This window comes from Pseudomonas morbosilactucae, from assembly GCF_023241715.1.
Classification (GTDB): Bacteria; Pseudomonadota; Gammaproteobacteria; order Pseudomonadales; family Pseudomonadaceae; genus Aquipseudomonas; species Aquipseudomonas morbosilactucae.
This window is the reverse complement of sequence record NZ_JALQCW010000002.1, coordinates 1-115,343: the sequence shown is the minus strand read 5'-3', so window position 1 is coordinate 115,343 and position 115,343 is coordinate 1. Positions and strand designations below refer to the sequence as shown.

The 115,343-nt window shown below is 64.2% G+C and carries 94 protein-coding genes, 1 tRNA gene and 6 pseudogenes; 49 read left to right on the top strand and 52 right to left on the bottom strand.

Features of this window, described 5'->3' with window-relative positions; translation table 11 throughout:
• The first annotated feature begins 258 nt into the window (after positions 1–258).
• The 8 genes from M1B34_RS00635 (at position 259) to M1B34_RS00600 (ending at position 9,007) form a co-directional block, all read left to right on the top strand.
• The gene (locus M1B34_RS00635; protein ID WP_268264152.1) at positions 259–1,533 is read left to right on the top strand and encodes a cystathionine gamma-synthase family protein; all 1,275 of its coding nucleotides are present in this window, start codon (positions 259–261) and stop codon (positions 1,531–1,533) included.
• Between the two features lie 148 nt (positions 1,534–1,681).
• Positions 1,682–3,118, top strand: coding sequence for an amino acid permease (locus M1B34_RS00630; protein ID WP_268264151.1), 1,437 nt, complete (start codon positions 1,682–1,684; stop codon positions 3,116–3,118).
• Between the two features lie 53 nt (positions 3,119–3,171).
• On the top strand, positions 3,172–4,062 hold the full coding sequence (locus tag M1B34_RS00625; RefSeq protein ID WP_123335802.1) for a LysR substrate-binding domain-containing protein: 891 nt from the start codon (positions 3,172–3,174) through the stop codon (positions 4,060–4,062).
• Between the two features lie 16 nt (positions 4,063–4,078).
• A complete protein-coding gene (gene thrC, locus M1B34_RS00620) occupies positions 4,079–5,455 on the top strand; it encodes a threonine synthase (RefSeq protein WP_268264150.1) in 1,377 nt (458 codons plus the stop codon).
• A gap of 22 nt (positions 5,456–5,477) precedes the next feature.
• Positions 5,478–5,915, top strand: coding sequence for an Lrp/AsnC family transcriptional regulator (locus M1B34_RS00615; protein ID WP_123335806.1), 438 nt, complete (start codon positions 5,478–5,480; stop codon positions 5,913–5,915).
• Positions 5,916–6,001: 86 nt separating this feature from the next.
• Complete coding sequence (locus tag M1B34_RS00610; protein ID WP_268264149.1) at positions 6,002–6,412, top strand: SMI1/KNR4 family protein; 411 nt, start codon at positions 6,002–6,004, stop codon at positions 6,410–6,412.
• Between the two features lie 127 nt (positions 6,413–6,539).
• Positions 6,540–7,583 carry a homoserine dehydrogenase gene (locus tag M1B34_RS00605; protein WP_268264148.1) on the top strand — a complete coding sequence of 348 codons (1,044 nt, stop codon included), beginning with the start codon at positions 6,540–6,542 and terminating at the stop codon, positions 7,581–7,583.
• Between the two features lie 11 nt (positions 7,584–7,594).
• Positions 7,595–9,007: an aldehyde dehydrogenase family protein gene (locus tag M1B34_RS00600; RefSeq protein WP_268264147.1), complete on the top strand. Its 1,413-nt coding sequence runs from the start codon at positions 7,595–7,597 to the stop codon at positions 9,005–9,007.
• A gap of 122 nt (positions 9,008–9,129) precedes the next feature.
• Here M1B34_RS00600 and M1B34_RS00595 read toward each other — a convergent pair whose 3' ends face one another.
• Entirely contained in the window at positions 9,130–9,852 is a 723-nt protein-coding gene (locus M1B34_RS00595) for a pirin family protein (protein WP_123335814.1), read from the bottom strand.
• A gap of 249 nt (positions 9,853–10,101) precedes the next feature.
• Between M1B34_RS00595 and M1B34_RS00590 the strand changes: the two genes are divergently transcribed.
• Entirely contained in the window at positions 10,102–11,052 is a 951-nt protein-coding gene (locus M1B34_RS00590) for a GlxA family transcriptional regulator (RefSeq protein ID WP_123335816.1), read from the top strand.
• A gap of 204 nt (positions 11,053–11,256) precedes the next feature.
• On the top strand, positions 11,257–12,732 hold the full coding sequence (locus M1B34_RS00585; protein WP_268264146.1) for an ATP-binding protein: 1,476 nt from the start codon (positions 11,257–11,259) through the stop codon (positions 12,730–12,732).
• Here the strand turns inward: M1B34_RS00585 and M1B34_RS00580 are convergent.
• The gene (locus tag M1B34_RS00580) at positions 12,679–15,534 is read right to left on the bottom strand and encodes an ATP-binding protein (RefSeq protein WP_268264145.1); all 2,856 of its coding nucleotides are present in this window, start codon (positions 15,532–15,534) and stop codon (positions 12,679–12,681) included. The two genes, M1B34_RS00585 and M1B34_RS00580, sit on opposite strands and share 54 nt — an antisense overlap.
• A 345-nt stretch (positions 15,535–15,879) precedes the next feature.
• Here M1B34_RS00580 and M1B34_RS00575 point away from each other — a divergent pair, with 345 nt between their 5' ends.
• Complete coding sequence (locus M1B34_RS00575) at positions 15,880–16,443, top strand: flavodoxin family protein (protein ID WP_268264144.1); 564 nt, start codon at positions 15,880–15,882, stop codon at positions 16,441–16,443.
• Positions 16,444–16,494: 51 nt separating this feature from the next.
• Positions 16,495–17,319: an alpha/beta fold hydrolase gene (locus M1B34_RS00570; RefSeq protein WP_268264143.1), complete on the top strand. Its 825-nt coding sequence runs from the start codon at positions 16,495–16,497 to the stop codon at positions 17,317–17,319.
• Between the two features lie 42 nt (positions 17,320–17,361).
• On the opposite strand, the gene M1B34_RS00565 is transcribed toward M1B34_RS00570, so the two are convergent.
• Entirely contained in the window at positions 17,362–17,868 is a 507-nt protein-coding gene (locus tag M1B34_RS00565) for a helix-turn-helix domain-containing protein (RefSeq protein WP_268264142.1), read from the bottom strand.
• Between the two features lie 260 nt (positions 17,869–18,128).
• Between M1B34_RS00565 and M1B34_RS00560 the strand changes: the two genes are divergently transcribed.
• The 6 genes and pseudogenes from M1B34_RS00560 (at position 18,129) to ycaC (ending at position 23,251) form a co-directional block, all read left to right on the top strand.
• Positions 18,129–18,467, top strand: coding sequence for a hypothetical protein (locus M1B34_RS00560; RefSeq protein ID WP_123335828.1), 339 nt, complete (start codon positions 18,129–18,131; stop codon positions 18,465–18,467).
• Between the two features lie 94 nt (positions 18,468–18,561).
• Positions 18,562–19,476, top strand: coding sequence for a LysR family transcriptional regulator (locus M1B34_RS00555; RefSeq protein WP_268260869.1), 915 nt, complete (start codon positions 18,562–18,564; stop codon positions 19,474–19,476).
• A 111-nt stretch (positions 19,477–19,587) separates the two neighbouring features.
• Positions 19,588–20,001, top strand: coding sequence for a DoxX family protein (locus M1B34_RS00550; protein ID WP_268264141.1), 414 nt, complete (start codon positions 19,588–19,590; stop codon positions 19,999–20,001).
• Positions 19,994–20,598 (top strand): annotated as a pseudogene (locus tag M1B34_RS00545) (antibiotic biosynthesis monooxygenase). The gene M1B34_RS00550 and the pseudogene M1B34_RS00545 overlap by 8 nt, the downstream one beginning before the upstream one ends.
• Positions 20,599–20,716: 118 nt before the next feature.
• Positions 20,717–22,555: an amidohydrolase gene (locus M1B34_RS00540; protein ID WP_123336123.1), complete on the top strand. Its 1,839-nt coding sequence runs from the start codon at positions 20,717–20,719 to the stop codon at positions 22,553–22,555.
• 72 nt (positions 22,556–22,627) lie between these two features.
• Positions 22,628–23,251, top strand: coding sequence for an isochorismate family cysteine hydrolase YcaC (gene ycaC / locus M1B34_RS00535; RefSeq protein ID WP_123335836.1), 624 nt, complete (start codon positions 22,628–22,630; stop codon positions 23,249–23,251).
• Between the two features lie 125 nt (positions 23,252–23,376).
• Here ycaC and M1B34_RS00530 read toward each other — a convergent pair whose 3' ends face one another.
• Positions 23,377–24,804 (bottom strand): mechanosensitive ion channel family protein, encoded by a 1,428-nt coding sequence (locus tag M1B34_RS00530; protein WP_268260868.1) that lies wholly within the window; start codon positions 24,802–24,804, stop codon positions 23,377–23,379.
• Positions 24,805–24,882: 78 nt separating this feature from the next.
• Positions 24,883–25,902: an alpha/beta hydrolase gene (locus M1B34_RS00525; RefSeq protein ID WP_268264140.1), complete on the bottom strand. Its 1,020-nt coding sequence runs from the start codon at positions 25,900–25,902 to the stop codon at positions 24,883–24,885.
• A gap of 158 nt (positions 25,903–26,060) precedes the next feature.
• Between M1B34_RS00525 and M1B34_RS00520 the strand changes: the two genes are divergently transcribed.
• Complete coding sequence (locus M1B34_RS00520) at positions 26,061–26,936, top strand: LysR family transcriptional regulator (protein ID WP_123335841.1); 876 nt, start codon at positions 26,061–26,063, stop codon at positions 26,934–26,936.
• 74 nt (positions 26,937–27,010) lie between these two features.
• Here the strand turns inward: M1B34_RS00520 and M1B34_RS00515 are convergent, their stop codons facing one another.
• Complete coding sequence (locus tag M1B34_RS00515; RefSeq protein WP_268264139.1) at positions 27,011–28,636, bottom strand: methyl-accepting chemotaxis protein; 1,626 nt, start codon at positions 28,634–28,636, stop codon at positions 27,011–27,013.
• Positions 28,637–28,850: 214 nt separating this feature from the next.
• Here M1B34_RS00515 and M1B34_RS00510 point away from each other — a divergent pair, with 214 nt between their 5' ends.
• Both M1B34_RS00510 and M1B34_RS00505 read left to right on the top strand, forming a co-directional pair.
• Positions 28,851–30,089 carry a TPM domain-containing protein gene (locus M1B34_RS00510; protein ID WP_425273479.1) on the top strand — a complete coding sequence of 413 codons (1,239 nt, stop codon included), beginning with the start codon at positions 28,851–28,853 and terminating at the stop codon, positions 30,087–30,089.
• Between the two features lie 62 nt (positions 30,090–30,151).
• Positions 30,152–30,754 (top strand): alpha/beta fold hydrolase, encoded by a 603-nt coding sequence (locus tag M1B34_RS00505; RefSeq protein ID WP_259740448.1) that lies wholly within the window; start codon positions 30,152–30,154, stop codon positions 30,752–30,754.
• Between the two features lie 156 nt (positions 30,755–30,910).
• Here M1B34_RS00505 and M1B34_RS00500 read toward each other — a convergent pair whose 3' ends face one another.
• The 5 genes from M1B34_RS00500 to M1B34_RS00480 all read right to left on the bottom strand — a co-directional run bounded on the left by M1B34_RS00500 (position 30,911) and on the right by M1B34_RS00480 (position 37,055).
• On the bottom strand, positions 30,911–31,570 hold the full coding sequence (locus tag M1B34_RS00500) for a hypothetical protein (RefSeq protein WP_148053489.1): 660 nt from the start codon (positions 31,568–31,570) through the stop codon (positions 30,911–30,913).
• Between the two features lie 131 nt (positions 31,571–31,701).
• Positions 31,702–33,867, bottom strand: a complete 2,166-nt coding sequence (locus M1B34_RS00495) for a TonB-dependent siderophore receptor (protein WP_123335852.1) — start codon at positions 33,865–33,867, stop codon at positions 31,702–31,704.
• Positions 33,868–34,006: 139 nt separating this feature from the next.
• A complete protein-coding gene (locus tag M1B34_RS00490; RefSeq protein WP_268264137.1) occupies positions 34,007–34,903 on the bottom strand; it encodes a transporter in 897 nt (298 codons plus the stop codon).
• 78 nt (positions 34,904–34,981) lie between these two features.
• The gene (locus M1B34_RS00485) at positions 34,982–36,022 is read right to left on the bottom strand and encodes a phenylacetaldoxime dehydratase family protein (protein WP_268264136.1); all 1,041 of its coding nucleotides are present in this window, start codon (positions 36,020–36,022) and stop codon (positions 34,982–34,984) included.
• A gap of 1 nt (position 36,023) precedes the next feature.
• Positions 36,024–37,055 (bottom strand): nitrilase, encoded by a 1,032-nt coding sequence (locus tag M1B34_RS00480; RefSeq protein WP_268260863.1) that lies wholly within the window; start codon positions 37,053–37,055, stop codon positions 36,024–36,026.
• A 167-nt stretch (positions 37,056–37,222) separates the two neighbouring features.
• Here M1B34_RS00480 and M1B34_RS00475 point away from each other — a divergent pair, with 167 nt between their 5' ends.
• Positions 37,223–38,176 carry an AraC-like ligand-binding domain-containing protein gene (locus M1B34_RS00475; RefSeq protein WP_268264135.1) on the top strand — a complete coding sequence of 318 codons (954 nt, stop codon included), beginning with the start codon at positions 37,223–37,225 and terminating at the stop codon, positions 38,174–38,176.
• 57 nt (positions 38,177–38,233) lie between these two features.
• On the opposite strand, the gene M1B34_RS00470 is transcribed toward M1B34_RS00475, so the two are convergent.
• From M1B34_RS00470 to M1B34_RS00460, 3 genes are all read right to left on the bottom strand, one after another.
• Positions 38,234–39,874, bottom strand: a complete 1,641-nt coding sequence (locus M1B34_RS00470; RefSeq protein WP_268264134.1) for a methyl-accepting chemotaxis protein — start codon at positions 39,872–39,874, stop codon at positions 38,234–38,236.
• A 196-nt stretch (positions 39,875–40,070) separates the two neighbouring features.
• Complete coding sequence (locus M1B34_RS00465; RefSeq protein ID WP_268260860.1) at positions 40,071–41,390, bottom strand: aspartate aminotransferase family protein; 1,320 nt, start codon at positions 41,388–41,390, stop codon at positions 40,071–40,073.
• Positions 41,387–42,463 carry a phosphotransferase gene (locus tag M1B34_RS00460; RefSeq protein WP_341870137.1) on the bottom strand — a complete coding sequence of 359 codons (1,077 nt, stop codon included), beginning with the start codon at positions 42,461–42,463 and terminating at the stop codon, positions 41,387–41,389. Before M1B34_RS00460 ends, M1B34_RS00465 begins: the two co-directional genes overlap by 4 nt.
• A 207-nt stretch (positions 42,464–42,670) precedes the next feature.
• Between M1B34_RS00460 and pdxR the strand changes: the two genes are divergently transcribed.
• Both pdxR and M1B34_RS00450 read left to right on the top strand, forming a co-directional pair.
• Positions 42,671–44,167 carry a MocR-like pyridoxine biosynthesis transcription factor PdxR gene (gene pdxR, locus M1B34_RS00455; RefSeq protein ID WP_268264133.1) on the top strand — a complete coding sequence of 499 codons (1,497 nt, stop codon included), beginning with the start codon at positions 42,671–42,673 and terminating at the stop codon, positions 44,165–44,167.
• Between the two features lie 73 nt (positions 44,168–44,240).
• A complete protein-coding gene (locus M1B34_RS00450) occupies positions 44,241–44,786 on the top strand; it encodes a DUF4303 domain-containing protein (RefSeq protein ID WP_123335869.1) in 546 nt (181 codons plus the stop codon).
• A gap of 21 nt (positions 44,787–44,807) precedes the next feature.
• Here M1B34_RS00450 and M1B34_RS00445 read toward each other — a convergent pair whose 3' ends face one another.
• From M1B34_RS00445 to M1B34_RS00425, 5 genes are all read right to left on the bottom strand, one after another.
• Positions 44,808–45,995: a GAF domain-containing sensor histidine kinase gene (locus tag M1B34_RS00445; RefSeq protein ID WP_268264132.1), complete on the bottom strand. Its 1,188-nt coding sequence runs from the start codon at positions 45,993–45,995 to the stop codon at positions 44,808–44,810.
• 277 nt (positions 45,996–46,272) lie between these two features.
• Positions 46,273–47,502 carry an OprD family porin gene (locus M1B34_RS00440; RefSeq protein ID WP_268264131.1) on the bottom strand — a complete coding sequence of 410 codons (1,230 nt, stop codon included), beginning with the start codon at positions 47,500–47,502 and terminating at the stop codon, positions 46,273–46,275.
• An 85-nt stretch (positions 47,503–47,587) separates the two neighbouring features.
• Positions 47,588–48,901 carry a dicarboxylate/amino acid:cation symporter gene (locus M1B34_RS00435; RefSeq protein ID WP_268260855.1) on the bottom strand — a complete coding sequence of 438 codons (1,314 nt, stop codon included), beginning with the start codon at positions 48,899–48,901 and terminating at the stop codon, positions 47,588–47,590.
• A 53-nt stretch (positions 48,902–48,954) separates the two neighbouring features.
• On the bottom strand, positions 48,955–49,818 hold the full coding sequence (locus tag M1B34_RS00430) for an amidohydrolase family protein (protein WP_268264130.1): 864 nt from the start codon (positions 49,816–49,818) through the stop codon (positions 48,955–48,957).
• Positions 49,819–49,932: 114 nt separating this feature from the next.
• Positions 49,933–50,817 carry a LysR family transcriptional regulator gene (locus M1B34_RS00425; protein ID WP_123335876.1) on the bottom strand — a complete coding sequence of 295 codons (885 nt, stop codon included), beginning with the start codon at positions 50,815–50,817 and terminating at the stop codon, positions 49,933–49,935.
• A 187-nt stretch (positions 50,818–51,004) separates the two neighbouring features.
• On the opposite strand from M1B34_RS00425, the gene M1B34_RS00420 reads away from it, so the two are divergent.
• From M1B34_RS00420 to M1B34_RS00410, 3 genes are all read left to right on the top strand, one after another.
• Positions 51,005–51,736, top strand: a complete 732-nt coding sequence (locus M1B34_RS00420) for a GntR family transcriptional regulator (protein WP_268260854.1) — start codon at positions 51,005–51,007, stop codon at positions 51,734–51,736.
• Between the two features lie 134 nt (positions 51,737–51,870).
• Positions 51,871–53,160 (top strand): MFS transporter, encoded by a 1,290-nt coding sequence (locus M1B34_RS00415; RefSeq protein WP_268264129.1) that lies wholly within the window; start codon positions 51,871–51,873, stop codon positions 53,158–53,160.
• 28 nt (positions 53,161–53,188) lie between these two features.
• Positions 53,189–54,034: an amidohydrolase family protein gene (locus tag M1B34_RS00410; RefSeq protein ID WP_268264128.1), complete on the top strand. Its 846-nt coding sequence runs from the start codon at positions 53,189–53,191 to the stop codon at positions 54,032–54,034.
• A 34-nt stretch (positions 54,035–54,068) separates the two neighbouring features.
• On the opposite strand, the gene M1B34_RS00405 is transcribed toward M1B34_RS00410, so the two are convergent.
• Positions 54,069–54,200 (bottom strand): YHYH domain-containing protein, encoded by a 132-nt coding sequence (locus M1B34_RS00405; RefSeq protein WP_236218225.1) that lies wholly within the window; start codon positions 54,198–54,200, stop codon positions 54,069–54,071.
• A gap of 252 nt (positions 54,201–54,452) precedes the next feature.
• Here M1B34_RS00405 and M1B34_RS00400 point away from each other — a divergent pair, with 252 nt between their 5' ends.
• Both M1B34_RS00400 and M1B34_RS00395 read left to right on the top strand, forming a co-directional pair.
• Positions 54,453–54,746 (top strand): hypothetical protein, encoded by a 294-nt coding sequence (locus M1B34_RS00400; protein WP_268264127.1) that lies wholly within the window; start codon positions 54,453–54,455, stop codon positions 54,744–54,746.
• Between the two features lie 1,532 nt (positions 54,747–56,278).
• Positions 56,279–56,746: an NUDIX hydrolase gene (locus tag M1B34_RS00395; RefSeq protein ID WP_268264126.1), complete on the top strand. Its 468-nt coding sequence runs from the start codon at positions 56,279–56,281 to the stop codon at positions 56,744–56,746.
• Positions 56,747–57,199: 453 nt separating this feature from the next.
• On the opposite strand, the gene M1B34_RS00390 is transcribed toward M1B34_RS00395, so the two are convergent.
• Positions 57,200–57,287 (bottom strand) — tRNA-Ser (locus M1B34_RS00390).
• Between the two features lie 122 nt (positions 57,288–57,409).
• Here M1B34_RS00390 and M1B34_RS00385 point away from each other — a divergent pair.
• A complete protein-coding gene (locus tag M1B34_RS00385; RefSeq protein WP_123335899.1) occupies positions 57,410–58,081 on the top strand; it encodes a Bax inhibitor-1/YccA family protein in 672 nt (223 codons plus the stop codon).
• Positions 58,082–58,150: 69 nt separating this feature from the next.
• On the opposite strand, the gene gspM is transcribed toward M1B34_RS00385, so the two are convergent.
• From gspM to M1B34_RS00290, 19 genes and pseudogenes are all read right to left on the bottom strand, one after another.
• A complete protein-coding gene (gene gspM, locus M1B34_RS00380; protein ID WP_268264125.1) occupies positions 58,151–58,654 on the bottom strand; it encodes a type II secretion system protein GspM in 504 nt (167 codons plus the stop codon).
• A gap of 2 nt (positions 58,655–58,656) precedes the next feature.
• Positions 58,657–59,796 (bottom strand): type II secretion system protein GspL, encoded by a 1,140-nt coding sequence (gspL, locus tag M1B34_RS00375; RefSeq protein ID WP_268264124.1) that lies wholly within the window; start codon positions 59,794–59,796, stop codon positions 58,657–58,659.
• 6 nt (positions 59,797–59,802) lie between these two features.
• On the bottom strand, positions 59,803–60,690 hold the full coding sequence (gene gspK, locus M1B34_RS00370; RefSeq protein WP_268264123.1) for a type II secretion system minor pseudopilin GspK: 888 nt from the start codon (positions 60,688–60,690) through the stop codon (positions 59,803–59,805).
• Positions 60,683–61,318, bottom strand: a complete 636-nt coding sequence (gene gspJ / locus M1B34_RS00365; RefSeq protein ID WP_268260845.1) for a type II secretion system minor pseudopilin GspJ — start codon at positions 61,316–61,318, stop codon at positions 60,683–60,685. The genes gspK and gspJ overlap by 8 nt, the downstream gene beginning before the upstream one ends.
• On the bottom strand, positions 61,315–61,710 hold the full coding sequence (gene gspI / locus M1B34_RS00360; RefSeq protein ID WP_425273477.1) for a type II secretion system minor pseudopilin GspI: 396 nt from the start codon (positions 61,708–61,710) through the stop codon (positions 61,315–61,317). Before gspI ends, gspJ begins: the two co-directional genes overlap by 4 nt.
• The gene (gene gspH / locus M1B34_RS00355; RefSeq protein WP_268264121.1) at positions 61,685–62,179 is read right to left on the bottom strand and encodes a type II secretion system minor pseudopilin GspH; all 495 of its coding nucleotides are present in this window, start codon (positions 62,177–62,179) and stop codon (positions 61,685–61,687) included. Before gspH ends, gspI begins: the two co-directional genes overlap by 26 nt.
• Before the next feature lie 3 nt (positions 62,180–62,182).
• Positions 62,183–62,559: pseudogene (gene gspG / locus M1B34_RS00350) on the bottom strand (type II secretion system major pseudopilin GspG).
• A 75-nt stretch (positions 62,560–62,634) separates the two neighbouring features.
• Entirely contained in the window at positions 62,635–63,852 is a 1,218-nt protein-coding gene (gene gspF / locus M1B34_RS00345; RefSeq protein ID WP_268264120.1) for a type II secretion system inner membrane protein GspF, read from the bottom strand.
• A 2-nt stretch (positions 63,853–63,854) separates the two neighbouring features.
• Positions 63,855–65,348 carry a type II secretion system ATPase GspE gene (gspE, locus tag M1B34_RS00340; RefSeq protein WP_268264119.1) on the bottom strand — a complete coding sequence of 498 codons (1,494 nt, stop codon included), beginning with the start codon at positions 65,346–65,348 and terminating at the stop codon, positions 63,855–63,857.
• Positions 65,345–65,557 carry a hypothetical protein gene (locus M1B34_RS34290; protein WP_268264118.1) on the bottom strand — a complete coding sequence of 71 codons (213 nt, stop codon included), beginning with the start codon at positions 65,555–65,557 and terminating at the stop codon, positions 65,345–65,347. Before M1B34_RS34290 ends, gspE begins: the two co-directional genes overlap by 4 nt.
• Positions 65,557–67,154: pseudogene (gspD, locus tag M1B34_RS00330) on the bottom strand (type II secretion system secretin GspD). The gene M1B34_RS34290 and the pseudogene gspD overlap by 1 nt, the downstream one beginning before the upstream one ends.
• 119 nt (positions 67,155–67,273) lie before the next feature.
• Complete coding sequence (locus M1B34_RS00325; RefSeq protein WP_123335921.1) at positions 67,274–67,807, bottom strand: type II secretion system protein N; 534 nt, start codon at positions 67,805–67,807, stop codon at positions 67,274–67,276.
• Positions 67,804–68,310, bottom strand: a complete 507-nt coding sequence (locus tag M1B34_RS00320; protein ID WP_268264117.1) for a cytochrome b — start codon at positions 68,308–68,310, stop codon at positions 67,804–67,806. Before M1B34_RS00320 ends, M1B34_RS00325 begins: the two co-directional genes overlap by 4 nt.
• A 67-nt stretch (positions 68,311–68,377) precedes the next feature.
• Positions 68,378–69,916: an N-acetylglucosamine-binding protein GbpA gene (gene gbpA, locus M1B34_RS00315; protein ID WP_268264116.1), complete on the bottom strand. Its 1,539-nt coding sequence runs from the start codon at positions 69,914–69,916 to the stop codon at positions 68,378–68,380.
• A 243-nt stretch (positions 69,917–70,159) separates the two neighbouring features.
• Entirely contained in the window at positions 70,160–71,746 is a 1,587-nt protein-coding gene (locus M1B34_RS00310) for a lytic polysaccharide monooxygenase (protein WP_268263721.1), read from the bottom strand.
• A 136-nt stretch (positions 71,747–71,882) separates the two neighbouring features.
• Positions 71,883–75,035 (bottom strand): ATP-binding protein, encoded by a 3,153-nt coding sequence (locus tag M1B34_RS00305; RefSeq protein WP_268264115.1) that lies wholly within the window; start codon positions 75,033–75,035, stop codon positions 71,883–71,885.
• On the bottom strand, positions 74,969–75,541 hold the full coding sequence (locus tag M1B34_RS00300; protein WP_268264114.1) for a type 2 periplasmic-binding domain-containing protein: 573 nt from the start codon (positions 75,539–75,541) through the stop codon (positions 74,969–74,971). The genes M1B34_RS00305 and M1B34_RS00300 overlap by 67 nt, the downstream gene beginning before the upstream one ends.
• Positions 75,542–75,576: 35 nt before the next feature.
• Complete coding sequence (locus M1B34_RS00295; protein WP_123335930.1) at positions 75,577–76,218, bottom strand: response regulator; 642 nt, start codon at positions 76,216–76,218, stop codon at positions 75,577–75,579.
• A 304-nt stretch (positions 76,219–76,522) separates the two neighbouring features.
• Positions 76,523–76,960 carry an Lrp/AsnC family transcriptional regulator gene (locus M1B34_RS00290; protein WP_123335932.1) on the bottom strand — a complete coding sequence of 146 codons (438 nt, stop codon included), beginning with the start codon at positions 76,958–76,960 and terminating at the stop codon, positions 76,523–76,525.
• Positions 76,961–77,092: 132 nt separating this feature from the next.
• Between M1B34_RS00290 and M1B34_RS00285 the strand changes: the two genes are divergently transcribed.
• Entirely contained in the window at positions 77,093–77,986 is an 894-nt protein-coding gene (locus M1B34_RS00285; protein ID WP_268264113.1) for a DMT family transporter, read from the top strand.
• Between the two features lie 6 nt (positions 77,987–77,992).
• Here M1B34_RS00285 and M1B34_RS00280 read toward each other — a convergent pair whose 3' ends face one another.
• From M1B34_RS00280 to M1B34_RS00265, 4 genes are all read right to left on the bottom strand, one after another.
• Positions 77,993–79,033, bottom strand: a complete 1,041-nt coding sequence (locus M1B34_RS00280; protein ID WP_123336131.1) for an FUSC family protein — start codon at positions 79,031–79,033, stop codon at positions 77,993–77,995.
• 66 nt (positions 79,034–79,099) lie between these two features.
• Complete coding sequence (locus M1B34_RS00275; protein ID WP_123335936.1) at positions 79,100–80,725, bottom strand: NADP-dependent glyceraldehyde-3-phosphate dehydrogenase; 1,626 nt, start codon at positions 80,723–80,725, stop codon at positions 79,100–79,102.
• Positions 80,726–80,911: 186 nt separating this feature from the next.
• Entirely contained in the window at positions 80,912–81,949 is a 1,038-nt protein-coding gene (locus M1B34_RS00270; protein WP_123335938.1) for an AraC family transcriptional regulator, read from the bottom strand.
• An 8-nt stretch (positions 81,950–81,957) separates the two neighbouring features.
• Entirely contained in the window at positions 81,958–82,872 is a 915-nt protein-coding gene (locus M1B34_RS00265) for a GGDEF domain-containing protein (RefSeq protein WP_123335940.1), read from the bottom strand.
• Positions 82,873–83,312: 440 nt separating this feature from the next.
• On the opposite strand from M1B34_RS00265, the gene M1B34_RS00260 reads away from it, so the two are divergent.
• From M1B34_RS00260 to M1B34_RS00185, 16 genes and pseudogenes are all read left to right on the top strand, one after another.
• Positions 83,313–85,838 carry a TonB-dependent receptor gene (locus tag M1B34_RS00260; protein WP_268263717.1) on the top strand — a complete coding sequence of 842 codons (2,526 nt, stop codon included), beginning with the start codon at positions 83,313–83,315 and terminating at the stop codon, positions 85,836–85,838.
• Between the two features lie 55 nt (positions 85,839–85,893).
• On the top strand, positions 85,894–87,816 hold the full coding sequence (locus M1B34_RS00255) for a phytase (protein ID WP_268264112.1): 1,923 nt from the start codon (positions 85,894–85,896) through the stop codon (positions 87,814–87,816).
• A 96-nt stretch (positions 87,817–87,912) separates the two neighbouring features.
• On the top strand, positions 87,913–88,623 hold the full coding sequence (tolQ, locus tag M1B34_RS00250) for a protein TolQ (protein WP_268263715.1): 711 nt from the start codon (positions 87,913–87,915) through the stop codon (positions 88,621–88,623).
• A gap of 13 nt (positions 88,624–88,636) precedes the next feature.
• Complete coding sequence (tolR, locus tag M1B34_RS00245) at positions 88,637–89,083, top strand: protein TolR (RefSeq protein ID WP_123335948.1); 447 nt, start codon at positions 88,637–88,639, stop codon at positions 89,081–89,083.
• On the top strand, positions 89,080–89,889 hold the full coding sequence (locus tag M1B34_RS00240; protein ID WP_123335950.1) for a TonB family protein: 810 nt from the start codon (positions 89,080–89,082) through the stop codon (positions 89,887–89,889). The genes tolR and M1B34_RS00240 overlap by 4 nt, the downstream gene beginning before the upstream one ends.
• A 114-nt stretch (positions 89,890–90,003) precedes the next feature.
• Positions 90,004–90,888 (top strand): Dyp-type peroxidase, encoded by an 885-nt coding sequence (locus M1B34_RS00235; protein WP_123335952.1) that lies wholly within the window; start codon positions 90,004–90,006, stop codon positions 90,886–90,888.
• 256 nt (positions 90,889–91,144) lie between these two features.
• Positions 91,145–91,762 (top strand): transcriptional repressor LexA, encoded by a 618-nt coding sequence (gene lexA / locus M1B34_RS00230; RefSeq protein WP_268264111.1) that lies wholly within the window; start codon positions 91,145–91,147, stop codon positions 91,760–91,762.
• Positions 91,762–92,379: a translesion DNA synthesis-associated protein ImuA gene (gene imuA, locus M1B34_RS00225; RefSeq protein WP_268264110.1), complete on the top strand. Its 618-nt coding sequence runs from the start codon at positions 91,762–91,764 to the stop codon at positions 92,377–92,379. The genes lexA and imuA overlap by 1 nt, the downstream gene beginning before the upstream one ends.
• A gap of 7 nt (positions 92,380–92,386) precedes the next feature.
• Positions 92,387–93,798, top strand: a pseudogene (locus M1B34_RS00220) (Y-family DNA polymerase).
• A complete protein-coding gene (locus M1B34_RS00215; protein ID WP_268264109.1) occupies positions 93,795–96,878 on the top strand; it encodes an error-prone DNA polymerase in 3,084 nt (1,027 codons plus the stop codon). Before M1B34_RS00220 ends, M1B34_RS00215 begins: the two are co-directional and overlap by 4 nt.
• 240 nt (positions 96,879–97,118) lie before the next feature.
• Positions 97,119–97,799, top strand: coding sequence for a CsgG/HfaB family protein (locus M1B34_RS00210; protein WP_268264108.1), 681 nt, complete (start codon positions 97,119–97,121; stop codon positions 97,797–97,799).
• Between the two features lie 29 nt (positions 97,800–97,828).
• Positions 97,829–98,200: a DUF4810 domain-containing protein gene (locus tag M1B34_RS00205; RefSeq protein WP_425273476.1), complete on the top strand. Its 372-nt coding sequence runs from the start codon at positions 97,829–97,831 to the stop codon at positions 98,198–98,200.
• Entirely contained in the window at positions 98,197–98,856 is a 660-nt protein-coding gene (locus tag M1B34_RS00200) for a DUF799 domain-containing protein (RefSeq protein WP_268264107.1), read from the top strand. The genes M1B34_RS00205 and M1B34_RS00200 overlap by 4 nt, the downstream gene beginning before the upstream one ends.
• A gap of 177 nt (positions 98,857–99,033) precedes the next feature.
• Positions 99,034–101,169 carry an ATP-binding protein gene (locus M1B34_RS00195; RefSeq protein WP_268264106.1) on the top strand — a complete coding sequence of 712 codons (2,136 nt, stop codon included), beginning with the start codon at positions 99,034–99,036 and terminating at the stop codon, positions 101,167–101,169.
• A gap of 55 nt (positions 101,170–101,224) precedes the next feature.
• Positions 101,225–103,881: pseudogene (locus M1B34_RS00190) on the top strand (excinuclease ABC subunit UvrA).
• Positions 103,882–104,018: 137 nt separating this feature from the next.
• Positions 104,019–104,252 (top strand): DUF465 domain-containing protein, encoded by a 234-nt coding sequence (locus M1B34_RS00185; RefSeq protein WP_123335966.1) that lies wholly within the window; start codon positions 104,019–104,021, stop codon positions 104,250–104,252.
• Between the two features lie 100 nt (positions 104,253–104,352).
• Here the strand turns inward: M1B34_RS00185 and M1B34_RS00180 are convergent, their stop codons facing one another.
• Both M1B34_RS00180 and M1B34_RS00175 read right to left on the bottom strand, forming a co-directional pair.
• Positions 104,353–105,465: an SMP-30/gluconolactonase/LRE family protein gene (locus tag M1B34_RS00180; protein WP_268264105.1), complete on the bottom strand. Its 1,113-nt coding sequence runs from the start codon at positions 105,463–105,465 to the stop codon at positions 104,353–104,355.
• A 50-nt stretch (positions 105,466–105,515) separates the two neighbouring features.
• Positions 105,516–105,989, bottom strand: coding sequence for a hypothetical protein (locus M1B34_RS00175; RefSeq protein WP_268264104.1), 474 nt, complete (start codon positions 105,987–105,989; stop codon positions 105,516–105,518).
• Positions 105,990–106,190: 201 nt separating this feature from the next.
• Between M1B34_RS00175 and M1B34_RS00170 the strand changes: the two genes are divergently transcribed.
• Positions 106,191–108,818, top strand: a complete 2,628-nt coding sequence (locus M1B34_RS00170; RefSeq protein ID WP_268264103.1) for an MGH1-like glycoside hydrolase domain-containing protein — start codon at positions 106,191–106,193, stop codon at positions 108,816–108,818.
• Positions 108,819–108,850: 32 nt separating this feature from the next.
• Here the strand turns inward: M1B34_RS00170 and M1B34_RS00165 are convergent, their stop codons facing one another.
• From M1B34_RS00165 to M1B34_RS00145, 5 genes are all read right to left on the bottom strand, one after another.
• Entirely contained in the window at positions 108,851–109,612 is a 762-nt protein-coding gene (locus M1B34_RS00165; RefSeq protein WP_268264102.1) for a hypothetical protein, read from the bottom strand.
• Between the two features lie 137 nt (positions 109,613–109,749).
• The gene (locus tag M1B34_RS00160; RefSeq protein WP_268264101.1) at positions 109,750–110,640 is read right to left on the bottom strand and encodes an aminoglycoside phosphotransferase family protein; all 891 of its coding nucleotides are present in this window, start codon (positions 110,638–110,640) and stop codon (positions 109,750–109,752) included.
• Positions 110,641–110,744: 104 nt separating this feature from the next.
• On the bottom strand, positions 110,745–112,463 hold the full coding sequence (locus M1B34_RS00155) for a hydrogenase maturation protein (protein ID WP_268264100.1): 1,719 nt from the start codon (positions 112,461–112,463) through the stop codon (positions 110,745–110,747).
• A 259-nt stretch (positions 112,464–112,722) separates the two neighbouring features.
• A complete protein-coding gene (locus M1B34_RS00150; RefSeq protein WP_123335978.1) occupies positions 112,723–113,037 on the bottom strand; it encodes an SCP2 sterol-binding domain-containing protein in 315 nt (104 codons plus the stop codon).
• Between the two features lie 51 nt (positions 113,038–113,088).
• Positions 113,089–113,799: a histidine phosphatase family protein gene (locus tag M1B34_RS00145; protein WP_268264099.1), complete on the bottom strand. Its 711-nt coding sequence runs from the start codon at positions 113,797–113,799 to the stop codon at positions 113,089–113,091.
• 205 nt (positions 113,800–114,004) lie between these two features.
• Between M1B34_RS00145 and sohB the strand changes: the two are divergent.
• Positions 114,005–115,026 (top strand): annotated as a pseudogene (gene sohB, locus M1B34_RS00140) (protease SohB).
• Here the strand turns inward: sohB and M1B34_RS00135 are convergent.
• Positions 114,915–115,343: hypothetical protein (locus M1B34_RS00135; RefSeq protein WP_268264171.1), on the bottom strand; the 429-nt coding region annotated here is incomplete at its 5' end. The pseudogene sohB and the gene M1B34_RS00135 overlap by 112 nt on opposite strands.

Sequence of the window (115,343 nt, the reverse complement as noted above, 5' to 3'; positions counted from 1 at the left end):
TGTTTTTAGAACGGTTGTTTGTGAGTGAACCTCGTTGCTGATGCCACGGACTCAACACCGGTAGTCACCCAAACCCTTCTCCCCTCGACGCCCTCACGGCTCACGCCCATTTCCCCCCGTTCGCCCCCGCTAAGCCATTAAAAAAACCGCCCCTTTGGCCCCGATAACATCGTTTCTCGGCGTTTCGGCTTTTCACTATATTGGCCCCCAGTTCCAGCGTGGTGACTCACCACGCACCCTTTATCGTGAGCCGTCGCAATGAATAAAAAACCTGCAAGCACAGGGCTGGAAGAAGCCGGAACCGGGACCCGGGTGGTGTGGGGTGGGGAGCAGATCACTCATCCTTACAACGCCACGCAAACGCCGATCGTGGCCAGTGCCGCCTACGGCTATGACGATATCGATCAGTGGTACGACGTGGCACTGGGCAAGGCTCCGGGCTTTATCTACAGCCGCATGAGCAACCCCACGGTGGAAACCTTCGAAGCCAAGCTGTGCGCCCTGGAAAACGCCGAGTCGGCGGTGGCGTTCAGCAGTGGCATGGCCGCCATCAGCAGCGTGCTGTACACCTTTCTGCAGTGTGGCCAGCGGGTGGTGTCGACCAAGGACAGCTACGGCGGCACCAACAAGATTTTCGAGGAGTTCCTGCCGCGCATGGGGGTAGCAGTGACCCTGTGTGAAACCTTCGATCACGGGGAAATCGAGCGCGAGATCGCCAAGGGTTGCCAGGTGTTGTACCTGGAGACCCCGACCAACCCGACCCTGAAAATCGTCGATATCCAGCGCCTGGTGGCGGCGGCGAAGCAGGTCGGTGCCCTGGTGGTGGCCGATAACACTTTTGCCACGCCGTTGAACCAGAACCCCCTCGCCCTGGGGGTGGATGTGGTGATTCACAGCGCCACCAAGTTCCTCAGTGGTCATGGTGATGTGCTCGGCGGTGTGGTCTGCGGCAGCGAGGCCTTGATGGCCCAGGTGCGGCACTACCGGGAGATCAACGGTGCATCCCTCGATCCGTTCTCGGCCTACCTGATTATTCGCGGCATGAAGACCCTGGCCCTGCGGGTGCGCCAGCAGCAGCAGAGTGCCCGGGCCCTGGCGGATTTCCTGTGCAGCGAACCGCTGGTGGAACAGGTCAATTACCCCGGTTTGCCCAGCCACCCCAACCACGCCGTGGCCTGTGCGCAGATGCGCGGTTTTGGCGCCATCGTCAGCTTTGTGCTGGTGGGCGGCATGGACACGGTCAAGGTGCTGCTGCCGCGCCTGCAATACGCCCACTGCGCCGGCAACCTGGGTGCGGTGGAAACCATCTACGGCCCGGCGCGCACCACCAGCCACGTGGAGAACACCCCGGAAGAACGTCAAGCCCTGGGCATTTCCGAAGGCCTGGTGCGGGTCTCGGTGGGCATTGAAGACACCGACGACTTGTTGGCCGACCTGAAGCAGGCCTTTGCCTGGGTCAGGACCTCACTGCAGCAGCCGGACGCTGCAGCCCGTACCGCCCTGGCACACCCCTGCGTTGAGGTCGCTGACTGAGGTCGTGCCGTCCCCCTCACGGCAAGGCTGCCTGTGAGTTCTCCATGAAACGCAATAACAATAAAAACCTCGCGGCATCCCTTTGATTTCTGCCCAAGCCTCTGTCGCAGACATTGATCCTTGCCCTGACACTTTCATGAGAAAAATCATGTCCATCACACAACAACAAACCAATGCTCGAACCGGCTTCAAGCAGGAAATGCAGACCCGGCACATCGTCATGCTGGCCCTTGGCGGGGTTATCGGCACCGGGCTGTTCCTGACGTCCGGCTATACCGTCAACCAGGCTGGCCCGCTGGGTGCGGTGATCGCCTACATCATCGGTGCGCTGATGGTGTACATGGTGATGATGTGCCTCGGCGAACTGGCGGTGCAGATGCCGGAAACCGGTTCCTTCAGCACCTACGCCACACGCTTCCTCGGCCCGGGCACCGGCTACACCGTGGCCTGGCTCTACTGGCTGACCTGGACCGTGGCCATCGGCTCGGAATTCACCGCCGCCGGTATTCTCATGAGCCGCTGGTTTCCGGACACCCCGGTGTGGATCTGGAGCGCGCTGTTCGCTGGCGTGGTGTTCCTGACTAACGTGGTCTCTGTACGTCTGTTTGCCGAGACCGAGTTCTGGCTGTCCCTGATCAAGGTGATCACCGTGGTGGTGTTCCTGTTGATCGGTGGCGGGGCGATTCTCGGCCTGTTGCAGATCGACCAGGTGCACAGCATCGGCCTGGGCAACTTCACCCGCGAAGGCCTGTTTCCCACCGGCTTCATGTCGATTGCCATGACCTTGCTCGCGGTGTCGTTTGCTTTCTCCGGCACTGAGCTGATCGGTATTGCTGCCGGCGAAACCAAAGACCCGCAACGCAATGTGCCGCGTGCCATCCGCACCACGGTGCTGCGCCTGGCGATCTTCTTTGTCGGCACCATCTTTGTACTCGCCACCTTGCTGCCGCGGGAACAGGCTGGCCTGATCGAAAGCCCGTTCGTCACGGTGTTCACCTACATCGGCATTCCGTACTCCGCCGACATCATGAACTTCGTGATCATCAGCGCCTTGCTCTCGGCCGCCAACTCCGGTCTGTACGCGGCCTCGCGGATGCTCTGGACCCTCAGCGACCAAGGCCACTTGCCCAAACAGTTCTCGGCCCTGACGCGCATGGGCACGCCGCTCAACGCGATCATCGTGAGCATGGCCGGCGGCGCCGCGTCGCTGCTCAGCAGCGTGTTCGCTCCCGGCACCATCTACCTGGCGCTGGTGTCGATCTCCGGCCTGGCCGTGGTGGTGGTGTGGATGAGCATCGCCGCCAGTCAGATTGCCTTCCGCCGCCACTACGTGGCCAATGGCGGGGACATCCGTGACCTGAAGTTCCGGGTCAAGGGCTACCCGTGGGTGCCCCTGGGTGCGCTGATCTGCTGCAGCCTGGCGTGCGTCGGCATTGCCTTCGACCCAGAGCAACGGGTGGCCCTGTACTTCGGTGTGCCGTTCATCGCCTGGTGCTACTTCGTGTATTACATTACCCGCAAAAGCCGCGCGCGCCGTCTGTCCCTGGCGCTCCAGGCCCAACCGTCCGATGCCTTGCCAGGCTGACGCACGGGACGGGCGGCCGGTTCGGGGCACCTCGGGTCCATGAGAAAACCACCATGAAGCAAAAGACCTTACCGCCGCTGAACTGGCTGCGGGCCTTTGAAGTGTCCGCCCGTTGTTTGAACTTCACCCATGCGGCTGACGAATTGTTCCTGACCCAGGGCGCCGTCAGCCAACAGATCCGCCAACTGGAAAGCCACCTCGGGGTGGCGCTGTTCAAGCGCTTGCCCCGGGGCCTGGACCTGACCGAAGAAGGCCGTTCGTACCTGCCGGTGGTGCAGGACGCGATCACGCGGCTGGCGGTGGGCACCAATGAGATTTTCGGCCAGCACAAGCGTCGGCCGATCAAGGTGCGTGGCAGCCTGGCGTTCTTCGTGCACTGGCTGGCGCCCAAATTGGTGGAGTTTCGCCAGGCCCATCCGCTGGTGGATATCCGCTACATCAGCAACATCTGGGTCAAGGAACTGGACGGCGAAGACGACATGGAAATTCGCTGGGGCCACGGTCATTGGCCTGGGCTGGTGTCCCAGCGCCTGACCTGGGACACCCTGTTCCCGGTGTGCTCGCCGGCCCTGTTGGCCGGTGCACCGCTGCAGGTGCCCAGCGACGTGGGCCGACACGCCTTGCTGCATGTGCTGGGTTACGAGGAGGGTTGGGGCTACTGGTTGAAGATGGTTGGCGTCGATGACGTGGACTCGTCCAGCGGCCTGCAGTTCGACACTATGATTTCTACCCTGCGCATGGCCGAGCTGGGGCAGGGCATTGCCCTGGCCCGGTCGTCCATGGTCGACGAGATGCTCGCCGACGGGCGTTTGCTCGAACCCTTCAACCTGCGCATCGAGGCCAGCGAATCGTTTTACCTGGTGCGCGGTTCCGGGGCCGATCAACACCCCGACGCGGTGAATTTTTCCACCTGGCTGGTAGAGCAGGCCCATCGTTACAAGTGACTGGCCGGAGCCACCCATGCGTTATATCAGTACCCGCAGCGCCACGCTCGAGGCCGATTTCGAGCAGGTGGTGCTGTCTGGCATCGCCACCGATGGCGGCCTGTATGTGCCCGCCGAACTGCCGCGTTTCAGCCCCCAGGACATCGCCAACTGGTCGACCCTGGCCTACGACGAGCTGGCGTATCGGGTCATGCGCCCGTTTGTCGGCGAGGCCATCCCCGAGGCGGATTTCAAGGCCCTGCTCAAGGACAGTTGCAGCGGTTTCCGCCACCGCGCCGTGGCGCCCCTGCATCAGGTGGACCGCAATGAGTGGGTGCTGGAGCTGTTCCACGGGCCGACCCATTCCTCCAAGGACTTTTCCGCCCAGTTGCAGGCGCGCCTGGTGCGCTACTTTCTCGATAAGCGCCAGCGTCGCGGGGTGCTGATCGGCGCCACCAACGGCGACACCGGCCTGGCCGCCATCGAAGCCTTCAAGGACTGTGAGGCCGTCGAGGTGCTGGTGTTCTATCCCCAGTCCGGGGTGCCGGACTATCAGTGGCAGCAACTGCAGGGTGCCCAGGGCCCGAGGTTGCATCGCTTTGCGGTGCAGGGCAGTTTCGACCAGTGCCAGGCCATCGTCACCGACCTGTTGCGTCAGTGGCCCCTGGCGGACCGCGAGGTCATCAGTTTCAACTCCAACAACTGGATCGGCGTGCTGGCCCAGTTGGTGTTCTATTTCCACGGCGTGCTGCAACTGGGGGGCGGCCAGCGGCCCCTCAGCTTCAGTGTGCCGGCGGCCAGTTTTGCCGAAGTCTATGCCGGCTACATCGTGCAGAAGATGGGCTTGCCGATCACCCAGATGATCGTCGCCACCAACCGCAACGACGCCCTGCACCAGTTGTTCCTGAAAAATCACTACTCCCGCAGCCAGGCCAATCGCAGCCTTTCGCCGGCCATGGACCTGTCGATTTTCTCCAACCTGGAGCGCTTTCTCTGGGAGCTGTACGGCCACGACCACCAGGCCCTCAGCGCACTGATGGCGGAGTTCGAACGTTGCGGGGAAATGCGCATCGGCAACGAGTTCTGGCTGCAGGCGCGGATGATCATCGACTCCTATTCGGTGAGCGACGAAGAGACCCTGGAAGAGATCCGCAGCCTGTACCACGACACCGGTTATGTGGTCGATCCGCACACCGCCACCGGGGTCCGCGCGGCGCGTCTGTACCGGCGCAGCCTGGTGGCGCCGATGGTCACCCTGGGCGAGATCGCCCCGAGCAAATCGGCGGCGCTGCTGGCCCGCCTGGGGCTCCCCGGCCTGGCCGCAGAACCCTTGCCGGCGCCGGTGCTGGAGCGGCTGCAGGTGATTGCCCCGGACGATCTGGCCCGGGTCCAGCAGTTGCTGGGCACCCTGTGAAGCCCTGGTACGAGGTCCGCCTGTGAAGAGAATTCTCGACCCCCTGGATGAGCGCATCCTGGCCGAACTGACCTTGAATGCCCGGGCTGCCCACGCCGAGCTGGCGGCCAAGGTCAACCTGTCGCGCAACGCCGTGCGCCAGCGCATCGAGCGTCTGGAGCGCGACGGCGCGATCCAGGGCTACACCATCCGTGCCGGTGAAGGGCGCACATCGTCTTCCAGCATCAACGCGGTGATTTTCGTCTACCGCTACGACCGCATGCGTGGCGCCGAAGTGCTCCAGGCCCTGCGCGCGATCCCCGAGATCAGCCAGTGCGAAGTGATGAGTGGCGAGTTTGACCTGATGGTGCGAGTCAGCGCGGCCACCCCCGAGCGGGTGCACCGGGTGTGGAACGACATCGCCGCATTGCCCGGGGTGGAAAATACCGTCACCTCCTTTGTCCTGTCCTCGGTGGTCTAGTACCGCCCCGTTATCCCTGCCGTGGTGTTCAGTGGGCCTGGCGAGTGGCAAGATTCGCCCTCGACCAGGATTACTCGGGATACCCCATGGAACCCTCCTACTCAGCGCTGCTCGGCGACCTCTCCTGTGCCGGGGGCGCCTCCCGCGATGCCATTGAACACCTGATGGCGGCAACCGGGCGCCAACTGCCCAGCGACTACTGCGACTTTCTCCAACAGTGCGACGGCGGCGAAGGCTTTATCGGCGAGCGCTACCTGGTGTTCTGGGCGGCCGCCGAACTGGCCCTGTTCAGTCGTGAATACCAGGTGGACGAGTACGCTCCCGGGCTCTTGCTGTTTGCCGGGGACGGCGGCGGCGAGGCGTTCGGCTTCGATTACCGCAGCACTCCACCGAGCATTGTCCAGGTGCCGCTGATCGGCCTGAGCCTCGATGATGCCTTGCCGTTGGCCCCCAGTTTCAGCGCATTCATGGCGGCCCTGAGCCCGGCCCGAGCCTGAACGAAACCCCGCCTCGACGCTTGGTCAAAACGCCCATGAAATAGAGCAAATCGGCATATTTCACTGCCCGGGCCGCCATCCTAATCTAGTGCCCAACAGCCTAGTCACCCGGATGGAAGACATAACAATGACCGAATACAAATTGGCCCTGGTGGGCTTTGGTGGGGTTAATCGTGCCCTGGCTCAACTGATCGCCGAGCGCAATCAGCTGTGGAAAAAACAACTGGGTTTCAGCCTGAAAATCGTCGGCGTCACCGACCTGTTTCTCGGCTCGCTGATCGGCCGCGAAGGCCTGGATGCCGGGCTGCTGGCCAAGCTGCCAGCGGTCAAGGGCGCCTTGTCGCAACTGCCCGGTGGCAGTGCCGAGGCCCTGAATGAGCAGGTGATCAAAGCGTCCGGCGCCGACATCATCGCCGAAGCCACCTTCACCAACCCGGTGGACGGCGAGCCTGCCACCTCGTTCTGCCGCTGGGCCCTGGAGCAGGGCACGCACGTGGTCACCACCAACAAGGGGCCGATTGCCCTGCACGGCGCCGAGCTCAAGGCTTTGGCCCAGCGCAACGGTGTGGCCTTTGAATACGAAGGCTCGGTGATGAGCGGCACCCCGGTGATCCGCGTGGCCAAGCAAGCCCTGGCCGGCAGCGGCCTGAACGGTTTCGAGGGCATTCTCAACGGCACCTCGAACTTTGTCCTGACCCGCATGGAAGGCGGCCTGGGTTTTGCCGAGGCCGTCAGCGAGGCCCAGGCTTTGGGCTATGCCGAGGCCGATCCGACCGCCGATGTGGAAGGTCATGATGTGCGCCTGAAGGTGGTGATCCTGGCCAATGAGTTGCTCGACGCCAAGCTCAGCGTCAGCGACGTCAACTGCCGAGGCATCAGCGCCCTGACCCAGGCCGATATCGCCAGCGCCGCTGCCCAGGGTGGCCGCTGGAAACTGATCGGCGCCGCGTGCCGCAACGCCGATGGTTCGGTGAGCGCCAGCGTCGAGCCGCGCTTGCTGGACAACAGCCATCCCCTGGCGGGCATCTCCGGGGCGATCAACGCGGTGTCGCTGAACAGCGAACTGCTGGGCGCGGTGACCGTTTCCGGCCCGGGCGCGGGGCGCACCGAGACCGCCTTTGCGCTGCTCTCGGACATCATCGCCATCCACCAATCCCTGTCGACTCGCTAAGGAGAAGGCCTGTGAACCTATCGCGCTTGGCCGTGGCCCTGGAGCCGGAAACCATCGATGTGCTGAACCCATTCGACGGCAGTGTCCTCGGCACGGTGCCGCAAGACACCGCCGCCCAGGTGCCGCGCCTGTTGCAGCAGGGGCGCCAGGGTGTGCTGGCCTGCGCCGCGCTGCCGCGTTATCAGCGGGCGCGGATTCTTGAACAGGCGGCGCTGAACATCGAGCGCGAGGCCGAAAGCTTCGCTCGGCTGATCGTCGCCGAGGCCGGCAAGACCCTGAAGCAGGCGCAGAAGGAGGTCAAACGCTGCGTCAACACCCTCAAGCTGTCGGCGGAGGAGGCCAAGCGCAACGCCGGGGAAGTCATCCCCTTCGATGCCTACGAAGGTTCCGAATCGCGCCAGGGCTGGTTCTCCCGGGAGCCGTTGGGGTTGATCCTGGCGATCACTCCCTACAACGACCCGCTGAACCTGGTGGCCCACAAGCTGGGCCCGGCCATCGCCGGCGGCAACGGGGTGATTCTCAAGCCTTCGGAGCTGGCACCGCTGTCGGCCATCAAGTTGGTGGATTGCCTGCGCGACGCCGGGCTGCCGGAGAGCGTGGTGACCCTGGCCACCGGCGGCGCCGAGTTGGGCAAGGCCCTGGTGGCCGCCCGTGAGGTGCGGATGATTTCCTTCACCGGCGGTTTTGTCACGGGCGAACAGATCGCCCGCAACGCTGGCCTGAAGAAGCTGGCCATGGACCTGGGAGGCAACGCACCGGTGATCGTCATGGCCGACTGCGACCTCGACGCCACCGTCGAGAGCTGCGTGTCCGGGGCGTTCTGGGCGGCGGGGCAGAACTGCATCGGCACCCAGCGACTGTTGATCCAGGCGTCGATCTACGCAGCCTTCCGCGAGCGCTTTGTGCAGCAGGCCAGCGCGCTGGTGGCCGGTAACCCGGCGCTGCCCGGCACTGACATCGGCCCAATGATCAGCGTGCAGGCCGCACAAAATGCCCAGCAGGTGGTGGACGACGCCCTGGGTGACGGCGCCCGCTTGCTCTGTGGGAATAAACGCCAGGGCGCTTGCTACAGCGCCACGGTGCTGGAAAACGTCGACCACGGCAGCCGCCTGTGGCGCAACGAGGTGTTTGCCCCTGTAGTGGTGCTGGAAGCCTTCGACGAACTGGAGCAGGCCATCACCCTGGCCAATGAGCCGGAGTACAGCCTGCACGCAGGGATCTTCACCAACGATCTGCACACCGCCATGAGCGCTGCACGGCGCATCGAGGCCGGTGGGGTGATGATCAATGACTCGTCCGACTACCGCTTCGACGCCATGCCGTTTGGTGGCTTCAAGTACGGCAGCCTGGGCCGGGAAGGGGTGCGTTTCGCCTACGAGGAAATGACCCAGCCCAAAGTGGTGTGCCTCAACAGCCTGCGCTGACGGGGCAGCGGTACCAGCAACAGGTCGTTGCGGCAGCGGTCGGGTTTGGTCACCCGATCGCTGCTTTTTTCGATAAAAAAAAGACCGGGGCCGATCTGGGTCGGCCCCGGTCAAGCTGGGCTTCAAGGCATTTCCGGCAGCTCTTGCGGCCGCAGGTCGAACACCAGCACTTCAGCGTTATCACCCTGGCGCAGTTGAATCACCTGCTCGTTGCGCAGGCGCGCACCGTCGCCTTCCTGCAACCGCTGGCCGTTGAGTTCGACACTACCGCGAGCCACATGCACGTAGGCGTAACGCTCGGGCGCGAGTTCCAGGGTGGCGCTCTCGTCGCCGTCGAACAGCCCGGCGTATACCCGTGCATCCTGGCGCACGCTCAGGGCTCCGTCGGCGCCATCGGGGGCGATGATCAACTGCAGGCGACCGCGTTTCTGCTGGGCGCTGAAATGCTCTTGCTGGTAGCGCGGCTGGGCGCCGCTGACGTCAGGCACGATCCAGATTTGCAGGAAGTGCACCGGCCGTGTGGCGCTGTGGTTGAACTCGCTGTGGGCCACGCCGCTGCCGGCACTCATCAACTGCACATCGCCAGGGCGGATCACCGAACCGGTGCCCAGGGTGTCTTTGTGTTCCAGGGCGCCTTCGAGCACATAGGAAAAAATCTCCATGTCGCGGTGCGGGTGCTGGCCGAAGCCTTTGCCGGCCGCGACCCGGTCATCGTTGATCACCAGCAGGTCGGAAAAACCCTGCTCCTTGGGGTTCCAGTAATTGGCGAAGGAAAAGGTGTGGAACGACTTCAACCAACCGTGATTGGCCGCACCGCGTTCCGAGGCTTTACGAAGGGTCAGCATGGGATCTTCTCCTGTGGGGAGCGGGCTGCGGGGTGCAGGGCTCCGGGGTGAGAAGAAGGTTAATGGTTATCGTTGGGTGCAATAAGCGGCTGAAAGTTGAATGACTGTCGCCTGTGGGTTGACAGTGTTGCGCGCCCGGCCGGGCGCCGCCACGGGAGCATCGCCACAGCCCGTGCGGCTCGCCATAATGCCCCGGCTGGCTGTCGCGCTCCCCCGGGCGCTTTCTCTTGATGGGCGATCTTCTCTGCGATGAAAACTGTAGCCATGGTGTTGTTCCCGGACTTTCTGCTGCTGGACATGGCCGGGCCCCTGGAGGTGTTCTCCATCGCCAACCGCTACCTGGCGCCTGCCGAGCATTACCGGATTGTCACCATCGGCACCGAGCACGCCGCCTTGCGTGCTTCCAATGGCGTGGCGGTGCACGCCGATTGCCACCTGGACCAGGCCGACGAGGCCTATGACCTGCTGTTGGTGCCGGGTGGGCCGGGGGCCTATAACCAGTGCTGCCCGCCGTTGCTCGACTGGCTGCAGGCGACGGTGCCGAAGGCGGAGCGTTACGGCTCGATCTGCACCGGGGCCTTTATCCTCGGCCAGGCCGGGCTGCTCGACGAACACCGGGTGACCACCCACTGGCATTACACCGAGCGCCTGATCAAGGCCTTTCCCAAGGCCCGGGTCGAGACCGACCAGATCTTCCTTCAGGACCGCAAGCTGATCACCTCCGGCGGGGTCACGGCGGGCATCGACTTGGCCCTGGCCATGGTGGCCCAGGACCACGGCAAGAAGGTCGCTGTGGACGTGGCCAAGGTGCTGCTGGTGGTGATGAAACGCCAGGGCGGCCAGGCCCAGTTCAGCCCGTTGGTGGCGGCGGTGGCGACCCAGGATTCGCCCATCACCCGGGTGCAGAACCATGTGCTTGAGCACCTCGAGGAAGCCTTCAGCATCGAGCGCATGGCCGCCCTGGCAGCCATGAGCCCGCGGCACTTCGCCCGGGTGTTTGCCCGCGAGGTGCAGATGACCCCCATGGAGTTCCTGCAAAGTGCGCGCATCGACCGCGCCCGCCACCTCCTGGAAAGCAGCGACTTGCCCCTCAAGACCGTGGCCTTTCGCAGCGGCTTTGGCAGCGTGCGGCACATGCGCTTTCTGTTCAGCGAAAAGCTTGGCCTGACCCCCAGTCAATACCGCCAGCAGTTCAGCTAAGGGGCGTATGGCCGTGCTGGGCACCGCGATGTCCGTGTGGCTCCCCGTGCCAGCATTGTCCTGTCGCAAGGCCCTGCCAAGATAACGGCAAGCCCTTAGGAATAGGATGCGCGAGAGCTTGAGCCGGCACTCCAGGCGTGGATGTGGTTGCGCCGGCCCAGGTCTTTTAGCGCTGTAGCCTGTATGAACAGCCTTGAACCCCTGATGGCCGAAACCCTAATGCGTTTCGGCCCTTTTACCTTTTACCGTCAGCAACGCCTGGTGTGCGAAGGCGGCGTGGCGTTGTCCCTGGGCGGCCGGGCCCTGGAGATTCTCTCGGTGTTGCTGGAGCAGCCCGGGCAGTTCGTCAGCAAGGAACATTTGCTGACCCGGGTCTGGCCCAGCAGCGTGGTCGAAGAGATCAACCTGCGGGTGCACATCGCTGCCCTGCGTCGGGCCTTGGGCGATGGGCGCCAGGGACGGCGCTACATCGTCAACCTGCCCCAGCGTGGTTATGCCTTTATCGCCCCGGTGCAGCGCCAGGGTGCCGAGGCCACCCCACCGCACAACCTGCCGACCCGCCTGAGCCCGCTGATTGGCCGTGATGAGCTGCTGGGCACCTTGGCCCGGCGCTTGTCCGGGCAGCGCTTGATGACCCTCAGCGGGCCCGCTGGTGTGGGCAAGAGCAGCCTGGCCCTGAGCCTGGCGCAGAAGCTGCTGGGGCGCTACCCGGACGGTGCCTGGGTGGTCGACCTGAGCACCGTGAGCCAGCCGACGCAGATGCTGGAGCAGGTGGCGCTGACCCTGGCGCTGACCCTGGAGCCTTCGAGTTCCCTTGGCCTGTTGTGCGAACAGTTGGCGGGGCGCCGGCTGTTGCTGATCCTCGATGGTTGCGAGCACCTGCTGCCGGCCTGCCGGGCCCTGGTCCGGGCGGTACTGGCAGCGGCGCCCGAGGTGACCCTGCTGCTGACCAGCCGCGAAGCGTTGCAACTGCCTGGTGAGTGGAGCCAGTGCCTGGCGCCCTTGGCGGTGCCGCCGCTGGCAGCCTTGCACAGCGTGCATCAGGCCTTGGGCTACGCGGCGGTGCAGTTGTTCGTCAGCCGGGCCCGGGCCGGGCAGCAAGGTTTTGACCTGCGCCCCCGGGACTTGCTGCCCCTGCGGGACATCTGCCGGCGCCTGGACGGTTTGCCCTTGGCCCTGGAACTGGCGGCGGCCCAGGTCGAGGCCCTGGGCATCCAGGGGGTGCATGGGCAACTGGAGTCGGGCTTGCAGGTCTTGAACCAGGGGCGACGCAGCGCCGCCGAACGCCAACGCAGCCTGGCCGGGGCCCTGGACTGGAGCTACGAGCGCCTGAGCCTGCCCGAGCAGTGGCTGTTGCAGCACTTGGCCCTGGACCGGTTGGCCTGTACCCGCCAGGCCGTCGCCGCGAGCCTGGTCGGCAGTGAATTGGAACACGCTGATCTGGAGCGATTACTGGCCCAGTTGGCGGCCAAATCCTTGTTGCAGGTCGCGCCGGGCCCGGGGCCTTTGCGCTACCGGATGCTCAACACCACGCGCCTCTATGTGCTGGAGCAACTGCGCGCGCCGGAGCGCTTGCACGGCTTGCGTCAGCGCTACGCACACTACCTGGGCAATGGCCCCTGGGGTTCAGGCGGCGACTTGGCCTTGCAGCTCATCGAGCAGACTGCGGACCTGGACTAGATCAGGGGTGGCAAAGCCTTCGGTGAAGCGCTCGTAGACCGGTGCCAGCAAGTCCCGGGCCTGCTGATAGCGGCCCTGGCGCTGCCAGAGTCGGGCCAGGGCGCTGGCACTGCGCAACTCCCAGGCCAGCGCACCTTGCTGCCGCGCCAGATCCAAAGCCTTGAGCAGCACCGCTTCGGCACTGGCGGCCGGTTGTGGCCCGGGTTCGCGCAGCAGCGCGGCGGCCCGGGCGCGGAGGATTTCTGGCGCGCTCCAGCCCGCGGCACCGCTCTCGGCCCGCGCCAGCAGCTCGGCGTCGAGGCCCTCGGGGCGCAGGGTCAGCACAATGTCCTTGATCAACCCCTCGGCGTCCGGCATGGGTTCCAGAGGTTCGGCGTCGAGGGCGCGGACGTAGTGCCGGGCCCAGCTCTGGAACAGCAGCACCGAGTGTTTTTGCGCTTGTTGCAGCAGCAGGTCGAGCAGTTGGCGGGTGGTGGCCAGGTCGCCGTTGTACTGGGCAATCACACAGCCGGACAGGGCCAGGGTGTAGCAGATCGAGGTGCCATGGTTGATCTGCAAGGCGATCTCCAGGGCCTGGCTGGCGGTGCGCCAGGCCTGCTCGGGAAAACCCTGCAGCCAGAGGATCCGCGCGAGGATGGTCAGGGACGCCACGCTCTGGTCGTACTGCACCCCAAAGCCATGGGTAAAACGGTTGCGTTGGCCACTCTGGGCCAGGCGCTGTAGCACTTGTTCGGCATTTTGCCGGGCCTGGGTCTGGTCGCCGGCAAAGTGCTGCGCCAGGACCCGCAGGCGCTGGGCGCTGAGGGCCAGCAGCGGGTCGCTGCCGGGCTCCAGGCGGTCGAAATGACGACTCTGCTCCAGGGCCTGGGGGTAGTGCCCGCAACACAGGTTGACTGCCATGTGCCCGGAGACCGCGCGCAATTGCCCGGCCAGGTCCTGGTGGGTTTCGGCCAGTTGCCGGGCGCTGACAAAGGCGGCAATGGTCGACGCGGTGCCGCCCTGGGTGTGGTAGCTGAAGCTGCCCAGCGCCAGTTGCAGGCTGATGCTCAATTGCGGGCAGGGCGTGCTTGAAGCTTGCAGCAAGGCCAGGGCTTGTTGCACGTAGCCGCCGTGCTCGCGCAGCAGTGAAAGTTCTTGCCACAGCGGCATGGCGCTGGCGGTCAGGTGGATGGCCAGCGCGTGGGGCCCGGTGGGGCCCAGGCCCCAGTCCAGGGCGGCGCGGATGTCCTCGCGATGGGGCGCGTATCGCTCCAGCCAGGCTTGGGTGGGGATCAGCTCCCAGTCGTGCTGAGCCTGCTGCATCAGCGCCAGGCAGCGTTCGGCATGGCGCTCACGGCTGGCGAAGAGTTCGCCGGCCGCCTCCAGGTGTTCCAGGGCATAGCGGCGGGTGGTGTCCAGCAGGCGATAGCTGACTTCGTCGTCGCCCACTTCCACGTTCAGCAGCGACTTGGCCACCAGTTGAGTGATGGCGGCCAGCACTCCGTCGCCGACCCAGGGCGCCGCGCCGATCACCGCCACGGCCGAGGCCAGGGTGAAGCCACCGCGAAACACCGCCAGGCGCCGCAGGCAGCACTGTTCGTCGCGGGTCAACAGGGCGAAGCTCCAGTCCAGGGTGGCGCGCAGGGTCTGCTGGCGGGGCAGGCAGCCACGTCGGCCCTGGGTCAACGGACGGAAGCTGTCGTGCAACTGGGCCAGCAGCGTAGGCAGGCCCAGACGGCCGATTTGCGCAGCGGCCAGTTCCAGGGCCAGGGGGATGCCGTCCAGGCGCTGGCAAAGCTCGATGGCCAGCGCCAGCTCGGTGTCGTTGAGTTCAAAACGGCGGGGCTCGGCGCGATCTGCGTCAACGTTGTCCTGATCGGAAATGGCCCGCTCGATCAGCAGTTGCAGGGCCGGGTAGGCCAGTACTTCGCTGCGCGCCAGGGGCTGCTCCGAAGGCGGGCAGGCCAGGGAGTCCAGGCGTTGCACCACTTCGCCTTCGGCCCGCAGGCTTTCCCGGCTGGTGGCCAGAATGTGCAGGTGCGGCGCGCTGCGCAGCAGCTGTTCGCTGATGGGCGCGATGGCCTCCAGCAGGTGTTCACAGTTGTCGATCAGCAACAGCAACTGACGTTCGCGCAGGGCACGGGCGATGTCGCCGAGGGCGTCCAGGTCCGCCACGGGCAGGCCCAGTAGCGCCGCCAGGTTGGGCAGGATCAGCGCCGGGTCGTCGAGGGGCGCGAGGTCGAGGAGAAAGATACCGTCGCGGTAGTGGCCGATCAGCAGCTCGGCCACCCGCAGGGCCACGCTGGTCTTACCGATTCCGCCCGTGCCGGTGAGGGTGATAAAGCGCTGCTGTGGCAGTTGGCGCACCAGGCTGTCGATCAACCCCTGGCGCCCGATCAATCGCGTGCGCCGCAGTGGCAGGTTGTGCCCGTTGCCGAGGCCATCGGGCTGGAGCGCCGGGCCGGGGAGGGCGTCATGGCACAGCGGGGCGACAAAACTGTAACCGCGCTGGGCCACGGTGACGATGTAGCGCTGGCCGGCCTGGCCATCCCCCAGGGCCTTGCGCAGGGCGGCCATGTGCACCCGCAGGTTGCTGTCCTCGACCACGCTGCTGGGCCAGACCCGGGCCATCAACTCCTGTTTGCTCACCACCTGGCCGGCCTGCTCCAGCAGGATCAGCAGGATGTCCACCGCCCGCCGCCCCAGGCGCAGCGGGCGTTCGGCTTCCAGCACCAGGCGTTGGCGCGGCAGGATGCGATAGGGGCCAAAGCGCACGGCCTGGTCGCTGGGAAGGGGGCTGGGAAGGGCTTGATACTCAGTCATGCGGGTTCTCGTGTTTACGGGCGCACGCCCAGTGCCAGCCTCCCGGCCGGTGGGGGGGCACAAGGCAGCGCGAGGTACCCGAGCATATTCCTCAGGTTTGGGGTCGGGCGCAACGCAGGCCCCCGGCAATTCTTTATCCGTTTGGTCAGCTTAAAGCGCTCTGGGGCAATGTTTTCCGGGGCGTCCCGGGTGTACGGGGCCGCCACCCAAGGAAAAAAATTAACAACGTTTAACTCGTAGTGGCGGTGGTTGCGGCTCAACCATGGGTGGATTCAGTGCAGCAGCCATCGGGCAGGCTGGCCGAGCGCGGGGAACAGGGATGAAGCAGCCGTCGAGGATGCCGCAATGAGCAGGGTAGTGATCGTCTATCACCGCGGTTTTAGCGTCTTGCAGGGCCTGGCCGAAGCGGTGCAGGCCGGGGTTCGCCGTCAGCCCGGCAGCCAGGCCAGCCTGCTCCCGGTGGAGCAGGTGGAGGACCGCTGGGACGAATTGCACGCCGCCGACGGCATCATTTTCGGTGCCCCCAGTTGCATGGGTAGCCTGTCCGCGCCGTTCAAGGCGTTTATGGACGCCACCGCCGCCTTCTACCTGGCCCAACCCTGGCGCGACAAGCCGGCTGCCGGTTTCAGCCATGCCGACCTGCTGTGCGCCGACCCCGGCCAGGCCCTGGCCCAATTGGCGCTGTTTGCCGCCCAGCACGGCATGCTCTGGGTCAGCCTGGGCCTGTTGCCGGGGGCGGCCGACGCCGATGGCACGCCGCTCAATCGCCTGGGCGGCTCCTTGGGCGCCCAAGCCCAGTCGTCCCTGGACCGTGCCGCCGAGTCGGCGCTGATCCGTGCCGACCGTCGCACCGCTGCCTACCTCGGCGAACGCTTTGCCCTGCACCTGGCCCAAACCCTGAGGCGCTGAGCGTTGGCCTGTTTTCACCCTGCAATCCCACCCATCAGGAGTCACCCCCTCATGAGCACCTTCACCACCCGCGACGGCACCGAGATCTATTACAAGGATTGGGGCAGCGGCCAACCGGTCGTGTTCAGCCATGGCTGGCCGCTGAACGCCGACAGCTGGGAGTCGCAGATGCTGTTCCTGGCGTCCAATGGCTACCGGGTCATTGCCCACGATCGACGCGGCCACGGCCGTTCCAGCCAGCCGTGGTACGGCAATGACATGGACACCTATGCCGACGACCTGGCCCAACTGATCGAGTTGCTGGACCTGCGCGACGCGGTGTTGCTGGGCTTCTCCACCGGCGGTGGCGAAGTGGCGCGCTACATCGGCCGCCACGGTTCTTCGCGGGTGGCCAAGGCCGGGCTGATTTCCTCGGTGCCGCCGTTGATGCTGCAAACCCCGACCAACCCGGCCGGCGTGCCCATGTCGGTGTTCGATGGCATGCGCGAAGCCTCGCTGGCGGACCGATCCCAGTTGTACAAAGACGTCGCCAGCGGGCCGTTCTTCGGCTTCAACCGGCCGGGGGCCAAGGTTTCCCAGGGCATGATCGACTGGTTCTGGACCCAGGGCATGCTGGCCGGGCACAAGAGCGCCTACGACTGCATAGCCGCCTTCTCGACCACGGACTTCACCGAGGACTTGCTCAAGTTCGACGTGCCGACCCTGGTGGTGCATGGCGACGACGACCAGATTGTGCCGATCGAAACCTCCGGGATCGCCTCGGCCAAACTGGTCAAGGGCGCGAAGCTGCTGGTGTATCCGGGCGCGCCCCATGGCCTGACCGACACCCACAAGGAACGTCTGAACGCTGATTTGTTGGCGTTTATCCGGGCGTAAGTGGGCGCGGCGCGGGCCCTTGGCCTGCGCCGTTGTCGGGTGTCAGAGGGCACTGTGGGTCATGCTGGGCGCGAGATTGGGCGCGACATTGGACAGGGTGCCTTGGCGCGAGGCGGTTTCACCCAGGGATGACAGGCGAGGTTGGGCCGCGCGCAGTTGCTGGTTGCGCCAGGTCATGGGGTTGACCCCTTCGCTGCGGGTGAAGATGTGGCAGAAGTGCGCCTGGTCACAGAAGCCGCATTCCAGGCTGATGCGGGTCAGGCTCAGGTCTGAATGGGTGATCAGTTCCTTGGCGCGGGCGATGCGCTGGCGGCGGATCCATTCCTGGGGCGACAGGCCGGTGGTGCATTTGAAGGCCCGCGAGAAGTGGCTGCGCGACAGGGCGCAGGCCCGGGCCAGTTCGCTGACTTCGAGGCTTTCCCCGAGGTGGGCGAGGATCAGTTGCTTGACCAGGCGCTCGCGGCGGGCGCACAGGCCGCCGGTGGTGGCGCTGGCGCGGCGTGGCTCGGCGTCATCGACGCCTAGGGCCTGTATCTGAAGTCGGGCCATGACAGGTATCCGTGGTCGTTGGGAGCGTCCGTACCGGAACGCTCGCCGGGTTCGCAAACCGGCTCCCCATCAGGGGCGAACCTGCACTGCACACCCCTGCATTCTTGGTTCGGCCACGCCTGGCTGACGAGTTAATCGTTGTTAATTCGATTTGCGCAAACCGGCTCCAGGGTTGGGCGATGGTGGTTATCGACGGGATTGATTTCCGCCATTCCAGGGCCTCGGGGAACATGGCGTCATTCCTGTTTTGGAGCCTTGCCATGTACGCCCAACCTGCGGTTTTTCCTGTGTTCCGTGCCCTTGTCGCAGCCCTGTTGCTGACCTTGTTGCTGGCCTCGCTGGGTGGCTGTGCCAGTTCCCGGCCAGCGCTGTTAGTGGACCAGTCGGCAGCCCAGCAGATCGAGTGCCCTGGGCTGTTCGGCAGTTGGCAAGGGTGTCGGGCCGAGGCCTTGAACTTGTGTGGCGGCAGCTATCAGGTGCTCAGTCGCAACCAGCACGAAGGCGCGTCCGAGGACGAGGTGGAAGCTTTGGTGGCCGAGGCGGCCTATCGCCAGCGCAGCATGCTGGTGCGCTGCGCCGACCAAGGTCGCACCAGCTGAGCCGGCGGGGTACAAGACAGCACAGGCGTCCAAGGCCAAGTGGCGCTGCCTGTGCTTAGCTGAGGGCCCGTGCTTGTGCCCCAGGACCCCGCTTATGAATCGCAATGACCTGCGCCGCGTCGACCTCAACCTGCTGGTGATTTTCGAGGCCCTGATGTTCGAAAAGAACCTGACCCGGGTCGCGGAAAAGCTGTTTATGGGCCAGCCGGCGGTGAGCGCTGCCCTGGGCCGACTACGGGACCTGTTCGACGACCCGCTGTTTGTCCGCAGTGGCCGCGGCATGGAACCCACGGCCCGGGCCCTGGTGATCCTCGGCGAGTTGCAACCGGCCCTGGACACCATCTCCGGTGCGGTCAGCCGGGCCAAGGAATTCGACCCTTCCAGCAGTTGCGCGGTGTTTCGCATCGGCCTGTCCGACGACGCCGAGTTCGGCTTGTTTCCGGCCCTGCTCAGCCGCCTGCGGGAAGAGGCGCCGGGGATCGTGGTGGTGGTCCGTCGGGCCAATTTCCTGTTGATGCCGTCGTTGCTGGGCAGCGGCGAAATCTCCGTGGGCGTGAGCTACACCACCGACCTGCCGGCCAATGCCAAGCGCAAGAAACTGCGGGACATCCCCTGCAAGGTGCTGCGTGGCGACGCCCGTCCCGAGCCGCTGAGCCTGGATGAGTACTGCGCACGGCCCCACGCCATGGTGTCGTTCTCCGGTGACCTGAGCGGCAATATCGACCTCGACCTGGCGCGCCTCGGCCGCGCCCGCCGGGTGGTGCTGGCGGTGCCGCAGTTCAGTGGCCTGCGGGCGTTGCTGGCCGGCAGCGAAATGATCGCCACGGTGCCCGACTACGCCGCTTGCGCGCTGACCGAAGGCAGCGCCCTGCGCGCCGAAGACCCACCGTTCCCCATCGACGCGGCGGAGCTGTCCATGGTCTGGAGCGGGGTGCACGACAACGACCCGGCGGAGCGTTGGCTGCGCGGGCGCATCGCCGAGCACATGGCCCAGGCCGCGGACCTCTAGCCCGGGCTTGCGCCGGGGTGAAAGAGAGCACGTACATGCAATTTTTCCGTGACGGCCCGTCGCACACTGCATGCCATTGATCACACCGACGCAGTGAAAGGAGGGGCATTCATGGTGGCAACAGGGGAAGAGCGGGCCCAGGACGTTGGCCTGTTGTTTCTGCGGGTCAGCGCGGCGCTGTTCCTGCTTTGGGTCCATGGCTTGCCCAAGCTGCTGCACTTCAGCAGCGAGTTGCAGCGCATCGAGGACCCCTTGCACCTGGGGGCCCAAGTGACCCTGTGCCTGGCGATTTTCGCCGAGGTGCTGTGCCCCTTGCTGATACTCGTCGGAATTTTTGTGCGCCTGGCCTGCGTGCCTATTCTCTTTCTGCTGGCGGTGGCGGTGTTCTGGGTCCACCCGGAATGGAGCCTGGAGCAGGGCCAGTTCGCCTGGCTGCTGTTGATCCTGTTCAGCACCTTGCTGTTGACCGGGCCAGGGCGCCTGGCCGTCAGTTCACGTTTGCCCGGAGTGCTGCGTCATGCCTGACATCCAGAACAACAGTGAAGTGGTGACCCTGGTGGTCAAGCACCGGATCAAGGCCGGCCAAGAGGGCGCCTACGAAGCTTGGCTGCGACGCATCGTGCGCGTGGCGGGGCAGTGGCGGGGGCACCTGGGGGTGGATGTGGTACGCGGCAAGCAGGGCGGCCTGGCGCTGTTCACCTGCGTGCTGCGCTTTGCGTCCACCGCCGATATGCAGCAGTGGCTCGACTCGCCTGAGCGCCAGGAACTGATTAGCGAAGCCGCGCCGATGCTGGCTGACGGCGACCAGACCGAAATCGCCCCGCTTAAGGAGTTCTGGTTCGCCCCCCTGGCCGACGCCGCAACCCCGCCGCCGCGCTGGAAACAGGCGGTGGTGACCCTGTGCGTGATCCTGCCGCTGACCTTGCTGGTTCCGCTGCTTTGGGGCCCGGTGCTGCATTTGCATCCGTTCCTCTCCAACTACCTGGTGAGCACCTTTCTGGTGACCCTGACCATCGTCCTGCTGGTGGTGTACCTGCTGATGCCGGCGCCACCCGGTTGTTCGCGCCGTGGCTGCAAGCCTCTGCCGCCCATGAACACCTGGAGGCCGAACATGGCCAATAAGGATGACCCCAGCGACCCGCTGCGCCGCCAATTGCTGGCTGCCGGCTCGTTGCTCAGCGCGGCAGCGGCGTTCTGGCCGCGGCTGTCTTTTGCCTCTTCATCCCTACAAGGAAATCCGATGAACGCCGATCTGATTCTGTTCAATGGCCAGTTCCACACCGTGGACCGGGAAAACCCCCGGGCCAGTGCCGTCGCCATCAGCGGCGGGCGTTTTGTCGCCGTGGGCACCGACGCCGAGGCCATGGCTTTGCGCGGCAGCGGCACCCAGGTCATCGACCTCAAGGGTCGCACGGTGATCCCGGGCCTCAACGACTCCCACCTGCACCTGATCCGGGGCGGCCTCAACTACAACCTGGAACTGCGCTGGGAAGGCGTGCCGTCCCTGGCCGATGCCCTGCGCATGCTCAAGGACCAGGCCGATCGCACCCCAACCCCGCAATGGGTGCGGGTGGTGGGCGGCTGGAACGAATTCCAGTTCGCTGAAAAGCGCATGCCGACCCTGGAGGAACTGAACCAGGCGGCGCCGGACACTCCGGTATTTATCCTGCACCTGTACGACCGTGCCTTGCTCAACCGCGCGGCCCTGCGCGTGGCCGGCTACACTCGCGACACGCCGAACCCGCCGGGCGGCGAGATTGTCCGTGACAGCAACGGCAACCCCACCGGGATGCTGGTGGCGCGGCCCAACGCGATGATCCTTTACTCGACCCTGGCCAAGGGGCCCAAGCTGCCCCTGGAATACCAGGTCAACTCGACCCGCCAGTTCATGCGTGAACTCAACCGCCTGGGCCTGACCAGCGCCATCGACGCCGGCGGCGGTTTCCAGAATTACCCCGACGACTACGCGGTGATCGAGCAACTGGCCAAGGAGGAGCAGTTGACGGTGCGCATCGCCTACAACCTGTTCACCCAGAAGCCCAAGGAAGAGCTCAGCGACTTCAAGAACTGGACCGGCAGCGTCAAGCTGCACCAGGGCGACGACTACCTGCGGCACAACGGTGCCGGCGAGATGTTGGTATTCTCGGCAGCGGACTTCGAAGACTTCCTCGAACCGCGCCCCGACCTGCCGCTGACCATGGAGCAGGAGCTGGAGCCGGTGGTGCGTCACCTGGTGGAGCAGCGTTGGCCGTTCCGTCTGCACGCCACCTACGACGAATCCATCTCGCGCATGCTCGACGTGTTCGAAAAGGTCAACCGCGACATCCCCTTCAATGGCCTGCCGTGGTTCTTCGATCACGCTGAAACCATCACCCCGAAAAATATCGAGCGGGTTCGTGCCCTCGGTGGTGGTATTGCGATCCAGGACCGCATGGCGTTCCAAGGCGAGTATTTCGTCGAGCGCTACGGCGCCAAGGCTGCCGAAGCCACACCGCCGATCAAACGCATGCTGGCCGAAGGCGTGCCGGTGGGCGCGGGCACCGACGCCACTCGGGTATCCAGCTACAACCCCTGGACCTCCCTGTACTGGATGGTCAGCGGGCGCACCGTCGGCGGCCTGGAGTTGCACGCCGAAGGCTTGCCGCGCCTGACGGCCCTGGAACTCTTCACCCACGGCAGCGCCTGGTTCTCGTCGGAGCAGGGCAAAAAGGGCCAGATCAAGGTCGGCCAATTGGCGGACGTGGCAGCCCTGTCGGCGGACTTCTTCAGCGTCGACGAAGAAGCCATCAAGTGGATCGAATCAGTACTGACCGTGGTCGGCGGCAAGGTGGTCTACGGCGCCGGCGATTTCGACACCTTGGCACCGCCTAGCGTGCCGGTGCTGCCGGACTGGTCGCCCGTGGTCAAGGTGCCCGGGCACTGGCGTCCGACCTCACCGTTGCAGGCCCAGGTGCACCAGTGCAGCGGCCCTTGCGCGGTGCACTCCCACAGCCATGAGCGGGCCCGACTGTCGTCGGTGCCGGTCAGCGACTTCCAGGGTTTCTGGGGCGCCTTCGGCTGTTCCTGCTTTGCCTTCTGATTGGCCGATTTTTTACGCGTCGGCCCTGGTGCCGACGCCTTGCGCTGCATCCCTCTAAAAGGAGCTACCCCCATGAGCAAAGAATACAAACGTCTGAACAAAGATGACGCCGTGGTGCTGCTGGTGGATCACCAGACTGGCCTGATCTCGCTGGTGCAGGACTTCTCCCCCAACGAGTTCAAGAACAACGTCCTGGCCCTGGCCGACCTGGCGAAGTTCTTCAACTTGCCGACCATCCTCACCACCAGCTTCGAGCAAGGCCCCAACGGCCCGATCGTTCCCGAGCTGAAAGAAATCTTCCCGGACGCGCCGTACATTCCACGTCCTGGCCAGATCAATGCCTGGGACAACGAAGACTTCGTCAAGGCGATCAAGGCCACCGGCCGCAAGCAACTGATCATTGCCGGTGTGGTGACTGACGTCTGCGTAGCGTTCCCGACCCTGTCGGCGCTGGCAGAAGGTTATGACGTGTTTGTGGTGACCGATGCGTCCGGCACCTTCAACGAAACCGTGCAGCAAGCTGCATGGGTGCGCATGACCGAAGCCGGCGCGCAGATGATGAACTGGTTCTCGGTCGCCTGTGAGCTGCACCGCGACTGGCGCAACGACATCGAAGGCCTGGGCAACCTGCTGTCCCAGCGCATTCCCAACTACCGCAACCTGATGAACAGCTACTCGGCGCTGACCGCCAAGTAAGCCGCCCCGTTCCAAACAAGGCCCGCCTCGCGCGGGCCTTGTTTATTGGGCGAACACAGTGACACGGAGAGTCGGGTGCTGCAGGCCCACGCAGAGCGTGGGAACGATCGGGCAGGGGAGGCGGGTCAGCGCTTTTGCAGCCAGCTGAGAAAACCGCCTTTGCGGATGTCCACGGGTTTGCCCAGCAGCACCGAGCGGCTGCTTTGCTGGCGCACGGCTTGGAGTTTGTTCAGGGCGCGGCTGATTTCTGTGCGCTGGGCCATGCAACCCCGGGTCAGGGTCTTGTCCAGGCGGTAGACGATGCACGAGGTCAGGGCGGTAAAGCGCGCCTGGGACGGGGTGTCGGCGAGGATGCTCTGTTCGCCCATCACTTCACTGGGGCCCATGCGCCCGGCTTCGAGCATGCGGTTGCCCTCGGGCACGCTGGCGCTGACCACGCCAGTGGCGATCAGCAGCAGGCTGTCGGGCACTTCATCCAGGTCGAGGATCACCTCACCGGCGGCGTACTGAATGGGGGTCATGGCCTGGGCCAGTTGTTCCCGTTCCGGGTTGTCCAGGGTGCGGAAGATTTTCACCTCGTCGAGCAAGGCCCTGGCCCGGGAAATCGGCTCGTTGTAGCCCTCGGGCTGGCGGGAAATCCCGGCCGCTTCCAGGTGCCGATGGGCCAGGTCGAACAGTTGGTTGCGCACCTGGCTCTTCTGCCCCAGTTCGGCGATAAAACCGCTGGCCACGTATTCCGACAGGCTCTCGCCCGCCTCCTTGAGCACCACCTTGGGCGCCGGGTTGAGCAGCAGGCTGTTGCTGCCTTGCAGGGCGCGCTCCAGGGCATCCAGCACCCGCTGTGGACGTATGTGGTTGGGCACTTGGATGCTGATGGACACGCCGTGCATGTTGCTCGGCCGGCTGAGGTTGACCAGCTTGGCCTTGGCCGCCACCGAGTTGGGAATCACCGCCGTGGTGCCAGCGCTGGTCAGCAGGTGGGTAGCGCGCCAGTCGATGTCCAGGACCTTGCCTTCGACGCCGTCGATCAGCACCCAATCGTCCACCTGATAGGGCTTGGTGGTGTTCAGCACGATCCCCGAGAACACGTCGCTCAGAGTGCTTTGCAAGGCCAGGCCGACAATGATCGCCATGGCTCCGGAAGTGGCGAGCAGGCCTTTGACCGGCAGCTCCATGACGTAGCCGGCGGCGGCCACCACTGCGGCAAGGAACACCAGGGCGCCGATCACGTCCTGTAGCAGCCGCCCGCTGTGACCGATGCGCCGCATCAGGATCAGGCCGATCAGTTCGGTCAGTACCCTGGCGGCGTACACCCACCAGATGATGGCCAGGGCCGTGGCCCCCAGTTGCAGCACGTTATCGTCGGCAAAGACTTGGGCCTGCAGCGGGCTGATGCCGGCGTTGATGATCAACGCGCTGTAGCTGAGGAACAGCACCAGGCGCAGGCCGACTCGGGTCAGGCGCTGAGGGAAGGGCGCCAGGTGCCAGAGCAGCACGTCCACCAGCAACAGAACGGCACTCCACAGCAGCGGGTGTTGGGTGACAAGGTTCATGGCAGTTCCTGGCGCAGGGAAAGGGGCAAGACGCGGTACAGCCGACCCGAAGGTCGGCTGTACGGTCAGTGGAGATTATCAGTTGAGGTGGGTCTTCAGCTCGGCGGCGGCTTGGCGCATGGCGGCCTGGACTTCCGGGATGCCGTTGAGCGGGTTGAGCAGGCCGAAATCGTGAATCATGCCGTTGTAGCGTACGGCGGTGACTGCCACGCCAGCGCTGTCGAGCTTGCGGGCATAGGCTTCGCCTTCATCGCGCAACACATCGAACTCGGCGGTCTGCACCAGGACCGGCGGCAGGCCGCGCAGCTGTTCGACGCTGGCTTGCAGGGGCGAGGCGTGGACCTCGGCGCGTTGCTGGGCGTCAGTGGTGTAGCTGTCCCAGAACCAATTCATCATGCCCTTGGTGAGGAAATGCCCCTCGGCGAATTGCTGGTAGGACGGGGTATCGAACCGGGCATTGGTCACTGGCCACAGCAGCAGTTGGAAGCGCAGGGCCGGGGTTTTCTGTTCCTTGGCCATCAGTGCCACCACCGCCGCCATGTTGCCGCCGACGCTGTTGCCGGCCACGGCCAGGCGCTGGCCATCGACGCCGATTTCCTTGCCGTGCTCGGCCACCCAGCGGGTAGCGGCGTAAGCCTGGTTGATCGCGGTGGGGTAGTGGGCTTCCGGCGATGGCGTGTAGTTGACGTAGACCGCCACCGCGCCGGAACCCACCACCAGGTCGCGGATCAAGCGGGCGTGGGTCGGGTAGTCGCCCAGCACCCAGCCGCCACCGTGGAAGAACATGAACACCGGCAGCTCACCCTTGACCTTGGCCGGGCGCACCAGGGTCAGTTGCACGTTTTGGCCGGCCACCTGGATGTTGCGCTCGCTGACTTCCACCCCTGAAAGGTCGACCTTGACCGAGGCCTGGGCGCCGGTCAGCACCGCGCGGGCGTCTTTCGGGCTCAGTTGCTCCAAGGGTTGACCGCCGCCCGCAGCCAGGGCGTTGAGGAAGGCTTGGGTCTGGTGTTCCACGCCCGGGCTGCCGGCGGCGAAGGCGCTGTTCACGGAGAGGGCGAGGAGGCTGGCGGCGACAACTTTTTGCACTGGGTTCATGGTGGCGATCCTTTTCGATTAATTGAGTTTTTAGTTTCGAATTCAATGGGTTGCGCTGTGGCTTAACGGCCTCAGCTGCAACCTGTGCTCAGATTAATCTGGTGCCTAAATGAGAAAAAGCCGCTATAAAGCGTTTGACTGTCAACTGAGGCGTGACAATGAACCCGTTTGAAGACATGCGCATTTTTTGCCAGGTGATGGAGTCCGGCAGTTTTACCCACGCGGCCGATCAACTGGGGTTGTCCAAGCAGTTTGTCAGCCGCCGCCTGATCCAGCTCGAAGAGCGCCTGGGCGTGCGGTTGCTCAATCGCTCGACCCGGCGCCTGGACGTCACGCCCCTGGGGCAGAGCTACTACGAGTCGGCCTTGCGCCTGCTGAGCGAAGTGGAGCAGGTGGAGCAGGGCATCGCCGGGCAGAACAGCGAACCCCGGGGCACCCTTCGCTTGAGCGCGCCGCTGTCGTTTGCCCTGGCGCACCTGGGCTGCCTGCTGCCGCAGTTTCTGCAGCGCTACCCGCAGGTCTCGGTGGAAGTGGACCTGAGCGACCGCCCGGTGGACCTGATCAGCGAAGGCTACGACCTGGTGCTGCGTATCGGCGTGCTGGAGGATTCGACCCTGATTGCCCGGCGCATCGCCAGTATCCAGCGGGTGTACTGCGCCAGCCCTGATTACCTGGCCCGGCGCGGCGTGCCCCAGTTGCCCGAGGAAGTGAGCAGTCACGACTGCCTGCCTTACGGCCACGGGCGGCAGGTGCAATGGCGCTTTCAGGTCAAGGGCAAGCCCGTGCCGATCAATGTCAGCGGGCGCATGCGGGTGAATAACGGCGAGGTGTTGAAAGACGCGGCGATTGCCGGGCTGGGCATCACCTACCTGCCGACCTTTATTGTCGGCGAGGCGTTGCAGGACGGGCGGTTGGTGCCGGTGCTGGAAGACTTTGCCCCCGAGCCGTTGACGCTCTCGGCGGTCTACCCCCAGCACCGCCAGGGATCGCGGCCGGTGCAGGCCCTGATCGAGTTCCTGCGCGAGCGCCTGTAGACCGCCTCTCGTTCCCACGGTCGCCGTGGGAATGCCGACCGGGGCGCTCCGCGTCCCGCCTTTATGCCACGGAATCAGACGCGGAAGCTGCCCACCATGGCGTTCAGGGAGTTGGCCAGCTGCGCCAGTTCGTGGCTGGAAGCGCTGGTCTGGCTGGCCCCGGCGGACGAACGCACCGACAGGTCGCGGATGTTCACCAGGTTGCGATCCACCTCGCGGGCCACTTGGGCTTGCTCCTCGGCGGCGCTGGCGATCACCAGGTTGCGCTCGTGGATTTCATGCACCGAGGCGGTGATGGTCTGCAGCGCTTCACCAGCCCGCTCCGCCAGTTGCAAGGTCTGCGCGGTGCGGTTGGAGCTGGCCTGCATCGAGTCCAGGGCCTGGGTCGAGCCGTCGCGCATGCCCTGGACCATCTGTTCGATTTCCTGGGTGGACTGCTGGGTGCGATGGGCCAGGGCCCGTACTTCGTCGGCAACCACGGCAAAGCCGCGGCCGCTTTCCCCGGCGCGGGCGGCTTCGATGGCGGCGTTGAGGGCCAGCAGGTTGGTCTGCTCGGCGATGGCGCGGATTACCTCCAGCACTTTGCCGATGTCTTGGGACTGGTTGGCCAGGGACTGCACCAGTTCGCCGGTGTGACGCACGTCACCGGCCAGGGCACCGATGGCGTCCACGGTTTCGCTGACCCGCTCCTGGCCGGCCTGGGCCGATGCGCTGGACTGACGGGTGGCATCGGAGGTGGACACGGCGTTGCGCGCCACTTCTTCCACGGCGCTGGTCATCTGGTTGACCGCCGTAGCCGCCTGTTCGATTTCATTGTTTTGCTGTTGCAGGCCCTGGCTGCTGTCCAGGGTCACCGCGTTCAATTCCTCGGCGGCGCTGGCCAGTTGGCTGGCGGAACCGCTGATGCCCTGCAGCGTGTCGCGCAGGGTCTGTTGCATGCTGGCCAGGGCCTTGAGCAAGCGGCTGACTTCGTCCTGGCCGTGGGTATCGATGGGTTGGGTCAGGTCGCCCTTGGCCACGCTTTCCGCGGCTTCCACGGCCTGGCCCAGGGGGCGCACGATGCTGCGGGTCAGGAGCATGGCCAGGGCCACTGTGGCCAGGGCCGCGAGGGCGATAAACAGGCTGACGATGGTCCGCGAGCGGGCATAGTGCTCGGCGGATTTCTGACTCTCGGCGGCCACTTGCTGGGCGAACAGTTGGGCCAGGTCGCCCAGTTGCTTGCCCGAGCCGTCGACCACGGTCTTCATGTCCACCAGCAGCAGTTTGCTCAACTCGTCGCGCTTGCCCTGGTCGGCCAGGGTGAAGGACTGGGCGATGCCCTGGCGGTAAGCGGCGAAGGTGGTCTTGAACTGCTCATACAAGGCCCGGGCCTCGGGGGTGGTGACCAGGCGCTCGTAGGCGCTGATTTTCTCGCTCAGCTCTTTGTCCCGGGTGTCCATCTGGCTGCGGTACTGAGGAACGTTCTTCGGGTCCTGGTCCAGGGCCATGCGCAGGGAGATGGTGCGAATGCGCAGCATCAGCTCGCGGATTTCGTCACCGCCACGAATGCTCGGCAGCCATTGGTTTTCCACGGCGATCTCGCTGTCGCGGATGCTCGACATCTGGCCCAGGGCAAACACCCCCAGCAGGGCCACCAACACCGCAATCAAAGCGAAACCCAGGGCGGCGCGTGGGGCGATATTCAGTTGGCGAAGAAACATGCGATGGCCTTTTTTGTTCTGTGGGCAGATGAAGGAGGACCGGGTTCGGCAGCGGCCACTGGCAGGCTATCGGCTGGTTATCGTACGACTTGAGGTGGTGCGTGGCCGGTGTTCGGGGAACTCCCTGGCCGCGATCGAATCTGTTCGCAGGCACGTGCGCGGATAGGCTAAAGTCCGCGCCTTCAGGATGATCAGCTCAGGTAACAGGCTCATGATGGCGCTTTTTCTACGGCACTCCCGTTTAGGGTGGCTGGCGGTTTTTCTCGGTGCGTGGCTCACCGCGACCTTGGCGCTGGCGGACAGCGCGCCGCCCCCGGGCCTGGCCAATGTGCCGTTGAACCAGCGGGTCATCGACCTGACCCAGACCCTGGATGCCGCCACCCGCGAGCGTCTGTCCCAGCAGCTCGCCGCCCTGGAACAACGCAAGGGCGCGCAGGTCGCCGTGATGCTGGTGTCCAGCACCGATGGGCAGAGCATCGAGGATTACGCCAATACCCTGTTCCGCGCCTGGCAACTGGGGCGCAAGGACATCAACGACGGCGTGCTGCTGTTGGTGGCCAAGGATGATCGCAAGATGCGCATCGAAGTCGGTTATGGCCTCGAAGGGGTGGTCACCGACCTGTTGGCCGACCGAATCATCCGTGAACACATGACCCCCGCGTTCCGCCAGGGCGACTTTGCCGGCGGCATCGAACTGGCGGTCAACGCCTTGGTGTTGCTGGTGGAGGGCGGCGAGTTGCCCGAGGTGGCCCCCGAGCCCCTGCCGAAGACCCTGTATGCGGTGATCCTGGCGATTGTCCTTGGCGCTATTGCCGGGCCGTTGCTGGCGGCGGGCAAATTGTCCTGGCGCTGGGCCCTGTTTGCGGTGTTGGCGATGACTGTCGGGTCGGTGCTGCTGGTGGGGGGCAAGGATTGGCCGGCGCTGTTGCTGCTGGTGCCGGTGTGCATGCTGGTGGGCGGCGCCACCTTTGCCGGTCTGTGGCAGGCGCCCAAACTGTTCTTCGCCGTGCTCGGCTTGCTGGCCTACATCGGCGTGCTGACCCTGATCAATCACTTTGTGGGCGGCGTGTCCTTTATCTATGGCCTGGTGCTGCCGCTGGCCGGGCTGATGCTGATCGGCGGGTACTGGTTGTTGTATCGGATCATGCGCAACACCTACGAAAACGACCGTGCCAGCTTTTTCATTCGCCTGTGGATCCTGCTCGGGGTTTACCTGGTGCTGGGCTTCTTGAGCATGTTACGCAACGGCGCGATGGCTTGGGTGGTGGTCCTGCCGTTCTGCTCCATTGTCGCGTTCTTCATCTTCCTGATGGGCAAAGGCTCCTCCGGCTCCGGCTCGGATGATTCCTCAAGCTCAGGGTCCAGCTCGGGCTCGAGTTCCAGTTCGAGCTCCAGCAGCTCTTCCGGGGGCGGCGGCTCCAGCGGTGGCGGCGGGTCTTCGGGGAGTTGGTGAGCCCGCAGCCTGTCAGCCAGCATCGGGGGCGGCCCCTTGCCGCGATTGATCGGATGAATCCCATGCCAAAACAACTGCTGTTCCTCCCGGGAGCCTCGGGTAATACCCACTTCTGGGAGCCGGTGGCCCAGCGCCTTGCACACCCTGCGGAACGCGTGCACGTCGGCTGGCCGGGGTTCGGCTCGGTGCCTGCGGAGGCAGCAGTGAACGGTATCGATGACCTGGTGGCGCGGGTGGTGGCGCAGATTGATCGGCCGACGGCATTGATCGGTCAGTCCATGGGCGGGGTGATCGCGTTGTTGGCGGCCTTGCAGCGGCCGCAGTGGGTGACGCACCTGGTGCTGACGGTGACCTCGGGCGGCCTGGATATGAGCGATCTGGCCGCCGAGGACTGGCGGGAGGGCTATCGCGCCGGCTACCCGGCGCTGCCCCACTGGTTCGCCGATTATCAGGTCGACCTCAGCGACCGCCTGGGCAGCGTGCAGGCACCGAGCCTGTTGCTCTGGGGCGACGCCGACCCCCTCAGCCCGGTGGCTGCGGGTCAGCGTCTGGCGGCCCTGTTGCCACGGGCTGAGCTGCGGGTGCTGGCCGGCGGCGATCATGATCTGGGTTGCACGCTGGCCGATGACATCGCGCCGCTGATCGACGCCCACCTGGCGCGTTAGCCGGGGCGGTTCAGCGCGGAAGGGGGAGAGGCGTGCCAGATGTGCTTGAGGTGTTGCTCGATGCAGGCCCGGGCGTCGGGGGCTGCTAGGGGACGGTCACGCGGCGCACTCCAGGCCCCAGCGGGCGCTGGTCCTGGAGTCGCGTAGGGGCTGCGGTCAGACTTTTTCGCGGATCAGCGGTGCCCACTCGCCCTTGCTCAACAGTTGCTGGGAGAACTTGCCTTCCTTGGAACCCTTGGCGTTTTCGTCGAGGTTCAAGGTCGCCAGGTTAATGGTGCTGGCAAAGTTTTCCTGGGTCAGGAAGTACTGGCGATTGAGGCTGTTGACTTCCTTGGCGTCGATTTTCACGAAGTCGATCGCCGCTTCCACGAACTGCTGGGACACATCCTTGAGGGCTTCATCGCTGTTGAGCAGAGCGGTGAGCTGTTCAGTGTCCTTGGCGCTCAGGTTGCCGGTAGGGTCGAGCACCACCAGTTCGCCCTTGGCGTCGACGCTGAAGCCGAAATCCTTGCTGGCCAGGTCGGGGTTGGTGTCTTTGAGGGTGGTCTTGAAGTTGTCGAACAAGGTCTTGAGGCGGCTGTTGACCAGCTCCAGGTTGGCTTGTTTTTCCTCGTACTCGGCCGAGGGTTCCTTGACTTCGCGGGTGTCGGTGTTGGGCACCACTTGCTCGATGACTTCCATGGCGGCCTGCTGGATAGCGGCGTCCGCGAGCTTGGTGCTTAGGGCGTTGGAAGGCTGGTTGATGGTGGTCTTGGAAGACGGGGCTACCAGGGATTCCATGGAAACTCGGTACTGGCCCGTGGTTCTAATATCCATTTCAGTGCGTCCATTTCTGTAGGGGGTACAGGTTTGTAACGGCCGCGATACGCAGAACTTGATAGCTGCCCGCACTTTGTTGGTGCGGGCGTGTCACTGAATGTTGCGAGGTGCGCGTCGAACCCCGGTAGTCAGAAGTCGATGGTGGCGCTCAGGCGTGCGCTCAACGGTGCGCCCTGGAACAGGTAGCCATCGCCCAAGTACTCGCCCACGTCCCGCCAGTAACGCTTGTCGAACAGGTTGTCCACGGTCAACCGGAACACCGTGTCGTAGCCCTCGATTCGTGTGCTGTAGCGGCTGCCCACATTGAAGATGGCGTAGGCGCCGGTCTGCACCTCGCCCTGGCGGTTGGCGTATTTGCGGCCGCTGTATTGCACCCCGCCGAGCAAGGCCAGGCCGTCGAAGCCGGGCAGGGCGTAGTCGCCGTAGAGGCTGGCCCGCAGCTTGGGCACGTTGAGCGCCTGGTGGCCTTCATAGGCCGCGGTGCCGCTGCCGCTGACCCGGGCACGGATCGCCGCGACGCTGGCCGAGACCTGCAGGCGCTGGGTCGCCCAGCCGTTGGCCGAGAGCTCCAGCCCGGTGTTTTTCTGCTCGCCTTGCTGCACGTAAGTGAAGACCCCGGCGTCATCGGGCCTGGCGTACTGGTTGGCCTGGCGCATCTGGAACAGTGCGGCAGCCAGGCTCAGGCGTTGCCAGTCGTACTTGACCCCGGCCTCGATCTGCCGCGACACCGTGGGCGCAAGCATCTGCCCCGGGTTGCTGGCAAACCACGGCGCCGTGCCGCCCAGGGACAGGCCCTTGCTGTAGCGGGTGTACAGCGACAGGTTGGCCAACGGCTTGTAGATCAGCGCCGCTTGCGGCAGGAACACATAGCGTTGGGTGTGGCGGTCGCTCTGGCCTTGCTCATCGAAGGCTTCCTCGTCGAGGCGCACTTCGCGGCCGCCGATCAGGGTCTGCCACTGTTCGTTGAAGCTGATCAGGTCATTGGCGAACAGCCCGTACTGGCGGCTGTCCAGGCGCCGGTGGGAAGGGTTGAGGGCACCGCTGTAGCGGGCCAGGTCCTCGGGTTCGCTGTAGATGTTGCCGCTGCCGAGCCATTCGTTGACGTCCTTGCGCTTGTCCACCACCCGGCGCGAGGCGCTGGTACCCAGGGTCAACTGGTGCTCCAGGGAACCGGTGCTGAAGCGCCCGTCGAGACTGGCCTGGAGTTCGTCGTTGCGCCGGGTGTCGTCGGGGCTGCGGAAGTCGTAGATGTCGTAGTTGCCTTCAGGGCTGAAGCTGTTGCCCAGCGCACCGCCGCCGCCCCAGGCAAAGGAGCTGTAGTCGTCGATCACCACCTGGCTGCGGGCGGCGCTGAGGCTGCCTTGCCACTGTTCGTTGAAGCGGTACTGGAACAGGCCGTTGAGGTTCAGTGCATCGCTGCTCACCGGCTTGGAACCGCTCTGGTGGGCCAGGAGTTTTTTCGGCGAGGCGTGGTGCGGCAGTTCGTTGCCGCCGAGCAATTGGTAGCCCGGCACCGAGCGTTGCTCCTTGGCCTGGTACTCGGCGTCCAGTTGCAGCAGGGCGTCGGGGCTGATGTTCCAGTCCAGGGCGATGGAGGCGAAGTCCCGCTGGCCGTTGGCGTGTTCCACATAGGAATGCAGGTCTTCGTGGGCCAGGTTGACTCGCAGCCCCAGTTGCTGTTCGGCGCCGAACCAGCCGCCGACATCGGTGGCCAGGTAGCCGCTGCCGCGGTCGTCGGTGGACAGGGTCACCGAGCGCACCTCGGCCGGGCGCTTGGTCACGTAGTTGACCAGGCCGCCGGGTTCGCTGATGCCGCTTTGCATGCCCGACAAGCCCTTGAGCAGTTCCACCCGCTGCTTGTTTTCCAGGGCCACGTTCTGTTCGCCGGCGATGGTCCGGCCGTTGATCTTGTAGCTGCTGGCGGCGTTCAGGGAAAAACCGCGGACCACGAAATTCTCGTAGTAACCCACCGGCGCATAGCTGTCGCCCACCGAGGCGTCGTTTTTCAGCACCTCGCTGAGCAGGCGTGCCTGCTGGTCCTTGATCTGGGCGTCGTTGATCACCGCGATGGACGCCGGGGTGTCGAGCAGCGGCGCGTCGCCGAAACCGCTGAGCGTGGTGCTCTCGGCCCGGTAGCTGGTGGAGGTGTCGTCGCCGACCACGGCGGTGGCCGGCAGCTCCTGGGTGTCGGCCCGCAGTTCGGGGGTGGCGCCAAGCAGGGCCAGGGTCAATAGGTTGAACGCGAACCGGGGGGCGGTCCGTGCCGCCAGGGAAGTCCGGTCAAACATAGCCATGCAACGCTCCTTGAAATGCCATCCGGGTCGGGGCCGGGCCCGAGCAGGGGGCGCCGGGGGCCGCCATCATACAGAAGAGCAGGACGCCGGGTGGCAGGCGCATCGGCGCACCCGGGCCAAACCCGGGCGCGTGGGGCCGTCAGAACAGTTTGGCCAGGCGCAGGTTGAGCCGGGCCTGTTCCTTGAAGCCCTGTTCCACCTGGATGTCGCGGCCCAGCTCGACCTGCACCTGCACCGACGGCGTGAGCATCTGGGTCAGCATGCCGCGCACGTAGGTGGTGCCGAGGCGGTCGTCCTGGTCGGCGCCGGCCACCGTGCTTTGCGCGCCTTCAATGCGGCCGACGCCGACCGCCACCCGGGTCTGGGGCGAGAGTTTGTAGCTCAGGTGGGCCTGGTATTCGTAGCGCGCCTGTTGCTTCTGGGTCACGCCGGCGGGGCCGAAGTCGTTGTTGTGGCTGAACCAGGACACATCCGCCGCGGTGTCCAGGGCCCAATGCTCATCGAAGTGGTGGATGTACACCGCTTGCAGCAACAGGCGCCAACGGTTTTCCCCCAGGTTCAGGGCGTCGTCACGGTCGTAGCTGCCGGTGGGCAGGTAGACAAAGGGTGCGATGGAAACCACGTCCTTGTGCGCGGTGTCCAGGGTCCACTTCACCGGCACCCCGAGGATCAGGTCACCCACGCCGGTGGTCTGGCCCAGGGCGCTGGCGTCGCCGGACGCGTGCAGGTGGCCGTACGGCAGGATGAACTGCGGTTCCACCGAGACGTTGTCGCCGACATTGAAGGCGTGGATGTAACGCAGCAGGCTGACATCAGTCTTGAGCTTGAAGCGGTCCGAGACCTTGTCGCCGTTCTGGTAGAAGTCCGAGCTTTGCGCGTGTTGCAGGTACAGCAGCAGGGCATTGGCATCCGGCGGCAGCGGTTCATAGTCCCCGGCACTGATTTCCAGGGCCTGGGCCGACGTCGCGGCGAGGCACAGGGCAATGGTGGAGCACAGGGCAACAGCGGGGGACGGGGTGCGCGACAGTTTGGGCATGGCGAAAATCCTGGCGTGGGTGAGCCGCCGGCAGGGGCCGGCGGCAAGCGGGTTTCTAGGCGCGACTCGGTAGGGTGTTCAGCGGCCCAGCAGGCCGCTGTTCGGGTGGCAGTTCAGGTACTCGAAAAACTGCGCCTGGGGCGGGATCACCGCGACCTCGTGGTACAGCCGCAACTGGACCTGGAAGTTCAGGGCCTGCACGTAGCGCATGAAGCCGCCGAAGATCGCCACATGGGTCGGGTGGGTCTTGGCCCAGCGCTCCAGGTTGCCCAGCTCGTCGAAGTAGGCGAGGCCGAAGGTCTTCTCCAGCGGTGCGCCACTGAGCGGGTCCAGCACCTGCATAAAGCGGCAATTCAGGCAGCCGATCTCGGCCCCCTGATCCCGCAGGAAGTGCATGCCGGTTTCCAGCACTGGCTGGATGTCCCCCAGGTACAGCGCCCGCTCCCGGTCGGTGGTGGCGCTCCAGTCCTGGCCCGAGCGGATCAGGCACAGGTTGTCCCGGCCGCGCACGCGCCGCCGTGGGCTGTCGTGCAGCGGCTCGGGCGACGTTTCGGCTGTCAGGCCACCGGCCAGGGCATCGACCTGGGCGATGGGCAAGCGGTCCCGGGCGCTGCCCCAGTAACCGTGTTCGACAATCGGTGCGCTCAGGTGGCTGGCCAGATGGCCTACGCCCTCCGGCACCCCGACGGAGGAAAACAGCGTTTCGAAGCGGTCGGCCGTGGGGCACACCACTTCAAGGAACCAGCCCAACTCGCCATGCTCGCGTTCCGGCGCCTGCCACCATTGGGCAAAACCCGAGGTCTGGCGCCATTGGTCAAAGGCCTCGACATCGGCCCAGTAGGCGATGGCGATGCAGGTGTTGTAGCCCTGCGGGTCGACGCACTGGGCGGCGTCCCAATGCACAGGGCCAGCGGTGGCGGCGAAGCGCTCGGTGATCGGCGCCAGGTCGCTCAGGGCCACGGCGCCTTGTCGTTGTACGCCGAAGTAGGCCATCACCAGTTGGCCGATCAACGGGTCGAAACGTGCGGTCCAGGCAGGGAAGGGTGGCTGGTACTGCTCGGGGGTGGCGCTGTCACGCCGGTGCGGTTGGCGCAAGGCTTCAGGGATCGCGGATTCCACGTTACACCTCGCCGATGAGGGGGCTGGTATGGGCCGGTTCGCCCGGGCTCGCCTCCAGCTCCGGCGCCGGGGTGGCGCTGGGCAGGCTGAATTCCACCAGGCAGCTGTTGGCGGTGCGATTGAGCATCAGTCGGGTCACGTCCGGGCGCGAGTAATGGCCCACCGGGTCGGCGGCGGCCTTGGCGTAGATCAGTGCCGCCGGGTCGAGGGTGGCGTACAGCAGGCCTTCTTCATGCTCCCCCAGGGGCGTGGCCAGGTCGCTGCCGTCCGGGCCGAAGATCCGTGCGTGGCCACCACCGGCCTGGAGCAGGCTGTGCTTGGCTTCGGTGTCGCACAGCAGGTCGATCATCGCCGGCGAGACCACGGCGCAAGGGGCCAAGACAAAGCACTGGCCTTCCACGGCGTAGACCCGCGAGGCGGCGATGTTCACTTCAGGGCCCAGGGCCTGGGTGGCCTGGCGGTAGGCGCTGAAGCTGGGCCAGGCGGCAACGTGGATCTGCTCGTTCTGGGCATACAGGGCGTACTTGGAGAGCGGCTGCAGGTGTTCCCAGCAGCACAGCGCGCCCAATACCCCCAGGGGCGTGTCGAAGGTGCGCAGGGACGAGCCGTCGCTTTCACCGAACAGGGTGCGTTCCACGTGGGTGGCCTTGAGCTTGCGCCGCACGCCCACGGTCTGGCCCTGGTCGTCGATGATCCACTGGCCGATGTACAGGCTGCCGTTGACCCGTTCACTGTGCCCCAGTACCACGTAGATACCGGCCTGGCGTGCCGCGTCGCTGATGCGCCGGGCTTCGGGGCTGTCCAGTACCAGGGAGTTCTGGTGATAACGGTGCACCAGGGGCATGTGCCAGGCCGGGGCGTCGAGCCAGAGGAACCACGGGTAGCCGGGGATCCAGGTTTCCGGGAAGGCGATCAACTGGGCGCCGTTGGCGGCGGCCTCGTCGATCAGGGCAATGGTTTTCTGCACCCCGGCTTCCAGGTCGAGGAAGGCGGGAGCGGCTTGCACACAGGCGACTTTCAACGGTTTTTGCATGGCGATGGACTCAGGCGGTTGCGGTGAGCAAAAGCCTAAGGCGCTTGTTTGCCGGGCCATTAGGACCCAGAGGAAGCGATACTTGTCCGCCAGGGTTCAGGCCTTGAGGCTGGTGCCGGAATTGCATCGAAAACCGCTGAAAGCCCCCGCCGAGCAGGTCGAGCAACATGAGTACCGCGTTTGATACCAACAGCGTCGAGCCCCGCCATCGCCTGGATTACTGGCAGCAAGTGGTGTGCAGCACCTTTGTCGAGCTCGACTGCAACTTCCCCAATCGCGAACAGTTCCATGGCCATTTGCAGGCCCATGAAGTGGGCGGTCTGTCACTGGTGGAGGTGTCTGCGTCGGAGCAGAGCGTGGTCCGCGACGCTCGGCGCATTGCCCGCGGCGACCAGGAACGGGTGCTGCTCAGCCTTGCCCATGAGGGCCGTGCCCAGGTGTTGCAGGAGGACCGCCGGGCCTTGCTGGATGTGGGCGGTTTTGCCATCTACGACACCCGGCGTCCCTATGAATTGCACTTTGATGGGGCGTTCCGCCAGACCGTGGTGCAGATTCCCCGGGCCAGCCTGCACCAGCGCCTGGGTAACATCGAGTACCTGACCGCGTTACCCCTGTCACGGAACAACCCATTGGATCGGCTGGTGTTCGACTTCTTTGCCGGCCTCTCCCGGCTTGACGGGCAACTGGCTGAGGCGCAGCAATTGCGCCTGGCCGAGCAGGGCCTGGACCTGCTGGCCATGGCCTTGTGCGAGCGCGGCAAAGGCCAGGTGCAGCCCGGGTCGCGGCGCACCGCCTTGCTGTTTCGGATCAAGGACCATATCCAGGCGCGGTTGGCCGATAGCGACCTGAGCCTGGGGGGCGTCAGTGCCCATTTCGGCATCAGCTCGCGCTACACCAACAGCCTGTTCCAGCAGGAGCAGACGTCCTTCGGCCGCTACCTGCTGGCGGCGCGGTTGCAGCGCTGTGCCCGCGACCTGCGAGAGCCGGCCCTGGCTGGCGCGCAGATCAGCGAAATCGCCTACCGCTGGGGTTTCAGCGACATGGCGTACTTCAGTCGGGTGTTCAAGGCAAGGTTCGACTGCTCGGCCCGCGACTACCGTCGCCGCGAGCCCGGCGGCTAAGGCGCGCCGCCGGCAGATGCCGGGCCTGAAGGGATCAGGCCCGGGCGGGGGGCTGTCTTAGAGTTTGAACTTGGCCACCAGGGCGTTGAACGACACCGCCAGGCGCGACAGGTCTTGGCTCGAGGCGCTGGTCTGGTTGGCGCCCGCAGCGGTCTGGGTCGACAGGTCCTGGATGTTCAGCAGGTTGCGGTCCACTTCACGGGCCACTTGGGCCTGCTCTTCGGAGGCCGAGGCAATCACCAGATTGCGCTCGTTGATGGTCGAGACCCCGGCGTTGATCTTCTCCAGCGCCGCCCCGGCATGTTCCGCCAGGCCTTGGGTCTGGGTCGCCAGCGCCAGGCTTTTGCCCATGGCTGCCACGGCACCGTCGGCCCCGGACTGCACGGTGCCGATCATGCCTTCGATCTCCACGGTGGATGCCTGGGTGCGATGGGCCAGGGCCCGCACTTCGTCCGCCACCACGGCAAAACCACGGCCTTGCTCACCGGCACGGGCGGCTTCGATGGCGGCGTTGAGGGCCAGCAGATTGGTCTGGTCGGCGATGCTGCGAATCACTTCCAGGACCTTGCTGATCTGCCGGATGTTGTCGGCGAGCACGGTCACCGCCTGGTTGGAACCGGTGATCTCGCTGACCATGTGGCCGATGCCCTTGACCGTTTCCTGAACCTGGGACTGGCCTTGTTGGGCGTCGTCGCTGGCGGTGCGCGAGGCTTCGGAGGTGGACACGGCGTTGCGCGCCACTTCTTCCACGGCGGCGGTCATCTGGTTGACCGCCGTGGCTGCTTGCTGGATTTCATCGTTCTGGCGGGTCAGGCCGCGGGTGCTTTCTTCGGTGACCGCGCTCAGTTCTTCGGCAGCCGAGGCCAATTGGTCCGAGGCGCTGGCGATCTGCTGAATGGTGGTCTTCAAACCGTTCTGCATGCCGGCCAAGGCATTGAGCAACTGCCCGGCTTCGTCGTGGCGGTCGCTGCTGATGTGGCGGGTCAGGTCGCCTTCGGCAATCTGTTCGGCGCAGGACACCGCCAGGGCCAGGGGACGGGTGATCATGCGGGTGATCAGGATGCCCAGGGCGATGGCCACCAGGAACGCCAGGATGATGCCCACCAACAGTGACACGGAAGCAGTCTGCTTGAGGTCGTCGGCGGCCTGGGCGCCTTCACGGATCTGTCGGTTATTGGAATCGATCATCACCCGCAACAGGCTCCGGGCCTCGCGGAAGTCGGCGATGTTGCTGCCGTTGAGCAGCACGCGGGCCTGTTCGAAGTTCTTGCTGTCGAGCAGCTCGACGATTTTCTTCGAGCTGGCGATGTAGCCCGGCCAGATGCCGTCGAGCTTGTCGCCGGCGGCGCGTTCGTCATCTTCCAGCGGCGTGGCGCGGTACGTCTTGTAGGCCTTCAACGCGTTGTTCAAGTCGCTTTCCAGGGACTCGTGCAAACGTTTGTTTTCCGTGGCGTCCAATTCGCCGCTGTGGGTGTCCACCAGGCGGTACAGGCCACGGTTGTGGGCGGTCAGGCTGCCCAGGGTCTCGGCGGTATTGGCCACCGACACCAGGTTGTTGGAGAAGGTCAGCGACAGGGCGGTTGCCAGTTTGTTGATGCCCAGCATGCCGCCGGCGCCGATCAGCAGGGTGATCAGGGCACAGAGGACAAACGCGGTGAGCAGTTTGGTGGAGAACTTGAAGCGGTTGAGAAGGGACATGGGCAACACTCAGCGGTCTGGATGGCGGCCAGATGATTGGCAGCAAAGGGGGAGTCAGGGGGCGATGATGTCATAGTGACACTGCTGCGCTGAAGCGGTTCATCTTTTCTCACCGATTTTTTCTGCTTGGGTTCACAGGTGTCGCTCGCCCCTCAGGCGGGGGCTTGAGGGGGCGAGGGGGTTCCGCCTGCCGAGCTTATTCCAACCCCTGAAGAACCTGATCCAGGGTGTCGACCAGCAGGTCGCAGTGTTCGCGTTCGAAGATCAGTTGCGGGCGGATTTTCAGGATGTTGGCGTGGGGGCCGGCGGCGCTGAGTAACACGCCGCGTTCGCGCAGGCCGTTGACCACCCGTGTCGTCTGCTCGCTGGCCGGGGTCTGGCTGGCGCGGTCGCTGACCAGTTCCACGCCGAGGAACAGGCCGGCGCCGCGCACGTCGCCGATCAGCGGGTGGCGGTGGGCCAGGGCCTCGAAGCGGCTTTTCAGGTAGGCGCCCTGGGTGGCGCAGTTGTGCAGCAGGCCTTGCTCCTGGATCACGTCCAGCACCGCGTTGGCGGCGGCGCAGGACACCGGGTTGCCGCCAAAGGTATTGAAATAGCGCGCGGTACGGCCGAACTCGGCAATCACCTCGGCACGCATCACCGCAGCGGCGATTGGCTGGCCGTTGCCCATGGGTTTGCCCAGGGTGACGATGTCCGGGGCCAGGCCGTGGCGTTCAAACCCCCACATCTGCGCGCCGGTGCGGCCGAAGCCCGATTGCACTTCATCGGCGATGTACAGCAGGCCTTCACGGCGGGCCAGGGCCACGGCTTCGGCCATAAAACCCGGCGGGTCGGCGAACACCCCGTCACTGGCGAAAATACCGTCCAGCAGCAGGGCCGCCGGCTGGATGCCGTGGGCCCGCAGGTCGTCGATGGCCGCTTGCACGTCCTCGGCAAAGATCCGGCTGACATTCTCTGCCCCCAGGCGATAGGCGTCGGGGGCCCTGACGGTGCGCACGTTGGTCCCCAGGGGCACGCCGGCGCCGAGGGACGGCGAGGCTGCGGCGATCTGTTCGGTGACCCCGTGGTAGGCCAGCTGGGTGACGATCAGGCCGCTGCCGCCGGTGTGGTGGCGGGCGATGCGCAGGGCCAGGTCGTTGGCCTCGCTGCCGGAGCAGGTGAACATCACGTGTTGCAGGTCGGCGGGAAAGGTCGCCAGGAGTTTTTCCGCGTAATCGAGGATGCCTTCGTGCAGGTAGCGGGTGTGGGTGTTGAGCACCTGGGCCTGGGCACTCAGGGCCTGTACCACTCGGGGGTTGCAGTGGCCCACGGAGGCGACGTTGTTGTAGGCGTCCAGGTAGCGTTTACCCTGGGCATCGTAGAGCCAGACGCCGTCACCGCGCACGATGTGCAGTGGGCGTTCGTAGAACAGCCGGTAGGCCGGGCCCAACAGGCGCTCGCGGCGCTCGATCAACGCCCGTTCGGCGGCGGGCAGGCGGTCGGCGTCGGCGGCGGTGAAACCATTGAGCATGGTCATTGCGGGGTCTCCTGTTGGCAGGCTTGACGGATCTGTTGTTGGGCCACGTCCCGGGGCAGGGCGGCGAACCCGCGCAGGCCGCGCCAGGCCGCGGGGGCATTGCGCAGGATGTAGGCGCGGTTCTCCGGGTACAGCGAGGCGCGCCAGTGGGTGATGGCCACGGTCATCACCAGGCGTGCGGCGATCAAGTCGAACAGCAGTAGCTGTTCCTGTTCTTCCAGCGGGCAGACTCGGTGATAGGCGCCGATCAATTCACAGGCCGGGGCCAGCGGGTTGTCTTCGCTGCCTAGTTGGTAGGCGGCGGCAACCGCGAGGTCGTTGATCAGCGGCGCGTGCACCATGTCGCCGAAGTCGATGATGTTGCGGATCAGTTCGTCCTGGCCCTGGTCGACTATGACGTTGTGCAGGTTCAGGTCGTTGTGGATCACCTGGGCCCGCAGGCCCTTGAGCCGGGGCTCGGCATGCTGGCGGAAGTTGTCGAAGAAGTGCTGGGCCAGGCGCTGTTCCTCGGGGTCCTGGATGTACTGCACCAGATCCCCCAGACGCCCGCAGTGCTTGATGTCCCACAGCAGTTCATGACCGGCCGCAGGGTGGAAAAAACCGCGCAAGGCCAGGCCCAGGCGGGCCAGGTGGGTGCCCAGGGCAATGCGCAGTTCGCGGCTGGGCTCGCTGACCCGGACCAGGGGCCGGCCCGGGGCAAAGGACAGCAGGCGGGCCAGGACCCGGTCGCTGCCCAGTTCGACCCAGACCTGATAGTCACCGTTGAGGGCCGGGTAAATGCGTTGCACCGGCAGGCTCGGGTCGCAGGCGAGGATGTGCAGCAGCGCGCGGTTCTGGAAGTCCGCGACCTCGGGATCTTCCACCGGGTTGGAGAGTTTCAGCAGCCATTGGCCGCCATCGGCGTCGTGCAGGTGAAAGTTCAGGTCTCGTTCGCCGGCCAGGCGTTCGGCCCGGGCCTGCAGGCCGAAATGGCTCAGGGCCACGGCTTCGGCCTGTTGCTCGGTGGCCTCGGCGACGGCGGCACTGAGCAGTGCATCAGGGCTGGCGGGGGTAGGGCGGGTCAGGGCATTCACGGTGGCGACAACCTCATGGGAGGGCAGCGAGAACCCCGGGGCGGGCCTCAAGACGATGACGCGACCATAGGGCAGAAATGGCCCTAGGCTTTATAGCCAGATGTGTTTTTTTGATAAGGCCAGTTTTGGCGGTGCAAAAGGGGCTGACAACCCCGGTTGCCGGCTTTAGTCTGCGAGCCTTCCTCCTGCCACCACTGGGCGCCGCCTATGCCTTCGCTGCTTCACGACCTGCTGATCGGCACGCTTGAACGGGGCTCCGAGCTGAGCCTGCAGCGGCAGATTTGCCAGGTGATCCAGGCGTCGATCCTGCAAGGCCACTTGCCGGTGAATTACAAGATGCCCTCGACCCGGGCCCTGGCCGAGCAACTGGCGGTGTCGCGCATCACCGCGGCCCTGGCGTATGAGCGGCTGACCGACGAGGGCTACCTGTACACCCGTCCCGGTAGTGGCACCTTTGTCGCCGACACGCTGCCCCAGGGGTATGACCCGCGGCAGGCCCCTGTCGTGGCCGGCGCTGAAGCCGAGGCGTTGCTGTCTCGACGTGGCGCGGGGATCACCGCCCGGGTCACGGCGCTGGCGCAGTCCGGCGGGGCCTTTGTACCGGGGGTGGCGGATGCCGAGGCGTTTCCGTTCCACATCTGGCGGCGCCTGCAAAACCGCTATTACCGCAAGCACCCCAGTGCCTTGAGCGGTTACGTCGAGCAGGGTGGTTATCGCCCCTTGCGCGAGGCCTTGGCGGCGTACCTGTATGCCTCGCGGGCGGTGAAATGCACGGCGGCGCAGGTCATCGTCACCCAGGGCACCCACCAGTCCCTGGACCTGATTGCCCGGCTGTTGACCGACCCCGGTGACCGGGTGCTGGTGGAGACGCCGACCCATTGGGGCGCACCGGTGGTGTTCGCGGCCGCCGGCCTGCAACTGATGCCCCTGGAGGTGGATGCGGATGGCGCCTGCTTGCCCGAGGACTGCTCGGCGCCGGCGCCGCGCTTTGCCTTTATCACACCGTCGCACCAGTACCCCAGCGCCAGCATCATGAGCCTGCAGCGGCGCCGAGAGTGGCTGGCCTTGGCCGAGGCTCGCAAGCTGTGGGTGCTGGAGGACGACTACGACAGCGAGTTCCGCTACGACATCGAGCCGCTGCCCTCGCTGCAGGGCCTGGACCGCCATCAGCGGGTGATTTACCTGGGCACCTTCAGCAAGGTCACCTTCCCGGGGATGCGCCTGAGTTACCTGGTGCTGCCCGAGGCCTTGGCGACGGCGTTCAGCCAGGGCCTGACCCAGCTCTACCGCCCGGGTTTCCTGCCGATCCAGGCAGCCATGGCGGACTTTATGCGCGAGGGCCATTTCGCCCGGCATATCCGCAAGATGCGAGCGGTCTACGCGGCCCGTCGCAGCCTCTTGCAGCGCTGCCTGAAGGCCAGTTTTGGCGACGCCGTGAGTTTTTCCTCCGGGCAGGCGGGGCTGCACCTGGCGGTGACCCTGGGCACACCGGCCTGCGTGCAACGGATGATCGAACGGGCGCCGGAACACGGCCTGACCTTGCGCGGCAGCTATCACCTGGACCCGCAACGTGGCCATGACGCTCTACTGGTGCTGGGCTACGGCGGGGTCAAGGACAGCGAGATCGAAGCGGCGGTGGGGCGCTTGAAAACCTTGTATGAGCAGGTGCGGCAGGCCGATGCCGTTGACGGATGCCCTGCATGACGCTGATCGACATACCGGGACTTTGCTTTAGGATAGGCGGCTCTTTTTTTGGCCCACAGGGAGTAATGGCTGGATGAACGACTTTGATTTTGCTCAATTGCAGGCCGACCTTGAGGTCGCGGCACGGGTGGCCCTGGCGCAGATCGCCAGTGAGCACCCTGACGAAACCCTCTGCAGCTTTGCCCTGTACAGCGACGGTGACGCGATGACCGCCTGCGTCGCCATCAACACCTTGAGCCACCTGCAGCGCCACCAGGCGGAAAACCCCGACGACCAGGCGTACTACAAGTTTTCTCCGGCGGAATGGCACTTCGAGGGCGAGGGCGCCGATCACGAGATCGAGCAGATCTGCACGCGGTTGCGGGAGCGGGTACTGGCCACCGAAGACGACCCCGATTTTGATGCGTTCCGCGAGCGCGTGTACCAGACCTGTGTCCAGGTCCTGGACAACCTGCGCAACCAGGGCGTGTTCGCCCCTTGGGGCGATGACTTCCTGCTGGTGTTTGCGGTGTCCGACAGTGACCCGGAACCGGCGGAGGAACTGGCGATTATCACTCGCCTGAACTCGACCGCCACGGTGGACGAATTCAAGGCGTGGCTGGCGACCTGGCGCGAGTAAGCGCTGCATGCACCGGCGTGATCAAGGTTGGGTGGCGGGCAGCCGGGCAATGAAGCAGGTGCCGCTTTGCTCCGTCGACGTCACGCTCAAGGTGCCGTTGTGCGCCACGGCGATTTGCGCAGCGATGTACAGGCCCAGCCCCAGGCCTTCGCCTTGCTGGCCCGCTTCCGAACGGGTGAAGGGTTCGAACAGGCACGCCAGCAAAGACGGCGGGATCGGCGGGCCCTGGTTGGTGACAGAGAGGGTCAACAGGCCGTCTTCGATCAGCGCCCTGACCTGGATCGGCGTGTCTCGCGAGCCGTGGGTGACCGCGTTGCTCAGCAGGTTGGAGAACAACTGGCTGACCCGCAGCACGTCGCAATACAGGCCTGAAGGCACGTCTAGCAGGGCGTCTATCCGGGCGCTGGGGTTCGAGGCGCGGATTTCATCCAGGCTCAGTTGCAGGCTGGCTTGCAGGTCATTCACCAGGCTGGGTTGACTCGGAATACCGCTGCCCATCCGGCCCCGGGCAAAGTCCAGGATGTTTTCGATCAAGGCACCCATGCGCGCGGAGCTTTTGCGGATGGCCGAAATCAGGTTCAACGAGCGCTTATCGGCGGCTTTGCTTTCCAGCAGGTCGGTGCTCATGCGAATGGCACTGAGGGGCGTTCGCAGGTCGTGCCCCAGGACCGCGACAAACTGCTCGCGAAGCTTGCCCAGTTTGTGCGCCTCAGCCAACGCCACCTGGGTGTCTTCCAGGGTGTTCTGGCTGTCCAGGTTCATGGCGATCAGTTGGGCGAACAGGGTCAGGGTCTGGGTGATGGTCGCGTCCTGAAGCTCGGCCGGCAGCGAATCAATGGCGCACAGCGTGCCGAAAAAGGCCCCGTCGGCCCTGATGATCGGAATCGAGATATAGCTTTCGAGCCCGTAGGTCCTGGGGGTGTGATGCAGCGAGAACACCGGGTGCGCACTGGCCTGGCCGAAAATCACCGGTTGCCGGTGCTGGCGGATTTCATGGCAAATGGTCGATTCCAGCACCAGTTCGCCACCGGGTTTCAAGCCGAAGTCGATGGAGTCATCCACCGCACAAGCCACCCATTTCTGCTCGGTGACCCGCGCCACGGCCGCAAAACGCATGCCCGTGATGTTTTTGACCAGGCTGAGGATCACCGGCACGGCATCGATGCGCTGGACCGCGTCCACGTCTAAAGCAATTTCTGAATGGGGCATCGGCGAGACTTCAAACCTTGGCAAAGGGTGGGACGCTGGCGACGCTTTCCTGCTCGGAGGGGCTGCCGCCAGCCTGCATATGGACGGGAGTTTAGTGGCGAATTAAGACAGGGTCCGACATTTCAATCGGCTGCAACATGCCATGTGGGGCGGGGGACGTGCACCTGTTTTTCGCGGCCAAGCGGTGTGGCGAGTGCAAAACGAACACGCCACTCGGCTGAGTGGCGTGTGAATTACGCGGCGGCAATGCCCGCGCCGGGCGTGCCGATGCCGGGGTTCAGAACAACGAAAAGGCGTAGCTGGCGATCAGGCGGTTTTCATCGATGTCGCGGCCATCATCGCTGCGGTAGGTGGCGTTGCGCAGGCGGATGGACAAACCCTTGAGCCGGTCTTGAAAGGCGTAGCTGACGTCGATGTCGCGCTCCCATTCCTTTTCTGCACCGGGTTTGTCCAGGCCGGAACCGCGGATGTAGGCGGTGAAGAAGCTCAGCCCGGGAATGCCCAAAGCCGCGAAGTTGTAGCCGTAGCGCAGTTGCCAGCTGCGTTCGCCGGCGCTGCCGAAGTCATGGTATTGCACATAGTTGGGCAGGTAGGGGTTGTTGATGTAGGGAAAACCGGTGGCGCCCTGCATGACTTGATAGGTGGCCAGCAGGCTGTGGCCGCTGTCCAGGTTGTAGCCTAGGGCGGCGGAGTAGGCGCGGTTGTCGACCTCGCCGGCCTTTGCGGCGCCGATCTCGCGACTGGAAAACGCCCGCACATCGGTGGTGATTTTGCCGCTGCCCAGGCGCGTGGCGTGAACCAGGCCGAAGAATTGCTGGCGGTACACGTCATCCAGTGCACCGTAGTAGTAGCTGGCGCTCAGGGTCGGCGTGAGCTGATAGCTGCCGCCCCCATAACGAAAGTGCTCGCCGATGCCGGTGGCGCGATAACGCCCGTCCTTGGTTGCGATGGCGATGTCCCGTTGGTCGGTGGAGTCCGGGGTGACCGTCTTATCAAACTGGGCGAGGTTCAGCGTCAGGTGTTCGATGTCGCCGGAACTGAGCTGGGTGCCCTGGAAGGTCTGGGGAAACAGGCGGCTGCCGTTGAATTGCAGCACCGGCACCTTGGGCAGTGCAATGCCATAGCTGAGGGTGGTTTTCGAAAGCCTGGCCTTGGCCGCCAGCCCGCCCTTGGCGTACTCGCCAGCCGCCTCGCCGGACGCACGCCGGGGCAGCAGGCCACTGCCGGTGCGGTCGGGGCTGGAGTCCAGCTGGAAGCCGGCATAGCCCAGGGCATCGATGCCAAACCCCAGGGTGCCCTGGGTAAACCCCGATTCGTAGTTGAGCAGGAAGCCTTGGGCCCATTCGTCTCGCTTGGAAACGCCGGCGCCGTCTCGAAAGTCGCCGTTGTAGTAGAAGTTGCGGGCTTCCAGGCTGGCCTTGCCGTCTTCGATAAAACCTTGGGCCAGCGCGCCCAGGCTGCAGCAGACGCCGGGTATGAACAGGGCGATAGACAGGGTACGGTTCATTTTTATTATGTTCCTGGCACGACGAGGCGCTGTTCGGTACAGGACCGAACAGGCACTCGATTAAGGGGAAGTGAGGGGGAGGGGGTTAAGCCTTGTTGCCCAACTCTTGGGCGAGTTTTTCGCGGTCCAGCTCTTTTTCCCAGGCGGAGACCACCAGGGTGGCGACCCCGTTGCCCACCAGGTTGGTCATGGCCAGCCCGGTGCCCATGAAACGGTGGATGCCGAGGATCAGCACCATGCCCGCGACGGGCACGATCGGCACCACCATCAGGGTGCTGGTCAGCATCACGAAGGCCGCGCCGGACACGCCACTGGCGCCCTTGGACGTCAGCATCGCCACGACCACCAGGGTCAATTGCTGGGACAGGCTGAGGTCGATGTTCAACGCCTGGGCGATGAACAGCACGGCCATGGTCAGGTAGATGTTGGTGCCGTCCAGGTTGAACGAGTAACCAGTAGGGATCACCAGGCCCACCACCGGTTTGGAGCAGCCCAGGCGTTCCATTTTGTCCATGATTTGCGGCAGCACCACTTCAGAGGAACTGGTGCCGAGTACCACCAGCAATTCCTCTTTGATGTAGCCGAGGAAGCGCAGGATGCTGAAGCCACAGAGCCGGGCGACCCCGCCGAGCACCACCACCACAAAGAACACGCAGAGCAGGTAGAAGCTGCCGATCAGCTTGAGCAGGGGCAGCAGCGATTCCACACCGTAGGTGCCGACGGTGAACGCGATGGCGCCAAAGGCACCCACGGCCGAGAGTTTTGCGATGATGTGGACGATGCGGAAGAACACCCCTGACAGGCCTTCGATGATCTCGTACACCGGCTTGCCTTTCTCGCCCATGGCCGACAGCGCGCAGCCAAACAGCACCGAGACCAGCAAGATGCACAGTACATTCCCCTCGGCGAAGGCCTGGGTGAAGGTACTGGGGATGATGCCCATGAGGAAGTCGACCATGTGCAGGTGCTGGGCTTTTTCCGCGAACCCGGTCACGGCCCTGGCATCCAGGGTGTTGACGTCGACATTGAAGCCGCCGCCGGGGTTGAACAGGTGGCCGCCGATCAGGCCGATCAGCAGCGAGACCGTGGAGATGATTTCGAAATACAGCAGGGCCTTGCCGCCGACCCGGCCGACCTTTTTCAGGTCCCGCATGCCGGCGATGCCGGTCACCACCGTACAAAAAACCACGGGGCCGATGATCATTTTGATCAACTTGATAAACGCGTCGCCTAGGGGCTTGAGGTCTGCCGCGAAGTCCGGCCAGAAGTGCCCCACCAGCACCCCGACGATGATCCCCAGCAGGACCTGGAAATACATCGCGCGGTAGAAGGGTTGCTTGGTTTTGGCGTTGGGCCGGGGCGGGGCTCCGACCTGATCAGTCACAGGGATAGGGTTCATTAGCGTTACTCACTGCCATCTTATTGTTGGAGGTGTGGCAAAGGGTGGTGCGGTCAGCGGCCGTACAGTTTCAGCGGGTTGTCCACCAGGAGCTTGTGACGCAGGGCCGGGTCGCTGCAGAAGTCCAGCATCAGGTCCACCAGGCCACCGTCGTTGGGCATGTCTTGAGTGATATTCGGGTGTGGCCAGTCGGTGCCCCAGAGCACCCGGTCCGGCGCGGCCTGGATCAGGCGTTCGGCGAAGGGGATGGCGTCGGCGAAGGGCCGACGACCCACCGACACGCGCTCGGCGCCGCAGACCTTGACCCAGGCCAGTGGATTTTCCATCAGGTCGAGCAGGGCCAGGAAGGACGATTGTTCAAGGCCGTCCTGTGCCTTGATCCGCCCCATGTGGTCGATGATGAACGGCACGGGGATGCGTTCCAGGCGCTCGACGTGGGTCAGGATGTCTTGCGCGTCCAGGTGCAGCACCAGGTGCCAGCCCAGCGGGGCCAGCCGCTCCACGGTGCGGTCGAAAACCTCCAGGTCGGGGGCGCCACCCAGGTGCGCGACAAAGTTGAAACGCACCCCGCGCACCCCGCCGGCGTGCATCTTGGCCAGTTGGGCGTCGGTTTCGCTGCCATCGACGATGGCCACGCCACGGTAGCGTCCGGCGCTGCGGGCAATGGCATCGAGCATTGCGCGGTTGTCGCTGCCATGGCAGCTGGCCTGGACGATCACCGCCCGGCTGATGCCCAGATGATCGTGCAGCGCCCGCAGGGTTTCATAAGGGGCGTCGGGCGGGGTGTAGCTGCGGTCGGCTGCATAGGGGAACTGCACAGCGGGGCCGAACACGTGGCAGTGGGCATCCCAGGCGCCCGCGGGCAGGGCGTGGGTGGGCGTGCTGGGGTTGGGGTCCGGCGCCAGGCAAGTTTTCATCAGGTATCCCTTATTGGTCTGTGTTTGAAAGCGATGGCTGATGGTCAGGGTTGCCAGCGTGTCGAACAACAGAGCCTGGGTTCTAGCAGTTATGCGGTTTTTGCATGCCTGTTGTCACGGTATGCAGATTTCGCGAACCACCGCCAAGGTTTTCTCGGCCAGGCGGGTCAGCGGTCGCTGCTTGGAGGTGGCAATGAACAGGTGGGTCGGGATGGCCGGTTCGACAATCTGCGCGGCTTTCAAGCCGTCGGGCAGGCTGTCGCTGCCGGCGAGGGCCGAGCGGAACAGCACGCCGTAGCCCATGTTCAATTTGATCAACTCCAGCAGCGACGGAATGCTGTCGATTTCCAGGCACACGTCCAGCGCCAGGTCATGGCGCGAGGCCTGGGTCTCGATCAAGCGGCGCAGGGAATGGGGTTCGCTGGGAATGATCAGGGGATAGCGCCCGAGGTCGGCCATGGGCACGGTGTGCGGCAGGTCCGAAGCGCTGGCGCCGATCAGCATCAGGGGTTCGGAGTGGAGGTGCTCGTAGTGCAGCTGTGCGCTGAGAGCCGGGTTGAACAGCAGGGCGAAATCCAGGCGGCCGAGCAACAGCCATTCGCGCATCGAGTGGCTCAAACCTTCCTTGATGCCCAGGGAGCAACCGGGAAACTGCTCACGAAAGGCGGACACCAGGGCCAGGGTATGGCAGCGGGAAATGCTCGGTGGCAGGCCGATCACCACTTTGCCGGACAAGGTGTCGCGCTGTTCGCGCAACTCTTCGCGAGCCACTTGCACCTGCCGCAAGATCCCTTTCCCGTGGTCGAACAGGCGCTGGCCCGACGCCGTCAACAACACCCCTCGGCCATTGCGCAGCAGCAGGTGCTCTTGCAGTTCGACTTCCAGTTGCCTGACCTGGCGGCTGACCACCGATTGGGAAATGTTCAACACGGCGGCGGCCTTGGTGAAGCTGCCGAATTCGGCGACCCGTACGAAGCATTCGAGTTGTTTTAAGTCCATGAGCCGCTCGCGAGGGAAAAAGTCATGGTACTGGTTTTTTTCTTCGTGGCTTTCGCCGCTGACACAGCTACACGCGGCCACCATTCGTCAGCAAGGCCCCTCGACCCTGCTTGACAGCCGGGCGCGCGGGGCAAATACTCGCCACAAAATTCATATAGATGACTAGATAACAAGGTGCATAAAGTCGATGAATTCCCTCTCCAGTGATGTTCGCCTGCCCCTTTACCAACGCCTGCGTGACCACTTGGCCCAGCAGATCGCCAACAACCGCTGGCGCCCGGGAGAGGCCATCCCCACCGAGGCCGCGCTGTCGGCGGAATACCAGCTGTCCACGGGCACCGTGCGCAAGGCCGTCGATGCGCTGGTCAGTGAGGGCATCCTGGAGCGCCAGCAAGGTCGCGGGACCTTTATTCGCCGCCCTCAGTTTCAGTCGTCGCTGTTCCGGTTTTTCCGCTTTCAAACTGCAGCGGGCGAACGCCAGGTGCCCGAGAGCCGGATTTTGTCGATCGAGCCGGTGACGGCGCCGTCGGCGGTGGCCCAGGCGTTGGGCTTGCCCCTGGAGGCGCCGGTGATTCGTATCGTGCGGGTGCGTCTGCTGGAGGTTCAGCCGGTGCTCGCGGAAGAAATCTGGCTGCCGCGCAGCCGCTTTCAAGCGTTGCTGGAGATCGACCTGAATCGCCAAGGGCCGTTGCTCTATCCGATTTACGAAGAGGTCTGCGGCCAGGTGGTGGCCTATGCCGAAGAAACCCTGACCGCCGAATCGGTGAATGACCTGCATGCGCGGTTGCTGCAGGTGCCGGTCAACAGCCCGGTGGTGGTGATCGAGCGGTTGGCCCGTGACTACGCCGGCACGCCGTTGGAGTGGCGCCGTTCACGCGGGCATGCCGAGCATTTCCGCTACAGCGTGGACATTCGCTAACCCGTGCCCGGCTAGCGGCTCTCTCAGCGGCGAATCGTTCGCCGCTGTTTTTATCGTGTTGTTTCCCTGACTGGCCCTGCAGCGGTGCGGTTCGCTCTCGGCTGCCTCTCGTTTCACTTATAAGGATAAGAACCATGTTCAGTTGGTATCGCCAAGTCACTCCTCGGGAGCGCAAAACGTTTTGGGCCTGCTTCGGCGGATGGTCGCTCGATGCATTGGAAGTACAGATGTTCGGCCTGGCGATACCGGCGTTGATCGCCGCGTTCGCCTTGACCAAGGGCGATGCGGGGTTGATCAGTGGCGTCACCCTGGTCACCTCGGCCATTGGCGGCTGGGTCGGCGGAACACTGTCCGACCGCTACGGCCGGGTGCGCACGCTGCAGTGGATGATTCTGTGGTTCTCGTTCTTCACCTTCTTGTCGGCCTTCGTCACCGGCTTTCACCAACTGCTGATCGTCAAGGCGTTGCAGGGCTTCGGCATTGGCGGGGAGTGGGCGGCCGGTGCGGTATTGATGGCCGAAACCATCAATCCCAAGTACCGCGGCAAGGTCATGGGCACGGTCCAGAGTGCCTGGGCGGTGGGTTGGGGCCTGGCGGTCGGGATCTTTGCGCTGATCTATTCCTTCGTGCCGCAAGACATGGCCTGGCGGGTGATGTTCATCATCGGCTTGCTGCCGTCGTTCCTGATCATCTGGGTACGGCGCAACGTTGAAGAGCCCGACAGCTTCCAGCGCCTGCAAAAAGAACAGGCCATTCCACATAGCTTCTTCAAGTCCCTGAGCGGCATCTTCCGTCCGGAGCTGATTCGCGTGACCTTGTTCGGCGGCCTGCTGGGGTTGGGCGCGCATGGCGGTTACCACGCGGTGATGACCTGGTTGCCGACCTTCCTCAAGACCGAGCGCAACCTGTCGGTGCTGAACTCCGGCGGCTACCTGGCGGTCATCATCTTTGCCTTTTGGTGCGGCTGCGTGGTCAGCGGGTTCTTGATCGACCGCATTGGCCGCCGTAAGAACATCGTGTTGTTCGCGCTGTGCTGCGTGGTCACCGTGCAGTGTTATGTGTTCCTGCCGCTGAGCAACACCCAGATGCTGTTCCTCGGGTTCCCGCTTGGCTTCTTTGCGGCGGGTATTCCGGCGAGCCTCGGGGCGCTGTTCAACGAGCTGTACCCGGCGGATGTGCGCGGGGCCGGGGTGGGGTTCTGCTACAACTTTGGCCGTGTGCTGTCGGCGGTGTTTCCGTTCCTGGTCGGGCACATGAGCGACTCCATGTCCTTGGGGTCGGCGATTGGCATCGACGCAGGGATTGCCTACGGTGTGGCCGTGATCGCCGCGCTCTGCCTGCCGGAAACCCGTGGCCGCAGCCTGGAAGCCACCTCCCCACCAGCGTCGCCCAGTATCCATGGCGATGAACGCGCCGCGGCCTGATGACCTTTACTTTCGATAGATGAAACCCATGCCCGATACCCGTTCCACGCCGATCACCGGCATCGACGCCCATGCCCATGTGTTCAGCCGAGCGCTGAACCTGGCCGCCACCCGGCGTTACACCCCCGGCTACGACGCCACGCTTGCGCAGTACCTGGCGCATCTGCAAAACCACGGCTTGAGCCATGGCGTGCTGGTGCAGCCGAGCTTCCTCGGCACCGACAACAGTTACCTGCTGGCGGCGTTGCAGCAGGCGCCCGAGCAACTTCGTGCAGTGGTGGTGTTGGAGCGCGACGTCAGCCGCAGCGTGTTAGATGACATGGCCCGACAGGGCGTGGTCGGGGTTCGCCTGAACCTGATGGGCAAAGCCTTGCCCGACCTGCGCGAGCCGGCCTGGAGGGATTTCTTCGGTCACATCGCCGCCCTTGGCTGGCACATCGAGCTGCACCGCCACGTGGAGGATTTGCCCAGGCTGGTCCGCCAACTGCTGCCCTTCGGCAGCCCGCTGGTCATCGACCATTTCGGCCGCCCGGATGCGCGCCTGGGCCTGGATCAACCCGGCTTTCACGAGCTGCTGGAATTGGGGCTGGGCGGGCAACTGTGGATGAAAGTGTCCGGCATCTATCGGCTGGCAGGGACCGACCCGCAGAACCTCGACTTCGCCCGTGCGGCTCTGCCACTGCTGGTACAAAGCTTCGGCCCGCGGCGGCTGGTCTGGGGCAGCGACTGGCCCCACACCCAACACGAAGCAACCGTCGGTTTCGGCAGCGTGGTGGAGCAACTGGCGGCGCTGGGCTGCTCGGCGGCATTAAGGCACGCGCTGCTGGTGGAGGCGCCGCGCGTGTTGTTTGGTTTTGAGGATGGGCGAGCGTAGGCGTTGATAGGTCGGGGCGAGGGAGCCGTTGTGATCAGTGGCAGTGCCGTGTTCCAGCCTTCTTGTCGTTGTGGCAGCCCTGCTTGTCGGTGCGCCCGCCGTGAGCGATGGCCGAAACAGAAGTCGCGGCGAGCACCGCAGCCAGTACGAGGGTGATGATTTTCATTGTTCACTTCCTGTGTGTGTTGAAGGGCAACCTGTCCTTTGCGCGCGCTGAATCAGTTCAAGCTCATCGCCCGCCAGGCCCATGTTTTGTAGGCGTGCAGCCGTAAGCCGTCAAGTTCCGGGTGCTGTTATTGAGGGTGAGGCCGTGGGGTGATAACAGGGGGTGGGTGTTTCGCCCTGACTGACTGAGCGCTTGGGCAGGTAGTATGGCCGCCCGCGCGTTCGGGTCTTAAAGGATGGACAGTAGAGAATTATGGACAATCAGCTTGATGCGCAGCGCGTAATCATCGCGTTTTTGATCATCGTCGCCAGCCTGGGCGGCATCGCATTTGTCGGCTGCCTGGCCAGCCCTCCCGGCTTTTTCCCCGGCCTGAGAGTGGCGCTGGCGATCATCGCCCTGGGACTGACCTGCCTGCTGTGTTACCCGCTGGTAATCGCTTACTGGCTGGTCTCCGGCCGACCGACCAGCGTGCGCAAGTTACTGATTATCCATACCGTGGCATTAGGGGTGTTTGCGGCTTGGTATGGGGTGATTGTTTTTGATTGAGGGGGGGGCGGGGTGCTGCTGTTGCACATGTGTTGTTCAGGAAGTTGAATGTGTGTTCTTTCGGCAGGGTTCCGGAGGAGGGGGTAAACAGAAGGAGGTTATGGAACGCTTCCATAATAGTTCTCGAGCCTATTGGTTTTTTCTACAGCAGAGGCAACCGACAAAAATGACAAAGCTCTGATTATTTAGAGCTTTGTCGTTTGAGATATGGCAGAAGCTTAGAGATTCGAACTCTTGGGTCTGTTGCAGTTGGCGATTTTCAAGTTCGAAGATTAATTGTTTTTATTTCAATGGCTTAAGTTGTATTCGTTTCTGCTAGGCAATATTCATTAATGCGCTGGAGACCTCTGAAGGCAGGGGGAATTTATTTGCAGAGACGAATTTGGCCGGTTTTTGGCTTTCTGGGTAGGCTCATGATCGCCTTAAGTTTCGTAGCTGCAACCGAGAGACTTTGTTGGGAGGAAAGCGGTTTGGGATTTGCAACCAATCCTGGTCAGTCGTGGCAGGCAGAAAACGGCCAAAAGCAGAGCCTCAATTAGATCGACAAAGCAGCAACCGATTAAATTGGATATTGGTTCCGCACATGTGGTTGTTTTCGGACATGTTTGGGTTGTGGACATACAACGAATGCACCGGTAATGTGCGTGACTCATTAAGTGTGTTCTACGACAAATATGTCGACTAATTAATGGTTGGTAAAGCTAAAAATGCATCGACTAAGAGTTAGTGGTTTGGTTGTTGTCAGTATTGCTATAACCCTCTCAGGGTGTACGTCATTTACATCCAGTCCGACAATAAATGAACGTGTCGAACCCGGAACAGAAGAAACTATCTCCAGTTTCACTTATGAAATAGACTCTCCCTGGAAAGACAGTCGTTTCGGAAAGAGTGCATACGAAGCGACACAAAAAAACATTCCCTATGTAAAAGGCAACAGCTCGAAGCTCGTAGCTACTATCCTTCCCACATTAGAAATAAAAGTCTCTGAGTCGTCATCTGGAGGCGCTTGCGGGCAAGAATACTTAACAGGCTTGAGTCTTGGTTTGATTCCTAGCTGGTGTACAAGACCAAACCTGTTCAAGTTTGATTTCATGTTGAGTGATAATCACGGTTTCTGTAGGCGGAAAGTTTATTCAATAAGCTCAATAACGTTCTCACATCTCACGTTGATTCCATTTGCCATGCTCAGTGACCACAATCAACCATTAACTATGTATCAGGTCGCGCTAAAAGATTTTCTTCGAAAAGATCAATGTATAAGGCACTAGCAAGTGGTTCCAATCGTTCGGCTCGCTAGCGGATCGGGGCTGTGGCTAGGGTTGAAGACGTGATTTATTGCGGGATAGGCAGAGAAACGCTGATGGGCAGGTGGAGGTGAGCTTGGGTCGTTGACGAAGCCCTTTACGGTTAGGTAAGTAAAGCAGCCGCTCACGAGCGACCGTTTTCGACATAACTGAAATCAGAATATCTGGACACTCACGCAGAGAGTACGGCCGTAAGATGTATGCTTCATTGCCGATAAGGAAATCGCCATGTCACCGAACAAGGCTTGCCCCGTTATCCTCTCCAGCATTCCTGGCTCACACATCCTTCTGTTCCGCCATCCACTAGCGGGAGTACAACTCGTCAAAGGGACAATCGAGAAAGGTGAAACTCCAGCCCAGACCGCTCTGCGCGAATTAAGTGAAGAATCAGGCATAGCCGCCGCCTCGGTTGTCAGCGACCTGGGCTGCTGGGACGCCGAGCATCTCGACCAGATATGGTCTTTTCAACTGTGTTTCACGCAGGCACCTTTACAGGAGCAATGGACTTATCACACGTTCGATGACCATGGCCATACCTTCAGCTTTTTTTGGGCTCCGCTCGATAATTTGCCCTATGCCGAATGTCATCCGGTCTTCCGTAGAGCATTACGGTTCCTGGTGGCTAGGCTGACCGCGCAGGGTCATATATTCGCTAATGATCAAAGCACAAACAGATCATCCGAAGCTCCGACTTGATGTTCTCCGGCGGCTTTCAAACGGCTGCTTTTGGTCGAGTCTGTTAAAAAGGCGGTTTAAATTCCCACAGCAGAAAAGTTAGTGTCTGAGATTGAAATCCGCATATTGAGCAAAAAGTTCAGGGCTCAGATTTGACGTAGCAGCGCGCAAAAATGGCTTGTTCACCACTCAATGCATGGCAGGCCAAGCCGGGTCGACTTTTTCAACACAATCGGCCGCAAGCTGCAGTACGTGACTGGCTGCTTCGGCCGAAGCTGTCTGTCAAGCCAGGCCCAATACCCCAACACATTTGGTTTTGAGCAAATGACTGGAGCGGAGCGCGGTGGATTCAGAAGGGTAGGGTTGCGGAAATGACTGAAAAAATGCGGAAACGATTCGGAAATGGCGCTACAGGAATTGCGAACCCCAGAAACGACAAAGCCCTGAATAATCAGGGCTTTGTCGTTTGAAATATGGCGGAGGCGTAGAGATTCGAACTCTAGGACCTGTTACAGTCGGCGGTTTTCAAGACCGCTGCCTTAAACCACTCGGCCACACCTCCACTTGCATTGCGGGCGCCATAATACCCGAATGAAACACACTGTCAAACTCTCTGCATCGCGTCTTGCAGAGCGTCTGCTATGATCCCGCCACTGAATGTTTCAACCCAATAGGAGTGTCGCCATGCGCGAACAGGATTACGCAGTTAATAACGGCGTGCAGGCTGAGCAGCTAGAGGTTAGCCGCGTCCTGCGCAACACTTACGGTTTGCTCGCTCTCACCCTGGCGTTCAGCGGTGTCATGGCATTTGTAGCTCAGCAGATGCGCGTGGGTTACCCGAACATTTTCGTGGTGCTGATCGGTTTCTACGGTCTGTTCTTCCTCACCAATAAACTTCGTGATTCGGCCTGGGGCCTAGTGTCGGCGTTTGCCCTGACCGGTTTCATGGGCTTCCTGCTGGGCCCGATCCTCAACCGCTACCTGGGTATGCAGGGCGGCGCTGAAGTGGTCAGCTCGGCGTTTGCCATGACTGCCCTGGTATTCGGTGGCCTGTCGGCTTACGTGCTGATCACCCGCAAGGACATGAGCTTCCTGGGTGGCTTCATCACCGCCGGCTTCTTCGTGTTGATGGGGGCGGTGCTGGCTAGCTTCTTCTTCCAGATCAGCGGCCTGCAGTTGGCGATCAGCGCCGGTTTCGTGCTGTTCTCCTCGGTCTGCATCCTGTTCCAGACCAGCGCCATCATCCACGGCGGCGAGCGCAACTACATCATGGCCACCATCAGCCTGTATGTATCGATCTACAACCTGTTCGTCAGCTTGTTGCAGCTGTTCGGCATCATGAGCCGGGACGACTGATCCCAGCGTTGAGCCCATAAAAAAGCCCGCTTCGGCGGGCTTTTTGCTGTCTGGGTTTCCTGTCGAGGGTCAAGGGGTCTGCACTTGCAAGCGTGCGCTGGCCACGGCGTCCTGGTTGACCTCGATGGAAAACGATTGCACCTGGACTTGTTGCTGTTCCAATTGGTCGATCCAACTGATCAGGCTACTCAAGGGGCCCTCCAGGGCCAGGTTGATCTGGCCCGGGGCGTCATGGTCCATGCGTTCCAGGTTGAGGCCGGCCTGGCTGCTGGAGCGCGCCAGCAGGCCGGGCAGGGCCTCGGCGGTAATGGCCGGTGTGGCGTGAACCGGGAGGGTGGCGGGCAGTTGTTGAAGCTGTTGATGCAAGTCGGTGACCTCGATAAAGCGTTGCTCTGCACGCTGCAGGGCTTGCTGTTGTGGCTGCCAGAGCAGCAGATAAAACAGGGTCGCGCCGCTGAACAGGGCCAGCCCCTGAAGGGCCCGTTGCTCCCTTTTGGCCAGGCGCCGCCAGTGCCCTAGGGCGTGCTGGCGCAGGCGGGGCAGGGGCGATGTATTCCGTGCGGTTCGGGGCATGTTCACTCCTTGATCTGCAATTGCGCGCTGACCCCTTGGGCGTTGCGCACGGAGGATTCAGTACGGGCGTCCAGGCCCTGTGCAATCAGGCCCTCGCGCAGTTGTTGCAGGTCGGAGAAGGCCGGTGCGCTGATGTGCAGGCTCCAGCCTTCGCCGGCCTGGTAATCGAGGCGATGGACCCGCGCCAGGGCACCGTGGCTGGCACTCCAGTGTTCAGCCAACCGCGACAGCTGGCCGGCGCTGCCGGTGATTTCCGCCACCTGCGGTTGTTGTTTGGCGCGGATTTGCGCGGCCAGGTCGCTGACCGGGCCCTCGCTGGGAAACCGCTGTTGCCACAGCGCCTGGCTTTGCGCCTGCTGTTGGTCGCTCTGGCGATCCAGGTACTCGCGCTGGCCGATGCTTTGCAGCAGGTGCGCGCCCCACACAATCACCACCATCAGCAAGGCCAGGCGCCAGGCCGACGTCTGCGGGGCATGTAACCGGAACTCGCCCTGACGCAGGTTGATGGCCTGTGGCGTGCCCTGGCTCAGGCAGTCCCATGGGCGTTCATCGGCTTGCCAGGCTTGGACGTCAACGCTGTGCAATGCCGGGGCGGAGGGGCCCTGCCAGTGCAGGTCGGTGGGCAGCAACGGCGCCAGCGCCCGCAACTCGGTGTCTCCCAGGGCCTGGCGCAGGGGCGCGCTACCCCCCAGCAGCCAGCGGCCGTCCCAGGCCAGGGCCCGGGGTTGATCCTGGGGCAGGCAGTCGGCGTCGATATGAATGCGTGAAGGCCGTAACCCGAACCGGGCCAATTGCGCCACGCAGTGGTTCAGGCGCTCGCGATTGACCGCCAGCACCGGGCAATGGCGTTTGCCTTTGAGCGGTCCATGGGCCAGGTGCAGGCTGTCCAGCTCATCGATCAGTTGCTCTTCCAGGGCGCTGTGCAGCGCCTGGCGCAGCCAGCGACCGCTGCGTGCGGGCACGCTGACCTGATGATGGCTGGCCATTTCCATGGGCAGCAGCAGGGTCAACGGCTGCAGGTTCAGGTCCGCTGCGGCCTGCTCCAGGTTGCCCTGATGCAGGGGGCCGTCGGCCTGCCACCAGAAACAGCGCCATGGCGTCGCCCCGGTGGCGTGGGGTGAAAGATAAAGCCACTGGCTCATGTCGATTTACTCGGTCTTCGATTGATCGGGAGGTGGGCTGGGCAGCAGCGTGCGCTGCTGAACCCGTACGTTCTCGGCATCCACCACCCGCAGGTCGCTGACCAGCCGCAGCCGGCGCTGGCCCTGTTCGACGTCGATGGTGGCGCGAAACTGCCGACTGCCGACCCCCAGCCCCTGGGGGCTGATATCGCGGCCCTGGAGCATCGGGTTGGCGAGAAACGCCGCCACGTCGGGGTAGCCCTTGCTCGGGCGCGAGTTGACCAGGGTGCGAGCCGTCGGCAGGTCGATGCCTTCGATACTGGCCAGCACCTCGGCGCGGGTGGTGTTGACGTTGATCGCGCTGTTGTCGAAGGCACCGACCCAGGGTTCGAGCAGTTGCAGCACCTGGCTGTCCACCTGGGGCAGTTGCCGCAGTTCACTGAGGTCGCTCAAGGGCAGCGGTGCACCGTCACGATGAGTCCGGCCCATCAGCAGCGCCGGGTCATGGGCGCGGATGCCTTGCTGGGCCAGTAAGCGCTGGTAGCGGGCTCGCAGGTTCAGGTCATTGCCCTGGCGCAGGCTGTTGAGGTTGAGCCGGGCACTCAGGTCTTCCAGTTGAATGTGAATGCGCCCGCCGTCGATCTCGAACAGCGGCGCCGGTTGCGCCCAGCGCTGGCCACGGTGGGTCACTCGCAGGCCGCCTTCACTGCGGGCGTCTTCCAGCAGTTGCTGGCGGGCCCAGCTTTCACCGCTCAAGGCCAGATTCCACAGCTGTTGCTGTTGCAGCAGGTTGCTACTGCTGTGCAGGTTCAGTCGCTGCCGGGCCAGCATATTGCTCACCACCAGGGTCACCAGGGCGGTGATCAGCAACACGCTAAGCAGGGCCACGCCCCGTTGCCCGGCCGGGCTAGTCATGGCCGGGCTCCGCGTCAGTATCGAGGCCACCGGGCAGCAGGATCACCCGGCGTACCTGCGGATAGCCCGGCGCATCCAGTTCAATCTCCAGCGCCGCCGGCAGGCTCAGGCTTTCGCTGCCCACCGGCCAGTGCTCATGGGCCTGGCCAAGGCTGTCGATGTAGCGCAGGTACTTGAGTTGCACGCCGCTGAGCAGTTGCTGTTGTTGGCTGCTGGGGCCTGCGGGGCGTTGCTGGGCGCCGGGGACCGCCATGGGTTGCGACAGGGCGCGGGTTTCCCGCAGCCACACGCCGTCCTGCCAGCGATGGCTGACCTGCAACAGATTGCTCCGGGCATGCTCCAGCGGGTTGCTCCAGCCGCCACGCACCAGGCGGAGGCCGTCGGGCTGGCTGAGCAATGCCTGGCTGTGGCTGGGGTCGTCCACCAGGGGCTGGCGGCGAGCTTGCACCAGGTCCCGCTCGAACAGGCTCATGGCCCGTTGCAGGTCCCGCAGTTGCTGCTCATGCAGGCCGATGCGCTGGTCGCTGCGCATTACCCGGTCGAGCAATTGATAGCTGGCCAGGCCCAGCAGACTGAACAGGGCGATGGCCACGACCACCTCCAGCAGGGTGAAACCCTGTTGCTTCATGGTCGGGCCTCGATGTAGCCGAGCAGCCGTGCGCGGCTGTAGTGGCGGGCGCGCTGCGGATTGGATTCGGCGGAAACCCGCAGTTCCACCTTCAGCAAACGGGTGTCCGGGGCGCGCTCGACGGCGCTGAACAGCCACCAACTGCGGCCGCCGAACTCCACGCGTTCTTCCGTGTGGCGCGTGGGCGGTTGCTGCATCCCGGCGCGCAGTTCATTCATGCGGTTGTCGGCGATCCACAAGGCCTGGGTGCGTTCGGCCAGATGGGCGCTGTTCAGGGCAATGTGCTGCACCGCGCTGAACAGGGCGATGGACAAGGTGGCGAAAATCGCCAGGGCCACCATCACTTCCAGCAGGGTGAAGCCCGGATCAGTCCTGAGTTGCAAGTTGCGCATCCTGTATGCCGTCGCTGGAAAGGCTCAGCAGCGCCTGATGGCGATACTCGATCCATAAGGTGTAGGCGCTGGTTTCATCGCTGGAGAGCACCAGCAATTGGGGCAGGCCGGCGCGGCGAGGGGCGCTGCCCAGGCTGATCCCGGTTTCGGGCACCTCCAGGCGCAGGCGCAATGAGTCGGGCAGACGATGGGCACGAAACTCCGCCGCCGCCTGCCAGTGCCCCTGGTCATCCAGGCGCTGCACCGCGTAGCCGTCAGGCTCGATGCGCAGGCCGTAGTCCTGGTAGCCAAGCACCGCTTCCTGGCGCAGCAACTGCAGTAGGGCTTGCAGGCGCTGGGCTTCCTGGCGTGCCTGGCGCGGGCCGGAGTCGGGATTGACCAGGCCCACCAGGCCGGCCGTCAGGGCGATCAGCAGGATCACCACCAACAGTTCCAGCAGGGTGAAGCCCTGGGCGTGGCGCCTTTGCACCGCTCAACGGTCCCAGTTGCCGATCTCGGCGTTCAGGCCGTCGCCGCCGATCTTGCCGTCGGCGCCGAAGGAAAACAGGTCGTAGGCGCGCCCCGAGTACCCGGTACCCGGTATTGGTAGGGGGTGCCCCAAGGATCGATGGGCAGGCGCTTGAGGTAACCGTCGGGGTTCCAGTTGCGGGCCGCCGGGGCGCCGCCGGGCTTGCTGACCAAGGCTTGCAGGCCTTGCTGGCTGCTGGGGTACTGGTGGTTGTCGAGCTTGTAGATGTCCAGGGCCATGGCGATGGCCTTGATATCGCTTTGCGCGGCGGAGGCCTTGGCCTGGTCGGGACGGCTCATGATCTGCGGCACCACCAGGGCGGCAAGGACGCCGAGGATCACGACCACCACCATGATTTCGATCAGGGTGAAACCGCGTTGTTTTTTAGCTGCGTACACGTTGGGGGCTTTCCAGGTTCAGGTAATCAATTGGTTCAGGCTGAGGATCGGCATCAGGATCGCCAGCACGATGACCAGCACCGAGGCACCCATGAACACCAGCATCGCCGGTTCCAACAGGCCCACCAGCAAGGCAATGCGGTTGGCCAGTTGTTGTTCCTGCTGCTGGGCGGCGCGTTCGAGCATGCTGTCCAGCTCGCCGGAGCGTTCACCGCTGGCGATCATGTAGAGCATCATCGGCGGGAAACTGCCGTTGAGTTCCAGCGCTCGGGTCAGGCTGATACCTTCGCGCACGCCCCGGACGATGTCTTTCAGACCGGTACGAATTTTCTGGTTGGCCACCACTTCACTGGCAATCGCCAGGGCGTCCAGCAGCGGCACGCCACTGCGTCCGAGAATCGCCAGGGTGCTGACAAAGCGCGTGCAGTTGCTGGCTCTGACCAGGCCGCCGATCAGCGGCAGGCGCAGCACCAGGGCGTGCCAGCGCTCCCGGTTGCCCGGCTTGCCCAAGGCCACTCGGGCAGCCGTGAAACCGAGGCCCCCCAGGATCAGCATCAGCAGGCCGTAATCCCGCAGCACGGCGCTGCTGGCGATCAGGCCGCGGGTCAACAGCGGCAGCTCCTGGCCGCTGTCGATAAACACCTTGATCACGTCCGGCACCACGAAGCCCAGGAGAAAGCCGACGATGCTGATGGCCGCCACCATGAGGATGCTGGGATAGAGCATGGCCAGCTGGATCTGCTGGCGCGCGGCCTGGCTGGCTTCGGTGTAGTCGGCGAGGTTCATCAGCACCTGATCCAGGTGCCCGGAACGTTCGCCCGCAGCCACCGTGGCCCGGTACAGGTCGGGAAAGGCCTTGGGGTAACCGCCCAGGGCCACGGCCAGGCTGTAGCCCTCCAGGACTCGGGCACGGATCGCCAGCAGCATGCTTTTCAGGCGCTGCTTTTCACACTGCGCGGCCACGGCGGCCAGCACTTCTTCCAGGGGCAATGAGGCCTGTACCAGCGTCGCCAACTGGCGGGTCAGCAGCGCCAGTTCGGCGCTGCTCAAGCCACCGCCGGAGACTTTGGCGCTGCCGGCGCCACTGCTGCGCTTGCCTTGGCTGGCGCTGACCTTCAGGGCGATCAGTTGCCGCTCGCGCAACATCTGCCGCGCCTGCCGTGGGCTGTCGGCTTCCAGCACACCACTGGATTTTTTCCCGGCGGCGCACATGGCCAGGTATTCGTAGGCGGCCATCTTCAGTCCCTCTGGGTCACCCGCAGCAACTCTTCCAGGCTGGTGAGCCCGTGTAGCACCATGGCCTGGCCGTCGTCGAACAGGCTCGGGCTGTGCTGGCGGGCGTGGTTCACCAGGTCATATTCACCGGCGCCGGTGTGGATCAACTGGCGCAGGGTGTCGTCGAACAGCACCAGTTCGTAGATCCCCCGGCGGCCGCGATAGCCCGACTGCTGGCAGCTCGGGCAACCCACTGGCCGATGCAACATCGGCGCGCTTTCAACCCTCAGGCCCAGGCGTTCGCAGGCCGCCGGGTCGGCGGCATGGGGCGCCTTGCACTCGGGGCACAGCAGGCGCACCAGGCGCTGGGCCAGCACCCCCAGCAACGAGGTGCAAAGCAGGAACGGCTCGATGCCCATGTCCACCAGGCGGGTTACCGCGCCGATGGCGCTGTTGGTGTGTAGGGTCGAGAGCACCAAGTGCCCGGTGAGGGAGGCCTGGACGGCGATCTCCGCCGTCTCGCGGTCACGGATTTCGCCCACCATCACCACGTCCGGGTCCTGACGTAAAATCGCCCGCAGGCCCCGGGCAAAGGTCATGTCGACCTTGGCGTTGACCTGGGTCTGGCCGATGCCGGTGAGGTGATATTCCACCGGGTCCTCGATGGTCAGGATGTTGCGTTCCAGGCTGTTGAGGCTGGCCAGCCCGGCGTACAGGGTGGTGGTCTTGCCCGAGCCGGTGGGGCCGGTGACCAGCAGGATGCCGTGGGGTTTGTGCAGGGCGTGTTCCAGGCGCTGGCGCACCTGCGGGTTCATGCCCAGGTGGCCCAAGTCGAGGCGCCCGGCCTGCTTGTCCAGCAGGCGCATCACCACCCGTTCACCGTGGCTGGAGGGCAGGGTCGAGACCCGCACATCCACCTCGTGGCCGGCAATGCGCAGGGCAATGCGGCCGTCCTGGGGGATGCGCTTTTCGGCGATGTCGAGCTTGGCCATGACCTTGATCCGCGATACCAGCAGGGTCGCCAGCTCGCGCCGGGGCCGCAGCACTTCGCGCAGCAGACCGTCGACCCGCAGACGCACCGACAGGTGTTCCTCGAAGGCTTCCAAGTGCACATCGGACGCCTTGTTTTTCACCGCCTCGCTGAGGATCGCGTTGATCAGACGGATGATCGGCGCGTCGTCTTCCTGCTCCATCAAGTCCGTGGTTTTCGGCAACTGGTCGGCCAGGCTGCACAGGTCGAACTCTTCGTCGAACTGTTCTCCCAAACCCTCGGCCACCTGTTTGGCACCGTCCTGTCCGTCGCGATAGTGGGTCGCCAGGCGCTCGGCGAAGGCCGGTTCGTCGAGCACTTCACTGCGCAGCGGCGCGCCGTTGAAGCGGCGTACTTCGGCGATTACTGACCAGGGCGTATTGGCCCTGCAATAGAGCACGGCGCCCTGGGCCTGATGTTCTAGGACCACGCCATGGCGGCGAGCGTAGGCAAAGGCCAGGCGTGGGCTTTCGATGGGCGTGATCATGGTTGTTGCGCGGCTTCGGTGGCGCGCATGTCGATCAGGCCCTGATCGCCGTCACTGTTGGCGTCGAACAGCTGGTGCGGGTTCTGCGGCAACTGGCCCCGGGTCTTGCCGTCCAGGGTGCGCAGGGAACGCAGGTTGTTGTACTTCTGGGTGCTGAGCTTGTCGGCGTGGCCGCTGCTGCGCAGCAGGGTCGGGCGCAGGAACACCATCAGGTTGGTCTTCTCGTTGACCTCTTTGCTGCTGCTGAACAGCCGGCGACCCAGGGGATATCCCCCAGCAACGGCACCTTGCTCACCTGGACCTTGACGTTGTCCTTGATCAGGCCGCCGAGGACGATGATCTGCCCGTCATTGGCCAGATGGTGCTTTTGACCGAGCGCTTGTTGGTGATCACATCGCTGGTGCTGATGCCCGGCGGGGCGGCGGCCAGCTCGGAGCTTTCCTGTTCGACTTTCAGGCGCAGGAAGTTGCCTTCATTGATGTGTGGGGTGACCTTCAAGGTGATCCCCACATCCTTGCGCTCCACGGTGGTGAAGGGGTTGCTGGCCCCGGCAGTGTCGGTGGTGTAGGAGCCGGTCTGGAACGGCACGTTCTGGCCGACAAGGATTTCCGCCTGCTCGTTGTCCAGGGTCAGCAGGCTCGGGGTGGACAGCAGGTTGTTGTTGGAGTCGCTGGACAGGGCGGTGATCAGCGCGCCGAAGTTGCTGCTGCCCAGGCCAATCACCGCGCCGTCCGGCAAGGTCGGGCTCTTGCCGCTTTCCAGGTTGCCCAAGAGGGTGCCGATGGTCATACCGGCGCTGTTGAAGTTGCTGGCCGCGCCCCAGTTGCCCCGGCCGGCGGCCCACTGCACGCCCAACGCCCGGTTGATGTCGCCGCTGACTTCGACAATGGCCGCTTCCACCAGCACCTGGGCGCGGGGCTGGTCGAGTTCGTCGATGATGGTTTCGAAGGTCGCCAGTTGCCCCGGCGAGGCCATCAGCACCAGGGCATTCTGGCTTTCGTCGGCGCTCACCAGCACTGGGTTGTCCTGCTTCTGACCGTCACCGCGGCCGCCGGATTCCAGGCGCTTGCCGATGCCGCTGAGCAGCTCTTCGAGTTTCTTCGCATCGCTGTGGTTGAGGCGTCGTACCCGGGCGTTTTCACCGGCATTGTTCGGTACGTCGAGGCTCTGGGCCAGGCGTTGCATCTGTTGGCGAATGGGCGCCGGGCCCACCAGGATCAGGCGGTTGCTGCGGGCATCGCCAATCGCCTTGGCGCTGGTCTGGGCCCCGTTGCTGTCGGTCAGGCTGTCACTCAGGGTCTTGGCCACATCGCCGGCCCAGGCGTGCTTGAGCTGGAGGATGTTGAACTGGCGGCCACCGGCGTTATCCAGTTCTTCCACCACTTGGCGCACCCGCTGCACATTGTTGGCGCTGTCGGAAACGATCAGCGCGTTGGAGGTGGTGGACGGTGCCATGTAGGCATCCACAGCCACCAGCGGGCGCATGGCGGCGGCCACTTCACTGGCATTGGCGTTGTGCAGCTCGATGACCTGGGTCACGAACTCTTCACTGGCTCCGCTGGCTTTGACATGGGCCTTGGTCTTGGCTTCGGCCACCGGCAGGATCAGCACCCGATCGCCCTGGTCCATGGCCACGTAACCTTGGCTGCGCAGGGCGGTGAGAAACAGCGAATAGATGCCTTTCTGGTCCATGGCGGTGCTCGATTGCACCGTCACCTTGCCGCTCAGGCGCGGGTCGAGAATCATCGTCTTGCCGGTGATCTGCCCGACTTCGTTGACCAGGTCGTGCAGTTCCGCGTCTTTCATGTTCAGGGTCCACTGCTGCGCCAGGGGCAGTTTTTCAGTGGCGTGAAGGGGGCCGATCAGCGTGCCGAGGGCCAGCAGGGAACCTGCGATAAATGCTCGTTTCATGATGTCTTGGGGCGTCACAAGGAAGGTGGGACAGGGCTGCTGTGCTCGGCCTGCATGGCGTTGCTTGAAGGCCGGTCGTCGGTGGCAGGCAATGGAATCAGCAAAGGGCTGGCAGGGCTGCTCAGTGACAGGGCCTGCTCCTCGCCATAGCGCTGGATACGCACCTGGGTGGTGCCGATCTCACGCAGGCTGCCGCCCCCGGGCAAGGGCTCGCCGAGGCGGTAGAAACGGCTGCCTTCAGGCGATTCGATCAACGCCCGGGACAGTTCCGAGCGGCTTTCCACCAGGCTTGCCAACAGGGTCAGGGGCACCGCAGGCGGGTCGCCGCCGGCCTCCTGGGCTTGCACTCCGAACAAGCGGGCGATGGCCGCCGTGTCTGGCGGCTGATGGGCAGGCGCCGAGGGTTGGACGGTTGCCGGGTTGCCGAGGCTGTCCAGGGTCTGCAACCACCGCCAGCTGTCATGGGCGAGCCAGGCCAGCCAGCTCAGCAGCAACAGCCACGCGCCGGCCCGCAGGGCGCTGCGCGGGCAAAGGCGCAAGGCGTTCACAGGGCCATGCGCCGCAGGCGTTTTTCAGCGCGCCAGTGGTGCAGCGCGACGGCGGCCACGTGCCCGGCACCGAGCAGGGCCAGGGCCACGCAGGCGTGCTGGTGCACGACGTTGAAAAAACGCGTGAGCAGCGGTTCCTGCAGCGGCTGGTACAGCGACAGCAGGCCAAACAGGTTGATCGGTCGCTCCATCATCAGCACACCGCTGAGCAGGACCACGCCGGTCGTGAGGTAGAGCGCCAGGTGGCCGGCCTTGGCCAGCCAGCGCAGCGCCCGGTGGGTGTGCGCCGCTGGTTGACGGTCCAGGGCACAGAGGATTTTCAGGCCAAGTAGCGGAATCAGCATGAAGGTCAACGACACGTTGATAAAGCTGATGCCGTCGGCGAGGGCCGTGGGCAGGTCGAGTACGGCGCTGCCGAACCCGCTCGCTGTCGCCCAGAGGATGATGGCGGCGAAGGTCCAGTGCAGCAGCACCTGGGGTCTTGAGTCATTGCAAGTAGGCATAGGGGGCATGACAGGCAAAAGGCAGCGTGGCGCCGGGGCGCCACGCTGGAGTTGACGAAGGTGTGACTTACTGGCGAGTCCAGGCCGATTGCCAGTTGGCGCCTACGCCTGGCTCGAACGCCGTGGCACCGCTGTTCCACTGAATGCAGTAGCCGCTGTACGGGAATGGGTTGCACTTGTAGGTCTTGCCGTCTTTAGGCTGCAGGACCAGGGTGCCGGCTTTGTAGGTGCTCAGTCCCTGAGGGAACACGTGGTCGTACTTGCCACCGTTCTCGCCGCCGTCTTCACCGCCACCGCTGTTTTGTTCCTGCTTGAGGGTGAAGCTGGCGGTCTGTTGCAGCAGGTCGCCCTTCTTCGAGGTGGCCACCACGATCAGGTCGTACTTGCCCGGGCTCTGGCCGGTGAGGGCCATGGAGAAGTGCGGGGTGTTGCCGGCCGGGGCCTGCTGGAACGCCACGCTTTCCTGCTTGGCGTTGTACACCGTGGCTTTCACGGTGTAGTCGCCGCCCTTGGCGATGGCGTTGAAGTGCAGGTCGACCTTGCCGTCCTTCAGGGTGTACTCGGGCTGCATGCCGGTGATGGCCAGTTCGCCTGGTTTGGCGGCCTGTTCCTTGTCGATCATCACGTTGACGATGTCGCTGCCTTGCTTGACCAGGATGTCGTTCTTGCCGAAGTTCGGCACCACTTCGTCCTTGTCGTTGAGCAGGCCCATCTGGTAGCCCTGCTTGGCGGCGTTGACCTTCTTCGCCAGTTCGCGCGGCCACACGTCGGCCTTGGCCAGCTCGGCGGAGTCGATGTTCAGTACCACTTGCTTGGCGTTCACTTCGCCCTGTGCGTTGAACACCCGGGTCTTGACCTTGTCACCGATGTTCAGCGCCTGGGGCTGTACCGCGCCCACGGTGGTCCAGGACGACGGAATGACCGCACCGTTGTCGATGTTCAGGTCGACCACGCTGTAGAAGGTGGCGTCGGTGTCATGGACTTTCCAGGTGGCCAGCAGCACGTGGTAGCCGCTGCGGTCAGACGGGATGTTCACGGTGTGCTGGGTCTTGCCACCGGCAGGGGCCGGGGTGTTCAGGGCTGGCCAGGGCTCGTTGAGCAGGGGCTTGAGCTCGAAGGAATCGCGGGTCAGCTTCTGGTTCGGGTTCCAGTCTTTTTTGGTGATGTAGAACTGCCAGTAGCGAGTGGCGTGACCGGCGGTGTACTTCCAGGTGAAGGTCTGCGGGCCCGGCTTGACGGTGGTCTTGGTCCAGCGAGTGGCCGATTGCTCGTTTATCTCGGCGAAGCGGTCAAGGCCGCCGGCGGGGATGGTGCCATCGGCTGGGCCGCATTGGGTGAAGTCACCGGTACAGGCCTGGGCGCTGCTTGGGAAGTGCGAGAAGCCGCCGCCCGGGCGACCGATGTACTCGGCGCTCTGCGGTTCATAGGTGATGGCGCCGCAGTTGGCATTGAGCTGGCCGCCACTGCTGCTGCACATGAAGGAGCGAGCCTTGGGGGATTCGATGTAACCGTGGGCGGACGCCTGTTGCGCGGCCAGACCGGCAGCACCCATGGCCAGGACCAGAGGCAGTTTGAGGAACGAGCGGGCTCGGTTGGAGTTGATCATTGAGAAAGCCTTGAGCGATTGGAAGTGAATACAAAAGGTCTCGGGGTTGCGGATGGGGTCCGACCTGATAGGGCGGCGGGCGTCCGTGCCGGCGCGTCCCCGAGAGCAGAAACAGGCTACGGGGCGGGGCGGGGCGGTCCCATGGGACGAGTACGAGAGTGGTTCTCCAGTGCCTGCCTGGCAGGCAAAAAAAAGCGTGGCACTGATTGGCCACGCTCAATGTTCAACGCGTCGTTTTAGGGGTTATTGGCGATCCCAGGCCATGCCCCAGTGGCTACCGGTGCCCGGCTCGTATTGGGTGGCGCCGGCTTTCCACTGCACGCAGTAGCCGCTGTACGGATGCGCCTTGCACTTGTAGGTCTTGCCGTCCTTGGGTTGCAGGACCCGGGTGCCGGCCTTGTAGGCGCTCAGCCCTTGTGGGAAGACGTGGTCGTACTGGCCGCCTTCAACGGGCTTGTCGCCGCCGGTGCCCGGTTTGTCACCACCGGTTCCGGGCTTCTCGCCACCACCGACGCTCTCTTCAGCCTTCACGGTGAAGCGCGCGGTCTGCTGCATCAGTTCGCCTTTCTTCGAGCTGGAGACCACCACCAGATCGTATTTTCCGGCCTTGATGTCGTTCAGTGAGATCGAGAAGTGCGGGGTCAGGTTGCCGATCGGTGCATGTTCATAGGCCAGGGTCTTGCCTGTGGTGTCGAACACCTTGGCGAAGACCATGTGCTCGTCTTTCGGGTCGCTGGCCTTGACGATGGCGTTGAAGTGCAGGTCGACCTGACCGTTCTTCGCGGTGTATTCAGGCTGCACGCCGGTGACGCTGAGTTCGCTCGGCTGGCTGGCCAGTTCCTTGGCGATGACCACGTTGCTGATGTCGCTGCCCTTGTTGACGAAGATGCTGTTCTGGCCTCGGTTGGGCACGATCTGATCCTTGTCGTCCAGCAAGCCCATCTGGTAGCCGAGCTTGGCGGCGTTGACCTTCTTCGCCAGTTCGAACGGCCAGACGTTTTCGTTGGCCAGTGCTGCCGAATCGATGTCCAGCACCACTTGCCTGGCCTGTTGCTCGGTGTGGGTGAACACCCGGGTCATGACCTTGTCGCCGACCTTCAGCGGTTCGGGCTGCACCGCGCCGATAGCGTGCCATTGCGATTCAACGGCGTGGGCGTTATCGATGTTCAGGTCCACCACCGAGTAGAAGGTGTTGGAGTTGTCGTGGACTTTCCAGGTCGCCAGCATCACGTGATAACCGCTGCGGTCGGCCGGGATATTGACCACGTGCCGGGTGGTCTGCCCGGCTTTGGCCGGCATGCTGCCGTTCCACTTTTCATCCAGCAACGGGGTCATCTCGAACGAGTCGCGGGTCAGTGGCTGGTTCGGGTTCCAGTCTTTTTTGGTGAGGTAGAACTGCCAGTAGCGGGTGGCGTGGCCGGCGGTGTACTTCCAGGTGAAGGTCTGCGGGCCCGGCTTGACGGTGTTCTTGGTCCAGCGGCTGCTCGACTGTTCGTTGAGCTTGGCAAAGCCGATCATGCCACCGGCGGCAATGGTGCCGTCGGCCGGGCCGCAGGTGCGGAAGTCGCCGGTGCAGGCCTTGGCGTTGCTCGGGAAGTGCTCACGGCCACCACCCGGGGTGCCGAAGTACTCGACGCTCTGGGGTTCGTAGGCGACAGGGCCGCAGTTGCCGTTCTGGTTGCCACCACCGGCACTGCACATGAACGACCGGGCTTTCGGGCTTTCAATGTAACCGTGGGCGCTGGCGTGTTGAGCCGCGAGCGAAGCCATACCGATAGCCATGGCCAGGGGCAACTTGAGGAATGAACGGGCTCGGTGCAACGTGATCATCGATTGATCCTTGGTTGGAAATTATTGGATTCAACAGGCGATCGTGGGGAAGGATGTGGCGGCTCCAGTGATGGCCGGGATCCCTGTCTGGCGCCCCTCGAAAGCAAGCGCCAGGGTAGGAACAGCAGCGACCGGCTTAAATGGGACGGGTACGAGATTGCACCAGGGGCGCCCGGGCGATGCCTCGCGACCAGGGCTGGAATGGCTGGCGCAGGGCCGCCAGATCGGCCTTGGCCTGGTCGAAAATGCGTTCCAGGGTCGCCAGCAGCTCAGTCTGGCAGCGGCGTACGGCAGCCGGTTGTTGCGTGTTGGCCTTGCGCAGGGCATGGCAGCTGGCGGCCATCTCGCGGGCATCGATCAGGCAGGCAACGCCGCTGAGGCGATGGCTCAGGTCACCGATGACCTGGGGTGTTTTGGCCAGGTCGGCGAGGCGCAACTGGGTGATTTCCTGCAGCAGGTTCTGGGTCAGTTCCAGGAGGATGCGCCGGCGCAGGATCGCGCTGTTCTTGCCCACCTCGTCCAAGTGATCGAGGTTGAAGGGGCGCTGCGTTCGGGGCTCGGCGTCGATGGGCGCGTGGTGGCTCAGGACCTCCCGCAGGCGCGCCAGGGTCACCGGCTTGACCATCAGGTCGTTCATCCCGGCGTTGGAGCATTGGGTGGCCTCGTTGCTCAGGGCGCTGGCGGTGTAGCCGATGATCAGCCGCGCTGCCAGCCCTCGGCGCTGCTCGTCTTCGCGGACCGCACGGGTCAGGGCATAGCCGTCCATCTCCGGCATGTTGCAGTCGCTGATCAGCACGTCATAGGGCGCCTCGCGCAACGCCAGCAACGCCTGTTCGCCGCTGCTGACATGCTGGGCCTGGTGGCCCAGGCGCTGCAGTTGCAGGGTCAGCACCAGGCCGTTGGTGGAGACGTCGTCCACCACCAGCACCCGCAACGCCTGGGTGGCCTGTTGCGGTGCCGGCAGTTCGAGGGGCGGCGCCAGGGCCGGCTGCCACTTCAGGGGCAGTTCCACGTGCACGCAGCAGCCCTGGCCGGGCTCGCTTTCCAGCCAGATATGGCCGTCCATCAATTGGCTCAGTTGACTGCAAATGCTCAGGCCCAGCCCCGAACCGCCGTACAGGTGAGCGGTGCGGGCGCTGGCCTGGCGATAGGGTTCGAAGATCAACGGTTGCAAGGCCTGGGGGATGCCGATACCGGTGTCGCGCACGCTCAGGGTCAGCAGGCTGACGCCCGGGCGCAGCACACGTTCGGTGACCCGGGCCTGGATGCTGCCACGGTCGGTGAACTTCAAGGCATTGCTGATCAGGTTGTGGAAAATCTGCTGCAGGCGCAGGGCATCCACCAGGTACAGGCGGTGCGGCGTGGCCTGGTAATCGAAGCGCAGGTGCAGGTTTTTCTCCTGGGCCTGGGCGGCGAACAGCCCCAGGCTGTTGCTCAACAGCGGTTCGAGGGCGGTGGGGTGGGGCGCGAGTTGCATCAGGCCGCTCTCGATCTTGTCCAGGTCGAGGATATTGCCGATCAAGTCGATCATCGAGGTTGCCGATTGCTGTGCCACCCGCAGGTGGTGCGACGGTGATTGGCGGCTGCTGGTCTCCAGCTCCAGCAGGCCCACCAGGGCATTGAGCGGTGTGCGCAGTTCATGGCTCATGGAGGCGAGGAATTCGCTCTTGGCGGCACTGGCCCGCTGCGCCGCTTGCTTGGCTTCCCGCAGCTTGAGCTCCAAGTGCTTGCGCTCGGAAATATCCAGCCAGCCTCCCAGCAACCCCTGCAACACGCCCCGGGCGCTATAGAAGGGCACCAGCCATTGGTAGAGGTAGCGTTCCTGGCCGTCGATCAACAAACGGGTGTCGAGAAAGCGCGGGCGATGGTTGGCCAGCAGCTGGCGGTGTTCCTCTTGCAGGGCTTGGGCGAAGTCCGTCGGCATGCTCGGCTGTTCCGTGGGCAGGCGCTCGCGGACCTGCTCCTGGCGGGTGCTGAAAAACTCTTCATAGGCCCGGTTGCAGGTGCTCAGGCGGCCTTCCAGGTCACACACGTAAAGCGGCGTCGGCAGACCATTGAGTAGGGAAAACTGGAATGCCAGTTTGTCCTGCAAGCGGGTCTGGGCACTGTTGGTTTCCTTGATCTGGCGCTTCAGCCGCCAGTTCCAGATCAGCGACAGCACGAAAATCAGCAACGCCACCAGCAGCACGTGCCAGGCTTGCTCGGCGATCCATTCCCAGAGCGCAGCGTCGGGGCGTTGTTCGGCAATCAGTTGAATGTCGCTTTGCGGCGTCTTGGCCAGGGCGTCCAGCAGCTTGTCGAGGATGCTCAGCAGCTCCCGTGATCCGGGCGCCACGGCGAACTGATGAGGCGTGGGCGTGGCTTCGAAACTCAGGCCGAATTGCAGGCCCTGGCCGGGCAGGGCTTCGGTGCCCACCGGGGTGTCGAGGGTGGCGTCTACCTGGTGTTGCAGCACTCGGTCCAGGGCCTCGCGGTAGTGCTCGGTGAGCAGCAGTTGGATGCCTGGGTAGCGTTGTCGCAGGTAGCCCAGCAAGGGGTGATTGCGCGGCAGCGCCAGCTTGCGCCCCTGCATGGCTTCCAGGGAACTGGGGGAGCTGTCGCCGGCACGGATGATAAAGGCCCAGTTGCGGGTGCCGTAGGCCTGGCTGAAACCGACCCCCCGGGCGCCATCGGAAACCGCCAGGCTGCGGGTGGTGAGGTCGGCGTTGCCGGCCAGCAACTGCGCCAGGTCGCCGGCCTTGGATTGGCTGGGCTGGATCTCCAGTTGCAGGCGCAAGGTACTGGCCAGGGTCTGCAGCAGGTTGATGCTCAGGCCGGCCCACTGGCCGTCGGCGCGACGATAGAGGTAGGGCGGTGCTTCCTCGGCCAGCAGCCTGATCCGTCGATGGGCGCCGAGCCAGGCCAGTTCCTTGGGGCTCAGGCTGAAGGATTCGGTGGGGGCGAAGGGAAAGGGCTGCTGGCTGGAACTGTGCTGGATCTTCTGCTTGTGGGCCTCGGGAATATTGCCCAGCACGTAGTCGATCAAGGTGCGCAGGGCGCGGTCGTCGCGGCGCATGGCGAAGGCGAAACCGGTGTTGGGCAAGTAGGCGGCAAACTTGTTGTGCAGGCCCAGGTCGGGCCGCGCCTGCATGTACAGGTTGGCGCGGAATTTATCGCTGATAAAGGCATCGGCCTGCTCGCTGGCCAATTGTTCGAAGGCCTGGGCAGTGGTGCGCACCAGGGTCACCTCGGCCTGCGGGTAGGCTTGCCTGACCATGGCCGGGCGCAGGTAGTTCTCCAGCACCAGCACGCGTTTGCCCGACAGGTCCGGGGGCAGGCTCTGGTCGTTGTTGCGACGACGATGATCGGCTGGTTGTCCAGGTAGGGCTGGCTCAGGATCAGGCCGGGTTCATGGGCCTCGAACTCGCTGGCCCGGGGCAGCAGGTCGATGCGACGGTCGAGCAAGGCCTGGATGGCGGCCTGGGGCGAGGGCAGTTCCACCCGCTCGAAGGTCAGGCCGAGCTGGTCGCCGATCAAGTCCAGGTACTGATTGGAGAGGGCCTTGAGCACCTGATTGCCGGCGCTTTCCAGGGGCCGCTCCGGCGGCGCGATGGTGGCCACACGCAAGGTCTTGCTGGGCAGGGCGTTGCGCATTTCCAGCAGCCGGGTCAGGGGCAGGGTGCCGCCCTCGGTGTTCGGCGGCTCGGCGCCATGGGCTGTGCAGTGGGTCAACACGCCGAGCAGGCCCAGCAGGGGGAACAGCAGCCGGCAACGGGACCGCCGCGTGGCAGGCGCAGAAAACGCTAAGGGGGGCATGGGCAAACGCTCCAAGGGGCGACGCGGACGAGGGCTCAGGACAGGCCGTGTTCCTGGATGTACAAAAACAGGCTGGCGTCGGTGTCCAGTCCGAGCTTGCGCATGGCGCTGCTTTTTTGCGTGCTGATGGTTTGCTTGCTGCGGCACAGGTGCAGGGCGATGGCCCCCACGCTCATGCCCGAGCCGTACAGGCGCAGCACTTCGATCTCCCGCGCGGACAGTTGCTCGAGTTGCAGCAGGGGCTTGCCGTGGTCCGCCGTGCGCGTGTCCAGCAGGCGTTGCATCGACGGCGAAACAAAGGGCGCCCTAGGGCTGGCGTTGATGGCCTTGGGCAAGTCGTTGAGCAGGCCGCGCTTGCTCACCAGCCCCTGGACCCCGAGCTTGAGCACGCTGCTGATCAGCGCCGGGTTGTCGAGCATGGTGATCACCACAATCGCCAATTGTGGATAGCGAGTGCGCAGGCGGTGGATCAGGCGGATGCCGTCCACCTGTTCCCCGCCCGGCATCATCAGGTCCGTGAGCAGCAGTTCGCAGGGGTGGTCCTGCAGGTTCTGCAACAGGCTTTCCACGCTGTGGGCCTGGGCCACCACCTTCAGGTTGCTGCGCCGTTCCAGCAGGGTCTGAATCCCAATAAGGGTCAGCGGGTGGTCATCGGCTATCTGGACGTGGATCGACATCGTTCACAAGTACTCGGCTTTTCGACAGGCATGGGGGCGCAGCAAGGCCGTGCTCCTGGTGCAGGAGGCAGGCCTTTTGCCTGGGGGGTGGTCAGAGGTTTCGCAGGGTATCACCGAAATTGGCGGCCAAAAGACGTCGGCCTGCACTTTAAGAATCGTCTGATACGAACTGGGAAAGCTCTGGGTTTGAGGCAGGTAATGGCGGTAAAAGACGTAAGAAACGCCTCTGAACCGGGGGCAGGCGAGCACTTTCAAGCGCTGGATCAGCCAGTTCGGCGCCCCCGTGCGAGGCGCCGCCCGGGGCTCAGGTCATGGGGGGCAGACGCCGCTTGAGCGGGGACTTCTTGATGATCGCGGTGTTGGTTTCGGCGAAGTGGTTGAGCCCGTCAAGCAGGCTGTCCAGTTGCTCCATGTCGCGCACTTGCAGGCGCGCGATAAAGCAGTCATCGCCAGTGACCTTGTCGCAATCGGTGAACTCGGCGATCGCCAGGATCTGCCGCTCGACCTCCTGCAATTTGCCCGGCAAGGGCCGGATACGGACGATGGCCTGGAGTTGGTAACCCAGGAACTTGGGGTCGATTTCCAGGGTATAGGCCTTGATCACGCCGCGTTCTTCCAAGCGTCGCAGGCGCTCGGCGACACTCGGTGCCGACAGCCCGCTGATCTGCGCCAGGGCCTTGAGGGAGCGGCGCGAGTCGTCCATCAGGGCATTGATCAGGCATTGGTCGATTCCATCCAGCATGGCAGCCTCGTTAGGTGAATGGTCGTTTTTGCCTTGATAAAAAAGGCGTTGATAGCGTGCAGCCTTGCATTGTCCATGGAGCGGCGCAAGAGTCCGCCGCATACTTTTGGCTCTTGTCGAGGAGCCTGAAAAATGGACAGATCGTTGGGTCGTGGATCCCTGGAAATGACCGTCGCCATGCTGATTTCCGGCACCATTGGCTGGTTTGTGCTGGTCTCCGGGCAGCCGGTGCTGGACGTGGTGTTTTGGCGGTGTGTGTTCGGTGCCGGTGCCTTGCTGCTGATTTGCGGCGCTTTCGGCTTTTTGCGTAAGGATATTCTGACGAGCCGCCGTTTTCTGCTGGCGGTGCTCAGTGGGGTGGCGATTGTCGGCAACTGGGTGCTGCTGTTCGCTTCCTACTCCCGGGCCTCGATCGCCATTGGCACCGCGGTGTACAACGTCCAGCCGTTTATCCTGGTGGGCCTGGCGGCGTTGTTTCTCGGTGAAAAAATCACCGCGCAAAAGCTCTCCTGGCTGGCGCTGGCCTTTGCCGGCATGTTGGCCATCGTCAGTGCCCATGGCGAGCAGGGGGCGGTGGGCAGCGACTACCTGTTGGGCATTGTCCTGGCCCTGGGTGCGGCGCTGCTGTACGCCTTCGCCGCGTTGCTGATCAAGCATCTGAGCGGCACGCCGCCCCATCTGATCGCGCTGATCCAGGTGTGCACCGGGGTCCTGCTGCTGGCGCCCTGGGCCCACTTTGACGCCTTGCCGCAACAGCCAAGCGCCTGGGCCAGCCTGGTGACCCTGGGCGTGCTCCACACCGGAGTGATGTACGTGCTGTTGTACGGGGCCATTCAGAAACTGCCCACGGCCCTGACCGGCGCCTTGTCTTTCATCTACCCGATTGCGGCGATTGCCGTCGACTGGCTGGCGTTCGGGCATCGCCTGCAAGCGCTGCAATGGCTGGGTGTAGCGGCGATTCTGCTGGCGGCGGCCGGCATGCAGCAGGGCTGGAGCCTGGGCCGCCGCCGGCTGCTGAGTTCTTGAGACGGTTCAGATTTTCCAGTGGGGCGCACTGTGGCCCAGGCGCTGGCGCATTTCCCCCAGGTTGCTCAGCAGTTGCCGGGTCAGCAGCCGGTAACCGTCCAGCTCGCTGTACAGCGGCGGGGCCACGACCGGTGCAGTAGGACTGGGCCAAGGCTGTTGCAGGCGACGGATAGCGCCGGATTGCAGGGCCCGGGCCATGCCGACCAGCAGTACGCGAATCTGCCGGTGCTCATCCTTGAGCAGGCTTTGCATCTGCGCCATGGCCTGGGCATCGCTGGCATCGGGGCGGGTGTTGCCGAGGATTTCCAGGGTGCTGAAGCACATGCGCAAGTGACGCTGCAGGGCGTCCAGTTCGGTCATGGAAATCCGTACTTCCTTGGACACCGACGGCATCAGCGAGCGCAGTTGCAGCAGGGTGCTGTTGAGGCGCCCGAGGATTTTCAGGTGCTCGTCGTCGGTCACCGACTGGCCGCCGACAATGCGCCCGTACAGGGTCGCGCAATCGCGCAGGGCACTGGCCAGGTTGTAGCGCCAGGAATACACGGCGTACAGCGGAATGGCGAAGGAAAACGCCAGGGCCAGGGCGATGCCGATGAGGATGTCCACGGCGCGCCAGAGGCCGTCGCTGACCTGATTGTCGCCATGACCGGCGACGATAAACACGGTGATCGCCGCCAGCAGCGCGGTGTAACCGCCCTTGCCGATGGCGTGGTAGGAGAAGTACCCGCAGACCGTGGCCATGCCCAGGTAGGTGACCCAGGGCAGGCCCAGGTAGGCCTGCTGGATAATCAGCAGCAGCCCGACCCCGGCGCCGACCAGGGTGCCGATGGCCCGCTCGGCGGCCTTCTTGCCGATGTTGCCGTGGTGTTGCAGGCCGCCGATCACCACCAGCATGGTCACCGAGGCCCACTCGCCGTGGGGCAGGTTGAGCCCGGTGGTCAGCACGATGGTGGCGATCAGGCCGAGGGCCACGCGCACGGCGTGGATCAGTTTGGCGTGGCGGTAGCGCCGGTACGGGTCCAGCAATGGCAGCAGTACACGGCGCAACAGCGGTGGCAGGGTGAATGCGCGCAAGCGCTTTAACGGGCCCAGATCAGGTCCTCCTGTGGGACGTCAGAAAATGTAATCGGTGGTCAGGAAGCTCGACTCGCGCTGACGGATGATGTCGCTGATCAGCGTTTTGTTGCTCTCCAGGAATTTGGTCGCCACCAGGGTACGGATCGAGAAGGTGCGCAACGCATCATGTACCGACAGCGTGCCCTCGGCGGAGTTCTTGCGGCCGTTGAACGGGAAGGTGTCGGGGCCGCGCTGGCACTGGGCGTTGATGTTGATCCGCCCCACCTGGTTGGCGAAGGTGTCCACCAGGCGTCCGACTTCGGCGGGGTCGGTGCCGAAGATACTCAACTGCTGGCCGAAGTCGGATTCCAGGACGTAGTCGATCACCGTGTCCAGGTCGCGGTAGGGCACGATGGGCACCACCGGGCCGAACTGTTCTTCCTGGTAGACGCGCATTTGCGGGTTCACCGGGTACAGCACCGCCGGATAGAAGAACGAGGCCCGGGCTTGGCCGCCCTCGGGGTTGATGACCTGGGCACCGTGCTGGACGGCATCGGCCACCAGGGCGTGCAGGTAGTCGACCTTGCTGTTCTCCGGCAGTGGCGTCAGGGCCACGCCCGGCTCCCAGGGCATGCCCGGTTTCAGGGTCTGCAGCTTGGCGTTGAATTTCTCGATAAAGGCCTGCACCACGTCTTCGTGGACGAAGAGAATCTTCAGCGCGGTGCAGCGCTGGCCATTGAACGACAGGGCGCCGGTCAGCGCTTCGTTGACCGCGTTGTCGAGGTCGACCTCGGGCAGCACGATCCCCGGGTTCTTCGCATCCAGGCCCAGGGCCGCGCGCAAACGGTGGGGCTTGGGGTGGAGTTTCTTCAGGTCGCTGGCGGCCTTGTTGGTGCCGATAAAGGCAAAGATGTCGATCTTGCCGCTGGCCATCAGGGCGCTGACGGTCTCGCGTCCGCTGCCGTAGATGACGTTGATCACCCCGGCTGGGAAGCTGTCGCGGAAGGCTTCGAGCAACGGCCGGATCAGCAGCACGCCGAGCTTGGCCGGCTTGAACACCACGGTGTTGCCCATGATCAGCGCCGGGATCAGGGTGGTGAAGGTTTCATTCAGCGGGTAGTTGTAGGGACCCATGCACAGCGCCACGCCCAGGGGCACGCGACGGATCTGGCCTAGGGTGTCCTGCTCCAGCTCGAAGCGGCTGGAGCGGCGGTCCAGTTCCTTGAGCGCATCGATGGTGTCGACGATGTAGTCGCAGGTGCGGTCGAACTCTTTTTCTGAATCCTTGAGGTTCTTGCCGATCTCCCACATCAGCAGCTTGACCACCGCGCTGCGCTGCTGGCGCATGCGCCCGAGGAAGGCTTCCACGTGCTGGATGCGTTCGGCCACGCGCATTGTCGGCCAGGCGCCCTGGCCCCGGTCATAGGCGCGTACGGCGGCGTCCAGGGCGGTGAGGGCGGTGTCGGCATCCAGCAGCGGGGTGCTGCCGAGAATCACTTGTTGGTCACCGTCGGCGGTGGCCAGGTACACCGGGCTGCGGACCACGGCCAGGGGGCCGTCCCAGGTCTGCAACTGGCCATCCACCAAGTAGTCACGCTGTTCGATCGGGCCTTCCAGGCGGTAAGGCTCGGGGATGTCGGCGGCGCCGGGAAACAGGTTGTTCAGGCGATTGGCTGTGGTCATGACTCTACCCCGTGTTGGAAATAATCAGTGCGCAGATGGCCGTGGAAACGTCGCTCCAAGGTTTATACGCCTATCTGGCGCGGTGCTTTAAGGATTTTTCACTGAGCCGGGGCAGGGCGGCGCGCTCGGCAGCCGAGTGTTTTCAGCGGGCGCACGCTTGTCCTCGCGCGGGTGTTGGCCGGTGCTTCAGTCGCTGCCCAGTAACTGGCGGATCAGCTTCGGGGTGCTGCCGGTCCAGCGCTTGAACGAGCGGCGGAAATTGGCCGCGTCGTTGAAGTTGAGGTACTCGGCCACCTCTTCGTTGCGCCAGCCCTTGATCTGGTACAGGTACAGGGCGACGTGCTTGCGCACCTGGTCCACCTGTTGCTGGAACCCGCTGTGGTGTTTGTGCAGCTTGCGCTTGAGGGTCGCCGGGCTCATGCCGAACGCCTGGGCCGCCTGTTCCAGGCTGGGGGCCTGGCGCACATGGGTTTGCAGGTACAGGTAGATGCAGTCCAGAAAGCTGCTGGCAAAGCCCAGCTCCCGCCCCTGCTCGGCGGCTTCCAGGCGTGCCACCTGGCCAGCGGTGGCCGAGGCGTTGGGCCAGGGCTGGGCCAGGTACTCCCGGGGGATGCGCATCATGTCCAGGGGGCGCTGGAACTGCGTGTGTTCCCCCAGGTGCACCCAGTACTGCTCGACATAACGCGGCTCGGCGTGGCTGAAACTGCATTCCCAGGGCAGGCGCTGGCCGCTGAGCCACTGACTCATGCCGGCCAGGGAGGTCATGCTCGCTTCCAGCAGAAAGCGCCAGTGCTCGCCGGCGCCACAACTGTCCAGCCAATAGCAGTAGGCGTAGTGCTCGTCGAACAGCAATCGCGGCGCAGCCAGGGGGCTGAGCAGGGCCTGGTGCTGGACCAGGGTGTCCAGCGCCTGGTGCAGGCTGTGGGCGTGGCGCAGGGCATGGCTGGCGGCACCGTAATGCCCGGGCAGCAAGCGCTGGCCGAACAGGAAGCTGCTGTCGTCGGCGTCCAGCAGGCGCCGGCTGTTGCCGATCAGCCCGAGAAACTGCTGCGGGCTGAGCAGGGCCTGGCCGGCGAGGATGTCTTCGTGGAACAGCCCGGTGCCCCGCAGCAGGCGATGGCTGTCGATGTCCCGGGACAGGGCCAGGTCCACCAGCGCCGCGGGTTGGTAATGCCCGGGAATAAAGCGGCTGTCGTTTTCGTACCAGGTGGTTTTCAGAGTCATGGTGCGCCTCAGGCCGTCTTGGCCAGGGGCTGCTTGGCCCGGGCCAGCGCCAGGTTGAGGCGTTTGAGCAAGCCTTCCGGGGTTTCGTCGAGGGCCATCACCACTGCGCAACTGGCCGACAACTGCAGGCGCTCGCCGTGCTGCCGGGTCTTGTGGGCCAGGCTGTGGATCGCCTGTTGCAGCTCCTGGGCCAGAAGCCGGGCCTGGCGCTCGCCGGTGTTGGGCAGCAGCACCACGAAGCGGTCGCCGGCCAGGCGGCACAGCAGGTCCTGGCGACGCAGGTTGAGCAGCAGCAAATGGCTCAGGGCCTGGAGCAGCGCATCGCCCTCGGCGTGGCCGTAGTTCTGGTTGATGGCGGCGAAGTTATCCAGGTCCAGGGCCAGCAACGACAGCGGCTGCTGGTGTTGGCGACTGTGTTCCAGGGTGTCGACCAACTGGCGCTTGAGGTAGTCGGCGCTGCCCAGGGGCGTGAGCTTGTCGAACAGCCGGTGCTCGCGGAACAGCCGTTCGCGTTTTTCCATTTGCGCGCTGATGGCCAACTGTTCGCGGTGCCAGTGGTAGATGCCGATCGTCAGCAAGACCATGCCTACTGGCATCGGCCCGGATTCCAGCCAGTGGTCCCAAGTGATGCTGGCGGGCAGGCGGATGAACTCGTCGAGGCTGTCGATCCACCAGGAAAAGAAGATGCAGCTCAGGCCCAGCGCGAGGTAGTCGGTGACCCGCCCGGCGGGCCGGCTCTTGAGCACCAGCCCCAGCCAGACCAGGGCCAGCAGCGCCGAGCCACCTTCACCGACGATGTCGAGCCAGACCCATTCATCGAACCGTTTCAAGTCGCCGCAGGCCAGGTGCAGCAGCAACCCGGCGTTGGCCGCGAGCAACAGCACGGCGAGTTTCCAACGATGGGGTTTGAGCACGGAGAACATGGCCGCGATCCTTTTGCCAGGAATGAATGGGCGCCAGCACAGCAGATGTTTGTGACAGCCGGGTGACACCCGTAAAAACCGCGTCGGGGTCGAATCAGCTCACACTCATCAGCCGATTTTTTTCGCCCCGATACCGCGCCCTCCCGTCCCTCGCCAAACCCCAACCCGCCTGTAGGAGCCGGCTTGCCGGCGATGGCCCCCGCCTATCCACCGTCCACCTCAAGACGGCATCGCAGGCAAACCCGCTCCTGCAAAAGCCTTTACCTCGGTGCCGTGGGGGTCATTTCAGCTCATTCCGTGACTCAATCCCCCGGCAAAGAGCCCTTTACGCTTTGCGCCGCCCAGGCCTGTCACAGAACCGTCATTCGCCGCCCCTAGCGTGCCCTCCCAGTTGCCGGGCCCCTTGCCCGGCGTCAGCGGATTCTTTGGGGAGGACCACCATGTACAAGCGCAGCGCCAACGTCGGGCTCGTCAGCTTCACGCTCACCGCATTGGCCATGGCGATTGCCAGCGAGCGCCTCAGCGCCGCCGAGCCAGCCGCCACCGAGCACGTGGAGGTGGTGGGCCAGGCCGCCAGTATCGACAAGGCGCTCAAGGAACAGCGCAGTGCCGACAGCATCAAGAGCGTGGTGCACGCCGACGGTGTGGCCCAGTTGCCGGACCAGAACGTCGCCGAAGCCGCCCAGCGCCTGCCGGGCATCAGCATCGAGCGCGACCAGGGCGAAGGGCGCTTTGTCAGCGTGCGCGGCCTGGGCCCGGACCTCAACAGTGTGACCATCAACGGCACCCTGGTGCCTTCCCCGGAGAGCGAACGCCGGGCCGTGGCCCTCGACGTATTGCCCTCGGAGCTGGTGCAGTCGCTGTCGGTGATCAAGACCCTGACCCCGGACATGGACGCCAACTCCCTGGGCGGCACCGTGGACGTGAAAAGCCTTTCGGCCTTCGACCACAAAGGCCTGTTCTACACCGGCAGCAGCGAGGCCAGCTACGACAAGAACAGCGGCCAGACCAGCCCGAAATTCTCCGGTGCGGCGAGCAACCGCTTCAGCCTCGGCGACGGCATCGACAACTTCGGCGTGGCCGCAGCCCTGAGCTGGCAGAAGCGTGACTTCGGTTCCGACAACGTGGAAACCGGCGGCGCCTGGGACTTCGAGCAAGGGGCCAAACTGCAGGAGTTCGAGCAGCGCGACTACGACATCAGCCGCGAGCGCGCCGGTGGCGGCCTGAATTTCGACTACAAGCCCGACGACTACAGCAGCTACTACCTGCGCACCCTCTACAGCCGCTACAAGGACAGCGAGACCCGCAACTCCACCAGTATCGAATTCGCCGACCCGCAGGCCGCGGGGGAATTGGGTGACGCCGAGGGCAAGCGCAAGCTCAAGCAGCGCGACGAGACCCAGGAAATCCAGTCCTATGTGTTTGGCGGCGAGCGCCTGGTCGGGCTCTGGACTCTGAGCGGGCAAGCCGGCTACAGCCGCTCCAGCGAAGACAGCCCGGGGCACATCGCCGGTGCCACGTTCGAGGGCAACAGCGACTTCAGCGGCAGCGGTTTCTACGACAACGACAAGCCTCGGCCGATCATCAGCCCCGGCTTCTACGACCCGGCCAACTTCAGCCTGAGCAAGGTCGAGTGGGAAAAGCAGAAAACCACCGACACCGAGAAAAACCTGCGCCTGGACCTGGCCCGGGACTACGACTTCAAGGGCTACGCATCCCAGGTCAAATTCGGCGGCAAGGTCAGCCGACGCAACAAGGACAACGACCTGGAAACCTGGGTCTATGAAGACTTCGACACCCTGGGCTTTACCAGCGACCAGCTCAACCTCAGCCAATTCCAGAAAGGCACGGTGGACTATCGCCTCGGCCAGTTCGGCCCGGGCATCAGCGCTGGCGCCATCGAGCAGTTGATTGGCGGCCTCAACGCGGCGGACTTCTATGACGCGGTGGAGTCCCGGGTCAACGACTTCAAGATGAGCGAGGACATCAACGCCGGCTACCTGATGAACACCCTGGACATCGGTGACTGGCGCTTTATCGCCGGCCTGCGTTACGAGGGCACCGAGTTTTCGGCCAAGGGCACCGGGGTCACCGACGGCGCCTTTACCGACACCCAGACCCAACGCCGTTATCACCACTGGCTGCCGGGCCTGCACGCCCGTTACCAGCTGGACAAGAACACCCAGGTGCGCGCCGCCTGGACCAAGTCCGTGGTGCGCCCGACCTTCGGCCAACTGGCCCCGGGTTTTGTCATTGACGGCGACGAGGCGAGCTTCGGCAACCCCAACCTCAAGCCCCTGGAGTCGAGCAACCTGGACCTGGGCATCGAGCACTTCATGGGCCGCGCCGGCACCGTCTCGGCCTTCGTGTTCTACAAGGACATCCAGAACTTCGTCTACAACACCGACCTGGCCGGCAGCGGCGCCTGGGCCGGCTTCTCCGAAGCCCACAGCTTCGCCAACGGCGACAGCGCCAAACTCTACGGCCTGGAACTGGCCTACTCGCAGAAGTTCGACTGGTTGCCTGCGCCCTGGAACGGCCTGCTGGTCGGCGCCAACAGCACCTTCAGCCGCTCCAGCGCGAGCATCGAGGGCTTCGACCAGGCCAGCGGGCGCAATCGCAAGCGCGACATCGACCTGCCCAGCCAGTCGGACACCGTGGGCAACCTGATGCTCGGCTGGGAGAACGACAAACTCAGCCTGCGCGTCTCGGCCAACTACAAATCGGACTACCTCTACGAACTGGCGGGCATCAACGACAAGGCCCATGACCTGCACGTGGACGCCCAGACCTTTGTCGATTTCAGCGCCAAGTACGCCCTGAGCAAGAACCTGCAAGTCAGCTTCGAGGCGCAGAACCTCACCGACCAGCCGTACTTCGTCTACACCGGCAACCGCGCCTACAACGGCCAGTACGAAGAGTACGGCCCGACCTACAAGCTCGGCCTGACCTTTACCCACTTCTGAGCCACCGCCCGGCGCCCTTGGCGGTGCCGGCCTGAATCGACAACCAAGGATTGTGATGAGCACTTTATTTGCCCCGAAAAATACCCTGCTGGCCCTGTTGATCGGCCTCGCCAGTGGCGCCGCCCTGGCCGCGCCCAACGTGCCCGGCTTGAGCCTCAAGCCCTGGGCCGAGCAGCCACAAGGGGTGACTGCCCTGGGGTTCGTGCCCAGTGGCCTGGGCGCCGATAGGTTGCTGGCCAGCGAGCGTGACGGCCTGTTGCTGCTGGACGAGCAGGGGCGCCAGTTGGCGGCTCTCAAGGGTTCCTTCAGTGGCCTGGACAGCCGCGTCGCCGGCCAGCAGCTGTTGGTGGCCAGCCTCGACAACCAGCGTCAACAGGCGCTGTTGGTGAGCGTCGATCCGGCGGCCCGTCGCTGGGGGCAGCCGGTGTACCTGCCCACCCGCGACTACCCGGTCAATGGCCTGTGCCTGTACCGCGATGAAGCCAGCAACCTGTTTCTGTTCCTGGTAGGCGATGAGGGCAAGGGCGAGCAATGGCTGGTGGGCAAGGGTGCCCAATTGAATGCCGAGCCCCTGCGGGTACGCGGCCTGCCGCTCCCCCCCGAGGCGCAGTTCTGCCAGGTGGACGATGGTGCCCAGCAACTCTTGGTGAATGAACAGAATGTCGGCTGGTGGGCGTACCCGGCCCATGCCGAAGCCGACACCGCGCGCGCCCCGGTGGCCCTGCGCGCGCCCTTTGGCGACATCAAGAACAGCGCCGGGGCCATGGCCCTGATGCCGGGCGGGGTGCTGGGCCTGGACCCGAAGGCGGCGCAGTTGCACCTCTATCAGCAGCAGGAGAAAGGCTGGAGCGCCAAGGCCACGCTGCCGTTGGCGGGCCTCAAGGAGCCGGAAAATCTCGCCGTGCGCGCCAGTGGCAAGGGCCTGCAAGTGCTGCTGCGCGATGACGAGGACGGGCGCCTGTATCAGGGCCAGTTGAACTGGCAGGCGACCCCGCCGAGCCTGCCCCCGGTGCTGCCGACCGTGGAGCCTGTGGTGCAGAGCGACCCGGTGGGACGCCAGGGCGATGCCGCCGACGATCCGGCGATCTGGGTGCACCCGCAGCAACCGTCCCTGAGCCGGGTGCTGGGCACCAATAAAAAGCAGGGCCTGCTGGCGTACGACCTGCAGGGCAAGCTGCTGCAGGAACTGCCCGTGGGGCGCCTGAACAACGTCGATGTGCGCCCCGGGTTCAAGCTCGGCGAGCAGACCGTCGACCTCGCCGTGGCCAGCAACCGCGATCACAACAGCCTCAGCCTGTTCGCCATCGACCGCGCCAGTGGCGAATTGCGGGAAGCCGGGGAGATCCCCACGCCGCTCAAGGAAATCTACGGCATGTGCCTGTTCCAGCCTGCCAGCGGCGAGTTGTACGCCATCGCCAACGGCAAGGACGGCACCTTTGTGCAATACCGCCTGAGCGCACCCAACGGCAGCGTGCAGGGCGAGTTGGTGCGCCAGTTCAAGGTGGCCAGCCAGCCGGAAGGCTGCGTCGCTGACGACCAGCGCCAGCGGCTGTTTATCGGTGAGGAAGATGTCGGCGTCTGGGCCGTGGACGCCCGGCCCGAGCAACCGGCGACCCTGGCCAGCGTGATCAAGGTCGGCGGCCTGCTCCAGGCCGATGTCGAGGGCCTGGCCCTGTACCAGAGCGCCGCGCGTGACTACCTGGTGATTTCCAGCCAAGGCAACGACAGCTACCTGGTGCTCGACGCCGAGCCGCCGTTCGCCAGCCACGGCGCATTCCGCGTCGGCCTCAATGCGGCGGCGGGGATCGATGGCGCCTCGGAAACCGACGGCCTGGAAGTCACCTCGGTCAACCTCGGCGGGCCCTGGAGCCAGGGCATGCTGGTGGTCCAGGACGGCCGCAAGCGCATGCCCGAGCAGACCCAGAACTTCAAGTTCGTGCCCTGGGCCGAGGTCACACGGGCCTTGCAGTTGCCCTGATCGGCCCGTCATCAATTGGTCATCCATTTTTCATCGAATAGCCCACAGGCCAGCGTGCAGCGTTGGCCCGTAGGCATCAGGCAAAGGAGTTTCACCATGCAGGCCACACTCGAACACATGACGATCTGGGGACTGATCAGCGACGCCAGCCTGTTGGTCAAGGCGGTCATGCTGACCCTGCTGCTGGCGTCCCTGCTCAGCTGGTACCTGATCATCCAGCGCAGCCGTGTGCTGCGCGGGCGGGAAAAACAGATGAATGAGTTTGTGCAGCGTTTTCGCCGGGCGCCGGAGCTGCTGCCGCTGTACCGCGAGACGGCCCAGGCCAGTGACGGCGAGGGCGGCGTGGAGCAGATTTTCCACGCGGGTTACCAGGAGTTCGGCCACTTGAAACAGTCCGGCGGCAACCCGGCCGAGGTGGTGCTTGAAGGCGTGGAACGGGCGCTGTACGTGGCCATCAGCGAGCAGGAAGTGCGCCTGGAAAAGGGCCTGCAATTTCTCGCCACCGTGGGCTCGGTCAGCCCTTACATCGGCCTGTTCGGCACCGTGTGGGGGATCATGAACTCCTTCCTCGGCCTGTCCCAAGTGCAGCAGGCGACCCTGTCCACCGTGGCCCCGGGCATCGCCGAAGCCTTGATCGCCACGGCCATCGGCCTGTTCGCGGCGATCCCGGCGGTGATTGCCTACAACCGCTTCTCGGCCCGCAGCCAGACCTTGCTGACCCGCTATTACGCCTTTGCCAACGAGCTGCAGGTGCGCCTGCACCGCACGTTGCATGGCGCGCCGATCAACCTGGCCGTGGCCGCCTGAAAGGAGAGTGCACATGTTAGTCAGGCCGCAACGCAAGCACGGGCCCAAGGCGGAAATGAACGTGGTGCCTTACATCGACGTGATGCTGGTGCTGCTGGTGATCTTTATGGTCACCGCGCCGATGCTGACCCAGGGGGTGAAGATCGAATTGCCCAAGGTCGCCAGTGAAGCCCTGGCCAACGACACCCGGCAGCAGATTCTTACGTTGTCGGTGAAGGCCGAGGGCGGCTACTACTGGAACCTGGGCGGCGAGCTGGACACGAAAAACCAGACCGACAGCGCCGTGGCCCTGGACGAGATGCGCGCCAAGGTGGCGCAGATTGTCGCCGAGCGCAGTGACACCCAGGTCTATATCCGCGCCGACAAGGACGCCGGTTACGGCAGTGTGGTCGCGGCCATGGCGGCCTTGCAGCAGGGCGGGGTGCACAACCTGGGGCTGGTGACCGAGGCCCCGCAATGACTGCGCTGAGCCTGCAGGTCGCGTTCTGTGACGAGCCGCGCCGGGCGCGCGAGGTGTTCTGGCGCAACAGCTTGGCGGCGACCCTGGCCCTGGCCTTGCACGCGGGTGTCCTGGTGCTGTTGGTGCTGGGCTGGGCGGTGGAGCCGCCGCCGGTGCAGGCGCCGGCGGTGTTGAAAACCCAGCTGGTGATGTTGCCGCCGGCGGCTGAACCCCAGGCCCCGGAACCCTTGCCCGTGGCGGCGCTGCCTGCCCCGGTGGAGCCCCAGGTGAGTGCGCCACCGGAGCCGGCCAAACCGCTGCCGCCGGTGCGCGAGCCGGCACCGAAACTCGAACAGGCGGCCCTGGCCCGCAAGCGTGTGGAAGAGCGCAAGCGTGAGGAACAGGCCGAGCAACAGCGCCAGCGCCTTGACACGGAAAAGCGCCAGCGCGAAGCCGAGCAACAGCGGGTGGCCCAGGAACAGGCGCAGCAGGCGCAACGGGCAGAGCAGGCGCGGGTGGCGGCGGAACGGGCACGGCAACAGGCGGCTGCCGCTGACAGCCGTCAATACCTGCCCCTGAGCAAGGAGGCGCCGGACTACCCGCAACGAGCCCTGGACAAGGAACTGGAAGGTGATTGCACCGTGGAGTACAGCGTCAACCCCCAGGGGCGAGTGGAAAATCCCAAGGTGCTGGACGGCTGTCATCCGTTGTTTATGCGGCCCTCGCTGGCCGCGGCCAACACCTTTCGCTACCAGCCGCGGATCGTCGATGGGCAAGCGGTGACGGTGCCGGCGGTGCGTAATACGTTTCATTATCGAATCAAGTGACTGCGAGGCGATTACAGGGCAGAAAAAGGCGGCGAAATCCCCCGGTTTATGGGCGCGGCTCACCACAAACCGGGGGCTGGCGGGTAAACTTCGCGCTTTCTTCAAGGAGTCGTTATGAGTTACTACCAGCCGGGCATTCTTGCCACCCCCGTTCCGAGCCAGGCCCGTCATCTGTTTTTTGCCCTTGAATCCATCGAGGCATTGCCCGCCGCCCTGGATCAGTTGCTGTCGCAGGTGGATGGAAAAACGGCGGTAGCAGGTTTTGGCGCCTCGCTGGTCAAGGCCCTGGGCGCTCGCGTGCAAGGCCTCAAGGCGTTCCCGGCCTTGACCGGTGTCGGCGTCGACAACCCGTCGACCCAGCATGCGCTGTGGGTCTGGCTGCATGGCGACGACCGGGGTGAATTGCTGCACCGCAGCAATGCCCTGGAAGCGGCCCTGGCACCGGCCTTGCGCCTGGTGCAGATGAACGAAACCTTCCGCCACAAAGACGGCCACGACCTGACCGGCTACGAAGACGGCACCGAAAACCCACACGATGACGCGGCCGTGGCGGCGGGCCTGGCGGACGGTGTCGATGGCCTGCGCGGTGGCAGCTTTGCCGCGATCCAGCAGTGGCAGCACGACTTCAAGGGCTTTGCCGCCATGCAGCCCGAAGAGCGCGACAACATCATGGGCCGACGCCTGAGCGACAACGAAGAGCTGGACGACGCGCCGGTCTCGGCCCACGTCAAGCGCACCGCTCAGGAGAGCTTCACCCCGGAAGCCTTTATGGTGCGTCGTTCGATGCCGTGGATCGAAGGGGATCGGGGCGGCCTGATGTTCCTGGCCTTCGGTCACACCCTCAATGCTTTCGAAGCCCAACTGCGACGCATGAGCGGCCTGGAAGACGGCATCACCGACGGCCTGTACCGCATGAGCCGGCCGATCACCGGTGGCTACTACTGGTGCCCGCCACTGCTGGACGGCCACCTCGACCTGCGCGGCCTGAAAACCGCCTGATCCAACCCCGCCATACCGCGATCGCCGGCAAGCCGGCTCCTACAACAGCCGCCCCCGCCGCCCCCTTGTAGGAGCTGGCTTGCCAGCGATCACACCCGCCACCCCCCATCGCCGGCAAAAAAAGCCGCGCCACGCACCCATTGTGTAGGCGCTGGCTTGCCAGCGATCGCGCTCCCAAAATCCACACCCCTCCCAAAACTGCCCCCACCGGCAGCGGATTAGCGGTGCTTGTCAGAAAAATCCGAGAGGAGTACAAATGTACTCCATGACGACTTTATCTCCCCGCCGCAGTGCCATCCTGACCTTTATCCGTGACCGCATCGCCGATCGCGGCCAGCCTCCGAGCCTGGCCGAAATCGCCGAAGCCTTTGGTTTTGCCTCGCGCAGCGTGGCGCGCAAGCATGTGCTGGCGCTGACCGAGGCCGGGTTTATCGAGGTCAACCCGAACCAGGCGCGGGGCATTCGCCTGCTCAATCAAGCGCCGCGCCCCGAGCTGCTGGACATCCCCGTGCTGGGCCGAGTGGCCGCCGGCGCGCCCATTGGCGTGGATGCCGAGGTGCATGGCCGCTTGTTGCTGGACCCGGGGATGTTCTCCTTGGCCCCGGATTACCTGCTGCGGGTCCAGGGCGATTCGATGATCGAGGACGGCATCCTCGACGGTGACCTGGTGGCCGTCCGCCGCAGCGCTGAACCGCGCAACGGGCAGATCGTCATCGCCCGGCTGGACGGTGAAGTGACCATCAAGCGCTTTCAGCGCCAGGGCCAGGCCATTCGCCTGCTGCCGCGCAACCCGGCCTATGCGCCAATCGAGGTCACGGTTGATCACGATCTGGCCATCGAAGGGGTGTTCTGCGGCCTGGTGAGGCCAGGCTGATGGGGGCCGTGGTCGCGCTGGATACGCTGTTCAATGCCGGCCGGGTGTGGAAGGGCCGGCCCGCTGCGCCGGCCCCCAGTCCTCAAGCCACTGGCCATGTAGCCCTGGATGCGGTGCTGCCCACGGGCGGCTGGCCGGAGGCGGCGCTGACGGAAATCCTTATCGCCGCTCAGGGCGTAGGCGAGTTGCAACTGCTGTGGCCGGCCCTGGCCCGATTGTCGGCGGCGGGGGAGCGAGTGGTGCTGGTGGCACCGCCTTATGTGCCCTATCCCCAAGCCTGGCAGAACGCTGGAGTGGATGTGCGTCAGCTGTCGATTATCCAGGCCAGTGAGCGCGATGCCCTGTGGGCCGCCGAGCAATGCCTGCGCTCGGGCAGTTGCGGCGCCGTGTTGTGCTGGCCGCAGCAGGCCGATGATCGCGCCCTGCGCCGTTTGCAGGTGGCGGCGGAAACCGGCCAGACCCTGGCCTTTGCCTACCGCCCGCAGGCAGAGGCGGTCAACCCGTCGCCGGCGGCCTTGCGCATTGCCGTGGATGCCCGGCCCGCACAATTGCGTGTACTCAAGTGCCGGGGCGGCCTGGCCCATGGCGCGCCCATCGCGTTCAGCCCCGGGCACTGAGGCGGTCATGCGTTGGGTGTGCATTCTATTTCCGCAGTTGGCCCTGGACGCCGCGCTGCGTCAGCGCGCCGAACCCGAGGCCCCCCTGGCTCTGCTCAGTGGCACCCCACAACGCCGGGTGCTGCAAGCGGTGAATACCGCTGCCCGGGAGCTGGGCCTGCGCCCCGGCCAGTCGTTGACGGCCGCCCAGGCCCTGGCCAAGGGCTTTGCCTGTGCCGAATACGACCCCGAGGAAATCCAGCGTTGGCAGCAGTTCCTGGCGGCCTGGGCCTATGGCTTCAGTTCCCAGGTCAGCGTGGCCTACCCGCGCACCCTGGTGCTGGAGATCGAGTCGAGCCTGGGCCTGTTCGGTCCCTGGCCGCAGCTGGAAGCGCGGCTGCGTCGCGAGCTGACGGAACTGGGCTTTCGCCACCGTATCGTCGCGGCGCCCAATCCATTGGCGGCCCGGGTCCTGGCCAATGCCTATGACGGCTTGGCCGTGGCGGATGATGAACAACTGGGCCAGGTCCTGGGTGCCATGCCCATCGAGCGCCTGGGCCTGGCCGCACAAACCGCCGAAGCCTTGTCGCGCATGGGCGTGCGCAGTTTCGCCCAGGTGCGCGGCTTGCCTCGCTCGAGCCTGGCCCGGCGTTTTGCCCCGACCTTGCTTCAGCACCTGGATCAACTCCTGGGCGAGCGCCCATTGGCCTTGGCCTTCTATCAACCGCCGGACCGTTTCGACCTGCGCATCGAGCTGAATTTCGATGTCTTGTCGCACCAGGCGCTGCTGTTTCCCTTGCGCCGTTTGACGGCGGACCTGGCGGCTTTTCTCTGCGGTCGCGACAGCGGGGTGCAGCGTTTCGAGCTGCATCTGGAGCACGCTGAATGCGCCGATACTCTGATCCCGGTGGGCCTGCTCAGCGCCGAGCGTGACCCGGCCATGCTCTTTGAACTGGCCCGCGGGCGCTGGAGCAGATCCAGGTGCCGGCGCCGGTGCGCAGCTTGCGCCTGCTGGCCGAGGACTTGCCGCGCTTTGTTCCTGAACACCGTCAACTGTTCGATGAGCGCCCCCAGCAATCCTTGCCCTGGGAGCAACTGCGCGAACGCCTGCGAGCGCGCCTGGGGGATGACGCGGTGCATGGCTTGCGAGCCCTGGCCGACCACCGACCGGAGTGCAGTTGGCAGGCCACCAGCGACCGTCAACCGGGGCCGGTCCTGCCGGGCCTGCGTCGCCCCGGCTGGTTGCTGCCCGAACCCTTGCCCCTGGCCGACAGCGCTGCACGGATTGTCATGGGCCCGGAGCGCATCGAGTCCGGCTGGTGGGACGGCGCCGATGTGCGCCGCGACTATTACCTGGTCGAAACCCAGGGCGGCCAGCAAGGCTGGGCCTATCGCCCGGTTGGTGGCGGCCCCTTGCTGTTGCAGGGCTGGTTCGCATGAGCGGCTACGCCGAGTTGCATTGCCTGTCGAACTTCAGTTTCCAGCGCGGCGCCTCCAGTGCCTTGGAGCTCTTCGAGCGGGCCCGGGCCGAGGGTTACCAGGCCCTGGCGATCACCGACGAGTGCACCCTGGCGGGAGTCGTACGCGCCTGGCAAGCGTCCGAGGCCTGTGGCGTGCCGCTGATCATCGGCAGTGAAATCCAGGTCGAGGACGGCCCGAAACTGGTGTTGCTGGTGGAAAGCCTGGAGGGCTATCAGGCCCTGTGTAGTTTGATTACCCAGGCCCGGCGTCGTGCGCAAAAGGGCCAGTACCGCCTGCTGCGGGACGACCTGCAAATACCCTTGCCGGGGCTGCTGGCGCTGTGGCTGCCCACGGCGGGGGATGAGCCGCACGCGCAGGAGCATGGCCGTTGGTTGCAGGGGATTTTCCGCGAGCGCCTGTGGCTGGCCGTGGAGCTGCATTGCGCGCAGGACGATGCCCGGCGCCTGGCGCGGTTGCTGGCCTTGGCCGAGCAACTGGGAATCGCCAGCGTGGCCAGTGGCGATGTGCACATGCACAGCCGGGGGTGCCGGGCTTTGCAAGACACCATGACCGCGATCCGTCATCACCTGCCGGTGGCGGAGGCCGGGCAGCGTCTGCACCCTAATGGCGAACGCCACCTGCGTAGCGTTGACACCCTGCGGGCCCTGTACCCGGCGGCCTTGTTGCAGGCCTCCCTGGACATCGCCCGGCGTTGCACTTTCAGCCTCGCTCAATTGCAGTATCAGTACCCCCGGGAGTTGGTGCCCGAGGGCCATGACGCGGCGTCCTGGCTGCGCCACCTGGCGACCCAGGGCTGTGCCTGGCGCTGGCCCCAGGGCGCACGGGCCGAAGTGCTGACGCAGATCGACAAAGAGCTGGAGATCATCGGCGAGCTGGGCTTCGAGAGTTATTTCCTCACCGTGCACGACATCGTGCGCTTCGCCCGCAGCCAGCACATTCTTTGCCAGGGCCGGGGTTCGGCGGCCAACTCGGTGGTGTGCTTCGTGCTGGGCATCACCGAGATTGACCCCGATCGCTCGACCTTGCTGTTCGAGCGCTTCCTGTCCCGGGAGCGCAACGAGCCGCCGGATATTGATGTGGATTTCGAGCATGAACGCCGGGAGGAGGTGCTGCAGTACGTGTTCCGTCGTTACGGCCGGGGGCGGGCGGCCTTGACCGCGGTGGTCAGCACTTACCACGGCGCCGGCGCGGTGCGGGACGTGGCCAAGGCCTTGGGCTTGCCGCCGGACCAGATCAACGCCCTGGCCGATTGTTGCGGCCACTGGAGCGACACGCCACCCAGTGCCGAGCGCTTGCAGGAAGCCGGTTTCGACCCCGACAACCCGCTGCTGCGCCGGGTGCTGGGCTTGACCGGGCAGTTGATCGGCTTTCCCCGGCACCTGTCCCAGCACCCCGGCGGCTTCGTGATTTCCGAAGAACCCCTGGACAGCCTGGTGCCGGTGGAAAACGCCGCCATGGCCGAGCGCACCATTATCCAGTGGGACAAGGACGACCTGGACCGGGTCGGCCTGCTCAAGGTGGATATCCTCGCCCTGGGCATGCTCAGCGCCATTCGCCGCTGCTTCGACCTGATCCACGGGTATCGTGGTCAACGCTACAGCCTCACCAGCATCCCTTCTGAGGACCCGGCCACCTACGAGATGATCAGCCGCGCCGACACCATCGGCGTGTTCCAGATCGAGTCCCGGGCGCAGATGTCCATGCTGCCGCGGCTCAGGCCCAAGACGTTCTACGACCTGGTGATCGAGGTGGCGATTGTCCGGCCCGGGCCGATCCAGGGCGGCATGGTCCATCCCTATCTGCGCCGGCGTAAAGGTGAGGAAAAGGTGACCTACCCTTCAGCAGAGTTGGAGGGGGTACTGGAGCGGACTCTGGGCGTGCCGCTGTTCCAGGAGCAGGTGATGCAGATCGCCATTGTCGCCGCCCGCTACACCCCCGGCGAGGCCGACCAGTTGCGCCGTTCCATGGCCGCCTGGAAACGCCACGGCGGCCTGGAGCCCCATCGCCTGCGCCTGCGCGATGGCATGCGCAGCAAAGGCTACAGCGACGAGTTCGCGGCGCAGATTTTCGAGCAGATCAAGGGTTTTGGCAGCTACGGTTTTCCCGAATCCCATGCCGCCAGTTTCGCCTTGCTGACCTACGCCAGTTGCTGGCTCAAGTGTCACGAACCGGCGGCCTTTGCCTGTGCCCTGATCAACAGCTGGCCCATGGGCTTCTACAGCCCGGACCAGATCCTCCAGGATGCGCGGCGGCATCACCTGGAAATCCGCCCGGTGGAGGTGGGCGCCAGTGATTGGGATTGCAGCCTGGAGCCGATCGCCGGGCAGCAGCCGGCCTTGCGCCTGGGCTTGCGCATGATCAAGGGCTTTCGAGAGGAGGATGGCCGGCGCCTGGAAGCTGCGCGCCGCGCCGGGGTCTTTGCCGACATCGCCGACCTTGGCCGGCGGGCCCAACTCGACAGCCGGGCCCAGGAACTGCTGGCCGATGCCGGTGCTTTGCGCGCCTTGGCGGGCAATCGTTATCAGGCACGCTGGGCGGTGGCCGGGGTGGAAACGCAATTGGGGTTGTTCGCCAGCGTGCCGCGTCAGGAAGAGGCCCCGGTGAACCTGCCCCGGCCAAGCCGGGGCGAAGACCTGCAAGCCGATTACCTGAGCCTGGGCACCACCCTCGGGCCCCATCCCCTGGCCCTGTTGCGGGCCCAGCTCAAGGCCCGGCGCTGCCGCAGTTCCCGGGAATTGCTGGAAGTGGCGCACGGGCGCCCGGTCAGCATTGCCGGCTTGGTCACCGGCCGCCAGCGCCCGGGCACCGCCAGTGGCGTGACCTTCGTCACCCTGGAAGACGAGTTCGGCAACGTCAACGTGGTGGTCTGGCGTGATCTGGCCGAGCGTCAGCGCCGCGTGCTGGTGGGCGCCCAGTTGCTGCAAGTGGACGGCACCCTGGAAACCGAGGGTGAAGTGCGCCACCTGATTGCCGGGCGACTCAAGGACCTGACCCCATTGTTAAGCGGGATTACGGTGCATAGCCGGGATTTTCGTTGAGTCGCAGCCCGGTTGGCGATGCTCGGCGGGGCTTATGGTAATAGGGGGTCGAGACTTGATTGCTGGGTTTTTTATGCTGTTCGGACACATGACGCTTAGGCATAATCGCCCACCAGTGACGTTCTGCGCGTCAGTTTTCAGATGTTCGCGCCACACCTTTTCAAGGTGCGCAGCCCCTGCAAACGGGTGCTGTGTGGCGGGATAAAATCAGCTTCATCGATGTTCAAGAGGGAATGCGGAATGAGAGTGATCTCGAAGGTTTTGCTGTCTGGCGTGGCCGTGGCGGTCTTGGCGAGCCTGGGCGGTTGCGCCACCGAAAGCTCGCGGGCACTGCCGGTGGAGAAGGTCGAAAGTGCCAGCCGTGCCTACAGTGGCGTACGGGTGCCGATGGCCGTGGGCAAATTCGATAACCGCTCCAGCTACATGCGCGGCATCTTTTCCGATGGTGTGGACCGTCTCGGCGGCCAGGCCAAGACCATCCTGATCACCCATCTGCAGCAGACCAACCGTTTCAACGTGCTGGATCGCGACAACATGGGCGAAATCCAGCAGGAAGCGGCAATCAAGGGGCAGGCGCAAAAGCTCAAGGGCGCCGACTTCGTGGTCACCGGTGATGTCACCGAGTTCGGCCGCAAGGAAACCGGCGACCGTCAACTGTTCGGTATTCTGGGGCGTGGCAAGACCCAGGTGGCTTACGCCAAGGTCAACCTGAATATCGTCAATATCAGCACTTCCGAGGTGGTCTATTCCACCCAGGGCGCCGGTGAGTACGCCTTGTCCAACCGTGAAGTCATCGGCTTCGGCGGGACCGCCTCCTATGACTCGACCCTCAACGGCAAGGTGCTTGACCTGGCCATGCGCGAGGCGATCAACCGCCTGGTGGAAGGGATCAACTCCGGCGCCTGGACCCCAGGCCGCTGATCAAGGTACTGACAAGGAATCGTTGACCCATGTACACAATCCTGATGTCGCGGCCCATGCCGGTTGCGTTACTGCTTGCCGGCGCGTTGCTGGCGGGCTGCAGTGGCCCCAAGACGCTCTATCAATGGGAAGACTACCAGCCCCAGGTGTATGAGTATTTCAAGGGTGAGGAAGCCAAGGAAGCCCAAGTCGAAGCTCTGGAGCGGGACCTGCAGAAGATCAAGTCTACGGGCAAGGCGGTGCCTCCGGGTTACCACGCGCACCTGGGCATGCTCTATTCCAGCCTGGGTAAGGACGATCAGATGGTGCAGCAGTTCAATACCGAAAAGGCCTTGTTCCCTGAGTCCGCGCCGTACATGAACTTCCTGCTCAAGAACGCCAAGACCGGAGGTGCCCAATGATCCAGGGTGTTTTTCGCAACCTGCTCGGGGTACTGGCCTTGGTATCGCTGACCGCCTGTGTCGCCCCCAAGAGCGTGGACTATTCGGCTTATAAGCAGGCTCGACCGAAGTCGATCCTGGTGCTTCCGCCGCTCAACGAGTCGCCGGACGTCAAGGCCTCCTACAGCCTGCTGTCCCAAGTCACCTTTCCTTTGGCTGAAGCCGGTTACTACGTGATGCCCATCGCCCTGGTGGATGAGACGTTCCGCAGCAATGGCCTGACCACTCCGGCGGATATTCATGAGGTAAGCCCGGCCAAGCTCAATGAAATCTTTGGCGCGGACGCCGGCCTATACATCACGGTCAAGGAGTACGGCACCAGCTACATGCTGATCACCAGCGAAACCGTGGTCACGGCCAGTGCCCGCCTGGTTGACCTGAAGTCCGGTACCACGCTGTGGACCGGCAGCGCCCGGGCGTCCAGCGAAGAGGGCGGCAATAACGGTGGAGGCGGCCTGGTGGGCATGCTGATCACGGCGGCGGTCAAGCAGATCATCAACAGTGCCACCGACGCCGGGCACCCGATCGCCGGGATCACCAGCCAGCGACTGCTGTCCGCCGGGCAACGGACCGGCCTGCTTTACGGGCCCCGTTCGCCCAAGTACGGCACCGACTGAATCAAGGGGGCGGGCAACCCGCTCTTTCCGGGCGCCACTTGTGGGTGCGCGCCTGGAACATTCGTGGTCGTCTTGCGAAAAGGTGAAACCATCTTTAGGGGCCATACTCAAAGGCTCAGGGTGTCGCGCCACGTTGTCTGAACATCCTCCCTGTTATGTTCTGCATAGAGTTCGCCAATGCCGTTCTTATCTGATGACTACGGATGCCAAGGCTGGAAAGGCGAGATGGCCGAGCGCATTCGCCGTTTCGACTGGTCCATCACTGACCTCGGGCCGTTGCAGGACTGGAGCTTGAGCCTGCGCAGCACCGTGCAGTTCATGCTCGGTTCACCCGTGCCCCAGGTGATGCTCTGGGGGCACTTGGGCTACATGATCTACAACGATGCCTACGCGGTGTTTGCCGGCGGTCGCCACCCCTTCCTTTTGGGTTGCCCGGTGGAGCTTGGGTGGCCGGAAGTGGCCGAGTTCAACCGTGACATCGTCGACACCTGCCTGGCCGGGGGGACCCTGTCCTTTCGCAATAAAGACCTGACACTGCTGCGCAACGGGGTGCCGGAAACGGTCTGGCTGGACCTTTACTACAGCCCGGTGGCGGACGACAGCCAGGCACCGGCCGGGGTCTTGGCGATTGTTGTGGAGACCACCGAGCATGTGATTTCCGAGCAGCGGCGCCAGGCCGCCGAGCACGCTTATCGGGCCGAGAACGAGCGGGTGCAACTGGCCTTGAATGCCGGTGCGCTGCTGGGTTCTTTTGTCTGGGACTTGCAGGCCAATCGGCTGTCGGGCGATGAGCGTTTTGCCCGCACCTTCGCCTATCCCCTGGAACAGCCCCTGGATGACTTGCCCATGGCCAATGCCGAGGCGCGCATTCACCCAGACGACGTGCCCAGGGTGCGCGAACGGGTTGATGAAAGCCTGGCCCGGGGCGTGCCCTACAACGCCGAGTACCGGGTGCGGGGCGCCGACGAGTGCTACCGCTGGGTCATGGCCTGTGGCCGTTGTGAGTTCGACAGCGCGGGCCAGGCCTTGCGCTTCCCGGGTGTATTGATTGATATCCACGAGCGACGCATCGCCGAAGAAGCCCTGCGGCAGTTGACCCGTGACCTGGAGCAGCGGGTGCTGGATGAGGTCGATGCGCGCCTGGAGGCAGAAGAGCAACTGCGTCAGGCGCAGAAGCTGGAAGCCATCGGCGGCCTGACCGGCGGCGTGGCCCATGACTTCAACAACCTGCTGCAAGTCATCGCCGGCAACCTGCACCTGCTGGCCCGCCACGAACCGGAGAACGCCAATGTGCAGCGCCGCACCCGTGCGGCCCTGGCGGCCGTCGAGCGCGGTGCCACCCTGTCGGCACAACTGCTTGCCTTTGCCCGGCGCCAGCCGTTGTCGCCGGCGGTCTACAACCCGCGGCACCTGTATGCCGGGCTCGGGGAACTGTTGCAGCGGGCCCTGGGCGAGACCATTCAGATCGAGGTGCACCTGCCCGACGACCCCTGGTGCATTCATGTCGACCGTCATCAACTGGAAAACGCCGTGCTCAACCTGGCCATCAATGCCCGGGACGCGATGCAGGGCGAGGGCACCATCGCCATCGCCGCGCAGAATGTGACGCTGGAGCGGGAGTTCTGCGTGGGCAAGGACATTGGCGCGGGGGAGTACCTGCGGCTGTCGGTCAGCGACTGCGGCGGCGGCATGCCCCCCGAAGTGCTGCGCCAGGCGTTTGAACCATTCTTCACCACCAAGACCGATGGCCAGGGCACCGGGCTGGGCTTGAGCATGGTGTTCGGTTTCGTCAAACAGAGCGGCGGCCACATCGAGATGCTCAGCACCCCGGGGCAGGGCACCACGGTGCAGCTGTATTTCCCCCGCAGCCGTGAACAGGCCAGCGCCGAGGAGGCACTGCCGATGCTGGATGTGGGCGGCGCCGGCGAGCGCATCCTGGTGGTGGAGGACAATGAGGCGGTACGCAGCGCTGCCGTGGAGTTGTTGCAGCATGCCGGCTACCAGGTGCTGACCGCGGCCAATGGCGACCAGGCCATGCAGGTGCTGCTGAACGGCGCCCAGGTGGATTTGATTTTCACCGATGTGGTGATGCCCGGGCTGATCAAGAGCCGCGACCTGGCGTCCTGGGCCAAGACCCAGACGCCGGCGATTGCCGTGCTGTTCACTTCGGGGCATACCCGTGACCTGATATCCCGTAATCATCAACTCAGCCCCGACACGCACCTGCTGAGCAAACCCTATGGCCCCGACGCGCTGCTGGGAATGGTGCGCGGGGTGTTGGCATCGGTGGGCAGTGCGCCGCCGTCTGTGTGATGATCCGGGGCCCCGGGCCCTGCGCCTTTCCTGATTTTTGCTACAAGGTCGATTCATGACGTCTTCGCGTTCCGTTCCACCGGCCGCCGCGCTGCCGGCCAACAGCACTGGTTTCGTCAAGGTTCGCGGGGCCCGTGAGCACAACCTGAAAAACGTCGATGTGGACATTCCCCGGGATGCGCTGGTGGTGTTCACTGGGGTATCCGGCTCTGGTAAATCGTCCCTGGCGTTTTCCACCTTGTACGCCGAGGCTCAGCGCCGCTATTTCGAATCCGTGGCGCCTTACGCGCGCCGCCTGATCGATCAGGTCGGGGTGCCGGACGTGGACGCCATCGACGGCCTGCCACCAGCCGTGGCCTTGCAACAGCAGCGGGGCACGCCGAGCACCCGCTCCTCGGTGGGCAGCGTCACCACCTTGTCCAGCCTGATCCGCATGCTGTATTCCCGGGCCGGCAGTTACCCGCCGGGGCAGCCGATGCTCTATGCCGAGGACTTCTCTCCCAACACGCCCCAGGGCGCCTGCCCCGAGTGCCATGGCCTGGGCCGGGTGTATGAGGTGAACGAGGCGTCCATGGTGCCGGATCCGTCGCTGACCATCCGCCAGCGCGCCGTGGCCTCCTGGCCCCTGGCCTGGCAGGGGCAGAACCTGCGGGACATTCTCGTGACCCTGGGTTATGACGTGGACATTCCCTGGCGCGACCTGCCGAAAAAACAGCGTGACTGGATTCTCTTCACCGAAGAAACCCCCACCGTGCCGGTGTACGCCGGCCTGACCCCCGAGCAGACCCGCGAGGCCCTCAAACGTCAGGCGGAGCCCAGCTACATGGGCACCTTCAGCGGTGCCCGGCGGTATGTGCTGCACACCTTCACCCACACCCAGAGCGCGCTGATGAAGAAGCGCGTGTCGCGCTTTATGCTCGGCAGCCCGTGCCCGTTGTGCGCGGGCAAGCGCCTCAAGCGCGAGGCGCTGTCGGTGACCTTTGCCGGGCTGGACATCGGCGAGCTGGCGCAGATGCCCTTGCTGCAATTGGCCGAGGTGCTCAAGCCGGTGGCGGCCCAGGCTTACCTGGAGCAGGCCGAGGAGGGCGGTGCGGTGTTGAGCCACCAACAGACCCGCGAGGCGCGCCAGCAACGGGTGGCCAAGGGCGCGCCCGGCCACGGCGGCGCACCGGATGTGCGGCACACGCCGAACCTGTCCCTGGAAAAACGCCTGGCCGCCCAGCGCATCGCCCAGGACTTGCTGGAGCGGGTCGGCACCTTGATCGATTTGGGCCTGGGTTACCTGGCCCTGGAGCGCAGCACCCCGACCCTGTCGTCCGGGGAGTTGCAGCGCCTGCGCCTGGCGACCCAGTTGGGCTCGCAGTTGTTTGGCGTCATCTATGTGCTGGACGAGCCTTCGGCGGGTTTGCATCCGGCAGATGCCGAGGCGCTGTTCGAAGCCTTGCAACGGCTCAAGGCGGCGGGCAATTCGTTGTTTGTGGTGGAGCACGATGTGCAGACCATGCGTCGCGCCGATTGGCTGATCGACGTTGGCCCGGCCGCCGGCGAGCACGGCGGCGTGTGCTTTACAGCGGTCCACCAGCGGGCCTGGCCCAGGTGCCGGAGTCCCAGACTCGCGCCTACCTGTTCGCTGAACAGGCCCCGGCCCGGCGTGCACCGCGTCAGGCCCAGGGCTGGTTGCGCCTGGAGGGCATCCGCCGCAACAACCTGGATAACCTCAGCGCCGAATTCCCCCTGGGCTGCTTTACCGCAGTGACCGGGGTGTCCGGTTCGGGCAAGTCGAGCCTGGTCAGCCAGGCCCTGCTGGAACTGGTGGGGGCCCATTTGGGCAAGGGGGCGGGCCGCGACGAGCCGGAAGCATTGAATCTGGAAGATGACGCACCGGCCCTCAGCGACGGACGGGTGACGGCGGGGCTGGAGCAGATCAAGCGCCTGGTCCAGGTCGATCAGAAACCCATTGGCCGCACGCCGCGTTCCAACCTGGCGACCTACACCGGGCTGTTCGACCTGGTGCGCAAACTGTTCGCCGCCACCCCCGAGGCCCGGACCCTGGGTTATGACGCCGGGCAGTTTTCCTTCAACGTCGCCAAGGGCCGCTGCCCGGCGTGCGAAGGCGAGGGCTTTGTCAGTGTCGAGTTGTTGTTTATGCCCAGCGTCTATGCGCCGTGCCCCACCTGCCACGGGGCGCGCTACAGCCCGCAGACCCTGGCGGTGACCTGGCAAGGGTTGAGCATTGCCCAGGTGTTGCACCTGACTGTGGACCAGGCCGTTACGGTGTTTGCCGAACAACCGGGGATCCGCCGTTCCCTGGAGGTGCTACGCGACATCGGCCTGGGCTACTTGCGCCTGGGTCAGCCGGCCACCGAACTGTCCGGCGGCGAGGCGCAGCGCATCAAGCTGGCCACCGAACTGCAGCGCACGGCTCGGGGCGCGACCCTGTATGTGTTGGATGAGCCCACCACTGGCCTGCACCCGCGGGATGTCGATCGCCTGCTGGAACAACTGGACCTGCTGGTCCAGGCCGGCCACAGCGTGGTGGTGGTCGAGCACGAAATGCGCGTGGTGGCCCAGGCAGACTGGGTCATGGACGTTGGCCCTGGAGCCGGTGACCAGGGCGGCACCCTGGTGGCGTGTGGCACCCCGCAACAGGTGGCGGCGCACCCCGGCAGCCGCACGGCACCTTTTCTGGCCCAGGCCCTGGGTTGGGGCTGACCTCGGCTGACCCAAGGCGACCAACGGTCGCGCCGAATGGCATTGGTCGTCGACAGACCCGCTTCGCCAAGGCCATGCTGACAACTGGCAGGTACGCTGCGGCGGGCTTGCCACCGATCAACCAACGGAGGTGTTCCATGCCGGTGACCCACGATCTGTATCAGGATCTGAGCTGCAGCAAAGAAGACATTCAACAGCGTCGGGCCAATGATCCACACCTGAATGCGCTGTTCGACAAATACTCCAGCATCGACGACGAGGTACTCAAAGCCGAGGCCGCCGCCGCTGCTGATGACGATCTGAAGAAGCTCAAGGAGAAACGTTTGCTGATCAAGGACGAGATCTTCCAGAAAATCACCGCCCACTCCTGACCCCGGTCGAACTCACGGCGGGGAGCTCGCGTCTGGCGCGGCTTCCCGCCCCGTCTTGCTGAAATCCCCTGCCTAAAATGCCTCCCTTGCAACGCACCCTCTACAACGCCCCGCCGTGCAAGGCCTGGCTCAATGGCAAGCGCGCCATATGGCGGGCCTTCAGTGACCCCAGGTACAGACCGTCGGCGTATTCGCGCACTGTGGTGATGGGCGAGTAGTTGCCGCTGCTGGCGTCCTGCAGGTTGGCGATCACCTGGCCCTGCAGATCCAGGCCGATGACAAAACCGCGTTTCTCCACGGGCTTGGGCAGCACCGTCATCGCTCGCACCAGCATTTTGCGCACCCAGGGGTACTCGGCCGTGCCGTCCAGTAGAGGGTTGCGCGGCGCATACAGGGCCACCCAGAAACGGTTGTGCCCATTGAAGCTGAGGTTGTCCGGGAGGCCTGGCAGGTTGTCGATAAACAGATCGTGGCTGCCCGCCTTGGGCCCGCTGAGCCAGTAACGGCTGATGCGATAGGCGCCGGTTTCATTGACCAGTACATAGGCCTCATCCGGCCCCAGGGTGACGCCGTTGGCGAACTCCAGGCGGTCCAGCAACTGCTCGGTCTTGCCGCTCTGGAAGTCATAGCGCAACAGGCGTCCGTCGCCGCCGTGCTCGATCACCGCTTCGCGATCGTGGCCGTAGCCCCAGCGGCTGCTGGCGTCGCTGAAATAGGCATAGCGCCCGGCGGCGTCCACCGCCACGTCATCGGTGAAGCCGAACTTCAGGCCATTGGCCTCGGTGCTCAGGGTGTTCAATTGGCCCTTGCTGTCCAGGGCCAGCAGGCCCTTGATGGCATCGGCGATGATCAGCCGCCCATCCGGGTGTCGGGCCAGGCCCAGGGGGCGGCCGCCAGTGTTGGCCAGCACCTTGAGGGTGGTGCCGTCGAGGCTGGTCTGGATCACCCGGCCATCGTGCAGGCCGGTGATCAGTTGGTTGCCCTCCAGCAGCAGGGCTTCCGGGCCGTCGATAGCGTCCGCGCCGACCCGTTCCACGGCCTTGAGTGTTTGGTTTTCGGCATACGGGCCGCTGCTCAGGGACGGCGCTGGTTGCGGCGTCCAGGCCACCGGTTGGACCTGGGTCGGTGCCAATAACAAAAAGGCGCCGATGGCCACGATCAGTAGCAACACCAGGCGGTGAACCTTGAAGCGGCGGGGAGCGACGCGGGTCATGGCGGGTCCTGTAGTGGGGGTGTTGTTTTTGTTGTGGGGCCGCCCCGGGCTTATGGGGTTTTCAACATCACATAGGCTTCACCGCCGCGGCGGTCGTGCATCAGGATAAAGGTCTGTTGATCAAGGGTGATTTTCACCGGCACCTGCGTGCCCAGCGGAGTGCTGGAGAACTTGCCGGCGCTGCTCAAGAATTGCAGGGTCAGCGAGCTGTCGTTCTGGCTGGGGGTGGTGATCGCGCATTCCTTGTTGGCCTGAATCTGCACGCCCAGGGTCTGGTCCTGGTTCATGCCCATCTTGGCGAAACCGGCGTCGGTGATTTGAGTGATGCCGTGGGCTCTCGCCGCGGTTTCGGCACCGGCAAAGGTTGGTGCCGACTTCAGGCAGATATCGCGAAAGGCCAGGATCCCGGCGGACGTGATGGTGGGTTCAGGGTTGATTTCCCGGGTCACACTGGAACAGGCGCTGAGCAGGGCCAGGGCGCAGACAAGAGTGGCAACCGATGCGGAGCGGGGCAGCGTCATCATGATAAATCCTTGGCAACAGGCCGACTGTGTAGCAGCGTAGGCACGACCACGCCCCAGATCAATCTTTTGTATTGCCCGTCCCCCTGTCGGAACTGGCTTGCCTGCGATGGCGCCCTGAAGATGTGTACAAGGCTCAAGGGACCTATCGCCGGCAAGCCGACTCCTACAATGGTATTTATTTGCAGGGCAGGGCACTTTCTGATGACGGAAAAAACGCCAGTGAGCATTCTCGATACCCGCGAAGGCCAGCGCTTGCAGGGGGCTGACGCCGAGCACTGGCGCCAGTGGGGGCCGTACCTGAGTGAGCGGCAGTGGGGCACGGTGCGCGAGGACTACAGCGCCGACGGTGATGCCTGGAAATACCTCCCTCACGACCACGCCCGCAGCCGCGCCTATCGCTGGGGCGAGGACGGCCTGGCGGGGTTTTCCGACAAGGCCCAGCACTGGTGCCTGGGCCTTGGCTTGTGGAATGAGCGTGACCCCATTCTCAAGGAGCGCCTGTTCGGCCTGGACAACGCCGAAGGCAACCACGGCGAGGACGTCAAGGAACTGTATTTCTACCTCGACGGGGTGCCCAGCCATGCCTATATGCGCATGCTCTACAAGTACCCGCAGGCGGCCTTTCCCTACGCCGATCTGGTGGTGGAAAACGCCCGGCGCGGCCTCGACGACAGCGAGTACGAGATCCTCGATACCGGGGTCTTCGAAGACAATCGCTACTTCGATGTGACGGTGGAATACGCCAAGCACACGGCCGATGACCTCTTTATGCGGGTGACCGTGCACAACCGTTTCCACCAGCCGGCACGTTTGCGGGTGCTGCCTCAGGTCTGGGCGCGCAACCGTTGGCGTTGGGGTGGCGATGCGCAACGGCCAAGCCTGCGCCTGGAGGGCGATACGGTGCTGGCACGGCATGCGCAGCTGCCCGATCGGCAGATCACCGCCTGGGGCGCGGAGCCTTGCCAATGGTTGTTCTGCAATAACGAAACCAATGCCCCCAAGCTCGATGGGCTGTCCTCGCCGGGTCCGTTCAAGGACGGCATCAACGATTACCTGGTGGACGGGCAGGCCACGGCGGTGGCCTTCGATGGCGGCACCCGGGCCGCAGCGCATTTTGCCCTGGAGTTGGAGGGCGGCGAGAGCCAGAGTCTGTTCCTGCGCTTTGCCCCAGCGGGCAGTGAGCAGGTCAATGCTCGCCGCCTGTTCGAACAGCGCCGGCGCGAGGCCGATGAGTTTTATGCCGCCTTGCAACAGGGCATTCCGGATGCCGATGCGCGTAATGTGCAGCGCCAGGCCCTGGCCGGGCTGCTGTGGTCCAAGCAGCTGTACTACTTCGACGTCAACCAGTGGCTCGACGGCGACCCCGGGCAGCCGGCGCCGCCGATGGGACGCGAGCACCTGCGCAATAGCCATTGGCGGCATTTGTCCAACAGCGACATCGTTTCCATGCCCGATACCTGGGAATACCCCTGGTACGCCTCCTGGGATCTGGGCTTCCAGGCGGTGGCCTTTGCCCTGATCGATCCGGGGTTCGCCAAGCAGCAGTTGCTGCTGTTGGTGAAAGACCGTTTCATGCACCCCAACGGCCAGCTGCCGGCCTACGAATGGCGTTTCGACGATGCCAATCCGCCGGTGCATGCCTGGGCCAGCTGGCGGGTCTATCAGCAAGACAAGGCCCTGACCGGCCAGGGCGACCTGGATTTTCTCGAGCGTATCTTTCACAAGTTGCTGCTGAATTTTTCCTGGTGGGTCAATCGCAAGGACGCCGAGGGCCGCAACCTGTTTCAGGGCGGCTTTCTTGGTCTGGACAATATCGCTCTGTTTGATCGTTCCGCCGCGTTGCCGGAAGGCTTCGCCCTGGATCAGGCCGACGGGACGGCCTGGGTCGCGGCCTATGCTCTGGACCTGATGCGTATCGCCTTGGAGCTGGCCAAGCGCAATGGCGTGTACGTGGACATCGCGGTGAAGTTCTTTGAGCACTTCCTCTATATCGCCGGGGCGATCAATCGGGTGGATGAAAGCGCCGAGGGCCTGTGGGACGAGCAGGACCAGTTTTTCTACGACGTGTTGCACCGGCCCGACGGCCAGAACGAACCGTTGCGCCTGCGCTCCATCGTCGGCCTGATGCCGCTGTTCGCGGTGCAGGTGCTGGAGCAGCACGAGCATGAAAACCTGCCGGGGTTGGCCCAGCGTCTGCTGGGCTTTTTGCATCACCGTCCGGACTTGGCGAGCCTGGTGTCGCGCTGGTACGAGCCGGGCAAGGGCAATCGCATGCTCCTGGCGTTGCTACGGGGCGAGCGCACCAAGGACCTGCTCAAGCGCATGCTCGATGAAAGCGAGTTTCTCTCGGAATTCGGCATCCGCTCCCTGTCCAAGGCCTTTGAGCAGCCGTTTGCCATGCAGGTCGATGGCCGGCAGCTCTGTGCTCGTTATGTGCCAGCGGAATCCGATTCGCGGCTGTACGGCGGCAACTCCAACTGGCGTGGACCGCTGTGGATGCCGATCAACTACTTGCTGATCGAATCCCTGCGGGAGTTTCATCGCTATTACGACGTCAACTTCTCAGTGGAGTACCCGCGGGGCTCCGGGTATCTGGCGTCGTTGGAGGAGGTGGCCGACAGCTTGAGCCAGCGCCTGACGCGGCTGTTCTTGCTGGACGAGGACGGGCGCAGGCCGTCCATGAGTGGCTACCCGCAATTGCAGGTCGATGCCGAGGACCGCGAGCTGGTGTTGTTCCATGAGTACTTCCATGGCGAAACCGGGCGCGGTCTGGGGGCTAGCCACCAGACTGGCTGGACGGCGCTGGTGGCGTTGCTGTTGCAGGCTTAGCTGCAGCAATAGGGAAGGGCGCGCAGCGGGGTTCAGTTCCCTTGCTGCACCTTAAGTTTTTTCGAGACATCCGATATTGCCCAATTCAGCGTGGCGATAGGAACCGTGATCGCCTTGCCATCGGCGTAGAGCGCACAGAAGGATGTCGAGCACTGCATGATCCGGTAAGTGCCCTTATGCCCATCCGGGTCATTGACGGTCACCTGGGGTGAGTCTTTGAAGCCGTTTTTCAGATCCTCGGCCGCCGAGTCTTTGCCGATTAGTACAAAGGGGGTGATGGTGATCATCAAGATAAAGGAGATGAAAAACATCGCCACAAACAGGCCGTAGCTGGGGATGAAGATGTACAGCGCACATTTGCCGATCTCCTTGAAGAAGGATGGGGCGGGAACGGTGGCCTGCGGTTGCTTGGCGGACTGCTTCTTGTCAGTGAGTTTTTTGTTGAACAAGGCGATCAGATAGTTGAGGCCGCCGAACACCAGAATGCTCAGTGCGCAGACGATTACGGCCCATAGCCAGTGCTGCCCAATGAACTCCATTCCTCCTTTCAAACCGTTGGTCATGGCGTGATACCAGGCCAGAACTGCGTTGACGAAAGTGGTGGAGGTGTCCATGGGAAACATCGAGGTTTCCAGCTGAAAGTAGCCGAGGTAACCATCGTGGTAGGCCTTGCCGTTCAAATAGAAGAACGGAGTGGTGATTGCCAGAATCACTGAGCCGATCATGCCCCAGGCAATCGGGCTTTTACCGGTTTTTTCCTGGGCTTCTTCTGTGTTCTTAACCTTGGCGTTCATAGTCTTTCCTTAGATTTTTCCAATGGTGTCTTCAACTCTGCGATCCACGCGAGGGGAAATCGTGGCAGCTGTTTTCTTTCTTGCTATCAAACAAGCGTGGGTGAAACTGGGGGGCACAGCACGGGCTGCGTCGCCTATCAGCAATACCAATGAGGCACATGCTTGGAAAATCCGGCGAAGTCTTCCCAGACTTTTTGCGTGCGTTGCAGAGTGGCGTGGATTTCCTGCTCGCCGAAGGACATGGCCCAGAGCACGCTGAAGAAGGTGTCGAACGCGACGTAGAACGCTATGCGGGTGAGGAAGGCCGGGTCGGGCTTGCCTGCGCAGTAGCCGTCGACCTGGCCGCGGGCGAAGTCGCTGCTGAGGTTGCAGGAAAACAGCGCCAGCCTGTTGAAGTCACGCGCGGGGTCTCCGAAACGGCAGCGGTTGAAGTCGATGATCGACAATTGGTCATCGGCGCCCACGATCATGTTGTTCAGGTGATAGTCACCGTGGAGAAACACCAGCGGCGTGTCTGCCAGCAGATGAAAGTGCTGTTCGAGAAACTGCAGGAAGTCTTGCTCATGGGCCACCTTGTAGTCACAGCCCTGATACTGTTCGAGCTTTTTACGGTAGAGGGTACGCATCTGCTGTTCGGCGTTTTCAGTTCCGCCAGGCGCGGCAACGCTGTGGATCTGCTTGAGTATTCGACCGGCTTGCAGGCCAAGCTCATAACAGGCTGCGGCGGGCTGCTCGGCCACCCATTGCGCGCCATCCTTGCCTTCGATCCACGACAACAGCGAATAAACCTGGCGTCCTGAATCAAAAAGGCCGAAGGCCAAGGGCTGGGACATGGCGATGCCCTTGGCCGCCAGATACTGGGTCCACTGGAACTCGTCGCGTTTGTTGACGTACTGAGAGGCGTCGCTGGTGCGCAAGAGCAGGTGTTGGTCTTGTTCGTCGACGATGTGAAAGATCCGATCGCTGGACCAGCCAAGGGTTTGTGCTTCGATGCTGCGCCACGTGGCATGGCCTGGAATGTCGTGCATGCTCGCCTCCTTGCAGACAGCTGCCGCCCCGGGGGGCGGCAACAAAGGGCGGCGATACTACGTGGCCTGGCGGTACTTTGAAAGCATGCCGCTCAGGCGGTGAATCAGCCCACCAGGGCGATGTCCTGGGTTTTGGCCCAGCCTTCGATCAGCCGTTCAGGGGTGCAACAGGCCTTGCGCTTGTAGACGAAATGGCGGCACTTCTCGGCGAAGCCCTTGCGGTTCTGCACCATGTCCATGTGCATTTCTTCCAGCTCGGCGTTGCGGCAGTGCTGCATCAACTGCGGGTCGGCTTCCAGCTTGCGCTGGCGCAGGTCCTGGTAGCGCGGCTCGTTGAGCACACCGTTGGCCCGCTGCAGCAGCCACAGGCCGAACTCGTCCGGGCAGCGTGGGCCGATTTCCTGGACCATGCCCATCTGCAAGGCCTGGAGCGCACTGATGGGCAGGCAGGCTTCGGTCAGTTGCCGGGCCAGCGGCTGGCCAACGGCGCGGGGCAGGCTGTAGGTCCAGTATTCAGAGCCGTACAGGCCCATGCTCTTGTAGTGAGGGTTGTAGACGGTGTCGGCACGGGCCAGGACCACATCGACGGCCAGGGCCAGCATCAGGCCGCCCGCGCCGGCATTGCCGGTCAGGCCGCTGACGACCAACTGGCGCGCGGTGAGCAGTTCCAGGCAGACGTCGTCGATGGCCTGGATATTGGCCCAGGCTTCAAGACCCGGCTCGGGAGCCGCCTGGATCACATTCAGGTGCACGCCGTTGCTGAAAGCACCACGACCGCCGCGCACCAGCAGGACCTGGGTGTCTCGGGCCTTGGCCCAACGCAGGGCATTGACCAGGCGCTGGCATTGCTCGGTGCTCATGGCGCCGTTGTAGAACTCGAAGGTCAGCTCGCCGACCTTGCCGGATTCGCGGTAACGGATTGGCTGGTAGGCTTCGGTGCTGAAGGGGGTGCTGGCCACCGACCAGTCCAGCACTGGCACCTCGGCCAGGCGTTCGCCGAGTACATGGCGGGCCGGGCGTTTGAAGGTGTCTTCGCCGGGCTGGGGTTTGAGGCGCAGGGCGCCGATCCACAGGCTGTGATCGCCGCAGGCCACCAGCACTGCATCATCGTGCACCGCCAGCAATTGCCCGGGCATGCCGCTGCGGGAATCCAGGTGGGCGTCGTACAGGTAGTACTGGCCGCCGGCGAGGCTGGCCAGGACGCCCGGCTGGCCGTCGGCGGCGTCGATGCTGCGTTTGATGAATTGAGCGCTGTCGTGCCAACTGAAGGTGCGGTCGCACTGTTTCATGTTCGGTTGCAGGCGGCCGAGCACCGAGGGGTTATCGTAGTCCAGGGGGACAGGGCTGAAGCCGTTGCGGAATTTTTCCACCACATCGCGGATGCAGTGGATGGCGGCGTCGCTGACCAGGCCGTTGTACAGCTCGGACTTGCGCAGCCCGTTGGGCAGGTTGAATTCATGGGTCGACCAGATCGGCCCTGCGTCCATTTCTTCGACGGCCTGCAGGGCGGTCACGCCCCAGCGTTTGAGTTCCTTGCTGATGGCCCAGTCCAGGGCACTGGCGCCACGGTCCCCGACGATGCCTGGGTGGATGATCACCACCGGACGCTTGGGGTGGCGCCACAGTTGCTGGGGCACGCGGTCCTTGAGGAAGGGGCAGATCACCAGGTCTGCCTCGGCGTCTTCGATCTGCCGGCAAACGTCGTCTTCCCTGGTGAACAGCACCACGCTGGGACGGTGCCCGGCCTGGCGCAGGTCGAGCCAGGCCCGTTGGGTCAGGCCGTTAAAGGCGGTGGACAGCAGGATGATCTTCAGTGATCGCATAAACAGACTCTTCCGTGAGTGAAACGGTGCGGCAAAGGGCCCCGGCTGAAGCCGTCCCTGGCCGCGATGGAGGCGCAAGAGTAGAGGGGGGCTGATGGGCGAAAGCTGACCGAGATCAATCAAGCGTGCCGCCTGAAGGCTGAGCCGCCGAGTGGTATTGATCCAGGGCAAAGTGGCGGGCTAGACGCGTTGGGTGGCCCTGAAACGACGAATCCCGCCTCAGGGGCGGGATTCGTGTACAGCCGGACTTTGCAGGGTCTTAGGCTGGGAACAGCTCGCTCAATTTCATGGCCAGCATCATGTCGCCTTCGGCGCGCAGCTTGCCGCCCATAAAGGCTTGCATGCCGTCGGTTTCGCCGCTGACGATGCCTTCCAGGGTTTCACCGTCCATCACCAGGGTCACCTGAGCGTCCGGGTTTTCGCCTTCCTGCAGCTCGCAGGTGCTGTCCTTGACGATCAGCGAGAAGTGCTTGGAGTCATCGATACGGAAACCGAAAACCAGATCCAGGCCGGCAGCGGCAGCTGGGTTGAACTTGGCTTTCATGGCTTGTACGGCATCAGCTACGGAGGTCATGGTTCGATCCTTTTATGGGGTGGTTACAGCCAGGGGCACAGTAAGCCGGACTCAGCGGAAAGTGATGAGTTCGGGGGCCTTCAACAGTTGCAGGTGGGCATGACTGTTGAAGGAAGCCAGGGACACCTCGCGTCCGCGGAATTTCAGCTGGTTGAGCGAGGTGTTGACGATTTGCCAGTTGAGCTCGAAGGCCTGGGCCGCCGGGATCCGAGTAATCAGGTGGAGCAGGGCGGTGATGGTGCCGCCCGAGGTGAACACGGCGATTTTCTGCCGGTTGTCGGCTTCAGCCAGAATCCGTTGCAAGCCGCCCTGGACCCGCTCGACAAACCCCAGCCAGCTTTCCAGCCCGGGGGGATCGTAGGTGCCGGCCAGCCAGCGTTCGATAATCAGGGCGAAGATGCGCTGGAACTCGGCGCGGTTCTGCGCGGCGTTGCGCAGGGTCTCCAGGGCTTGGGGTTCTTCAGGCAGCAGGTCGGGCAGCAGGGCACGGATGATGGCGTCGGCGTCGAACTCGTTGAACGCCGAGTCGATTTCCAGGGCCGGGGTGTTCAGGCCTGCGGCGCTCATCTGTTCCAGCGCCGTATTGGCCGTGTGCTGCTGACGGCGCAGGTCACCGGAAAGGCAACGATCGAAGCTCAGCCCAAGGGCGGCCAGGTGATCGCCGAGGACCGCTGCCTGGCGCACGCCGGTGGCTGACAGCACGTCGTAGTCGTCTGCACCGAAAGAGGCCTGGCCATGTCGAATCAAGTAGATGCTGCCCACGTCCGCGTCGTCCCGGTACGTTGAAAGTTTTGCGAGGTTATGAGGATGCCGGTGAGCTGTCAATGAAAAAACATACGCTTGTTTGAAAAGCTTATTGGAGCGTGGTTACAGGAGGTTTCGCGGCTGGTCGGCGATCGGTCTCGCCGGTATGCTGGGGCCCATTCCGCCGCTCGTTGGCAGTGGTGCATGTCGTTAAGGAGTCCCTGTGGAGTTTCTCTCGGAGTACGCCAGTTTTCTGGCTAAAACCGTCACCCTGGTCATCGCTATTTTGGTGGTTCTGGTCACCGCTGCCTCGCTGCGTGGCAAAGGCCGGCGCAAAGGCGCCGGGCAGTTGCACGTGAGCAAGCTCAATGATTTCTACAAGGGCCTGCGCGAGCGCCTGGAGCAGAGCCTGTTGGACAAGGATCAGCTCAAGGCCTTGCGCAAATCCGAAAGCAAGGCCGAGAAGAAAAGCAAAAAACAGCCTGAGGACAAGCCTCGGGTGTTCGTGCTGGACTTCAACGGTGACATCAAGGCCTCGGCCACCGAAGGCCTGCGCCATGAAATCACCGCCTTGCTGACCCTGGCCACGCCCAAGGACGAAGTGGTGCTGCGCCTCGAAAGTGGCGGTGGCATGGTTCATAGCTATGGCCTGGCGTCCTCGCAACTGGCACGTATCCGCCAGGCGGGTGTGCCGTTGACGGTGTGCATTGACAAGGTGGCGGCCAGCGGCGGCTACATGATGGCCTGCATCGGCGAGAAAATTATCAGCGCTCCGTTCGCCATCCTCGGCTCCATTGGTGTGGTGGCGCAGTTGCCCAACGTCAATCGACTGTTGAAGAAGCACGACATCGACTTTGAAGTGCTGACCGCTGGCGAGTACAAGCGCACCCTGACGGTGTTTGGCGAAAACACGAGAAGGGCCGGGAAAAATTCCAGGAAGACCTGGACATCACCCATCAGTTGTTCAAGAACTTCGTCTCCCGCTATCGCCCGCAACTGGCCATTGATGAAGTGGCCACCGGTGAAGTCTGGCTGGGTGTCGCGGCCCTGGATAAACAGCTGGTGGACGAGCTGCAGACCAGTGACGAATACCTGGCTGAGCGGGCCAAGAGCGCGGAGTTGTTCCACCTCAACTACGCCGAGCGCAAGAGCTTGCAGGAGCGAGTAGGGCTGGCCGCCAGTGGTTCGATCGATCGCGTACTGCTGACCTGGTGGAGCCGCCTGACCCAGCAACGCTTCTGGTAACCCATTTGCAGACGCCGGCTTGCATAGGAGCCGGCTTTTGCAGGAGCTGGCTTGCCAGCGATAGGGTCCTCAAGCCCAACACCAGTCTTGGAATCGCCATCGCCGGCAAGCCGGGCTCCTACAGATGTGCGTTGCCCCACGTTATTGGTAGGAGCCGGCTTTTGTAGGAGCTGGCTTGCCAGCGATAAGGCCCTGAAATCCGCCAGGGTCGCCGCGCTCTTGGACATCCCGGTGATGGTGTAGACCAGGTTGCCGTTGACGGAATAGGTCGAACCGGTGGCCGTGCCGGAGACGCTGTCGTTGGCGCCAAAGGTGAA

Coding starts and splice junctions, on each gene's coding strand:
- M1B34_RS00290 (WP_123335932.1), bottom strand. CDS start 76,960: ATGCTGGATGGAATCGACCAATGCCTGATCAATGCCCTGATGGACGAC.
- M1B34_RS00300 (WP_268264114.1), bottom strand. CDS start 75,541: ATGCCCCCCTTAGCGTTTTCTGCGCCTGCCACGCGGCGGTCCCGTTGC.
- M1B34_RS00195 (WP_268264106.1), top strand. CDS start 99,034: ATGCCGTTCTTATCTGATGACTACGGATGCCAAGGCTGGAAAGGCGAG.
- M1B34_RS00255 (WP_268264112.1), top strand. CDS start 85,894: ATGAGCACTTTATTTGCCCCGAAAAATACCCTGCTGGCCCTGTTGATC.
- M1B34_RS00510 (WP_425273479.1), top strand. CDS start 28,851: ATGGCGCTTTTTCTACGGCACTCCCGTTTAGGGTGGCTGGCGGTTTTT.
- M1B34_RS00170 (WP_268264103.1), top strand. CDS start 106,191: ATGACGGAAAAAACGCCAGTGAGCATTCTCGATACCCGCGAAGGCCAG.
- M1B34_RS00270 (WP_123335938.1), bottom strand. CDS start 81,949: ATGACTCTGAAAACCACCTGGTACGAAAACGACAGCCGCTTTATTCCC.
- M1B34_RS00490 (WP_268264137.1), bottom strand. CDS start 34,903: ATGCCCAAACTGTCGCGCACCCCGTCCCCCGCTGTTGCCCTGTGCTCC.
- M1B34_RS00175 (WP_268264104.1), bottom strand. CDS start 105,989: ATGATGACGCTGCCCCGCTCCGCATCGGTTGCCACTCTTGTCTGCGCC.
- ycaC (WP_123335836.1), top strand. CDS start 22,628: ATGAGCAAAGAATACAAACGTCTGAACAAAGATGACGCCGTGGTGCTG.
- M1B34_RS00410 (WP_268264128.1), top strand. CDS start 53,189: ATGCCCGATACCCGTTCCACGCCGATCACCGGCATCGACGCCCATGCC.
- M1B34_RS00465 (WP_268260860.1), bottom strand. CDS start 41,390: ATGACCATGCTCAATGGTTTCACCGCCGCCGACGCCGACCGCCTGCCC.
- gspL (WP_268264124.1), bottom strand. CDS start 59,796: ATGAGCCAGTGGCTTTATCTTTCACCCCACGCCACCGGGGCGACGCCA.
- M1B34_RS00525 (WP_268264140.1), bottom strand. CDS start 25,902: ATGAACCCAGTGCAAAAAGTTGTCGCCGCCAGCCTCCTCGCCCTCTCC.
- lexA (WP_268264111.1), top strand. CDS start 91,145: ATGTACTCCATGACGACTTTATCTCCCCGCCGCAGTGCCATCCTGACC.
- M1B34_RS00395 (WP_268264126.1), top strand. CDS start 56,279: ATGTCACCGAACAAGGCTTGCCCCGTTATCCTCTCCAGCATTCCTGGC.
- M1B34_RS00240 (WP_123335950.1), top strand. CDS start 89,080: ATGACTGCGCTGAGCCTGCAGGTCGCGTTCTGTGACGAGCCGCGCCGG.
- M1B34_RS00285 (WP_268264113.1), top strand. CDS start 77,093: ATGGACAGATCGTTGGGTCGTGGATCCCTGGAAATGACCGTCGCCATG.
- imuA (WP_268264110.1), top strand. CDS start 91,762: ATGGGGGCCGTGGTCGCGCTGGATACGCTGTTCAATGCCGGCCGGGTG.
- M1B34_RS00570 (WP_268264143.1), top strand. CDS start 16,495: ATGAGCACCTTCACCACCCGCGACGGCACCGAGATCTATTACAAGGAT.
- M1B34_RS00420 (WP_268260854.1), top strand. CDS start 51,005: ATGAATTCCCTCTCCAGTGATGTTCGCCTGCCCCTTTACCAACGCCTG.
- M1B34_RS00200 (WP_268264107.1), top strand. CDS start 98,197: ATGATCCAGGGTGTTTTTCGCAACCTGCTCGGGGTACTGGCCTTGGTA.
- pdxR (WP_268264133.1), top strand. CDS start 42,671: ATGCCTTCGCTGCTTCACGACCTGCTGATCGGCACGCTTGAACGGGGC.
- M1B34_RS00635 (WP_268264152.1), top strand. CDS start 259: ATGAATAAAAAACCTGCAAGCACAGGGCTGGAAGAAGCCGGAACCGGG.
- M1B34_RS00495 (WP_123335852.1), bottom strand. CDS start 33,867: ATGGCTATGTTTGACCGGACTTCCCTGGCGGCACGGACCGCCCCCCGG.
- M1B34_RS00565 (WP_268264142.1), bottom strand. CDS start 17,868: ATGGCCCGACTTCAGATACAGGCCCTAGGCGTCGATGACGCCGAGCCA.
- M1B34_RS00320 (WP_268264117.1), bottom strand. CDS start 68,310: ATGCCTACTTGCAATGACTCAAGACCCCAGGTGCTGCTGCACTGGACC.
- M1B34_RS00310 (WP_268263721.1), bottom strand. CDS start 71,746: ATGATCACGTTGCACCGAGCCCGTTCATTCCTCAAGTTGCCCCTGGCC.
- M1B34_RS00430 (WP_268264130.1), bottom strand. CDS start 49,818: ATGAAAACTTGCCTGGCGCCGGACCCCAACCCCAGCACGCCCACCCAC.
- M1B34_RS00560 (WP_123335828.1), top strand. CDS start 18,129: ATGTACGCCCAACCTGCGGTTTTTCCTGTGTTCCGTGCCCTTGTCGCA.
- M1B34_RS00150 (WP_123335978.1), bottom strand. CDS start 113,037: ATGACCTCCGTAGCTGATGCCGTACAAGCCATGAAAGCCAAGTTCAAC.
- M1B34_RS00235 (WP_123335952.1), top strand. CDS start 90,004: ATGAGTTACTACCAGCCGGGCATTCTTGCCACCCCCGTTCCGAGCCAG.
- M1B34_RS00205 (WP_425273476.1), top strand. CDS start 97,829: ATGTACACAATCCTGATGTCGCGGCCCATGCCGGTTGCGTTACTGCTT.
- M1B34_RS00630 (WP_268264151.1), top strand. CDS start 1,682: ATGTCCATCACACAACAACAAACCAATGCTCGAACCGGCTTCAAGCAG.
- M1B34_RS00555 (WP_268260869.1), top strand. CDS start 18,562: ATGAATCGCAATGACCTGCGCCGCGTCGACCTCAACCTGCTGGTGATT.
- gbpA (WP_268264116.1), bottom strand. CDS start 69,916: ATGATCAACTCCAACCGAGCCCGCTCGTTCCTCAAACTGCCTCTGGTC.
- M1B34_RS00505 (WP_259740448.1), top strand. CDS start 30,152: ATGCCAAAACAACTGCTGTTCCTCCCGGGAGCCTCGGGTAATACCCAC.
- M1B34_RS00625 (WP_123335802.1), top strand. CDS start 3,172: ATGAAGCAAAAGACCTTACCGCCGCTGAACTGGCTGCGGGCCTTTGAA.
- M1B34_RS00540 (WP_123336123.1), top strand. CDS start 20,717: ATGAACGCCGATCTGATTCTGTTCAATGGCCAGTTCCACACCGTGGAC.
- M1B34_RS00530 (WP_268260868.1), bottom strand. CDS start 24,804: ATGAACCTTGTCACCCAACACCCGCTGCTGTGGAGTGCCGTTCTGTTG.
- M1B34_RS00415 (WP_268264129.1), top strand. CDS start 51,871: ATGTTCAGTTGGTATCGCCAAGTCACTCCTCGGGAGCGCAAAACGTTT.
- gspI (WP_425273477.1), bottom strand. CDS start 61,710: ATGCGCAACTTGCAACTCAGGACTGATCCGGGCTTCACCCTGCTGGAA.
- M1B34_RS00210 (WP_268264108.1), top strand. CDS start 97,119: ATGAGAGTGATCTCGAAGGTTTTGCTGTCTGGCGTGGCCGTGGCGGTC.
- M1B34_RS00520 (WP_123335841.1), top strand. CDS start 26,061: ATGAACCCGTTTGAAGACATGCGCATTTTTTGCCAGGTGATGGAGTCC.
- M1B34_RS00260 (WP_268263717.1), top strand. CDS start 83,313: ATGTACAAGCGCAGCGCCAACGTCGGGCTCGTCAGCTTCACGCTCACC.
- M1B34_RS00265 (WP_123335940.1), bottom strand. CDS start 82,872: ATGTTCTCCGTGCTCAAACCCCATCGTTGGAAACTCGCCGTGCTGTTG.
- M1B34_RS00580 (WP_268264145.1), bottom strand. CDS start 15,534: ATGACTGAGTATCAAGCCCTTCCCAGCCCCCTTCCCAGCGACCAGGCC.
- M1B34_RS00385 (WP_123335899.1), top strand. CDS start 57,410: ATGCGCGAACAGGATTACGCAGTTAATAACGGCGTGCAGGCTGAGCAG.
- M1B34_RS00440 (WP_268264131.1), bottom strand. CDS start 47,502: ATGAACCGTACCCTGTCTATCGCCCTGTTCATACCCGGCGTCTGCTGC.
- M1B34_RS00475 (WP_268264135.1), top strand. CDS start 37,223: ATGAGTACCGCGTTTGATACCAACAGCGTCGAGCCCCGCCATCGCCTG.
- gspJ (WP_268260845.1), bottom strand. CDS start 61,318: ATGAAGCAACAGGGTTTCACCCTGCTGGAGGTGGTCGTGGCCATCGCC.
- M1B34_RS00275 (WP_123335936.1), bottom strand. CDS start 80,725: ATGACCACAGCCAATCGCCTGAACAACCTGTTTCCCGGCGCCGCCGAC.
- M1B34_RS00435 (WP_268260855.1), bottom strand. CDS start 48,901: ATGAACCCTATCCCTGTGACTGATCAGGTCGGAGCCCCGCCCCGGCCC.
- M1B34_RS34290 (WP_268264118.1), bottom strand. CDS start 65,557: ATGGTGTTCCTGCGCCCGACCCTGCTGCGCAGCAGCGGCCACGCCGAC.
- M1B34_RS00165 (WP_268264102.1), bottom strand. CDS start 109,612: ATGAACGCCAAGGTTAAGAACACAGAAGAAGCCCAGGAAAAAACCGGT.
- M1B34_RS00595 (WP_123335814.1), bottom strand. CDS start 9,852: ATGCTGACCCTTCGTAAAGCCTCGGAACGCGGTGCGGCCAATCACGGT.
- M1B34_RS00215 (WP_268264109.1), top strand. CDS start 93,795: ATGAGCGGCTACGCCGAGTTGCATTGCCTGTCGAACTTCAGTTTCCAG.
- M1B34_RS00605 (WP_268264148.1), top strand. CDS start 6,540: ATGACCGAATACAAATTGGCCCTGGTGGGCTTTGGTGGGGTTAATCGT.
- M1B34_RS00590 (WP_123335816.1), top strand. CDS start 10,102: ATGAAAACTGTAGCCATGGTGTTGTTCCCGGACTTTCTGCTGCTGGAC.
- M1B34_RS00610 (WP_268264149.1), top strand. CDS start 6,002: ATGGAACCCTCCTACTCAGCGCTGCTCGGCGACCTCTCCTGTGCCGGG.
- thrC (WP_268264150.1), top strand. CDS start 4,079: ATGCGTTATATCAGTACCCGCAGCGCCACGCTCGAGGCCGATTTCGAG.
- gspF (WP_268264120.1), bottom strand. CDS start 63,852: ATGGCCGCCTACGAATACCTGGCCATGTGCGCCGCCGGGAAAAAATCC.
- M1B34_RS00180 (WP_268264105.1), bottom strand. CDS start 105,465: ATGACCCGCGTCGCTCCCCGCCGCTTCAAGGTTCACCGCCTGGTGTTG.
- tolR (WP_123335948.1), top strand. CDS start 88,637: ATGTTAGTCAGGCCGCAACGCAAGCACGGGCCCAAGGCGGAAATGAAC.
- M1B34_RS00450 (WP_123335869.1), top strand. CDS start 44,241: ATGAACGACTTTGATTTTGCTCAATTGCAGGCCGACCTTGAGGTCGCG.
- M1B34_RS00405 (WP_236218225.1), bottom strand. CDS start 54,200: ATGAAAATCATCACCCTCGTACTGGCTGCGGTGCTCGCCGCGACTTCT.
- M1B34_RS00445 (WP_268264132.1), bottom strand. CDS start 45,995: ATGCCCCATTCAGAAATTGCTTTAGACGTGGACGCGGTCCAGCGCATC.
- M1B34_RS00160 (WP_268264101.1), bottom strand. CDS start 110,640: ATGCACGACATTCCAGGCCATGCCACGTGGCGCAGCATCGAAGCACAA.
- M1B34_RS00585 (WP_268264146.1), top strand. CDS start 11,257: ATGGCCGAAACCCTAATGCGTTTCGGCCCTTTTACCTTTTACCGTCAG.
- tolQ (WP_268263715.1), top strand. CDS start 87,913: ATGCAGGCCACACTCGAACACATGACGATCTGGGGACTGATCAGCGAC.
- M1B34_RS00155 (WP_268264100.1), bottom strand. CDS start 112,463: ATGCGATCACTGAAGATCATCCTGCTGTCCACCGCCTTTAACGGCCTG.
- M1B34_RS00400 (WP_268264127.1), top strand. CDS start 54,453: ATGGACAATCAGCTTGATGCGCAGCGCGTAATCATCGCGTTTTTGATC.
- M1B34_RS00515 (WP_268264139.1), bottom strand. CDS start 28,636: ATGTTTCTTCGCCAACTGAATATCGCCCCACGCGCCGCCCTGGGTTTC.
- gspE (WP_268264119.1), bottom strand. CDS start 65,348: ATGATCACGCCCATCGAAAGCCCACGCCTGGCCTTTGCCTACGCTCGC.
- M1B34_RS00575 (WP_268264144.1), top strand. CDS start 15,880: ATGAGCAGGGTAGTGATCGTCTATCACCGCGGTTTTAGCGTCTTGCAG.
- M1B34_RS00295 (WP_123335930.1), bottom strand. CDS start 76,218: ATGTCGATCCACGTCCAGATAGCCGATGACCACCCGCTGACCCTTATT.
- M1B34_RS00425 (WP_123335876.1), bottom strand. CDS start 50,817: ATGGACTTAAAACAACTCGAATGCTTCGTACGGGTCGCCGAATTCGGC.
- M1B34_RS00500 (WP_148053489.1), bottom strand. CDS start 31,570: ATGGATATTAGAACCACGGGCCAGTACCGAGTTTCCATGGAATCCCTG.
- M1B34_RS00185 (WP_123335966.1), top strand. CDS start 104,019: ATGCCGGTGACCCACGATCTGTATCAGGATCTGAGCTGCAGCAAAGAA.
- M1B34_RS00550 (WP_268264141.1), top strand. CDS start 19,588: ATGGTGGCAACAGGGGAAGAGCGGGCCCAGGACGTTGGCCTGTTGTTT.
- M1B34_RS00480 (WP_268260863.1), bottom strand. CDS start 37,055: ATGCAAAAACCGTTGAAAGTCGCCTGTGTGCAAGCCGCTCCCGCCTTC.
- gspM (WP_268264125.1), bottom strand. CDS start 58,654: ATGCCCCGAACCGCACGGAATACATCGCCCCTGCCCCGCCTGCGCCAG.
- M1B34_RS00470 (WP_268264134.1), bottom strand. CDS start 39,874: ATGTCCCTTCTCAACCGCTTCAAGTTCTCCACCAAACTGCTCACCGCG.
- gspK (WP_268264123.1), bottom strand. CDS start 60,690: ATGACTAGCCCGGCCGGGCAACGGGGCGTGGCCCTGCTTAGCGTGTTG.